We start from the raw sequence: 112,764 nt of genomic DNA, 5'->3' as shown, positions 1-112,764 counted from the left end.
GGGTAGCCCACGCGGCGCATCTCGTTGGTGCGCATGGCGCCGCCGTCGTTCAGTTCAAAAAGTGCCGTGGCGTTGGAGAAGTCGTTGCCGAACATGCTCACGTCCTTGTCGAAGACGCCGTCGTTGCGGTCGTCCCGGACTCCGATGCAGCTGACGCTGACCGCGTGCGATGGCAGCGCCCCCAGAACGCCGCCGATGGCGTGGGTGGGGTACAGCATGGGCGGGTAGCTCGCCGTCGACTTCCACGATTCTCCGCCGCTGTACTGGTAGGCGTCGTAGAAGCCGAGGTCCATGTCGTGGACATAGTCACCTTCGCTGTAGAAGATCCGGCCGAACTTGCCTGCTGCGTGCTGGTTGCGGGCGTAGACGGTGGCGGGGTTGTAGTAGCTGGTCTCGCCCATCGCATAGACAAGCCCGGTTTCTTTCACGGCCGCGATGATGCGTTCGATCTCTTCTTCCGAAACCGCCATCGGAACAGCGGAGTAGACATGCTTTCCGGCGCGCAGCGCCTGTTCCACCAGGGGACCGTGGGTCCAGCGCTGCGTGAAGATGGCGACGGCGTCGACGTCGGACGCCAAGAGCTCCTCGAAGCTTCCCTTGGTGCCGTCAAGCCCCCAACGCTCAAGCGCTGCGGCGGCGCGTTCCGGGCGTTCGTCGACGACGTAGACCTCACCGACTCCCGGATGGAGCTTGAAGAGGTGGGCGAAATGGCCGCCGAACTGTCCGACGCCGACGACTCCGATTGAAAACGTCATTGTTTACCTTTCCCTGATTGGCCCGAGGTACCGGGCACGAGTGGCCCCTGCGGGCTTACCGCGAGTCTTCCACCGGAATCTACTCGAGTCAACGATAAGCAGCAAAGTAGCGGCATCTTTCAGTGTTGACTTGAAAAAATACTTGCCACACTCAATCTACTCGTGTAGATTCATCTCCAGTTGTTACCCACATCACAGTCAGGAAAGGGTCGAAGATGACCACCCTTACCAAGCAGCAACAGAACCCGGCAGCCCGGGCCCGCCGCCCGAAGGCGGTACAGCCGGCCGGGATGAGCCGGCTCCGCCGACTGGGCGACTTGAAGATGGCCCTGCTGTTCATCTTCCCGGCGATGATCGGCTTTGTTCTCTTCTATCTGGTCCCCACCATCCGGGGCGTCTATCTCAGCTTCACCGAATACAGCATCCTGGGAGACCCCACCTGGATCGGCATCAAGAACTACACCGCCATGCTTGGCGATGAACTCTTCTGGAACGCCATGGGCGTCACCCTCCAGTACGTGGGGCTGAACATCGGCTTCCAGACCGTGATCGCCCTGGGACTGGCACTCCTCATGCACCGGGTGGCCAAGTCCACGTTCATCCGCGGTGCGTTGCTGTTGCCCTTCCTGGTGGCCAACGTGATCGTCGCCCTGCTGTGGTTCTGGATGCTCGATTACCAGATCGGCATTGTCAACGAAATCATCAATTGGATGGGCCTGCCGCGCATCGCCTTCTTCGGAAGCGAGCAGTGGGCCATTCCCACCATCGCCGCAGTCAACGTCTGGCGGCACATGGGCTACACGGCCCTGCTGCTCTTCGCAGGGCTTCAGTCAATCCCCAACCACGTCTATGAGGTCGCCTCCCTGGACGGAGCCTCCCCCACCCGGACCTTCTGGAGCATCACCATGCCGCTCCTGCGCCCCGTCTTGGTGCTGGTGCTCGTCGTCACCGTGATCGGCTCATTCCAGGTGTTCGACACCGTCGCAGTGACGACCGGCGGCGGCCCCATCAACGCCTCCCGGGTCATCCAGATGTACATCTACCAAAAGGCCTTCGGCGAATCGGACTTCGGCTACGCATCGGCATTGTCCGTCATTCTCTTCCTCATTCTTGCCCTGGTGGCCTTCGTGCAAATGAAGTTCCTCAAGGGCAACGAATCGGATCTGGACTAAGGAACCCCAGCCATGAGCAACTCCACGATTACCCGCAAGAAGTCCGTCATCGCCTCTCCCCGCCGGAATTCCGCCAGGAAGCCCGTGAACTGGCGGCGCGTCGGAGCATGGGCCCTCGTCGCCGTCGCAGTCGCCGTCACCGTGGCACCCTTCCTCTGGATGCTCCGCACCGCACTGTCCACCAACGCCTCGCTGGCCTCCAACGCCGGCAACCTGTTGCCCGCTGACTTCAACCTGGGCGCATTCAAGCGGGTTCTGGGCATGCAGAGCCCCGAAGAGGCCATTGCCGAGGGCGGCTCGGGTGCCGCGATCAACTTCTGGCTCTACTTGCGGAACTCGGTCATCTTCGCCACCGTTACCACCGCGGGGCAGGTGTTCTTCAGCGCGATGGCCGCCTATGCCTTCTCGCGGCTCCGGTGGCCCGGACGGAACGTGGTGTTCAGCCTGTTCCTGGCCACCATGATGGTCCCGCCGATCTTCACCGCCCTGCCCAACTTCCTCATGATCAAGAACCTGGGCCTGCTCAACACATTCGCCGGCATGACACTGCCCTTCCTGTTCATGACACCGTTCGCCATCTTCTTCCTTCGCCAGTTCTTCCTCAGCATGTCCCGGGAAGTGGAAGAGGCCGCCATGCTGGACGGCGCCAAGCACCTGCGGATCTTCTTCCAGATCGTCCTCCCCAACGCCGCTGCACCCCTGGCCACGCTGGCCCTGCTGACCTTCATCGGCCAGTGGAACGAATACTTCTGGCCGCTCCTGGTGGGCCAGGACGAAAGCGTCCGCGTGCTCACCGTGGGCCTGGGCGTCTTCAAATCCCAGTCACCGCAGGGCGCCCCCGACTGGACCGGACTGATGGCCGCCACGCTCGTCGCCGCGCTCCCTGTGCTCCTGCTGTTCATTGCCTTCGGCAAGAAGGTGGTCAATTCCATCGGCTTCTCCGGTATCAAGTAACCCCCTCGCTTCCCTCCTCCCAAGAATCACCTCGAAAGGTCCATCATGAAGAAAACCATCGGCGTCGCAGCTGCCGCCGCGGCAATCGCACTCTCACTGTCCGCCTGCGGCGGAGGCAGCACCGCCTCCACCGAGGCCAAGGGTGAAATCAACTACTGGCTGTGGGACGCCAACCAGCTCCCCGCCTACCAGCAGTGCGCTGACGATTTCACCAAGGCCAACCCCGACATCAAGGTCAAGATCACGCAGCGCGGCTGGGACGACTACTGGACGACGCTGACCAACGGCTTCGTCGCCGGCACCGCGCCGGACGTCTTCACCAACCACCTTTCCAAGTACCCCGAGTACGCGGCGAAGAAGCAGCTGCTCTCCCTCGACGACGCCGTCGCCAAGGACGGCATCAAGCTGGATAGTTACACGAAGGGCCTGCCCGAGCTCTGGGTCGGCCAGGACGGCAAGCGCTACGGTCTGCCGAAGGACTGGGACACCGTTGGCCTGTTCTACAACAAGGCCATGACCGACTCGGCCGGCCTGACGGCCGAGCAGATGGCGAACCTGGAATGGAACCCGAAGGACGGCGGCAGCTACGAGAAGGCGATCGCGCACCTGACCGTGGACAAGAGCGGCAAGCGCGGCGACGAGCCCGGCTTCGACAAGAACAACGTGGCCGTTTACGGGCTGGGCCTCGCAGGGAGCGGCTCCGGCCAGGGCCAAACGGAGTGGAGCTTCCTGAGCGCCACCACGGGCTGGACCCACACGGACAAGAACCCGTGGGGCACCAAGTTCAACTACGACGACCCCAAGTTCCAGGAAACCATCGCCTGGTGGGCGGGCCTGATCGAGAAGGGCTACATGCCCAAGCTGGAAACCACAGTGGGCGCCAGCCTGGCTGACAACTTCGGCGCGGGCAAGGCCGCCATCAACACCACAGGCGACTGGCTGATCGGCCAGTACAAGTCCTACAAGGGCGTGGAGACTGCGTTCGCCCCCACCCCCAAGGGGCCCGACGGCAAGCGTGCCAGCATGTTCAACGGCCTGGCCGACTCCGTCTGGGCGGGCACCAAGAACCCGGCAGCATCCGTCAAGTGGGTTGAATACCTCGGTTCCACCGCCTGCCAGGACGTTGTGGCCTCCAAGGCTGTCGTCTTCCCCGCCATCACCAGCTCCTCCGAAAAGGCAGCTGAAGCGTTCAAGGCCAAGGGCACCGACGTCTCAGCCTTCACCACCCATGTCGAGGAAGGCACCACGTTCCTCTTCCCCATCGCGGACAAAGCGGCAAAGGTTGACGGCATCATGAAGCCCGCAATGGACGCCGTGCTCTCCGGCAAGAAGCCTGCCAGCTCCTTGACCGAAGCCAACAACCAGGTGAACGATCTCTTCAAGTAGATCGCACCTGTAGTGGCTGCGTAAGTGGTCGCAGCCACGGCCCCGGTGCCGCCGTTTCATCCTCGCGAAGCGGCGGCGCCCGGGGCGCTCCACCCCGCACGTACTGACAAAACACACCATACGAACCCCGCCGGCAGCGTCACCGGACGACCGCCACAACGAAAGAGAACCCCCATGGATCCCCTGCACCTCCGCTCCGCCGGCACCAGCCTGGTGATCAGCTTCGACAGCGGGGAGGCCGAGGTCATTCACTGGGGCGCCGATCTGGGCGCTTCGCTTCCCGATCTGGCCATCCTCGGCGAACCGATCCCGCCTTCCGCCATCGACGCCGCCGTCCCCGCTGGGCTGCTTCCGCAGGCATCCTCGAGCTGGCGCGGACGCCCGGCCCTCCGGGGGCACCGGATCGCCGACGGCTTGCCCGGCTACGACTTTTCCGTCCGCCTCCGCGTCACGGACGTCAGGACCGGTGGAAGTTCCGCCGTGATTGTTCAGTCCGATCCGGACGCCGGCATCACCGTTGAATCCACGCTGGAACTGCACGACGGCGGGCTGCTGGAAATGCGCCACACCGTCACCAACAACGGCACTTCCCCCTTTCAGCTCGACGAACTGGCCACCGTGCTGCCGGTGGCTCCCGACGCCGTCGAACTCCTTGACCTGACCGGACGCTGGTGCCGTGAACGCCACCCGCAGCGCCGGCCCGTCCAGCAGGGCACCTGGGTGCGGACCGGCCGCCACGGCCGCACCGGCCACGACTCCTCCCTGCTGCTGGCCGCCGGCACGGCAGGCTTCGGCAACCGCCACGGCAAGGTCTGGGCCACCCACCTTGCCTGGAGCGGAAACCATGAGCAGTTCGCGGACAGCATTGGGGACGGACGGACCGTGATCGGAGGTTCCGAGCTTCTGGGTCCCGCCGAAGTGGTCCTCCAGGCGAACGGCAGCTACACCACTCCCGCTCTCTTCGCGGCCTACTCGGACCGTGGCCTGGACGGCATCAGCGAAGCTTTTTACAGCTGGTTCAGGAGCCGGCCGCACCACGTGCTGCCTGCGCCGTCAGCCGTTTCAGGAGCAGGCACTGCGGGCACCGGCAAGGCCCGGCCTGTGGTGCTGAACGTCTGGGAAGCCGTCTACTTCAACCACGATCTCGGCACGCTGGTCGAACTGGCCGATTCCGCGGCGGACCTGGGGGTGGAGCGCTTCGTGCTCGACGACGGTTGGTTCCGCGGCCGCCGTCACGACCAGGCAGGCCTGGGCGACTGGTACGTGGATGAAGGCCTCTGGCCGGACGGCCTCACGCCCCTGATCGACGCCGTCACCTCCCGCGGCATGGAATTCGGCCTCTGGGTGGAGCCCGAAATGATCAACCTGGACTCGGACATCGCACGCGCCCACCCGGACTGGATCGTTGGGCCCGCCACACGGTCCCACAAGGACGGCGGCCGGCTGCCGTTGACCTGGCGCCACCAGCACGTCATCGACCTGGTCAACCCCGAAGCCTGGCAGTACGTCTTCGACCGCATTGACGCACTGTTGCGCGAAAACAACATCAGCTACCTGAAGTGGGACCAGAACCGGGACCTCACCGAGCACGGCCACGCGGGGCGCGCCTCCGTGCACGAACAGACCCTGGCCGCCTACCGCCTCTTCGACGAGCTCAGGAAAGCCCATCCCGGCCTCGAGATCGAGAGCTGCTCCTCCGGCGGGGCACGCGTGGACCTGGGCATCCTGGAACGCACGGACCGGATCTGGGCTTCGGACTGCAACGATGCCCTGGAACGCCAGACCATCCAGCGCTGGACAGGGCTGGTGGTGCCGCCGGAGCTGGTCGGAGGACACATCGGCCCCACCACGTCCCACACCACGGCCCGCACGCATGACGTTTCGTTCCGCGCCATCACCGCCTTCTTCGGACACTTCGGCCTCGAGTGGGACGTCCGCCAGGTCCACGGCGCGGAGCGCGAAGAACTCAAGCGCTTCATCGGGCTCTACAAGGAGCACCGCGGCCTGATCCACTCGGGCCGGATGGTCCGGGCGGATGTTGCCGACGATTCTCTGATGCTGCACGGCGTCGTTTCCCAAGGCTCCCCCGTAACGGGAGACACGGCAGCACTGTTCGCGCTGGTCAGCACCAGGACCTCGTTCGCGGAGCGGCCGGGCCGCATCACCGTTCCGGGACTGGACCAAGACCGCAGCTACCGCGTGGAGGCCATCTTCCCGACGCCCGGTGATGCTGACTACGCGCACAACTTCACTCAGGCGCAACCTCCGGCCTGGCTGGCCGAGGGTGCAGAAGCCAGCGGCCGGTTCCTGGCCGAGGTGGGCCTGCCCATGCCCGTCCTCAACCCGGAGCACGCCCTGCTGCTCAGCTTCCGGGCCGTGTAGCGTCAACGCGTCCCACAACAGCCTGCCGGCCGGGTACCACCCGGCCGGCAGGCTGTTTGTTTTCCATGACCGCTTAGCGGGCGCCGGTGAGGACGACTTCGAAGGTGCTGGCCCCGGGTACGCCGAACTTCGCATTGACCACGGCGAGAGTGCCGCCAAACAGGGCCGCCGTCGTCGGGACCTGGAAGTCAGGGCTGGTAATCACGTCCCTGACCTCGAAGGAATCCAGCCTGGAGTCCAGCCGGACGCGGCTCACCTGGTTGAGCATGTTCTGCACGGCCCACAGGGTGTTCCCCCTCGCCACGATGCCATCCACGTTCGGGAGCTTGGCGCCGGCGATCTCGGCACTGGAACCTGACTCCGGGTCCACCGTGTACAGGGCCTCGTTGGCGGTGTGGGCCACGATCAGGGTCCGGCCGCCCCGGACGGCCGCTATGCCGTTAAGGTTGAAGTCCCCCGGAGTGGCCGCTGCCGGTCCGGTCAGTTCGAGCGTTTTGGCCTCCCCCGGTTTGCCGTGGCGGTCCGCCGGGACGAAGTACAGCTCGCCCTTGAGGGAGTTGGTGAACCAGGCACCGTCGGGGGTCACTGCGACATCATTGATAAACGCCGGTTGCGTGGTCAGCTGGTAGGTGGCCACGGTCTTTCCTGAATCCGTGTCGTAGACATAGGCCTGGCCGGTGGTGCCACCGGCAACAAAGAGCAGGCCGTTCTCCACGTCCACCTTCATGCCAACGGCCATCCGGCCATCGGGAACGTCAATATAGAGCCTGGCGGTTCCTCGGCGAATGTCTCCGCGGAAAATGTCGCCTTTGAACAGGTCCCCGGCGAAGAAGGTGGTGCCCTCTCCTTCGGCAATGCCCTCGGCGGACGAGGCCCCGGGAAGCTCAATGACCTTGTCATCGCCCTTGGCTGACGGCGGGCTGGCAGAGGCCAGCGGCGCCGGAATTATGAGTGCTGCGAGGGCTACAAGTCCCACGGCGGCACGGCGAATTGCTTTTGCTGAATCCACATTTTTGTAGCGCATGATGACGCTCTCTCCAGATCGGGCTTTCCGCGCGAGCTGACCGGTACGGGAGCTCCGCACGATGGTCCTTCAAGTCTAGGCACCGCCCCGAAGGGTGGCCAGAGTCGCGGGGAATTGCGGGCCCCGGGCCGCGGGATGCGCCCGTCCGGCCGTGCGCCCGGCCGGCCGTGCCAAGATGAACCATGACCGATTCGTGTGAAGTCCTGGTGGTCGGTGCCGGGCTCGCGGGGCTCCAGTGTGCCCGCGAAATGCAGGCTGCCGGGCGTGATGTGCAGGTGTGGGAAGCAGCCGACGACGTCGGAGGCCGGATCCGCACGGAACAGGTGGACGGCTTCCTGGTGGACCGCGGGTTCCAGGTGCTGAACCCCGCCTACCCGGCCGTCCGCCGCTGGGTTGACGTGGGCGCGCTGGAGCTGCAGCCTTTCGGCGCCGGGCTGGGCGTCCGGCGCGATGCCGGTTTCGCCGTGCTGGCCCACCCGCTGCGCGAACCCCGGCTGATCGCCCGGACCCTTGGCAGCGGCATAGCCACGCCGCGTGATGCGGCGGCCCTCCTCCGCTGGGCGGCTCCCGCATTTGTCCGGTCCTGGGGGCATTATGACGACGGCGGGCGTCTCGACGGCGGACGTCGCGCCGGCAGGCGCCTTGCCGGCCGCCTCCTCACCGGAAAGTCCGAGCGGGATGTCGCGCTGCGGCAGGCGCTGGACGAGGCCGGCTTTTCGGGCGAACTCCGCCGCGTGGTGGAGCAGTTCTTCGCGGGGGTTCTCCTGGAAGACGACGGCAGCACCTCCAATGACTTCGCCCGGCTCCTGCTGCGCACTTTCGCGTTAGGCGTGCCTGGGCTGCCGCGGCTGGGCATGCAGGCGCTCCCCAGGCAGCTGGCGGCTTCCCTTGCCGCCCCGGTGCGCACCCGGACCAGGGTGGAGTCCATCCGGCGCGAGGGCGGTTCCCTGCTGGTCCGGGCCGCCGGCGCCGAGCTCCGGGCGGAGCAGGTGGTGCTGGCCACGGATCCTGTCAGTGCCGGGCCCCTGGCCCGTGGATACAACGACGGCGGGCCGGCGGCAGGCGGCAGCGCGGCGGGTGGCAGCAGGCCGGCCATGAAGGGCGTGCTGACGCACTGGTTTGCGGCGAGCGAGCCGCCATCGCGGCTCAACATGCTCTGCGTCGATGCCCGGGAGCCTCGCGGGGGGCCTTTGGTCAACACCGCCGTCGTTTCCAACGCGGCGCCCGGGTACGCACCCGCGGGCAGGCATCTGGTGCAGACGTCGGCACTGTTCGGCGCGGGACGGCCGGTGCCCGGTGAAGACGAGGTCCGCCAGCACGCCGCCGAGATCTACGGTTCGGACGCGACAGCCTGGGAACTGGTGGCCAGGCACGAAGTGCCCCAGGCCCTGCCCGTCCAGCCGCCTCCGCTGGCTTCTCCGCTGCCGGCCGAGGCCTCGCCTGGCCTCTTCCTCTGCGGCGACTACCGCGCCACCGCTTCCATCCAGGGTGCCCTCGCCAGCGGACACCACGCGGCGCAGGCGGTCCTGCGCCCCGACTTCGGCTAGCCGCATGCGGTTTTCAGTGTCGCGGCACATCACGGCGTCCGCCGCGGACGTGTGGGAGCTGCTCACCGACGTCGGGCGCTGGCCGGACTGGGGGCCGTCAGTAACAGGTGCCGTACTCGATTCGCCCTGCCTCAAGGCCGGCAGCACCGGCCGGGTGCGGACGCTGCCCGGCATACGCCTGCCGTTCACTCTGACGGAATTCGACGCGGGCCGGTCCTGGTCGTGGTCGGTGGCCGGCGGGGACCGGTTCGCGGTCGGTGCCCCCGGCCGGACGGCCGGGTGACAGCCGTAAAGAACGACGCACGCCGCCCGCAAAGCGATAGATTGGCTGACATGACTGAAGCCTCCACCGCCGCCGACGCCGGCCGCGGCACCATCCTGGTCCTCAACGGGCCCAACCTGAACCTGCTGGGTACCCGGGAACCGGAGAAGTACGGCACTGCCACGCTGGCCGACGTCGAACAGCTGGCCAAGGATGCCGCCGCAAGCTACGGGCTGGAGGTTGAATGCTTCCAGTCCAACCACGAGGGCGCACTGGTTGACGCCATTCACGCAGCCCGCGGCAAGGCCATCGGCATCGTCCTCAACGCCGGCGCGTACACGCATACTTCCGTGGCCATCCGCGACGCCATCTCCGCTGTACAGCTGCCTGCTGTGGAGGTCCACATCACCAACGTCCACGCCCGCGAGGAATTCCGGCACCATTCCTACCTTTCGGACATCAGTAAGGCCGTGATAGCCGGTGCCGGGGTCATGGGCTACCGGTTCGCCGTCGAATACCTCGCAGAACTGAACGCCGGCAAGGCCTGACCATGGACACGGCGGACTGGTACCGGAACTTCGGGACTGTCGATGCTCCGTCTTCTTCGCCCTGCTACGCCGAATGGTCGCTGGGAATCGCCGACGATCCGGAACTGATCCGCCGCATCGAGCAGTGGCCACACAACAAACGCCAGCCGCTGCTGATCCTCGCTGCCGCCCGGTTCCTCGGCGCGGGAATCACCCCTTACCCCGGGTTCCGGGAGTTCCTGGACGCGAACTGGGGCGAGGTATCCCGGATCGTGCTCTCCCGTGCCACCCAGACCAATGAGGCCGGCCGCTGCGCCACGCTGCTGCCCTCCCTCGCAGGCATCGCCGCGGCCTCGGGCCGACCGCTGGCCCTGATCGAGGTGGGCGCCTCCGCAGGGCTGGCGCTATACCCCGACAAGTACGCCTACGAGTACCACCGCGGGCCGTCCGTGACCCGGCTGGCCCCGCAACCGGACGCGGCCCGGCCCAGGGCGGATGAGCCTCCGATGCTGCGGTGCACGGTGCAGGGCGCCGTTCCGCTTCCCCCACGGCTCCCGGATGTGGTGTGGCGGGCGGGGATCGACCTGAACCCCCTGGACATCAACAACCCCGACGACGTCGCCTGGCTTGAGGCCCTGATCTGGCCGGAGCAGGACTTCCGCCGTGAGCGGCTGCGCCGGGCCATCGCCATCGCGCGGCAGGATCCGCCCCTCCTGGTGGCGGGCGACCTCAACGAGCAGCTGGTGTCATTGGCCGGCCAGGCCCCGCCGGACGCAACCCTGGTGGTCTTCCACAGCGCGGTGATGGCCTACCTCGACGCCCCACAGCGGGAAGCCTTCCGGGCCACCATCGGCACTCTTGCGGCAGAGCGGGGCTGCCACTGGCTGTCCAACGAAGGCCACACGGTGATTGCCCAGGCCGACGGCTCGGTGGTGGTGCCGGAAATGGACGATGCCCGCCTGCGCGGCAGGTTCCTCCTCCTCCAGGACGGCGTACCCGTGGCCGTTGCCGGCCCCCACGGCCAGACCCTGGAGTGGCTCTAGGGTTCCGGTCGGCGGCCTACTTCTGGATGCACTGCCCGGATGAAACGGGGCTGCTCAGCCCTGCCGCCTGGGCGGCCACCGGACCGAGGTCGTCCATGGTGATGGCGAAGCCCAGATCGGCATCCGAGGTTGCCTTGGCGAAGATCACACCGGCAACCTGGCCTTCGGTAGTCAGGAGCGGACCGCCGGAGTTGCCCGGCTGGACATCACCGGCAAGCCGGTACACATCTTCGGGTGCCGCATTGCTGCCGTAGATGTCCGGGACAAGAACGGTGGTGATGTCCTGCACTGTTGCCGGCTTGGACTGGAACGGCCCGCCGTGCGGGTAGCCAGCGAAAGCGGCCGGGCTGCCGGCAGGAAGGTCGGCGCTCAGCTGGAGCGGGGACGACGGCAGTCCGTCCACAGCAAGGACCGCAAGGTCATGCTGGCTATCGAAGTAGACCACCCGGCCGGGCATGGCTCCCCCGCCGGGAATCTCCACCACCGGCTGCGACACGCCCGCCACCACATGGGCGTTGGTCACAACGCGCCCCGGCGACACCACAAAACCGCTTCCGGTCTGGTTCTGGCCGCACTGGTAGGCGGTCCCGGCGATTTTCAGGACGGACTCCGCTGCCCGGTTCAGGGCAGGCGTGTCCGTGCTGGCGTTGGGAATGGCCACCGGCTGGCCTTGTCCGAGTCCCTCGATGAGCGTAGGGATGCCGTCGCCGATCACGGTGGAGCGCAGCTGCGCCACGGCCGTTTTCACCGGCACGGGCGTCAGGCCGTCGATGAAGCGGATGACCTTGGACTCAGCAAGTTGCTGGGACACGAACGGAACGCCCAGTGCGCTGATGCTGAAGGACAGCATGGACATGACGAGCGCTGCCACCACCACATTGACTCCGCCGCCCACCAGCCGGTCCATGGCCCGCAGGGGCTGGATCCGCACGGCGCTGCGGATTTTGCGGCCGATCATGGTTCCCAGGGCGTGCCCCAGGACAATGAGCACGACGGCGGCGGCCACGATGGCGGTGAGCCGCCATCCGCTGTCCTCCACCAGGTTGCTGACGACGGGCACGGAAACAAATGCGGCCACGGCTCCAACAACAAACCCGGCGATGCCGCCGAGGGTCACCAGGAAGCCATTGCGCAGGCCGTAAATCAGGTACGACAGCAGCACCAGGATCAACGCCAGGTCCAGGATGGTCAAGCCGAACACACGGGCTCCTCACAAAACAGGTAAGCCCTAATTCTAGGGGCGGACCCTGGCAGTTTGCCGACGACGGCAGGGCGTCCCGGCAATCGGCAAGATGCCCGGTAAACCCCGATCCCGCCGTCGTAATCTGCCGTCTATGGTCCCCGTGGGTGCCTTCAAGGCGCCGTTTCGGGCGTTTCGCGTGCCAAGTACGTCACAGAACCTTCAAAATTCTGAAACAATGGCTGAAGCGCCCCAGCCGACACATTTACTCAGGAGATTTCATGGACATCGAGGTATTGCGCCGCGCACCCCTATTCGCCACGCTCGACGACGAGGCATTCCGCCTGCTGACGGACGAGCTCACGGAGGTGGACCTCTCACGCGGAGCCTCGGTTTTCCGCGAAGGCGACCAGGGTGATCAGCTCTACTTCATCGTCTCCGGCAAAGTGAAGCTCGGCCGCACGTCACCGGACGGCCGCGAGTCCCTGCTGGCAATCCTCGGCCCGGGGGAACTCTTCGGTGAAATGGCCCTCTTCGATCCGAGCCCCCGCACGGCAACCGCGACCGCTGTCTCGGAGACCCGCCTCGCCGGCCTGAAGAACGAGAGCCTCAACGCGCTCCTGCGCACCCGCCCGGAGGTATCGGCCCAGCTCCTGCAGGCCTTGGCCCGCCGCCTGCGCCGCACCAACGATTCCCTGTCCGACCTCGTGTTCTCCGACGTCCCGGGCCGCGTGGCCAAGGCGCTGCTGGACCTGGCCGACCGCTTCGGCCGACCGGCTACCGACGGCGTCCTGGTGGCACACGAGCTCACGCAGGAAGAACTGGCCCAGCTTGTGGGCGCGTCACGCGAAACCGTGAACAAGGCCCTGGCCGAGTTCGTGCAGCGCGGCTGGCTCCGCCTGGAAGCCCGCGCCGTAGTCATCCTGGACATGCAGCGCCTCCGCCAGCGCTCCCGCTAGTCCTCACAACACCCTTACAGCGCATGCAGAAGGCCGGCCCGTGGTAACGGAGCCGGCCTTCTGCAGGTTCACCGACCGGGGTGTTAGACCCCGGTCGGCTTAGCGCTCACGCTGAGGCTCTCCTGCCACGGTTTTGGCGGCTTCGACTTCGAGCATCAGCTTGCCGTCTTCTTCGACAAGCTTCGGCTGGTACACGTGCGGCTTGCGCTTGTAGCTCAGGTAGGCGATGCACCCATTGGCGGCCGCCATCTTCTCGAGCATGATTTCGGAGCCGGGAACCAGCAGCTGGCCGAGTTTCAGGCCCACCGTGTTTTCCTGGCCCACTTCATCTCCCAGGGCGGTGGTATCACGTTCTGCGATAACCCTGCTGGCGCATACCCACCGGCCCCATACGCCCTTGCTTCCCAAGAGCGTGGGCTGCTGGTTCACGGGCACCGTGGCGGCAAAGTAGCGGGTGTTGAAGCGGCGGTGGGCAAAGTCAGGGCTGAGCCAGTTGACCAGCGGCTTGAGCAGGTCGGTGCGGATTGACAGCCCGCGTTTGGCCAGCACGTCCGTGAAGGACTTCTCCTGTTCGGCCACGGCAATCCTGGCGCGCATCCATTCGGGGGTGGAGGTGGCTTCCACCGTGGTGGAGAAGTCCGGGCCGGCGAGGAGGACGCCTGTTTCTTCAAAGAGTTCGCGGATGGCCCCCAGCACGTGGCGGCGCGCCAGCCCGACGTCGGCCGTTCCCATCTGTTCCGCCCAATGCTGCGGCGTAGGGCCCAGCCAGCCGACGGAGTCGTCGTCGGACGCCTCCAGGGAGCCGCCGGGAAAAGCGAGGACACCGAGCGGGGACGAACCCGGCCGGTAGCCCAGCCAGGTTTCAAGCCCTGTGGGAGAGTCCCGCAACAGGACAACGGAGGAGGCGTAGCGTGCGGCGCGCGGTGTCCGCTCGCCATGTTCGAGCCAGCTTTGTGCTGCCCCCTCAAGATCGGGAGGCAGCACAAACAAGCGACGGGCTAACTGGGGCAAGGGAAGTGACCGGCCTTAGCTAAATTCGGCGATCAGTTCGACTTCCACCGGCGAGTCCAGCGGCAGCACCGACACGCCGACGGCGGACCGCGCATGCTGGCCGGCATCGCCGAGGACCTTGCCCAGGAGTTCGGACGCGCCGTTGATGACTCCCGGCTGCCCGGTAAAGGTGGGATCGGAGGAAACGAAGCCCACCACCTTGACGATCCTGGTGATGCGGTCGAGGTCGCCGATCACGCTCTTGACTGCGGCCAGGGCATTGACGGCGCAGACAGCGGCGAAGCGCTTGGCGTCCTCGGGAGAAACCGTGGGCTCGTCGGCGTAGCCCTCGGTGCCCGTGGACACCTTGCCCGTAGCTTCGAGTTTGCCGTTAATAAAGGGCAGCTGGCCGGACGTATAAACATGGTTGCCGGAGATGACGGCCGGAACGTAGGCGGCCACCGGGGCCGCAACGTCCGGAAGGACCAGTCCCAGCTCCGCCAGACGCTGTTCGACGGCGGAAACCGGTGCTCCGTTTTCCGCTCCGGAGGCCGGATTTTCGGCGTGGGCCGGGGTTTCCGGCGCCGTGCCCGCAGGGCTTGTCATAACTACTGCTTCTCCCTCTTAAGGTAGGCAACAAGGCCGTTGCCGTCAGGACCGGTGACTACCTGGACGAGCTCCCAGCCGTCCTCTCCCCACTGGTCCAGAATCTGCTTCGTGGCGTGAATAATGAGCGGAATCGTGGCGTACTCCCATTTGGTCATGAGCTAAAGACTAGTCCTTGCCGGTAAAGTGGAAAACATGGCGACTGGTAAGAACCCTTTATTCGACACGGCCACCACCCTCGGAAAGATCCTTGCTTTCCTTGGCGTGAGCGCTATTTGTGGTGTCCTGGTGGCGGGCCTTCTGGTCCCTGCGGCGGCCGTTTCCGGCAGCACGGCGAGCGGATCCATCGAGTTCTTCGACACGCTCCCGGCAGAGCTGCAGGTTGATCCGCCCAGCCAGTCCACCAAGATCCTCGCCTCTGACGGCAGCCTGATCGCCAACCTCTACGCTGAAAACCGCACCCGCGTTGCACTGGACCAGATGTCGCCATACATCAAGGATGCAGTGATCGCCATTGAGGACAGCCGCTTCTATGAGCATGGCGGTGTGGACACCACCGGCATCATGCGCGCACTGGTCAGCACGGCCCGCGGCAACAAGCAGGGCGCGTCCACCATCACGCAGCAGTACGTGAACAACGTCATCAATGCCTCGCTGGAAGCTGAAGGCAATACCGAGGACATCAAGCTCAACGGTGTGAACAAGGGCGTGGGCGACAAGCTCCGCGAGATGAAGCTGGCCATCGCCCTGGAGAAGAAGTTCACCAAGGAGCAGATCCTTGAGGGCTACCTCAATATCGTCTTCTTCAACCGGGATGCCTACGGCATTGAAGCGGCTTCGAAATTCTTCTTCAGCACCACCGCGAAGGACCTCACCCTCCCGCAGGCCGCGCTGCTGGCCGGCGTAGTGAACAGCCCGTCGTTCTATGACCCCATCACCAACCCCGAGAACGCGAAGAACCGCCGCGACCTGGTGCTCAAAGCAATGTACACGCAGGGCAAGATCAAGCAGCCCGAGTACGAAGCAGCGGTGGCCGCACCGGTGGAAACCAAGGTCACCCCGGCCCGCCAGGGTTGCGCCTACGCTTCTACCGCCCCTTACTTCTGTGATTATGTCCTGCACCTGCTGCTGAACGATCCGGCCTACGGCGCCGACGCCACGGAGCGCGAGCGGAAGATCTTCCGCGGTGGCCTGACCATCACCACCACCCTCGACCCCAAGGCCCAGAACGCGGCGCAGGCCCAGGTGGACGCGTCGGCCGGAGCCAACCCGGACAAGTGGGGTGCGGCGGTGGTTTCGGTCCAGCCGAACACCGGCAAGATCACCAACATGGCGCAGAACACCGTATGGTTCGCCGGGGACGGCAAGTTCGACAGCCAGCTCAACTTCAGCGTTGACCAGTACGACTCCAACGGCAACGACCTCAACGGACTCGGCGGCGCCCAGCCGGGTTCAACCATGAAGCCGTTCACGTTTGCCGAGTGGCTCAACGAGGGCAATTCGATGAACACGATCCTGAACGGCGCGGTTCGTCGCTATCCGCAGAACTTCCCGTGGAAGAACACGTGCCAGACCCCGACCGTTGGCTGGTACGACAGCACCAACGGCGAATCCACGGACCTCCAGAACGCGGAGCCGAACTACTACAAGTCAATGACGGTCCTCGACGGCCTGGCCAACTCGATCAACACCATGACGTTTGCCACCGCCGCCAGGGTGGATCTGTGCGGAATCCAGAAGGTCGTGGACGCGGTTGGCCTGCACGAAGGCCTCCCGCAGAGGGACGGCGACGGCAAGATCACCAACCCGACGCCGCCCATCACCATGACGACGCTCGGTAACCTCCTCGGTTCCAGGCAGACGTCGCCGCTGGCGATGGCAAGCGCCTTCGCCACGTTCGCGAATGACGGCAAGTACTGTGCCCCGATCGCCATCACGTCGGTCACGGACCAGACCGGCGCCCAGCTCCCGGCCCAGTCCACCAATTGCCGCGATGCCCTTAAGCCGGAGGTCGCCCGCGGCGTGAACTACGCCCTCCAGGAAGTCCTCAACCGGGGCTCCGGCTCATTGATCCAGCCGCGGATCTCCACGAAGACCAACTTCCCCATCGCTGCCAAGACCGGTACCTCCAACAACAACGGCTCGACGTGGGTGGTGGGACACACTACGGGCCTGGCCACCGCCGCGTGGTTCGGTGACGCGCTTGGAACGCAGCAGCGCGCGGGTCAGAACGTTACCGTCAACGGCAAGTTCTACACCGGAATCGACGGTTACATGATCGCCGGGCCGATGTTCTCGAACTTCATGTCCCAGATAGCGCCCGCATACGGCACCAACCCCTTCACTGCACCGCCGTCGAACATGGTCAATGGAACGCCCACGCGGCAGACCACCCCGACGACGCAGAGCACGGCCCCGGCACCGGCGCCGGCACCCACCACCGAGGCTCCGGCTCCGGCGCCCAGCAACAAGGACAACGGCAAGGGCAACGGGTAGGGCACCGATGGGGGACAACACAACGCTGGCAGGCCGCGCCCGAAGCATCGGACGCGGCCTTGCCGTCACTGCGGCAGCCGGCGCCGCGGCCGGCATGGCAACGGCAGGGTACGGGCTGTGGGAAAAGAACCAGTTCGTCCTGCGCGAGGAAACCGTGCCCGTCCTTCCCGCCGGTTTCGGTCCGTTCCGGATCCTGCACCTGAGCGATATCCACTTCGTCCCGGGTCAGAAACGGAAGGCGCAGTGGCTCTCCTCCCTGGCGGAGCTGAAACCGGACCTGGTGGTCAACACCGGCGACAACCTCAGCCACGTCAAGGCGATCGACCCGCTGCTGGAGGCGCTGGGACCCCTCCTGCAATTTCCCGGCGTCTTTGTGCCCGGTTCCAACGACTACTTTGCACCGACCCTGAAGAACCCGGCGTCCTATCTGATGGGGCCGTCAAAAGCCCAAAAGAACCCCGTGGAACTCGACTGGCCAAGGCTGCGCTCCTACTTCGGGATGTCCGGCTGGGTGGACCTCACCAATCGAAACCAGTCCGTGGTGCTGAAGGGCCTGCGCTTTGACTTCTCCGGTGTGGACGATCCCCATCTCAAGTTGGAGCGCTACGCCGGCTGGCCCCGCGGGACCAAGGGTCAGGACAACACGCCCCACCTGCGCGTGGCGGTCATCCACGCGCCCTACCAGCGCGTGCTGGACCATTTCACCGAGGACGGCGCGGACCTGCTGCTCGCCGGCCACACCCACGGCGGCCAGATCTGCCTGCCCGGGTACGGCGCCCTGGTGTCCAACTGCGACCTCCCCACGTGGCGGGCCAAGGGCCTCAACGACTGGGAAAGCAATGGACGCACGACGCCGGTCAACGTCTCCGGCGGAATCGGCACCTCGCGCTTCGCGCCGGTACGGATCGCCTGCCGCCCGGAGGCCGTACTGCTCACGCTGACGGAGCGCTGAGCGACCAGGTTTCGCCAGGCTCGGCCAAGGGCCCATTACAAAACGCAATGACTGGGGAAGATCCCTGTACCCCGCGGGGACCTGTGAACGACGTCACGCCATGGCATAGGGTAGTTGCTAAAGGAAACTACATTCTTAGTTGAGCTTTAAGAAGCGGGCATGGCCAAGCAGACTCCATTTTTCACGTCAATCAGCCGACTCTATCCCCATGTAAGGCCGATCATCCCCCGGCTTGTTATGGGACTCCTCTGCGCCCTCCTGGCCAGCATCGTGGCCCTGGCCATCCCGCAGGTGCTGCGGGTGCTCATCAATGATTCGCTCCGGCCGGGCGGCGCCACGGACGCTGTCTGGACCGCATCCCTGATTATCCTGGGGCTTGGTGTCGCCGAAGCAGGGCTGGTTGCCCTCCGCCGCCAGTTCGTGATCAATCCCGCAACCACCGTGGAAACGAGGATGAGGGTTTCGCTCTACGGGCACCTCCAGGACCTGACGGTCTCCTTCCATGACCGCTGGGGATCCGGGCAGCTCCTTTCCAGGGCCATGACGGACCTCAACTTCCTGCGGCGCTGGATGGCATTCGGTGCCATCATGCTGGTGGTGACCACGCTGACGGTGGTGATAGGCGTCGTCGTGATGTTCTCCATGAGCTGGCAGCTGGCACTGATCTTCCTGGCAGCCGCCGCGCCCATTATGGTTTACGGTTTCCGGTTCCGCACGCGGTTCAGCAAGGTGGCCCGCCGCAGCCAGGACCAGGCAGGCGACCTCGCCACCACCGTGGAGGAATCGGTGCACGGCATCCGCGTACTCAAGGCCTTCGGCCGCAGCCGCGAAGCCCTGGAAAACTTCAACGAACAGGCCGAGGAACTTCGGCAGACCGAGATCGCCAAGGCCAAGCACCTTGCCGCCTTCAGCATGGTGGTCACCCTCCTGCCGGAACTCGCACTCGGCGCCGGGCTGGTGGTGGGCGTCATACTGGCTGCGGACGGACAGCTCAGCATCGGTGCCCTGGTTGCGTTCTTCGCCACCGCAGCCGTCATTGCCGCTCCCGTGGAATTCTGCGGCATGCTGCTGGCGATGGCACTGACCGCCAAGACGGCCATCGACCGGCACTTCGAAGTCATGGACGCCGCCAACACCATCACCAGCCCGGCACAGCCCCGGCAGCCCGCGCAGCTCAAAGGCGCCCTCAGCTTCAACGCCGCGACGTTCGCGTTCGAGGACGCACCGGACAAGCCCATCCTCAAGGACATCAGCCTGGACATCCGCCCCGGCGAGACCATGGCCCTTGTGGGCATCACCGGCAGCGGCAAGAGCGCACTGCTCCAGCTGGTCCCCCGCCTCTACGACGTCACCGCAGGCTCCATCACCATCGATGGCGTGGACCTGCGGGAGTTCTCCGTGGAACAGCTGCGCACGGTGGTGGGCGTGGCCTTCGAAGACACCACTTTGTTCTCCAGTTCCGTCCGGGACAACGTGCTCCTTGGAGCACGTGATCGGAGCCAGGAAGCGCTGGAGGAAGCTTTGGACGTTGCCCAGGCACACTTCGCCTACTCCCTGCCTGACGGCTTGGACACGCTGATTGGCGAGGAGGGCCTCAGCCTGTCCGGCGGCCAGCGGCAGCGAATCGCCCTGGCCCGGGCCATCGCCGCGAAGCCCAAGGTGCTGGTGCTGGACGATCCGCTGTCCGCCCTGGACGTCAACACCGAAGAACTCGTCGAAGCCCGGCTGCGTGAAGTGCTTGCCGACACCACCACACTGATTGTCGCCCACCGGCCGTCCACTGTGGCACTGGCAGACCGGGTGGCGCTGCTCGAGGACGGCCGGATCGCCGCCGTCGGGACCCACGCCGAACTGCTGGCCCGCAACGAGCACTACCGCTACGTGATCGCCAGCCTGGAAACGGAGCCCCGGGACCTGGATTCCGAATTGTCGGACCTCTCAGAATTAAGCGACGAGTCCGAGGAGATTTCCCGATGACCACCGCTACCTTCGGCACCGCCAACGAGGACAACGCCCACCTGAGCAAAAGCGAAAGCAAAACCGTACGACGGCGGTCGCTCGCGTTGCTTGGGTCCCTGATCCGTCCCGTCCGGCTGAGGTTCTGGCTGACCATCACCATGGTGGTCCTGTCGCAGGCTGCCCGGGTGGCCGGCCCGGCGTTAATCGCCTTTGGCATCGACCACGCCCTGCCGGCACTGCGGGCCGGGGACAACTTGCCGCTGGTCCTCACCGGCGTGGCGTACCTTGCCGCGGCGGTCGCCACCGCAGGCCTCACCGCCTTGTACGTGACCTCGACGGCGAAACTGAGCCAGGCGATGCTGCTGGACCTGCGGGTCCGCGTCTTCCGGCACACACAGCGGCTGAGCCTTGAGTTCCACGAGAAGTACACGTCCGGCCGGATCATCGCCCGGCAGACGTCCGACCTCGAGGCGCTGCGTGAACTCCTGGACTCGGGCGTCAGCTCGCTGGCCTCCGGGATGCTGTTCATGCTGTTCACGGCCATCACGGTGTTCGCCCTGGACTGGCGCAGCGGGCTCATTGTGCTGGCCGCGGGCGTGCCCATGTACTTCCTGGCGCGCTGGTACCAGAAGCACTCCCAGATCGCCTTCCGCGAGTCCCGGGTGGTGTCCGCACGCCTGATCGTGCACTTCGTCGAGACCATGACAGGCATTCGTGCAGTGAAAGCCTTCCGCAAGGAGCGCGAAAACGCCGACCGCTACGGCGAACTGTCCGAGGACTACCGCAAGGTGACTGTCCGCTCCATCAACCTCAACGGCGTCTTCCAGCCGGGCCTGGTGCTGATCGGCAACGTCTGCGTCGCGGTGGTTCTGCTCTTTGGCGGTTTCCGTGTGCTGGGCGGGGACCTCGCCGTGGGGGTCCTGCTGGCCCTGATCCTGTCCACCAAGCGTTTCTTCCAGCCGGTGGACCAGATGGCCATGTTCTACAACTCCTTCCAGAGCGCCCAGGCAGCCCTTGAGAAGGTATCCGGCCTGCTGGAGGAGGTTCCCACCGTGCGGCCTCCGAAGAACCCCGTAGCGCTTCGCGACGCCCGCGGCACCATCGACTTCAGCGGCGTGGAGCTCCGATATGGCGACGGGCCGGTCATCATCCCCAGGCTGGACCTGCACATTCCGGCCGGGCAGATCGTGGCCTTGGTGGGCCAGACCGGCGCCGGCAAGTCCACGCTGGCCAAACTGATTGCCCGCTTCTACGACGTGTCCCAAGGGTCGGTGACACTGGACGGCGTGGACCTGAGGAGCCTCACCACCCAGGACCTGCGCCGGAACGTGGTGATGGTGACCCAGGAGGCCTTCCTGTTCAGCGGATCCGTGGCGGACAACATCGCACTGGGCCGGCCGGAAGCTTCCCGCGAGGAGATCGAGGAGGCCGCCCGCGCAGTTGGCGCCTACGAGTTCATCATGGAACTGCCCGAAGGCTTCGACACTGACGTGAACAAGCGCGGCGGACGCGTCTCGGCCGGCCAGCGCCAGCTCATCAGCTTTGCCCGGGCATTCCTGGCCCGCCCGGCAGTGCTCATCCTGGACGAGGCCACCTCCTCGCTGGACATCCCTTCAGAGCGCCTGGTCCAGAGCGGCCTGGCCGGCCTGCTGGAGGGCGTGGCAGGGGACGACGCCGGCCGGACGGCCCTGATCATCGCACACCGGCTGTCCACGGTGGAGACCGCCGACCGCGTCCTGGTGGTCCACGACGGACGGGTGGTGGAGGACGGCACGCCGGAGGAATTGATCGGCGGCGGCGGGCGATTCGCGGAGCTGCACGGGGCGTGGAAAGACTCACTGGTGTAGCTCCCGCGGGGCGTCCGGGCGCCGATTTCACATGGGGGCCGGAATCGGATACTCTTGTGAAGTTGCTTTTGAAGCAACGGATCGGGATGTGGCGCAGCTTGGTAGCGCGCGTCGTTCGGGACGACGAGGTCGCAGGTTCAAATCCTGTCATCCCGACCAAAAGCAAAGAGGGTCTTCCATTCGGAAGGCCCTCTTTGCTTTTGGTCGGGCGGACTGCCGGCCGTGGCCTCAGAGGCCCTCAAACGTGGATCGCTGGCTGGACTGGCCGTCGCCCAGCAGTGGAACCCGCGGCCGGTTGGAGCCGTCGTCCTCCCGGTAGTCTCCCCGCGTTTCATAGGTCTGGACCTGGTTCATGTACCGGTGCCTAAGCCGGAGTCCGTTGGCAAAGAGCACCAGCGCCTCCAGCAACGACGCAATAGGCGCGCTTCAAGTCATTCGGTTCCCTGCGGTTCATGACACTCCCCTTGCGTCGTTTGGCCAAAAAAATAGCCCCGGGACATGGTTCGCGCATGTCCCGGAGCTGGTGGTCCCTTGCGGGAGGTTAATCAGCGGCTACATCGGATCCGGCCAGTTGCCGATGGACGCCTGGTACGACATGGGATCCGGCCAGTTGCCGATGGCCTGAACGAACTGCATGGGGTCCGGCCAGTTTCCGATAGCGGTGGTGCTTCCCAGCTGATCCGCCCAGTTGCCGATCGGAGCTGCAGACAACATTGCGGGGGCTGCGGCTGAAAATGCCAGTGCGCCAGCCAAGGCGGCGGCGGCTGCGATCTTCTTCAACATTAGGTTTCCTCAATACGAGTCGGATTCGTTACAAAGTCAGCACTGCCCTTGTTGACATACATTGTAAAATGTTTTCCACAGAGACTGTCAAGCATTTGGTATAAAGACTGTCCGGAATAAGGAGGAAACCCGTGGGGAACGGATTCGGGGAGAAGCTCCGCGCCGAACGACTCGAACGTGGGTTGACGCAAGCAGAACTGGGAAAGGACCTTTATTCTCCCAGCTACATCTCCCTCTTGGAAACAGGTCGGCGTGAACCTACCGCCGATGTTATCGAAGAGTTAGCCCGCAGGCTGGAGCTGGCCCCCAAAGCACTGGAAGCGTGGAGCCAGCCGATCTCGGTCAGCGACGCCGAGTATGTTCTGGCCGGTCTCTACGCCCGGCAGGCCTGGGACCTGCGGGATTATCCGCTGGCGGCGGCGCACGCCGCCACAGCCGCCCAGATAGCCCTCGAGGGCAAAAACACCAGCGCCTGGTGGAACATGACCTACATGCAGGCGGAATGCCTCATGAAACAGGGCCAGCTGCAGGAATGCCAGAACATCATGCAGCACCTCCTGGAGCACCCGATGGCCACCGAGTCCGCCGGCCTGGGCGTGCGCGCCCGCCAGATGCTCGCCGCGGTGTGCCACGGCCAGGGCCAGCTGGCCACCGCCGTCGAGCATGCCCAGAAGGCCGTAGAACTCTGCGCGCAGCTGCCGAAGGGGTCAACGCTGATCATCGGCGCCCTGCGCGCCCTGATTGGCGCTCTGGCCGAAAGCGGCCGGCTGGACGAAGCCTGGACCTACTGCCAGGCGATGAACGACCAGATGGACGACCAATCCATCTCGCAGCTCGCCGGCGAGGTTGCCTGGGTGATTGGCAACGTGGCCTTCATGCGGCATGACTATCCCGAGGGCATCAAATACCACGAACGCGCCGCCAAGCTGCTCTCACCCGCCAATGACATTGAACTGTGGGCCCGCTTCAACAAGGCCTCCGCAGCAGTCCGGCTTTCCTCGGGCATCGTGGAACCGGAGACCCTCTCCGCCATCGAACGCGCCGAACTGGCCCTGTCCATCGTGGGCGGGAACAAGACCGACCAGCTGGAAGTCGCCTTCATCCGCGCGCGCTGGCTGTACCTGACCGGTGACATCCCGGCCGCCGTGGAGAAGCTCCGCGAAATCCACGCCGAGCGGAAGGCCCTGGCCCGCCACACGGCAGGCGAAGTGTCGCTCCTGCTGGGGAAGTCACTCAAGGCCGCCGGGGAATCAGACGAAGCACTCGTGCTCCTCGAGGAAGCACAGCAGGAATTCAGCGCCGCCGGGGCCTCCGACCGCGTCCAGCAGGCCATGGACGCGGTGCTGGAGATCAAGCTCGCCCAGCGGCGCGCAGCGGCTGCCCAGGCAGCTGCTGAGGCCAGCTAGGCGAACCCGGCCCTCAATAAACTTCCACTTAGACGAACGCCCGTCCGGTGAGCTTTTCGTACGCCTCGACGTAGCGGCCGCGCGTTCGGCTCACCACGTCCTCCGGCAGGGCCGGCGGGGGGACGTCCGAGGCCCGGTCCCAGCCGGACTCGGCGGAGGTCAGCCAGTCGCGGACGTACTGCTTGTCGTAGGACGGCTGGGACTTGCCCGGCTCGTACGTGGCCGCGTCCCAGAAGCGCGAAGAGTCCGGGGTGAGGACCTCGTCACCCAGGGTGATGACGCCGGTGGATGCGTCGAAGCCGAACTCCACCTTGGTGTCGGCCAGGATGATGCCGCGTCCGCGGGCGATTTCCTCGGCCTTGGTGTAGATCTTCAGCGTCAGCTCGCGCAGGCGGCCGGCAACATCCTCGCCCACCAGGCCCACCACGGCGTCATAGGTGATGTTTTCGTCGTGCTCCCCCACCTCCGCCTTGGCCGAGGGCGTGAAGATAGCTTCGTCGAGCCGGGAACCGTCCACCAGGCCCTCCGGCAGAGGGATGCTGCACACCGTGCGGGACTTCTGGTATTCCAAGAGCCCGGAGCCGGTGAGGTAGCCGCGGGCAATGCATTCCACCGGGAACATATCCAGCTTCTTGCAGATCATGGCGCGGCCCTCGACCGCGGCCGGGACGCCGTCCTCCACGGTGGATGCCAGCACGTGATGCGCGACGCCGAGCTGGTCGAACCACCACAGGCTCAGCTGGGTAAGGATGCGGCCCTTGTCCGGGATTTCGCTCGAAAGCACGTGGTCGTAGGCGCTGATGCGGTCGCTGGCCACCACCAGGACGCAGTCCTGGCCGAACTGCCGGGCGAGGGAATCATCCGCGGGTACGTAGAGGTCCCGGACCTTGCCGGAGTAGACATGGCGCCAGCCCGGAAGGTCCGGAGTGGCGGTGTCCAGTCCGGCTTTGGGGGCTCCTTCAAGGGGGGAATTCTCGGTCATGCTATGCCTTCGCCTTCGTGACGGGCAGCGACCCTGTCGCGCCGGACGAGACCTTGATCTCGCCGCGGGCCGCCTTGCGCCCGATGTCGGTGCGGAACTGCCCGCCTTCAAGCTGAACCAGCTCCACGCCGTCGTACGCACGTTCGCGGGCCTCCACGAGGTCCGTTCCCAGCGCAACCACGGCGAGCACGCGGCCCCCGGCGGAGACCACTTTGCCTTCCTCGTCCAGCTTGGTGCCGGCGTGGATCACGTGGACGCCTTCCAGCTCGTCAACCTTCTTGAGCCCGCGGATGCGGTCACCGGTTCGCGGCGTGTCCGGGTAGTTTTCGGAGGCGACGACGACGGCGACCGCGGTGTCCTTGGACCAGCGCAGCTCTTCCGCCTTGTCCAGTTCGCCCTTGGCAGCTGCCAGCAGCAGCGCACCAAGCGGCGTCTTGAGCCGGGCCAGGACCGCCTGGGTTTCCGGATCGCCGAAACGGACGTTGAATTCGATGACGCGGGTGCCGCGCGAGGTCAGGGCCAGGCCCACGAACAGCACGCCGACAAACGGGGTGCCGCGGTGCGCCATCTCGTTGACCGTGGGCTGCGCCACACGGTCAATGACTTCCTGGACCAGGCCTTCCGGGGCCCACTCCAGCGGGGTGTAGGCGCCCATGCCGCCGGTGTTGGGGCCTTCGTCGTTGTCGAAGATGCGCTTGAAGTCCTGCGCCGGGGAGAGTGCCACCGTGTTCCGGCCGTCACAGAGGACGAACACGGAAACTTCGGGACCGTCCAGGAACTCTTCGATCACCACGGAGCCGCCCGCGTCGAAGCAGCTCTGGGCGTGGGCCAGGGCTTCGTCGCGGTTGTTGGTGACAACGACGCCCTTGCCGGCGGCCAGGCCGTCGTCCTTGACCACGTAGGGGGCGCCGAAGGTGTCCAGCGCGTCGGCGGCTTCCTCGGCGGTGCTTGCAACGCGCGCCATGGCGGTGGGGACGCCGGCCTCGGCCATGACCTGCTTGGCGAACGCCTTGGATGCCTCCAGCTGGGCGGCCGCCTTGCTGGGTCCGAAGACGGGAATGCCGGCTGCGCGGACGGCGTCGGAAACTCCGGCGGCCAGGGGCGCCTCGGGACCGACCACCACGAGGTCCACACCCAGCTTGGTGGCCAAGGCAGCAACGGCGTCCGGGTCATTGCCGTCAATGGCGTAGGTGGGGACCAGCTTGCCGATGCCCGCGTTGCCCGGAGCCGCGTGGACTTCGGAAACGTTGGGGTCTGCAAGCAGGGAGCGGACAATGGCGTGTTCGCGGCCACCAGGGCCAATGACGAGTACCTTCACAGTCTCCAAGGGTACTTTGTGCACCCGGTCCGGTCCTAAGCCGTGACCTGCCCCCGTCAATCCTTAACGGCCGCAGCTACGAACCCCCGGCATGAAGAAGCTTACGAACTGGCTCAAGGGCCCCACTGCACTGGCAGCGCTGGCAGGCGTGGCCGCGGCCGCCGTCGTACTTTCCGTTGCGGAACTGATCGGCGCCTTCTTCACGGCGCGGGCAACGCCGCTCATTGCCCTCGGCTCAACCTTTATCGATTTCACACCGCCGTGGCTGAAGGATTTTGCCATCGCCACGTTCGGCACCAATGACAAGGCGGCGCTGTTCGCTGGCATGGGGCTGACCATCTTCCTGCTCGCTTGCGTTCTGGGCGTGGTGGCGTACCGGAAGTGGGCGCTGGGCGTGGCCGGCGTCCTGCTGATGGGCGCCGTCATTGTCGCCAGCGTGGTCACCCGGGCCAGCGTGGAACCGCTGGACGCCCTCCCGTCGCTGATCGGCACCGCCGCCGGGCTGGTGGTGCTGCGGCTGCTGATCACGCGGCTGTGGCGGATGCGTTCATGGCCCGCCGTCGCCGCGGATGTTGCCGCCAAGGACACCGAACGCCCGGCCACCACCCGGCGCGCCTTCTTCGCCGCCAGCGGGATCACTGCCGTGGCCGCTGCCGTCGCGGCCACCGGCGGCCGGCTGCTCAGCGCGGCACGGAGCAATATTGCCCAGGCCCGCGAATCCCTCCAACTGCCGTCGCCGGCCAAGGCAGCCCCCGCTGTCCCGGCGGGCGTCCAGTCCGCCGCACCGGGGGTTACATCGTGGATTACCCCCAACAACGAGTTCTACCGGATCGACACCGCCCTGAGCGTCCCGGAAATTAATGCCGAGGAATGGGAGCTTCGCGTCCACGGCCTCGTGGAGCAGGAAGTCACCCTGACGTTCCAGGACCTGCTCGACGCCGAGCTGATCGAGTCCCACGTAACCCTCACCTGCGTGTCGAATCCCGTGGGCGGAAACCTGGCGGGCAACGCCAAATGGCTGGGTCTGCCCATCCGCGAGGTCCTCAAGATGGCCCGTCCCAAGGACGGGGCGGACATGGTGCTGTCCACCTCCGAGGACGGCTTCAGCGCCTCCACTCCGCTCGAGGTGCTGCAGGATGACCGGGATGCCATGCTGGCGATCGGCATGAACGGCGAACCCCTGCCGCTGGAACACGGCTACCCCGTCCGTATGGTGGTCCCCGGCCTGTACGGATTCGTCTCAGCCACCAAATGGGTGGTTGACCTGGAAGTCACCCGCTTTGCTGACAGCAAGGCCTACTGGACGGACCGCGGCTGGTCCGAGCGCGGCCCCATCAAGACCATGGCCCGGGTGGAGGTGCCCAAGTCCTTCGCGCAGGTCCCGGCCGGCAAGGTGGCCATCGGCGGCACCGCCTGGGCGCAGACGCGCGGCATCACGAAGGTGGAGGTGCAGATCGACAACGGGCCTTGGACGGAGGCCGTGCTGTCCACCGAAGCATCAGTGGTGACGTGGCGGCAGTGGTCGTTCGAATGGGACGCCACCCCCGGGCCGCACTACATCAAGGCCCGCGCCACGGACGGTACCGGCGAGGTCCAGACGGACAAGCGCGCCGATCCCGTGCCCGACGGCGCCTCCGGCTGGCAGTCGGTCATGGTGACCGTGCAATAGCCCGGGTTTCAGGCCACGGCACCATAGACTTTAGCCATGCCAGAAAATCCGCATGCCACATTCACAGTGGAGTCCGCCGTCGAACTGGCAGTCGTGGAACGCAGCGGTTTCGTCGAATCCCGGCACATCGGCTCAGCCGTGGTCCTTGCCGCTGACGGAACGGTGGTCACGCAGCTCGGCGACATCACCACCCCCATCTACGCCCGCTCGGCGCTGAAGCCGCTGCAGGCCCTGGCGGCCATGCAGTCCGGGGTTCCCCTGCGCGGCGCACAGGTTGCCCTGGCCTGCGCCAGCCACACGGGCTCCCTGGACCATATGGACGTGGTGGAGGGGATGCTGAAGGCCGCGGGAGTCAAGGAAGAGCAGCTGCAGTGCCCCGCTGCGTGGCCGCAGGACGAGAACGCCCGCCACTGGCTGATCCGGTCCGAACAGGGCAGGTCCAAGCTCGCGTTCAACTGCTCGGGCAAGCACGCCGCGTTCCTCTGGTCCTGCACGGAAAACGGCTGGGACACCCACAGCTACCTTGAGCCCAACCATCCGCTGCAGCAGCGGGTCCGCTCCGCGATCGAGGAGTATTCCGGTGAGCGGATCGCGCACCTGGGGATCGACGGCTGCGGTGCTCCGGTGGCAGCCATCTCCCTGACCGGGCTGGCACGGGCCTACTCGCGGCTGGCCAAGGCACCCGGTGACAAGAATTCCAATGCGCGCGCCGCCACCATCGCGACCTCCATGCTGGACTACCCGTGGGCTGTCCAGGGCAAGGGCGAGCCCAACACGATCGTGATGGACGAACTGCAGATCATCGCCAAGATCGGTGCGGAAGGCGTCCTGGCCATGGCCACCACCACGGGCGTTTCCGTGGCCATCAAGGTGCTGGACGGAAACCTGCGCGCCACCACCCTTGTGGGCCTGACCCTGCTGGCCGCCTCGGGCGCGGTGGACATTCCGGGCGTCTCCAGCGTGCTGGAAAAAGTAGTGGAACCCGTGCTCGGCGGCGGACGGCCTGTCGGCAAGATCCGGCTGGGCCATGCCGTCTCGGCGCTGCTGGACTGACATGGCTGTTTCACGTCGACGCATTGGCATCGAAGAAGGCCGTGCCGCCCTTGCCGCGTGGCTGGAAGCCGCCGTTCCGGCGTCGGGCGCTCCGGCGTCAGGCGTTCCGCGTGCCGTGACCGCGACCGCGGTGCGCTACACGCTGGAGGAGGTCACGGCGAGGGCGCCGGGCAACTCCGTGGAGGTGCGCGTTCCGCCGTTCGGCGTGACGCAGTGCGTGGAGGGCCCGCGGCACACGCGCGGCACTCCCCCGAACGTCATCGAATGCGACGCCGCCACCTGGCTGGCAATGGTCACCGGTCGGGTGGGCTGGGCCGACGCCGTGGCATCCGGGAAGGTAGCGGCGTCCGGGCTGCGGGCCGATCTCTCGGAACTGCTCCCGCTGTAGCCCCACCTCCTCTTGGAGTTTTTGTCCATATCGAGGGACTTCAAGGACGTTTTGGACCCATTATCTGGACAAAAACCCGGCCGGCGGGCGGGGTGCTTCAGCCGGCGTTGGCCTGACGCTCCGCGGCGGCAACACACAGCCCCGCCCCGGCGTTTTCCGGGACGGGGCTGCGTATAGTGCGGTTCTGCGGGTTTCCGGTTGTACGGCCGGGCCCTATTCGTGGTTGATGGCGGCTGAGCTGCGCTCCGGCGGACCTGCGTGGGCGCCGGGCCGGCTCATCTGGAAGCCGGGGATGTCCCCGGGGTTGGGTCCGCCGCGGAACTTGGGCGACGGCGCCCCTCCGCCGCTGATCCGCTCGAGCTCCTGGTCCTCGAAGTCATCCTCGACGCCGAGCATGATGGCCGAGTCGTGGTTGGTGATCTCGCCGCGGAATGCACGGACCATGACGCTGCGGTCGAACTGGCCCTCCCACTTGGAGACGACGAAGGTGGCCACGCAGTTGCCCAGCAGGTTCACCACAACCCGCATGGAATCCATCAGGCGGTCCGCGCCGAGGAGCAGTGCCACGCCGGCAACCGGGAAGATGCCGAGCGCGGCCGCGGTGGCGGACAGCGCGAGGAACGAGGACCCGGGCACTCCGGCCATGCCCTTGGAGGTCAGGAGCAGGACACCGAGGGCGGCCAACTGCTGGCCAAGGTCCAGGTTGTGGCCGAAGGCCTGGGCCAGGAAGAGCAGCGAGATCGAAAGGTAGATCGCGGCGCCGTCGAGGTTGAACGAGTAGCCGGTGGGAACCACCAGGCCGGTGGTGGCCCGTGAGCAGCCGGCATTGGTCAGCTTGGTCATGATGCGCGGCATGACAGCCTCGGTGGAGGCAGTGCCGAGGGCCAGCAGGAACTCTTCGCGGGTGTACTTCAGGAAATGCCAGAGCGGAACCCGGGCAAAGCCCCAGGCCACAAGGAACAGCAGCGCAATGAAGACGACGGCGGCGCCGTAGCAGGCGGCGATCAGCTTGGCGTAGGTGCCGAGGGTACCGAGGCCGTACTGGCCGATGATGAATGCCATCGCACCGAAGGCGCCGATCGGCGCCACCTTCATGATCCAGGACATGATCTTGAAGATGAGCTCCAGGACAGTCTCCATGAGGCTGATGACCGGCATGCAGCGCTCGCGTCCGATGACCACGATGGCCGCGCCGAAGAACACCGAGAAGAACAGGACCTGCAGGAGGCTGTTGCTCGCGAAGGCACCGATCACGCTGGTGGGAATGATGTCCAGGATGAAGTGGGCCGCGTCTTTCGGCGGCGTGGTGCCGGTTTTCGCGTTCAGCGCTTCCTGGGAGAGCGTGCTGGGATCGATGTTCAGCCCGGCTCCGGGCTGGACGATGTTGCCCACGACCAGGCCGAAGACCAGCGCGAAGAGCGTGGCCGCAGTGAAGTAGAGAAGGGCCTTGACTCCTACCCTTCCGACCGCCTTGACGTCGCCTACGGCCGAGATTCCGGTGACAATCACCAGGAATATCAGCGGCGCGATGATCATTTTGATGAGCTGGATGAATCCATCACCGAGAGGCCTCAGCTGCGAGCCGAGGTCCGGCCAGAAATGTCCGATAAGAACACCTGCCACGACGGCGATCAGAATTTGGAAGAAGAGCGACCTATACAGGGGCTTCTTCTTCGACGGCGCCGAACTCGCCTTCAGCGCCGCAGAGTCTGGGATCTTCATTGATCTGTACCTATCAATCGGGAACAGCCCCGGAAATCGGGGTCTGTTTCAAAAGTAACCCCGCTCACATTATTCCGCAAGAGGAAATTCAGTTTCCACACTGTGGAAGTTCTCAACAGATCGCGAAAGCCTACTTGCGTCCCCGTCTTCGAGTTTTTGTCCACATCGAGGGACTTGAAAGGGTCCGAAGTCACTCCATCTGGACAAAAACTCCCTAGCGCCGCCAGCCCTGCTTCCGGAGTGTATGCGCCACCCTTGACGCCACCCACTCGGGACCCCGCTCGATGTCGATCCTGTTGATCCTGACCTGCCGCCAGCCAGCGTCCGCAACCCGCTGATCCCGGTATGCGTCCATGGCCTGCTGCTCCGGATCCAGATGATGCAGGCCCTCGTATTCGATGCAGGTCCGGTACCGCGCGTTGCCTAGGTCCGCCCAGACCGGCCTGCCCAGGGCATCGTCCACGCGGCAGTTCGGGGTGAACTCCGGAAGGCCCGCGCCGTGGAGCATCAGGCGAAGTCTGCTTTCGGGCGGCGAATCGACGCCGACGCGCAGCAGGTCCAGGGCAAGCCGGGCCTTACGGACACCGTGGATACCGTGGATACCGTTGGCGTTGTCCACGAACTTCCGGAGTTCAGCCAGCGGCACCATGGCAACTTTTGGCGGACCGAACAACCTAGCGTGTTCGCTGACGATGGCGTCGCCCGCCACCACGAGGTCATCCAAGGGCAGCACTGAGCCAAGATCCACCCAGGTCCGGGCAACAGACGTCAGTCTCAGCCCATCGATTTCGACGACGTCGCCATCGCGGATCCTGAGCCGGTGTCCCGCCACTCCCTTGCGCCGGGGCAGCGTTCCGCCGCCCCGGCGCGAAAGGTGCAGGAAGCGCCCGGGCTCGCGGAAGTGCGGGCCGGTTTTCTTACCCCAGGGAACAGGTTCGACGACGGCGGTTACCGGGCCGCCGCCGTCGGGCCGGAATTCCGCCCACGGCGGCAGCGGAACGCCGTGGATCTCGGCAGCGCTGACAAGGCTGCAGAAGGTAACCGCGTCCAACCGGGTGTGGGATCGGACAAGCGCCGCGAGGTCAGTCCTGCCGGCCTTGGGGACACGGATTCCGCGGCTTGGCCGGTGCAGGTCGGCGCCCAACAGCCTGCTGGTTCCGACGCCGGCAGCGGTGGCCTCCGCAACAGCAAAGGGACGTCGGCCGACTTCTTCTGGAAGGGGAGACAATCTGCTCATGGTCCATTGAGGCACCCCTCCGCATGCCCGCAGAGGTTATCCACAGGCCAACATCCCGGCTCTCGAGTTTTTGTCCATATCGGGGGACTTAGAGGCCTCCCAAGTCGCGATATGTGGACAAAAACTCGAAGAAAGAGGTTAGCCCCGGCCGATGAACGGCATTCCGGCTGCCGTGATCACCACCGAGCCGACGCTGGCCGTGGGGGGCATGCCTGCCATCAGCAGCACCGCGCGGGCAGCGTCCTGCACCGGGAACGTGGGCTCCACCCGGCGGCTGCCGTCCGCCTGCAAGGCTCCCGAATCCACGCCGATGGTGCCCATGATGTCCGTGGCCGTGTTGCCGATGTCGATCTGGCCGCAGGTAATGCCAAATCCCCTGCCGTCCAGTTCGATGCTCTTGGTCAAACCGGTCATCGCGTGTTTGGTCACCGTGTATGCAACGGTCCGCGGCCGCGGGGAATGCGCGGAAATGGACCCATTGTTGATGATCCTGCCGCCCTGCGGCTCCTGCGCTTTCATGGCCCGTACCGCAGCTGCAGCGCACAACATGGAACCGGTGAGGTTCACCGCCACCACCGCATCCCAGTCGGCCACGCTGATCTCGTCCACTGAGGCTGCCGGGCCGAACACGCCCGCGTTGTTGAACAGGACATCCACCCTCCCCCATTTTTCGAGGGCCGCAGCGAAAAGGCGTTCGACGTCGTCGGGCACCGTGACGTCGCAGGTCACCGCCAGCGCCTGGCGGTGACCTGCCGCGGACTCCAGGAGAGGATCCTCACGGCGGCCGGCCAGGACCACGCGGTAGCCTTCGGCCAGCATGAGCCGCGCCACCGCCCGGCCGATCCCGGACCCTGCACCGGTCACGACGGCGACCGGCCCCGGCCGGTGGGGTGGTACTGGCCGGTGGGTTGCGGTCATGCGTCGCTCCTTGCGTTGATGGCCGTGCTGTCAGGGCCGCGGCTACGGTGCAGCGGGCACGTCCGCTGCGGTTACGGGCCAGCCTATGACGGTCTTGGGCCGCGGGCTGGCGTAGGTCCGGACTTTGGACGTGGACAGCCCCAGCCGGACCAGGGACTCCGCGATGGTCACGGCGGCCGCCACTCCGTCAACCACCGGGACGCCGGCACGCTTGCGGATCTCCTCGTCCAGGCCGGCCATCCCGCCGCAGCCCAGGACAATCACCTCGGCTTTGTCGTCACGGACGGCGGCCACTGACTGTTCGATGATTGCTTCGACAGCCCTCTCGGGTTCCTCTTCGAGTTCCAGGACGGCCATGCCGCTGGCCCGCACCGAGGCACACCGCGCATCGAGGCCGGCCAGCTTCAGCCGGTCCTCGATGAGCGGAACCGCCCGGTCAAGGGTGGTGACCACCGAATACTTGTGTCCAAGGAACATCGCCGTGGAGGCCGCCGCCTCGGTGATGTCCACGACGGGGACGTCTAGAAGCTCCTGCAGCCCCTCCCGCCCGTGCTCGCCGTACCCGGCCTGGATGACGGCGTCGAACGGCTCGGGGTAGTTGACCACGGCGTCCATGACGGCGATCGCGGCGAGATAGCTTTCGAAGTTTCCCTCGCAGGAGTCCGCGCCGAACCGCGGCGTGAGCCCGACGATCTCGGTGCCCGGCGCCGCGACGGACCGGGCCTGGGCGGCGATGGAGTCGGTCATGGACTGTGTGGTGTTCACGTTGGCGACAAGTATGCGCATAGTGGTGTCTTCCGTTGTCTGTGGGGCCGGGTGGTGTTCGTCAGTGCGTGCTCGCGACGGCGATGGATTCGCCGTCGACGTCTTCGAGCCGCTGCGAGCGGTCGGCGATGAAGTAGTACACCACTGCGGCGATGCCGGCCGCGAAGAACCAGGCGAACGGGGCGGCTGCCTCGAGCGCCGGAACGAAGGCTATCAGGAGCGCGACGGCGGCTGCCGGGACCAGGGCGATGATGGCCCGGGGGTTGAAGCCCTTCTTGTAGAAGTACGCTCCGGCGGGGTCTTCCGTGTACAGCTCAAGCACGTTGACCTTGCCGCGGCGCAGCAGCCAGTAGTCGGCCATAACGACGCCGAACAGCGGGCCAAGCAACGCCCCGAGGCCACCCAGGAAGTACACGATCACGAGCGGGTTGTTGTACAGGTTCCATGGCAGGATGATCAATCCGATCGTGCCGCTGACCCAGGCCGCCTTGCGGAAGTTCAGGTGCTTCGGGAACAGGTTGGTCAGGGCGTAGACCGGGGCCACGAAGTTGGCCATCAGGTTCACGGCGATGGTCAGGATGAGCAACGCGAGGCAGGCAAGGACCAGGAACAGCGTATTTGGAATGGTCTGGACGATATCTGACGGGCTCTGGATGACCGTGCCGTTGATCTTGAACTGGCCGCCGGCCATGACCACCACGATTGCGCCGAAGAGGAGCATGTTGATGGGGATGCCCCAGAAGTTGCCGCGCACCACTGCCTTCTTGGAGACGGCGGACCGGGTGAAGTCGCAGAAGTTCAGGACGAAGGTGCCGTAGATGGACACCCACAGGGCACCGCCCGCGAAAATGGTGCGCCACATGTCCGCGCCTACGAGGGCGTTGTCAGAAGACCAGGCGATGGACCCGCCGGCCTCGATGAAGATCCAAACGGCGATGGCCGCCATGGTCACCAGGATGACCGGACCGGCGAAGGCCTCGTACTTGCGGATCATTTCCATGCCGAAGCTGACGATAATCAGCTGGACTATCCAGAGGAACACAAAGGCGGCCCAGCCCAGCGTGGACAGTCCCAGGACCGAATTGGAGTCCAGCTCTTTCAGCGAGGGAACCATGGCCACGAGCATGACCCGAAGCACCACCGACGCAAGGTAGGTCTGGATGCCGAACCAGGCCACGGCCACAGCGCCGCGCAGGAGGCTGGCGATCTGGGCTCCCCTGATGCCGAAGCTGATCCGGCTCATGACGGGAAACGGCACACCGGTTTTGACGCCCATGAAACCTGAGAAGCTCAGGAGCCCGAACAGCAGGACGGCGCCGACACCGAGGGCCAGCAGGATCTGCCAGCCGCCAAGGCCCAGTGCGAAAAGGCCGATGGCGAAGGCGTAGTTTCCAAGGCTGTGGACGTCGTTGGCCCACAGGGTGAAGATGCTGTAACTGGTCCAGCGGCGGCCTTCGCGCTTCGTCGGGGCCAGGTCGATGTTGTAAAGGCCGGGGCTGATGGTGCGCCCGGACGCGGCGCTCGCTGTTTCACACAGGGCGTCGACGCCCGTTGCGGAATGGACCGGCCGGCCCGACGACTCTGTCGGGCCGGGAGCCGTTTCGACGCCGACTGATGGGGTCGTCTGCATCTGGTTCTCCAGTTCTAGGGATGGGATGGGCGGAAGCCAACGCTTCCGAGATATTAATTCCACAAGATGGAAGTTTGGTTTTGAGGAGTGGAATAACTTTATGACCTGGATCACCTTCCGGTCAAGGATTTGGCGGCGCACCGCACTGTCACAATCCGTCCGCAGGAGCCATTGCGGCGTCCCCGGGAGCACGTACTGCCGGTTCGCCTTGACCACTTGAGCGCTTCTGCATAATCTCGAATGGCAAGAATGTTTTCTCACAATACGAAAACTTAGAGCCCAGACATTCAAAGATGAAAAGAGGCTGCCGTGGCTGCAGGAGAAGATACCTCCCATATCCTCAGCGGGTTGACTAACCAGCTGCCTGATCGTGATCCGGAAGAGACCGCCGAATGGATTGAGTCCCTGGATACGCTGATCAGGGAACAGGGCACCGAGCGTGCCCAGTGCATCATGCGCAGTCTCCTGCAGCGTGCCGGCGCCCAGAGCGTCGGGGTTCCGATGGTCACCACCACGGACTATGTGAACACCATCCCCGCGGACCAGGAAGCACCGTTCCCCGGCAACGAGGAATACGAGCGCCGCTACCGGGCGTACATGCGCTGGAACGCCGCGGTCATGGTGCACCGGTCCCAGCGCCCGAACATCGGCGTCGGCGGGCACATCTCCACCTACGCCGGTGCCGCGACCCTGTACGAGGTCGGCTTCAACCACTTCTTCCGCGGCAAGGACCACCCCGGCGGCGGGGACCAGGTCTTCTTCCAGGGCCACGCCTCCCCCGGCATGTACGCCAGGGCGTTCATGGAAGGACGCCTGAGCGAGGAGGACCTGGACGGGTTCCGGCAGGAAAAGTCCAAGGCCGGGCACGCCCTGTCCTCCTACCCGCACCCGCGGCTGATGCCCGGGTTCTGGGAATTCCCCACCGTGTCCATGGGCATCGGGCCGATGAACGCGATCTACCAGGCCCAGTCCAACCGGTACCTGCACAACCGCGGCCTGAAAGACACCTCGGACCAGCAGGTCTGGGCGTTCCTGGGCGACGGGGAAATGGACGAGCCCGAATCCCGCGGCCTGCTCCAGCTCGCCGCGAACGAGAACCTGGACAACCTGAACTTCGTGATCAACTGCAACCTCCAGCGCCTGGACGGGCCGGTGCGCGGCAACGGCAAGATCATGCAGGAACTCGAAGCGTTCTTCCGCGGCGCGGGCTGGAACGTGATCAAGGTCGTCTGGGGCCGGGAATGGGATGACCTGCTCGCCAAGGACTCCGACGGGTCGCTGGTGAAGATCATGAACGAGACCCCGGACGGTGACTACCAGACCTACAAGGCCGAATCCGGCGGGTTCGTCCGCGAACACTTCTTCGGCAAGGACCCCCGCACCAAGGACCTCGTCGCGGACCTCACCGATGACCAGATCTGGAACCTCAAGCGCGGCGGCCACGACTACCGCAAGGTCTACGCCGCCTACAAGGCAGCCACCGAATTCAAGGGCAAACCCACCGTCATCCTGGCCAAAACAGTCAAGGGCTACGGCCTCGGCCCGAGGTTTGAGGGCCGGAATGCCACCCACCAGATGAAAAAACTCACGGTGGAGGATTTGAAGGAATTCAGGGACTACCTGAGGATTCCCATTTCCGACGCCCGCCTGGAGGAGGACCCGTACAGCCCGCCGTACTTCCATCCCGGTGCGGACGCTCCGGAGATCGCCTACCTCCTTGAGCGCCGCGCGGCCCTCGGCGGCTACACGCCCGAGCGCCGGGCCAACCACGCGGCCATTGAGCTGCCCGAAGCCAAGACGTTCGACGTCGCCAAGCGCGGCACGGGCAAGCAGCAGGCTGCCACCACCATGGCGTTCGTCCGCCTGCTCAAGGACCTTCTCCGGGACAAGAAGTTCGGGCACCGGATCGTTCCCATCGTGCCGGACGAATCGCGCACGTTCGGCATGGATGCCTTTTTCCCCACGGCGAAAATCTACAATCCGGGCGGCCAGAACTACCTCTCCGTGGACCGGGACCTGGTCCTGGCCTACAAGGAATCCGCCCAGGGCCAGCTGATCCACCCCGGCATCAACGAAGCCGGCGCCGTCGCAGCCTTCACCGCCGCCGGCACCGCCTACGCCACCCACGGCGTACCGCTGATCCCGGTCTACGTGTTCTACTCCATGTTCGGCTTCCAGCGCACCGGCGACGCCTTTTGGGCCGCCGCGGACCAAATGACCCGCGGCTTCATCATCGGCGCCACCGCAGGACGGACCACCCTCACCGGCGAAGGACTCCAGCACGCCGACGGCCACTCCCCCATCCTCGCCGCCACCAACCCGGCAGTCGTCACCTACGACCCCGCCTACGGCTACGAAATGGGCCACATCATCCGCGACGGCATCGAACGGATGTACGGACCGGGGGCCGCAAGCGGCGAAGGAACCGGAGCTGCATCCGATAAAGACCTGATGTACTACCTCACCGTCTACAACGAACCCATCACCCAGCCCAACGAGCCTGAGAACCTCGACGTCAACGGTGTGCTGAAGGGCATCTACCGGGTATCGGTGTCGGGTGTGGAAGGTCCCAGGAGCCAGATCCTGGCCTCGGGCGTTTCGGTGCCCTGGGCGCTGGAAGCGCAGCGGATCCTGGCTGAGGACTGGGGCGTCTCCGCGGACGTCTGGTCCGTCACGTCCTGGAACGAACTCCGCCGCGACGGCCTCGCCGCCGAGGAGGAAGCATTCCTGAACCCCGGCGAGCCGGCCCGGATCCCGTTTGTGGCACAGCAGATGGCCGAGGCGCACGGGCCCATCGTGGCGGTCTCGGACTACATGAAGGCCGTCCCGGACCAGATCCGCCAGTTCCTCCCGAACGAGTTCGCCTCGCTCGGCGCGGACGGCTTCGGCTTCTCCGACACCCGCGCCGCCGCGCGCCGCTTCTTCAAGAACGACACCCACTCCATCGTGGTGAAGACGCTGCAAATGCTCGCGGCGAGGGGCGATGTGGAGGAGGGGGCGCCGTCGTACGCCATGGACCGCTACAAGCTCCTGGACGTGAACGCCGGAACCACCGGAGGAGCAGGCGGCGACGCCTGACGCAGGCAATCCGGCTGTCCTCCTTTGGGAGTTGTTGTCCAGATAATGCGCTTTGGAAGCACTTTTGAGGCCATTATCTGGACAAAAACTCGTATGTGATGTGGGGGACTCGCTTGTATATGGTGTGGGAATGACCCATCCAAACCAGCAGGGGACGACGGCGGTGCTGCTCGCTGCCGGGTCGGGGTCCCGTTTGGGACTGGGGCCCAAAGCCCTGCTGCCGTTCCGCGGCCGCACACTGGTCGAAGTGCTCGCCGGGGTGCTGCTCGACGGCGGATGCCGCGACGTCGTGATCGTCCTCGGCGCCGAAGCGGAGAAAGTCCGCGAAACTACCGACCTGGCCAAGTACACCGTTGCCCACAACCCTGACTGGCAGTCCGGGATGGGCGGGTCGTTCCGGCTGGGAGTTGCCGCGGCGGCAGCTCACGACCATGTGCTGATCGCGCTGGTGGACCAGCCCGGCCTCACTCCGGAAACCGTGTCCCGGCTCCTGGCAGCCCACGCGCCCGGCCGGGTGACTGCCGCCGCCTACCGCGGCGCGGACGGCATCATCCGGCGCGGTCATCCGCTGCTGCTGGACGCCACCCTGCGTGCCGACGCGGCTGCATCAGCAACGGGCGACGCCGGAGCGCGGCATTTCCTGCGGGCCCACCCGGAGCTCATCGACCTGGTGGACTGCAGCGACCAGTCCGGCGGCGGTGATCTCGACACGCCGGACCAGTTGGGGCTGCTCAGCTAGCCGGTCAGGGCCGCATTCCCGCTGCGAGCAACTCCTCCAGTCCCCGCTTGAACCCGGACCGGCCGCCATGGGCGGGATGCCTGATCTTTGGCACGTCCAGGCCGCTCCGGTGCAGGCTGCGGTGCGCCACATTGCCTACGGCCACCACGGTTTCGATCGGAAAGAGGTCAGTCAGTGCCTGCCAGAAGGGAGTTCCGAGTGCTGCCTCGGCCGGCTTCGGAGTGCGGTTGGACATCGGCCGCCCCGCCACGTGTGTATGCCACGGGCAGGCGCTCCACAGCAGGGGCAGGAATTCCAGCTCGGCCAGGACCTGCCACATGACTGTTGCGGTGGGCTCGGCTGCAACGCCGGCGGCCTCAGCCGGCAGCACGTATCCCTTGCCCGGCCCGAACAGCCCAAAGCTGTTGGCCGGCCCCTCAAACATGGTGCGGTTGGTGAACGGAACACCGGTGACCCTCATGCCCCGGAAGCCGGGGGCCTCCCCCACCAGCAGCACCTTCGGGGAACGGTCCAGCATTTCCTGCAGGTAGATCCCCAGGTTCCGCCGGCGCTGCGCATTTTCCGGGACGGCGTGGTCGAAGAAGTTGTTGCACCCCGGCCCTGTTGCCACGGCCCCGAGCCGCTCGATGAAGGCTTCGATTGCCGATGAAGGCATTCCATCCCCATTTCCCTAGGCAGCTTGTCGGGCCACCAGAATATCCGGGCTGCCGCCTTAGCATGGGGGCATGACGGATATGACCATCTTCACGGTGGGGCACTCCACTCATCCCATCGACGAATTCATCGGCATCCTGAAAGCCCACGGCATCAAGAAGCTGATCGACGTGCGCACCGTCCCGAAGTCGCGGCACAATCCGCAGTTCAACGGGGACGCCCTGGCGGCGAGCGTGCGCGCCAGCGGGATCACCTACCGGCGGATGGAATCCCTTGGCGGCCTGCGGCATGCCCGGAAAGACAGCTCCAACGGCGCCTGGCGGAACGCGTCTTTCCGGGGGTACGCGGACTACATGCAGACCAAAGAGTTCTCATCAGCGATCGATGAGCTGATGGAACGCGGGCGGACCGGCAATGCGGTGATCATGTGCGCGGAGGCCGTCCCGTGGCGTTGCCACCGTTCATTGATCGGTGACGCGCTCCTGGCCCGGAACGTCAAGGTGCTGGACATCATGACGGAAAAGTCCGCCAAACCCCACACCCTGACCTCCTTTGCCCGCGTCGAGGGAGAGCGGGTGTGGTATCCGGCGGACTAACGAGCTGCCCGGTCCAGGACGGCGGCCACGCGTTCGGCAGCTGCCGGGTCAGCCCGGGCCAAGCGCGCCTTCTTGAGGTTTTCCCGCACGATCCAGCGCACATCCTTGTCGTCACTGGCCGCCCACCTTTCCAGCCTCTCGAAGCCCTCCGCCGGTGACGCCGCAATGGCAACACTCCAGCAGTACCCCAGCCCCTGCCGCAGCACACGGAACTCTTCAGCACGCCGGGACTCAGGCCCCAGTCCCTGGATTGACGCCGTGATCCGGTCCAGGGTCTCCACCGCCCGGCGGGCATCGTCCGGGTGGCGCAGCAGGCGGGGTTCGCAGATACCGGCCGCCACGGCGCGCTGCACCAGGAGCGGGCCATCCGCCCAGTCCCCGGTCACGGCCCACAATGCCGGCATGTCCGCATCGCCGAGCCGCTGCAGTGCCATCGCCACGCCCTCGCGCACCCGCCAGCGGGAATCGGCTGCCAACGACCTCAACGCTTCCGCGGCCTGCACCTCGCCCTCGGCAAGTAAACGGCCAAAGCCGACGGCGCCGCAGGTGGCCAGGTATTCGTCCTGGCTCTCCGCGCACCTTCGGATCAGGACGGGGTCGGCCACATCGGCGAAAGCCTCCGCAAGTTCTATGTTCCCGCGGGGGCCGGGAAGGCCGGATTCCTGGTTCAGGTAGGCCACCCACTGGTCAGCGGGGAGCGACTCCAGCACCGCCCGGTAATCCGAACGTTTGGTCATCGGCCAATTCCTCGCTCCCGAAGTGCGCCTGGCCGTGAAGGAATCCTGCGCGCTACCAGCGCGGGTGGATTGATTCGCGGAAGTAGCGGTCGTAGATTTCGTGAACGCCGACGTCGAACGTTGCGTCAATGCCGCCAACATCCGCTGCGGCAGCGTTGGAGCGGGCCTGGTCCACGTTGCGCGCGCCCGGGATCACCGTGCTGACGCCGTCCTGCGCCGCGATCCAGGCGATGGCCGCCTGGGCGGTGCTGACGCCGTCGGGCACCAGTTCCTCGAACTCGGCCACCGCTTTGAGCCCCTGCCCGAAGTCCACACCCGAGAAGGTCTCCCCGACGTCGAACGCGGAACCGGTGCGGTTGTAGTTCCGGTGGTCGTTCTCCGCAAAGGACGTATCCGGGGTGTACTTGCCGGACAGCAGCCCCGAGGCGAGCGGCACCCGGGCGATGATGCCCACCCCGGCAGCCTCGGCCGCAGGCAGCACTTCGTCCAGCGGCTTCAGGCGGAAGGCGTTGAGGATGATCTGCACGGTGGCGGTGCCGTCGTGGCGCATTGCTTCAAGGGCTTCCTCGGTCCGCTCCACGCTGACGCCGTAGTTCCGGATGGCCCCCTCCGCCACGAGGGTGTCCAGCGCGTCGTAGACTTCCGCGTTGCTGTAGACGGCCGTAGGCGGGCAGTGCAGCTGGACCAGGTCCAGTTGTTCCATGCCCAGGTTTCGCCGGGAGCGGTCCGTCCACTCACGGAAGTTGGCGAGGTTGTAGTTCTCCGGCAACTGCTCCATCCGGCGGCCCATCTTGGTGGCCACCGTAATGTCCAGGCCCGGGTTATCGGCCAGGAACGCGCCGATGGCCTGCTCGCTGCGGCCGTCGCCATAAACGTCCGCAGTATCGAAGAACGTGACGCCCTCTTCCACGGACGCAGCCAGGATGGCCTGCGCCTGCACCGGATCCACGTTGCCCCAGTCCGCGCCAAGCTGCCAGGTCCCCAGGCCAACAATGGAGACGTTCCGTCCGGTCTTGCCCAACATTCGCTTTTCCATCATCCGACTATAGGCCGTTAGCGCTCTCAAATCGCGAGGCGACTCCCGCTTCCTTCAGTCCAAGGTAGATCTTGTCCCTGGCAATGGGCAGCTCGGCGAACCGCACCCCCGTGGCGTTCCGGATGGCATTGGCGAGCGCCGGCGCCACCGGGTTGAACGGGCTTTCGCTCATCGACTTCGCCCCCAGCGGGCCCAGTTTGTCGCTTGTCTCGGCGAAATAGACCTCACTGCGTGGCACGTCCGCGAAGGTGGGGATGTGGTACTGCCGCAGGATGTCCGTGGTGACCTTTCCGCCGTCGTCCACCTTCACTTCCTCATACAGCGCGGCCCCGAGGGCCTGCGCGATCCCGCCTTCGATCTGCCCCCGGCACTGCCGCGGGTTGACCACCACTCCGGCGTCGGCGGCCTGGACGCTCTGCAGGATCTTCAATTCACCGGTGCCCGTGTTGACCGCCACGCGGAAGCCCTGGACGTTGAACGCCACCGAGCGCGGCGTTCCGCCCCAGTGGCCTTCGGTGGCGAGCTCGACTCCGGCGGCTTCGGCGGCGTCGAAAATTTCCGTCAGGGGGACGCGGGTTCCTTCGCACACCACGGCGTCCTCCTCCAGCACGCAGCCGGAGGACTGCACTTGGCGGATACCCGCGGCGAACGCCCGGATCCGGATGGCGAGCTCCTCCGCCGCGGCCAGCGTCGCCTTGCCCGCCACCACGGTTCCGGCCGAGCCGAACGCACCGGTATCATGCTGCACCAAGTCCGTGTCCGACTGCCGTACGGTGATTCGCGCCGCCGTCGTGGACAGGGCGGTGGCAGCGAGCTGGGCGTGGACAGTCGTGGTGCCGTTGCCGAATTCGGCGGTCCCGACGTCGGCGGCGTACGTTCCGTCCGGAAGGAGCCGGAGCCGGGAGTGGGCAAAGTGGCCCCGTGGCGGGACGGTGTCGATCATGGACAGCACCGTCCCCTCCCCCGTGACCCAGTCCGGACCCAGGTCATCGAGGCCGGCGGCCCGGTATCGATCCAGCCCGCGGGCCAGGGCATCCTGCACCAGCCGGGTGCACTGGTCCAGCCCGTAGCTGCCGTAGTGCACGTCCTCTTCCGGGTCGGAATGGGTGGAGAGCATGTCATCGCCCTCCAGGACCATGTTGCGGCGGCGGAACTCCAGCGGATCCATCCCGATCCCGGTAGCGAGCTCGTCAATCCCGGACTCGATGGCGAAGATCATCTGGCTGAGGCCGTAGCCGCGGAACGCACCGGCGGGAACCGTGTTGGTGTAGACGGCGTGGGCATCCACCTTCTTGTTGGCGCACTTGTACACGCCCAGGGACTCGCCGCAGCCGTGGAACATCACGCCCGGGGCATGGTTGCCGTAGGCGCCCGTGTTGGTGAGCACTTCCAGCTGCAGCGCGGTGAGCCGGCCGTCCCTGCTGGCGCCGGCCTTGAGGTGGATGGTGAAAGGATGCCGGGTGGTGGACGCCGTGAACTGCTCCGTCCGGGTGAATTCGAGCTGCACCGGCCGCTTCAGCTTCATCGCCGCCAGGGCCACGACGTCCTCCGTGAGCACCTCCTGCTTGCCGCCGAAGCCGCCGCCAACGCGGCCGGCCACCACGCGGATCTGTTCCTCCGGCATATCGAAGACCCTGGACAGGGTACGCCGGACCAGGAACGGGACCTGGCTGGAGGTGCGGACCTGCAGCCGGCCGTCGTTGTCGACCGAAGCGATCGCGGCATGCGTCTCCAGCGCGGTGTGCTGCACCCGCTGGGTCCGGTACGTCTGTTCATGGATGAAATCGGCCTCGGCGAACCCGGCTGCCACGCTGCCGAGTTCCGAATGCAGCTCCGCCACGACGTTCTGCTCGGGCCGGCTGATGCGAGCCGTGGCCGCATCTTTTTCCCCGTGGATTGCCGGCGCACCGGGGCGCATCGCGTCCTCCGGGGTGAAGACGGCGTCAAGGACTTCGTACTCCACCTTTAGCGCGCGCACGCCGGCTTCCGCCGCTGCCACGGAATCGGCGACGACGGCAGCAACCTTCTGCCCGATGAACCGGACCACGTCGTCCAGGACGCGTGTGTCGTCCGGATCGTCGGTGTAGAGCTCATGCTGGGCGGTGGAGAACAGCTGGGCCGGGGCGTCGTCGTGGGTGAAAACGGCCACGACGCCGGGAACCTGGAGGGCCGCACTTGTGTCAATGGAGAGGACCCGGGCGTGGGCGTGCGGTGACCGCAGGAGCTTAAGGTGCAACAGCCCTTGCAGCTCCTCCGCGGGAACGTCCAGGGTGTAGCGGGCTTTCCCGGTGACCACGGCAAGGCTGGCGGGGGCGGGAACGTCGTCTCCGAGCTGGCCCGGCCTGGGCTCGGGCTGGCCTTCGCCGGCGATGCCCGACCCCGGGCCCTTGGGGTCCGGGTGTCCTTCGTGGCCGCACACGGCATCCTCGATGGCACGGTAGCCGGTGCAGCGGCACAGGTTTCCCTTGAGGTTCCGGGGCAGGTTTCCCTTTTGCTCCTCGTCGAATGTGGCGGCCGTCATCACCATGCCGGCGGTGCAGAATCCGCACTGGAATCCCTGGCGGTCCAGGAACTGCTGCTGCACCGGGTGGAGGGCCGCATCGGCCCCTGCCGTTTCGGTGCCTGCCGTTTCGGTGCCGTCCGTACCTGCCACAACGGAATTGCCGCAGGTGCGGGCGAGCCCCTCGATGGTGGTGACGGCGTGCCCTTCGGCCCGCACGGCCGGGTAGATGCAGCTGTGCACGGGAATGCCGTCCACGTGGACGGTGCAGGCGCCGCAGTCGCCGCCGTCGCAGCCCTTCTTGACCCCGAAGTTGCCCTGCTCGCGCAGGTAGGTCCGCAGGCACTGGCCGGGACGTGGCTCCGCCGCGGCCGGGATGCCATTGATTTCGATGCCGCGGGTGGTGTGGTTGGCCATGCTCAGGCCCCTTCCTGCTGAGGCGAAGCCTGCGATGTGACCGTGTGCTGTGGTGAACCGTGCTGTGGCGATTGTCGCTGCGGCGGCCAGAAGTCCCCGGAAACCCGGGCCGGCGGGACCCCTGCCGCGGATGCGAGTTCTGCCCTGATTTCCTCAGCCAGCCGGTAGGTCATGTCCTTCCGCCAGGCGGGCAGGCCGTGGATGTCGTCGTGGTAGAGCTCCGCCGGGATGGCGTCGTCGAGGGCTTCTATGAGGGCAGCCGCGGAGGCCGCCGCGGCCGGAAGGCGCAGCTGCACGGGGCGTTTGGTGGCGGCGGTGACCGTCAGGACCAGGGTGCCGTCGGCGTCGAGCCTTCCGATCAGCAGCACCCCCGACCGGCCCAGATTGCTCAGCGACAGCCGACGAAAGGCCACCCGGGCAGCAAGCGCCGACGCCGGGAGGTGGACTTTGCGGAGGAGCTCGCCGGGTGCCAGGCAGTTCCGCCCGTCCCCCGTCACGAACTCCGCCACCGGGACGGTGCGGCTGGTTCCGTCCGCCCCGAGAACGGTGGCCACCCCATCGAGAGCGGCGCACAGCGAGGTCATGGGGCCGGCGGGCAGCGAGGTGCAGAGGTTGCCGCCCACGGTGGACATGTTCCACACCTTGAAAGAGGCCACGAAGGAGTCGCAGCAGGGACGGACGAGGTCCAGGGCGGGCCAGGCAGTGTCCCGGTCGGCCGCGGCAGCGGACCCGGGCAGGGCGTAGAGCTCCGCCACCGTGCAGGTCGCCGCGAGCTCGATGCCCGCATCCGTTACCGTGACGGCGGGCCAGCCGGCGGAGCCGAGGTCCAGCAGCCGCCGGAGCGGTACCTTGCCGAAGGCAAGGCTCCCGTAGGAGAAGAGCACCGTTCCGCCGGCGAGCCAGGCATCGCCGTCGCGCCATTCGGCCGGGTCCTCAGTGCGGACTACGGCCTCGATGGTGTTCATGTCCATGGGGTCTCCTGGTGTTGCGGGGTGTTGACGTTGTTGACGCGGCTAGTTTTGTGAAGGCGGCCGGTTCCGGGAGTCGAACCTGTTCCGTGAATGGGACCGGTGCCGTCTTTCAGCGACGCCGCCTGCACGGAGGCGCCGGCGGCACGGCTGCGGCTGGCCACGAGTTCGGCAGTGATGGACACGGCCACTTCGGCAGGGGTCACGGCGCCGAGGTCCAGCCCGATGGGCGAATGCAGCCGGGACAGGTCCTCGGGGCCCACCCCTGCGGCAAGGAGCGCATCGACGCGCTGCCGGTGGCTGCGGCGCGATCCCATGGCGCCCACAAAGGCGAGGTCAAGCCCCAGCGCGGTGTGCAGCAGCGGGATGTCGAACTTGGGATCGTGGGTCAGGACGCACACCACGGTCCGCGCGTCGATCCGCCCTGCCGCAGCTTCCTCGGCCAGGTAGCGGTGCGGCCAGGCCGTGACCACCTGGTCCGCCGCGGTGAACCGTGCCTGGCCGGCGAACGCCGGCCGGGCGTCGCACAGTGTTACGTGGTAGCCCAGCAGCTGGGCGGCGGGCAGCAGCGCGGCGCCGAAGTCGTTGGCGCCGAAGATCAGCAGGCGGGCCGGGGGCAGCCGGCTCTCCACGAGCAGGGTGACGGGCGCCGGGCCGGTGGCCGGACCGGTTGGGGCGTTATGTGGCACAGCTGTGCCGGAAAGGCAGCCCTCCGGCGGGGCGAGCCGGACCAGCCCCGTCCGGCCTCCGCGCAGCAGGGGTTCCAGCTGGGCGGCGGCCGCCAGCAACAGGCGCCGGGCCGCGGGTGCTGCCGGGCCGGGCAGGCCCAGCAGCGCCGCGAGATCCGCGGAATGCTCCACCTGGAAACCTGCCGGGTCAGCAATCACGACGGCGCCGCCCCCGTGGGCGTCCACGCGGCGGATCAGCGCGAGTGCGCTGGCGGATCCCTGACCGGCGAGGACCCGCAGGCTCTCCAGCCCGAGCCCGCCGGGCGCGGCGCCCAGTGGTTCGATATGGATCTCCAGCTCTCCCCCGCACGTGAGTCCGACGGCGAACGCGTCCTCCGCGCTGTAGCCAAAAAACTCGCGCCGCGTGCCGCCGTCGTGCATTGCCGCCAGCGCCGCCTCCACGACGGCGCCCTCAACGCAGCCGCCGGACAGGCTTCCCAGGACGTCGCCGGCCTCGGACACCAGCATGGACGTGCCCAACGGCCTCGGTACGGATCCGCCGGCCCCCACCACGGTGGCCAGTGCGCAGCGCTGGCCGGTGGCGGCGGGCTGCCATTCCTTCAGTGAAGGCATCAGATCCAACATTGCTGCACTCCCTTTTCCTGTGCGGCGATGGTGTCCATATTCTCGTTCCTATCGTGCGCCGGGGGAAGCACCGGCAATTGTGGCACCTGCATCAGTTTCATTGCAGTTTGTGGTTGCGGTCGGTTTAACTGCCGGGTGGTGGACCGGCGGTTTGGTGGACCGGGGCCGGCCCCATCTGCCTGCCCCGGTCCGGTCTCAAGGGGTCCCTAGGCGCCCAGCAGGGCGTTGATGGGACCGCGGGCGAAGTAGATCAGGAAGCCTGCCGTGACCACCCACATCAACGGGTGCACCTTCCGGATCTTGCCGGAACAGGCACTGATGACCGCCCAGGAGATGAAGCCCACGCCGATTCCGTTGGCGATGGAGTAGCTCAGCGGCATGGTGACGATGGTCAGGAAGGCGGGCAGCGCCACGGAGAACTTGCTGAACTTGATCTCGCGGATCTGGGCCATCATCATGGCGCCGACAACCACCAGCGCAGCGGCGGCCACTTCCAGCGGCACCACGGACGTGAGCGGGGTCAGGAACATCGAGCCCAGGAACAGCGCGCCGGTGACCACCGAAGCCAGACCGGTGCGGGCGCCTTCCCCGATGCCGGCGGCGGAGTCAATGTACACCGTGTTGGACGAACCTGACGTGGCACCGCCGGCCACGGCTCCGAGGCCTTCGACAATGAAGGCCGACTTCAGCCGCGGGAACGTGCCGTCCTTGTGCGCCACGCCGGCGCTCCTGGCCAGGCCGGTCATGGTGCCCATGGCGTCAAAGAAGTTGGTGAACACCAGCGTGAATACCAGCATGGTCGCCGCGAGTCCGCCGATCCGGCCGAAGGCACCGAAGAGGTCGAACTGCCCCACCAAGGACAGGTCCGGGGCGGACACCAGCTGACCGGAGAGGACAGGGGTGTTCAGGTGCCAGCCGCCCGGGTTGCTCGCGCTGCCGGGGCCGATCTTCATGACTGCCTCAACCACCGCGGCGAGCACGGTGGTGGCCACGATGCCGATCAGCAGGCCGCCCTGCACCTTGCGGGCCACCAGAATGCCCATGACCAAAAGGCCAACGATGAACACCAGGGTGGGAACCGAGGTGATGGATCCGTTGTCGCCCAGCTGGACCGGAGGCCCCGCCGTCGTGGCACGGACAAAGCCGGAATCCACGAACCCGATGAACGCGATGAACAGGCCGATGCCCACCGTGATGGCCGCCTTCAGTTCCTTGGGCACTGCCCGGAAGATGGCCGTCCGGGCGCCGGTGACGCCGAAGAGGACGATCAGGATGCCGTTGATGACCACGAGGCCCATGGCCTCGGCCCAGGTGACCTCCTGGATCACGGCCACGGCCAGGAAGGAGTTGATACCCAGGCCGGCCGCGAGCCCGAAGGGCAGGTTGGCGATCAGGCCGAAGAGGATGGTCATGACGCCGGCGGTGAGGCCGGTGACCGCACCCACCTGCGCTGCGGACAGCCAGCCGCCGGCAACGTCGGTGGGGGCATTGTCCGCGCTAAAACCGCCCAGGATCAGCGGATTGAGGATGACGATGTAGGCCATGGTGAAGAACGTGACCAGGCCGCCGCGCACCTCGCGGGCCACGGTGGAACCGCGCTTGGTGATTTCGAAGAAACGGTCCAGGAAAGCGGTCGACGGCTGCGGGCGCTTGGGGGCGGCCGGTTGCTGCCGCTCGTCGGAGGTGGTGTCCAGGATTGTCATCTCAGCCACCGGCCCTAGTAGTCAATCCTGGAGTCGAGCGTGTTCCAGGTGTTGAACGGCTCGAGGACCGGAGGTGCCTGGGGATCCTCGAGTTCAAGGCGGGATACGGGCATCAGTGCATCGCGCTGGTCGTTTTCGAAGAATTCGTAGAACACGGCGTCGTCGAAGCCGACGGAGGCGGCGTCGTGCCGGTCCGCTGCGAACACCACCCGCTCCACCCTGGCCCACAGCGCTGAGGCCAGGCACATGGGGCACGGCTCGCAGCTCGTGTACAGGGTGGCGCCGGTGAGGTCGAACGTGCCGAGTTCGCTGCACGCACGGCGGATGGCCGTGACTTCGGCGTGGGCTGTGGGGTCATTCGTGGCGGTGACGCGGTTGACGCCGTCGAACGCTTGACCGTCCGCGGTGACAATGACGGCGCCGAACGGACCGCCGCTGTTGAGGACGTTGGCAGTAGCCAACTCAATGGACCTGGCCAGGAATTCCTGGGCCGTGACGGTGGTACTCATGATGCGACTCCCTTTGCTGGGAAGCCGGTACGCCGAGGTGGGACGAAAGGGCCAGATGCGACGGTTACCAGGCTTCAGCATGTGCTTTTGAAGGTTAAGTTGCGCCTGGTAGATAGCTTCCCCGGTGTCCGGGGGCCCGCCTTTGGCAGAATCGAGACTAGCACCGGAACGTGAGCTGCGCCATAGGTTTTCGGAAAGTTAATTTCGTGATGTGAAATTTGGGTTTCCGGGCAGTCACAACACGTTGGCACCATCCCGGGCGTTGACGCGGCGATTCCCGCCGCCTTACGCTGAGCCCCAACCGGTGCCACAGGTGCCGGACGCCTGGATCAGCAGACAGGCCCTCACTGAGCTGTAACTTCATCCGCACGCTCAGGCAAGGAGCCCCATGACCACGCACCCCTCCGCTTCCCGGCTCTGGATCCGGAATCCGCTCGCAGCCTTCACCGCCAACAGCCTTGATGCCTCCGGCGGCATCGTGGTAGCCGGCGGAGTCATCACGGAGGTCCTGGCCGCCGGCCAGCTGCCCTCCGCACCGTGCCAGGAAACGTTCGACGCCGGCAGCCATGTCCTGCTGCCCGGCCTGATCAACACCCACCACCACTTTTACCAAACACTCACGCGCGCCTGGGGGCCGGTGGCCAACGCACCGTTGTTCCCGTGGCTGCAGAACTTGTACCCGGTCTGGGCACGGCTCACGCCGCGCAACCTGGAACTGGCCACCACCGTTGCCCTCGCGGAACTGCTGCTCTCCGGCTGCACCACCGCCGCGGACCACCATTACCTCTTCCCCGAGGGCATGGAAGACGCCATCGACATCGAAGTCCAGGCGGTGCGGGAGCTGGGCCTGCGGGCCACGCTCACGCGCGGTTCCATGACGCTCGGGGAGGACGACGGCGGCCTGCCGCCGCAGTCGACTGTCCAGCAGCCGGACGTGATCCTGGCGGACAGCGAACGGCTCATCCGCGAGTATCACGAGCGCGGCGACGGCGCCGTCATTCAGATTGCCCTGGCCCCGTGCTCGCCGTTTTCCGTGACCAAGGAGATCATGGCCGAGAGCGCCGCCCTGGCCGAACGGCATGACGTCCGGCTGCACACGCACCTGGCCGAGACGCTGGACGAGGAAGACTTCTGCCGGGAGATGTTTGGGCTCCGCACCGTGGAATACCTGGAGAGTGTGGGCTGGCTCGGCAACCGGACCTGGCTGGGCCACGGCATCCACTTCAGCGATGCCGAGATCGCCGCGCTGGGAGCCGCGGGCACCGCCGTCGCGCACTGCCCCTCCTCCAACATGCGGCTGGCCTCGGGCACCGCCCGGGTGCTCGAACTGGAGGACGCGGGAGTGCCCGTGGGGCTGGGAGTGGACGGGTCGGCGTCGAACGATGCCTCGAATATGATCCTCGAGGCGCGGCAGGCGCTGTACCTGCAGCGGCTGCGCTATGGGGCGCAGGTCCCGGTGGAGCGCGCGCTGGGCTGGGCCACACGGGGGTCGGCGGCCGTGCTGGGCCGCTCCGACCTCGGCCAGCTGGCACCCGGGATGCAGGCGGATTTGGCGTTGTTCCGGCTCGACGAGCTGCGGTTCTCCGGCAGCCACGACCCCCTCGCCGCGCTCCTGCTGTGCGGAGCGGACCGCGCCGACCGCGTGATGGTGGGCGGGCAGTGGCGCGTGGTTGACGGGCAGATTCCGGGGCTGGATATCGCCGGGCTCATCGCGGAACACTCGGCCGCGGCGCGGAAGCTGGTGAACGGGTAGCCGGACCCTATGCCGCGGCGTCCGTTGGTTGCTAGCGTGGCGGCATGAGCCCGTCGAAGACCCCGGCCGAGATCCTCACCATCGACGGCGCCGAGGTGCGCATCTCGAGTCCGGACAAGGTGGTGTTCCCCGAAGCCGGGCTGACGAAGCTCGACCTGGTGCATTACTACCTCGCCGTGGCGGACGGCGCGCTGCGCGGCGCCGGCGGCCGGCCCATGGTGCTCAAGCGCTTCCCGAAGGGCATCGACGCCGAACCGTTCTTCCAAAAGCGTGTGCCCGAAAACCACCCCGGCTTCATCGAGACGGCAATACTGCACTATGCATCCGGGACGTCGGCCGAGGAGGCCGTCATCCGGAATGCCGCAGGCCTGGCGTGGGTGGTGAATCTTGGCTGCCTCGACCTCAATCCGCATCCCGTCCGCGCCGAAGACCTCGAGCACCCCGACGAACTCCGGGTGGACCTCGATCCGATGCCGGGGGTCGGCTGGCCCCAAATTGTCGACGCCGCGTACGTCGCGCGGGAGGTGCTCGACGACGTGGGGCTCGTGGGGTGGCCGAAGACGAGCGGGTCGCGGGGACTCCACATCCTGGTGCGCATCGAGCCACAGTGGTCCTACCGTGACGTGCGGCTCGCCGCCGAAACCCTTGCACGGGAGGTGGAGAACCGCGCTCCCGGCCTCGCCACTGCACGGTGGTGGAAGGAGGAACGCGGCGAGAGTGTGTTCGTCGACTTCAACCAGAACGCCAAAGACCGCACCGTGGCATCCGCGTACTCGATCCGACCCCTGCCCGATGCCCGGGTGTCGACGCCGCTCACGTGGGACGAAGTCCGCACCACCCGCCCGGAACAATTCACGGTGCCCACGGTGCTCGTGCGCTTCGCTGACGTGGGCGACCCCCACACGGGAATCGACGACGCCGCCGGCTCCCTGGCCGGGCTCCTCGCCTTGGCAGCCGAACTCGGTCCGGCCGAGAAACCGCCTCGCAACGGTGATGGATCCGGCCGCCGGCAGTCGGCGATGCCGCTGATCGAGGTGGCCCGCAGCCGGACCAAGCCCGAGGCGCTAGCGGCGCTCGACGAGTGGAAGGCCCGGCACGCGGACGTTATCCCGGCCCTGCACCCCGCCGACGTCCTCATCGACGGAATGCGCGGCTCGAGCTCGCTCTGGTACCGGGTACGGGTAAACCTGCAGCACGTCCCCGAGGCGGAGCGGCCGCCGCAGGAGGAGCTCATCGCGGACTACGACCCCTGGGCGGGCAGGGAATGGCCGGGACGACCGGGGGCACCGGGGACACCGGGCACCTGAGGCCCGCGACGCGCAAAGTGCCCATCGACACGCAAAAGGCCTGGCGACACCCGGATTCCGGTGTCGCCAGGCCTTATGCGCGTCATCAGCGAAGATGCCTGTCGTCAGGCTCGTTATGAACGTTGACCGCCGAAACCCGGCAGGCCGTGGACCCAGCGCGAGAACCGTCCGGGGACGTGTTCCCGGTCTGCAGGCAGGTAGAAGTCCGGATCCGTTCCGCCTCCAAGGGGGAGGTAGAACTCCTGGACTGAGGGTGCCGCCGTCTGTGCCGGTGCAACCGGCGTTGTGTCCTGCTGGTACATCTGATCCTCCTCCGAGGTGGTTGATGGTTCGTTCAGAAATTCCGCAAAATGGAAAAGAACTTTTGCTATGTGAAATATCCTAGAGCGGCCTCCTGGCGTTCGTCAATGGTTCCGGGCACCCCTGGTCACAATCGGATTTTTCAAGGAGTGATGTACACCACGGCAAAGCTCGGCTACGCTTTAAATCAACTCGTGGCGTAGGTCACGTAACCTGGGAGCAGCAGGCAGGGTCGTAATGAGCTGGCGTCATTGGATGCCGGCTCTTTTTTGTTGGGTCGGCTCCATCAGAAACGCGTGCGAAACACGCGCTTAATTTCAATGATGGAACCTAGGTTCCACATCACGGAAGTTGGGAACAGACCATGAGCAGCAAAATCATCCTCGGCCAGAACCAGTACGGCAAGGCCGAAGTCCGGGTTGTAAAAATCACCCGCGACACCGACCGCCACGAGATCGAAGACCTGAACGTCACGTCGCAGCTCCGCGGGGACTTCGCCGCCGCCCACCTCGAAGGCGACAACAGCCACGTCGTGGCCACGGACACGCAGAAGAACACCATCTACGCGTTTGCCCGTGAAGGCGTCGGCTCGCCGGAGGCGTTCCTCCTGCGGCTGGGCGAGCACTTCACCTCCAGCTTCGACTGGGTCACCGGCGGCCGCTGGGAAGCCGAGTCCTACAGCTGGGACCGGATCCAGGCCCACGGCGCCGAGCACGACCACTCCTTCGTGCGCAATGGCCAGGAAGTCCGCACCGCGGTTTTGGTCCGCGACGGCGCGGCAGCGCACCTCATCTCCGGCCTCAAGGACCTCACCGTCCTCAAGTCCACCCAGTCCGGCTTCGTCGGCTACCCGCGGGACAAGTACACCACCCTGCCGGAAACCACGGACCGCATCCTGGCGACGGATGTTTCCGCCCGCTGGCGCTTCAACGCCAACACCGACTTCAGCTCTCTCGACTTCAACAAGAGCTACGAAGACGTCAAGAGCCTGCTGCTGGAAGGCTTCACCGAAAAGTACTCCCACGCCCTGCAGCAGACCCTGTTCGACATGGGCGCCAAGGTCCTGGAAGCACACAGCGAGATAGACGAGATCAAGTTCTCGATGCCCAACAAGCACCACTTCCTGGTGGACCTCTCGCCGTTCGGCCTCGACAATCCCAACGAGGTCTTCTTTGCCGCCGACCGCCCCTATGGCCTGATCGAGGCCACGGTCCAGCGCGAGGACGCCGCCCCGGCGGACATCGCCTGGTCCGGCATCGCCGGCTTCTGCTAAACCGCTCTTAGCGCCCGCCCGCTCCGCCGGCTCGGAGTTTTTGTCCAGATATCGAGGCCTTAGCACCCCTAAGCGGCCATTATCTGGACAAAAACTCCGGGCCCGGGGCCATCAACGATTCACAACTGTTAGCCAGACACCGTTAGCCAGACAAAGACGTCTGCCATGAACCAAGAAAGTCTGCCATGAACACCAAGAAGAAATCCGGCGCTTCAACGGCCGCCACCGGCCGCAAGCAGTCGGACCGCCCCGAAGACCAGCGGCTGCCCATCGGAAGCACGTTCGCCTACGGCTTCCAGCACGTCCTCACCATGTACGGCGGCATCATCGCCCCGCCGCTGATCATCGGCGCAGCCGCCGGCATGTCGTCGCAGGACATCGGCCTGCTGATCGCCGCCTGCCTTTTCGTCGGCGGCCTTGCCACCATCCTGCAGACCATCGGCATTCCGTTCTTCGGGTCGAAGCTGCCCCTGGTCCAGGGCGTCTCCTTCGCCGGTGTCTCCACCATGGTGGCGATCGTCCACGGCGGCGGCGGGATCCAGGCGGTGTTTGGCTCGGTGATTGCAGCCTCACTGATCGGCCTGCTCATCACCCCGCTGTTTTCCAAGATCATCCGCTTCTTCCCGCCGGTGGTCACAGGCACGGTCATCACGACCATTGGCCTGACCCTCATGCCGGTAGCGGCCAACTGGGCCATGGGCGGCAACAGCAAGGCGCCGAACTACGGCAGCATGGCCAACATCGGCCTGGCCGCGGCCACCATGGCGATCGTGCTGCTCCTGAGCAAGGTGGGCAACGCCGCCATCTCACGGCTTTCCATCCTGCTGGCGATGGTGCTCGGCACGTTGATCGCCTTCGCCTTCGGCATGGCTGATTTCTCCAAGGTGGGCCAGGGCGAGATCGTCGCCTTCCCCACGCCGTTCGCCTTCGGTCCGCCGACCTTCGAGCTCGCGGCGATCATCTCCATGCTGATCGTCATTCTGGTGACGCTTACCGAGACCTCAGCGGACATCATCGCAGTCGGAGAGATCGTCGGCACCAAGGTTGACTCCAAGCGCATCGGCGACGGCCTGCGGGCCGATATGCTCTCCAGCGCCATCTCCCCGCTGTTCAATTCCTTTACCCAGAGCGCCTTCGCCCAGAACGTGGGGCTCGTGGCCATCACGGGCGTCAAGAGCCGCTTCGTGGTGAGCGCAGGCGGACTCATCCTGGTGATCCTCGGGCTGCTGCCGGTGCTTGGCCGGGTGGTCGCAGCGGTGCCGACGCCCGTCCTGGGCGGTGCCGGCGTCGTACTCTTTGGAACCGTTGCCGCCAGCGGCATCCGGACACTCGCCAAAGTGGAGTACAAGAACAACATGAACCTGATCATCGTGGCGGCGTCCATCGGCTTCGGCATGATCCCGATCGCTGCGCCGGCGTTCTATGACAAGTTCCCGTCCTGGTTCGGTACCATCTTCCACTCGGGCATCAGCTCGGCAGCGGTCATGGCCATCCTGCTGAACCTGCTCTTCAACCACCTCAAGGCCGGCAATTCGGAGAACCAGTCGGTGTTCGTGGCCGGAACGGGACGGGTGGTCCGCGAAGAGGACCTCAAGTGCCTGGCCCACGGCGACCGCTTCGAAGACGGCAAGCTGATCGACTGCGACGGCAAGGAAGTGCCGGTGGAGTCGGCGTCGAAGTCTGACCACTAGCCCACAGACGGGCACAACAAGCGCGAACGGACAGTTACGGCCCCTTTCCGAAGGGCCGCAAGTGTCCGTTCGCGCTTTCTGCTGTGAGACGGTTGTTTCATGAGGATCGATGAACGGATCGAACGGCACTATGCGGAGCTGAGCCCGCAGGAACAGAAGGCGGCAGACACGCTCCTGGACCGCCTCGGCGACCTCGCCGTCTACAACGCCGCCGAACTTGCCAGGCTCAGCGGCGTCTCCAAAGCCACCATGAGCCGGCTGTTCCGCCGCCTCGGCTTCGAGGATTTCAACGAGGTCAAGGAACATACTCGGTCCATCCGTTCCAGCGGCATGCCGCTGGGTCCGCAGTCGTCCGACGGCGGCCTGGCCGCCCACTGGGGGCAGGACCAGGAAAACCTGCGCCGCCTGGCTGACTCACTCGACGAGGACAGACTGTCGAAGGCCAGCGGGAAGCTCGCCGGCGCCGGGACCGTGCTGCTGCTCGGCTTCCGCAACAGCTTTCCCGTGGCGCTGCACTTCCGGCAACAGTTGCTCCAGTGCCGCCCCGCGGTGTCTGTGGCGCCGCAGCCCGGCCAGAGCCTGGGCGAGGAGCTCGCCGGCCTGGGTGCCGGAGATGTGGTGGTCCTGTTCGGCTTCCGACGGCGGCCCGCCGGGTTCCGCAAGATCCTCCAGGCCGCCTCGGCCACCGGGGCGGCCACCATCCTGATCGCGGACCCGAGCGCCCGCCGGATGGCTGCCGACGCCACCCTCTGGCTCGAGTGCCCGGTGGACGGCGCCCATGCCTTCGACAGCTACGCCGCCGCCATGAGCCTGGTGAGTGTCCTGGCCAACGGTGTGCTCATCGCCTCGGGACGGGCCGGGCGTGAGCGGGTCCGCGAGGTGACGGGCATGTTCGACACCCTGGGCGAGATTGAAGCGCGCTGAGGCCGCCGCGGCGGAGCGGCACCTCCGCATGCCCCTCCGCAGCGCTTCTCAGGAGAAGTAAACGGGATTTCTTGCCCCAGAAACAGCTTTGAAACATTGGTTCCATCTAATTGAAATTGTGAAACGGCCGGATCGGCGGCTGTCCCCATCTCTTAGAGGAAACCATGACAGATCCCGCGATGGCCGCACCCCGGGTTGAAACGCCCGCCCGCACCGGCCAGCTCCCCGACTACGATCCGCAGCTCAGTAATGAGGATCTGGTCCCCCTGAAGAACCAGCGCTGGACCAGCTACAACCTCTTCGCCTTCTGGATGTCGGACGTCCACAGCATCGGCGGCTATGTCACGGCAGGAAGCCTCTTCGCCCTGGGGCTGGCCAGCTGGCAGGTGCTCGTAGCCCTTCTGGCCGGCATCGTGATCGTCAATATCTTCTGCAACCTCGTGGCCAAGCCCAGCCAGCTGACCGGCGTCCCGTACCCGGTTATCAACCGGGCCGTCTTCGGCGTCAAGGGCGCCAACATCCCGGCCATCATCCGCGGCCTGATCGCAGTGGCCTGGTACGGCGTCCAGACATTCCTCGCCTCCGAGGCGCTGGTGATTGTCTTCCTCAAGTTCTTCCCCGGCATGGCGCCGCTGTACGACGTCGAACAGAACGGCTTCCTGGGCCTCTCCGCCCTGGGCTGGATCTGCTACGGCATCCTCTGGGTGGCCCAGGCCGCTCTCTTTTGGAACGGCATGGAAAGCATCCGCAAGTTCATCGACTTCGCCGGCCCCGCCGTCTACGTGGTGATGCTGGTCCTGGCCATCTACCTGGTCTCCAAGGCGGGCATCGGCAACATCAGCCTGAACCTCTCCAGCGGGCCGCCCCTGGACTTCGCCGCCTCCATCCCCGTGATGGTCTCCGCGATTGCCTTGGTGGTGTCCTACTTCTCCGGCCCAATGCTCAACTTCGGCGACTTCGCCCGGTACGGCAAGAGCTACAAGGCGGTCAAGAAGGGCAACTTCCTGGGCTTGCCGGTGAACTTCCTGTTCTTCTCGCTCCTAACCGTCATCACGGCTTCCGCCACCATCCCGGTGTTCGGCCGCCTCATTACGGACCCGGTCAAGACAGTCCAGGAAATCGACACCGTGTTCGCCGTGCTGCTGGGCGGGCTGACCTTCGTCATCGCCACCGTGGGCATCAACATCGTGGCCAACTTCATCTCGCCGGCATTCGACTTCTCCAATGTCAGCCCGCAGAAAATCAGCTGGCGGGCGGGCGGCATGATTGCCGCCGTCGGCTCCGTCATCCTGACCCCGTGGAACTGGTACTCCAACAACGACGCCATCCACTACACACTGGGCGTCCTGGGCGCGTTGATCGGGCCGCTGTTCGGCATCCTGATCGCCGGGTACTACGTGGTGAGCCGGCAGAAGGTCTGGGTGGACGACATGTACACGCTGAAGACCACCGGCCGGTACTGGTTCCGGAACGGCTACAACCCGAACGCCGTCAAGGCCGTGGCCATCAGCGGCGCCATCTCCATCGCCTCTGTGGTGATCCCGAAGATCCTGCTCGACACCGGCGCCACCGCGGTGAACGCCACGTGGATCGGCAATTACAGCTGGTTCCTCGGATGCGCCCTCGGTTACGTTGCCTTCCGGGCGCTGGAGCGCAGGTCCCCAATGATCTCGCTCGAACCCGCCGGGGAAGACAGCGGAGCGGTCAGCGACGGCACGCTGGTTTAGGACCCGCCGCCGTCGAACTCCGACCCCGCTGGTCAAGCGCGAACGGGCACTTGCGGCCCCCTTCCATCAGGAAGACGGGGCCGCAACTGCCCGTTCGCGCTCGGAGACGGGGGCTTAAGTGCCCGTTCGCGCTCGGAGCCGGGGGCTTAAGTGCCCGTTCGCGCTCGGAGGTACGGAGGGGCGGCGGGACGTACGACGGCGGGAGGTCAGTTTTGGTTGAGCTCGTCGGAGATTGCCTGGGCTGCTTCGCGCAGCAGCGGCACGGCGCGTTCGGCGAAGGACTGGTCCACGCGGGACACCGGTCCGGACACCGAGATGGCCGTGGGCGTCGGCGCGTTCGGGACCGCCATCGCAAAGCAGCGGACGCCGATCTCCTGCTCCTCCTCGTCAATGGAGTAACCGCGTTCACGGATCAGCTTCAGGTCAAGGAGCAGGGAATCGATGTCGCCGATGCTCTTGGGGGTCGGCGTGGGCATGCCGCTGCGCTGGACGATCCCGCGGACCGTCTCGTCATCCAGCTGGGCCAGGATCGCTTTGCCCACCCCGGTGGCGTGGGTGTGCGCGCGGCGGCCCACCTCGGTGAACATGCGCATGGAGTGCAGGGAGGGCACCTGGGCCACATAGATGACCATGTCCGAATCGAGGACCGCCATGTTGGAGGTCTCCCCCAGCCGGTCCACGAGGGACTTGAGCTGCGGCCGGGCCAGTGCACCGAGCTGCTTGTTGGCGCCTTCGCCGAGCCGGATGAGCCGGGGACCGAGCGCGTACCGCCGGTTCGGCAACTGCCGGATGTAGCCCAGCGTGACCAGGGTGCGCAGCAGGCGGTGGATCGTGGGAAGAGGCAGGTCGGTAGAGGAAGAAAGCTCGCTGAGCGTGACGTCTCCGCCGGCGTCAGTGATCAGTTCCAAAAGTTCGAAGACGCGCTCAACGGACTGCACGCCTCCCGGGGCTTTTTCAGCCATAACCGTGGTCTCCTGCGGTATCGATTCCGACAACTCTTATCCACATCGTGAAAAAAATTGCTTAGAAGACCCAAGATACAGCACGCATCGCCCTCCGTCGATGCATGGTCGGGGCTTGTGTTTCCACAAAGTAGATAATAATATCCATAATACGAAAACATTTGCTTGAGCAGTACGCCCGGAGGCACTCAGCGTCCGGGCCCGACCAGGAGGAACATTCAATGGCGAACCCGAGCCCCGGAAATTCGATCACCCTGCGCGTTGAGGCGCCGTCCAGCTTCACCGCGACGAGCGAACTGGCCGCCGCCGTTGGAGCTGCCGGCGCAGCCATCACAGCCCTTGACGTCACCGAATCGCACCACGAAACGCTGGTAGTTGACGTCACCTGCAACACCACGGACGACGAGCATGCCGCCCGCGTCAAGGACGCCCTCAACGCGCTCGACGGCGTCACGGTCCAGCACGTCTCCGACCGCACCTTCCTGATGCACCTCGGCGGCAAGCTCGAGGTGGTCCCGAAGGTCGCCCTCCGCAACCGCGACGACCTGTCCCGCGCCTACACCCCCGGCGTCGCCCGCGTCTGCCTGGCCATCGCGGAGGACCCCTCAGCGGCACGCAACCTGACCGTTAAGCGCAACACCATCGCAGTCCTGACCGACGGCTCGGCCGTCCTTGGCCTGGGCAATATCGGCCCGGCCGCGGCCCTGCCCGTGATGGAAGGCAAGGCCGCCCTGTTCAAGCAGTTCGCCAACGTGGACGCCTGGCCGGTCTGCCTGGACACTCAGGACACCGAGGAAATCATCATGATCGCCAAGGCCATGGCTCCTGTGTACGGCGGCATCAACCTCGAGGACATCGCCGCCCCGCGCTGCTTCGAGATTGAAAACCGGCTCCGCGAGGAACTCGACATTCCGGTCTTCCACGACGACCAGCACGGAACGGCAATCGTCACCCTGGCGGCACTGGTCAACGCCCTGCGCGTAGTGGGCAAGAAGCTCGCCGACGTCAGGATCGTGGTGTCCGGTGTCGGCGCCGCGGGCTCAGCCATCATCCAGCTCCTCAAGGCTCAGGGCGCCCAGCACATCATCGCCGCCGGCCGGTCCGGTGCCATCCACTCCGGCGCGGAATACAGCGACGAACACCGCAGCTGGATCGCGGCCAACACCAACGAGGAGGGCTTCTCCGGCACCCTGCACGAGGCACTCGTCGGAGCGGACGTCTTCATCGGCGTCAGCGCCCCGCACGTGATCGGCGAGGAGCAGGTGGCCTCCATGGCCAAGGATGCGATCGTCTTCGCCATGGCCAACCCCACCCCGGAAATCGACCCGGTGGTAGCGTCGAAGCATGCGGCAGTGGTGGCTACGGGGCGCAGCGACTTCCCCAACCAGATCAACAACGTCCTGGCATTCCCGGGGTTCTTCCGCGGGCTGCTCGACGCCGGCGCCTCGGACATCACCCCAGACATGCTGGTGGCTGCCGCCGAAGCCATCGCCAACCGCGTGGCAGACGACGAACTCAATGCCAGCTACATCATCCCCAGCGTTTTTGACCCGCACGTTGCCGCCGACGTGGCCGCGGCTGTCGCAAATGCAGCCAACGCCGCAAGCGCAGCCAAAGCAGCAACCGCAGCGCACGCAAGCCTAGAACCCGCCAACGCCTGATTCGCAGCCTAGAAAGGACCCGGACAATGGCTCTCTCAGTCACAGACCCGCAGCCGATTGCACGAGCAGAGGAAATCCTCACCCCGAAGGCACTGGCCTTCGTGGAGGAGCTCCACAAGCGGTTTGCGGGCACCCGCGCCGAACTCCTCAAAGCCCGCGTGGCCAAGCGCGAGCAGGTAGCCCGGACCGGAAAGCTTGATTTCCTGCCCGAAACCAAGGATGTCCGCGAGGGCGACTGGAAGGTTGCGCCAGCGCCCGCCGCGTTGCAGGACCGCCGCGTGGAAATGACCGGACCCGCCTCGCCGGCCAAGATGGCCATCAATGCCCTCAACTCCGGTGCCAAGGTGTGGCTGGCCGACCTCGAGGACGCCAGCACACCCACCTGGGCCAACGTCATTGACGCCATCCTGAACCTCCGCGACGCGGCCACGGGAACCCTCAGCTACACCTCCCCGGAGGGCAAGGAATACCGGCTCCGCAACGACGCCCCGCTCGCCGTCGTGGTGGCCCGGCCCCGCGGCTGGCACATGGACGAGCGCCACCTGCTGCTCGACGGCGAACACACCGTCGGCGCGCTGGTGGACTTCGGCCTGCACTTCTTCCACACCGCCAAGCAGCTCCTGCTCAACGGCCAGGGCCCGTACTACTACCTGCCGAAGATGGAGAGCCACCTTGAGGCGCGCCTCTGGAACGACGTCTTCGTCTTCGCGCAGGATTTCCTGGGCATCCCGCAGGGCACCATCAAGGCCACCGTACTGATCGAGACCATCCCCGCGGCGTTCGAGATGGACGAAATCCTGTACGAGCTCCGCGACCACGCCGCCGGGCTGAACGCCGGCCGTTGGGACTATCTGTTCAGCATCATCAAGTACTTCCGCGACGCCGGAGCGGACTTTGTGCTGCCGGACCGCGCCACCGTGGCCATGACGGCCCCGTTCATGCGCGCCTACACCGAGCTGCTTGTCAAGACCTGCCACCACCGCGGCGCGTTTGCCATGGGCGGCATGGCCGCAGTCATCCCCAACCGCCGGGAACCCGAGGTCACCGCCCAGGCGTTCGAGAAGGTCCGTGCCGACAAGACGCGCGAGGCCAACGACGGCTTTGACGGCTCGTGGGTGGCCCACCCCGACCTGGTGCCGGTGTGCCGGGAGGTGTTCGATTCCGTCCTGGGCGAGCGCCCCAACCAGCTGGACAAGCAGCGCCCGGAGGTCCACGTCACGGCGGACCAGCTGCTGGACATCGCGTCGGCCGACGGCACTGTCACGGAAGCCGGGCTGCGCCTGAACCTCTATGTCGCGGTGGCATACACGGCGGTGTGGATCTCGGGCAACGGCGCGGTGGCCATCCACAACCTGATGGAGGACGCCGCCACGGCCGAGATCTCCCGTTCGCAGGTCTGGCAGCAGATCCGCAACAAGGTGGTCCTGGCCGATACCGGCAACACGGTGACGCGGGAGCTGGTCAGCACCATCCTGGCCGAGGAAACCGGCAAGCTCCGCGGCGAGGTGGGAGAGGAAGCCTTCGCCAAGTACTACCTCCCCGCCAGCGAACTGATCGCAGACATCTGCTTGTCCGAGGACTACACCGACTTCCTCACCACGCCGGCCTACGAACTGGTGGGCTGAGGCATGGCGGTACCTTCCGGCTCCCTCAGCGCGGACGATCTGGCACAGATCGACGCACAGCTGGCAGACACGGACAGGCTGCTGGAGCGCAACTACCCGGGCGACGACGGCTCCCGGCAGCCTGTGCATACCGTGTATGTACCGGCAGACCGTTTCACACCGTCGTTTTCTGCTGAGTGGGGCGCCCAGGCGCTGGCCGCCGCTGACGCGCACGGCGGCCTGGCACGTCTGGGCCACTTGCTGGGCCAGGACACCGACCTCGCCGAGGCCGTGGCTTCGCGCGTCCAGGCCAAGCTGGAAAGCGAGCCAGTCGAGGACCTGCGTTTGGACTTCGAGGACGGGTTCGGCGACAGGGGCGACGACGCCGAGGACGCCGCCGCTGTTGCCGCGGCTTCCGCCGTGGCCGCCGCAGTTGCGGCCGGCACAGCACCCCCGTTCATCGGCATCCGCTTTAAGTGCTTCGAAGCGGCCACCCGGGCGCGCGGCCTGCGCACCTTGGACCTGTTCGTCTCCGGGCTGGCCGCCGCCGGTGAGCTGCCGCAGGGCCTGATCCTCACGCTGCCCAAGGTCACCACCGTGGCACAGGTCAAGGCCATGGACTTCGCCGTCGCCCGGCTGGAGGAAGCGCACTCGCTGCCCTCCGGCCGGCTGCGGTTCGAAGTGCAGGTGGAAACGCCGCAGCTCATCCTCGGCCCGGAGGGCACGTCGCCGGTGGCGCAGCTTCCGCACGCGATCCCGGGACGGATCAGCGGCCTGCACTACGGCACCTACGACTACTCCGCCTCGCTGCAGATCTCGGCCGAATATCAGTCCATGGAGCACCCGGTGGCCGACTTCGCCAAGGAAGTCATGCAGCTGGCAGTGGCCGGAACCGGCATCCGGCTTTCGGACGGCTCCACCAACATCATCCCGGTGGGCGACAATGTGGAAAACGCATGGCGCCTGCACGGGCGGCTGGTACGGCGTTCCCTGGAACGCGGCTACTACCAGGGCTGGGACCTGCATCCGGCCCAGCTGCCCAGCCGGTTCGCGGCCACGTACGCGTTCTACCGGCAGGGGCTCCCCGCCGCGGCGGCCCGGCTGCGCAACTACGTGGATCACACTGACGGCGGGGTCATGGATGAACCCGCCACGGCACGGGCGCTGGCAGCGTTCGTACTGCGCGGCGTCCAGTGCGGCGCCGTCGGCGCCGAAGACGTCCAGGCGCTTGCCGGCGTCGGAATCCCCCAGCTAACCGGCCTGGCCCACCCGCGGCTGGCCCACTCCATTTCGAAGTAAGGATCCAATGATGGGCAAGTACTACTACCCGCAGGGCGGCCTGCCGCCGCAGACCCACCTCACCACGGAACGGGCCATCGTCACGGAGGCCTACACGGTCATCCCCAAGGGTGTCATGACCGACATCGTGACCAGCACCCTGCCGGGCTTCTCCAACACCCGCTCGTGGATCCTGGCCCGCCCGATCTCAGGGTTTGCCACCACGTTCTCGCAGCTGATCGTGGAGATCGGCCCGGGCGGCGGCGCTCCCAAGGCAGAGTTTGAGCCCGGCGTCGAAGGCGTTGTCTTCGTCACCAAGGGCAAGGTCAACCTGACCCTCGACGGCGAACTGCACCAGCTTGAGGAAGGCGGCTACGCCTACCTGGCCGCCGGCGCTGCCTGGGGTCTGGAGAACGTCTCGGATGACATTGTCTCCTTCCAATGGATCCGTAAAGCCTACGAGCGGCTTGAGGGTTACGAGGCAAAGTCCTTCGTCACCAGTGATTCCGAGGTGGAACCCACCGCGATGCCGGATACCGACGGCGCCTGGAAGACCACCCGCTTCACGGATTCCAGCGACCTGGCCCATGACATGCAGGTGAACATTGTGACGTTCCAGCCCGGCGGGGTCATCCCGTTCCCGGAGACCCACGTCATGGAGCACGGCCTGTACGTCCTGGAGGGCAAGGCCATGTACCTGCTCAACAACGACTGGGTGGAGGTGGAAGCCGGCGACTTCATGTGGCTCCGCGCATTCTGCCCGCAGGCCTGCTATGCCGGCGGGCCGGGCGAGTTCCGCTACCTGCTGTACAAGGACATGAACCGCCAGATCCGCCTGACCTAGGCCTGACCTTCCCACCCCAACTGACTGGCAGTTAACGTCGCCAAAACGCGGTTTCGCAACGTTAACTGCGAGTCAGTTGGGGGTTAACGGGACTTTATCCGGGTTCCGACGGCGGCATCCGTTAGCTATTGACGCGTCCGGACCGGCTGAGGAACATGAGTTCCGTGGTACGGATTCGCGCACTGCCGCTCCGGACCGTGGCCGCGGCAACCGCCGCCGTTTTGGCCGCCGCACTTGGCGGCTGCACTGCGGGCCCGGAGCCGCCGGAGCAGCCTTCGTCGATCGCACGTCTCGAGGAAGCGCTGGAGGAGTTTGGCAACGCAATGCTCGACGACGGCGCCCCCGCCGTCGTGATGCAGGCCAAAGTGCGCGGTGAAGAACGGGCGCGCGCCTCCGGTGCCAGGAGCCTGGAGGGCCGGGAGCCCGTGGAGATCGACGATCAGGTGAACATTGCCAGCGTGACCGAATCCTTCGTGGCAGTATCTGTGCTCAAGCTGGTCGACGAAGGCAGGCTGGGCCTTGAGGACGAGGTTGGCAAGCATCTGCCGGAATTCGAGGGCATCATGCACCCGCCGGGGCCGGTCACTGTCCGGCAGCTGCTGCAGCACCGATCAGGGATGCCGGACTACGTCATCCCGCTCCTTCAGCAGGGCAGCCTGCGCGATGTGCTGGCCACGAGCCGGAGCCCCCGCGAACTCCTTGCCCTGGCAGCGACCCAGCGGTGGAAGCCCAGGCTGGCACAGGGTTTTGAGCACTCCGATTCGAACTACATAGTCCTTGGCATGATCGTGGAACGGCTGCGCGGACGGCCGGTCGGCGAGGTCCTGCGGTCTGACATTCTTGAGCCGCTGGGCCTGCGGTCCACCTCGATGACAGGCTCGGGTCCGGCCCCGCCCTCGCTGGTCCATGGCTATGTCACCAGCCTCGGCGAGCGCCTAGACGTCAGTTACGCCGCCCTTCATGCAGGCGACCCTGCCGGAGGGCTGGTGTCCACCGTCGGCGACCTGAACGTCTTCTTCGCGGCACTGCTCCAGGGCCGGCTGATCCCCCGGGCCCTGGTGACGGAGATGCAGGACCCGCCCTACGCGGAATACGGCCTGGGCATCCAACGGTGGAACGACACCTGTACCAACAACTTCTACTACGGCCATGCCGGCCAGAATGCCGGATACGGCGCTATTTCAATGTCCAGCGCCGACGGAACCCGGCAGGCATCGTTCGCCCTCGCCTCTCCGCCTCAGCCTTTCAGCTCCAACGGCCACGGCATCGTGGAGGACCTTACCGACGTCGTCGAGGAAGCCCTCAACGCAAGCTGTTAGGTGCGCCGCCGGCCCAGGAGATAGCCCGACCAGAAGGTGAGGGCCAGCAACCCGATTCCTGCCAGCACCAGGCCGGCCTTGGTCTGGGCGCTGAGAAAGAATATTCCGCCAGATACGAAGGCCTGTGAGGACAGCGGCGCGTAGGCAACCCAGCCGAATGATTCCTTGCCGCTTCCTGTGGCGGCGAGGACAGCGCCGGCAATGAGCAGTACCAAGGCGGCGAGCGGCACCGCGAACCTCGTGGACCAGGTGTTACGTACGGGCCGCCGGCCATCATCCCCCAATGAATCCATGACCCCAACACTAGTGCCGGTGCGGCCCTTTGGCGGCACCCAGGGACCCCGATGTGGTCCACCAGCGGCTGCGGGACCTCCTGGCCCAGGAGCCGGATGCATTAATCTTCGGGCCCGTGGCCCGGCAAATCGTTCCGGAAGGCCTGGAAGAAATTTTCCCGCCACCGGGACGCCGGCCAAGGCTGCAGTACCGCGCTGATGCAGCCATCCTCCTTTTTCTGGAATTTCTCGTACATCGCCGGGGCATCATCCAGTCCCACCCGGCGCGTCACCAGGTCCATGACGCCCAGGAGCGGCATCGGGCTTGCCTGGAAAACTAAGCACCCTGAGTAAATCCTTGCTAAGCAGCGCGGCGGATCATAGCGTTGAGGAATCCGAGCATCGAGGAAAGGCAACGTCATGAAGCTGTATCAACCAGAGCCGGTAGAGATTTCAACGCGGATGCGCGCCGGCGAATGGACCGAATCCAGCCTCGAAGAACTGGTCACGTCATACCGGGCCAAGCTGATGGAAATGGGTGCAGGACCCAACGATGTCATCACGGAAGTCGAGCGGGACGACGACGGCTCGGTCAGCGTCGCCGTCTCCTGGAACAAGGGCGCCATCGCTGACGTCTAGGATCCCCGCTCACCGGGGGCTTCCGGCGAGCCTGCCAATTGCACTGTCACGCAGGTTCGCCAGGAGCTCCCTCGGGTTTTCATAGATTTCCACCGCGCCGGCCGCCAGCAGCTCAGCGGCGGAGGTGCCGCCGCACGTGAGTCCAATGGTGGAAATGCCCAGCCTGCCGGCGGCGTAAACATCCCAGACGGCGTCTCCTACGTAGACAACGTCCGCTGCCTGCAGGCCGACTGCGGCCAGGGCCGCTTCCAGAATGTCCGGAGCGGGTTTGCCCGCTTTGGCATCGCTGGCACTGGTGGCGGCATGAATATAGGAGTCGGCCCGCAACGTGGCGCGAAGTACTTCGAGGTCCCGCTGCCGGGCAGAGGAGGCCAGCGCGACGGCGAAGCCGCTTTCGTAGCATTGGGCCAGAAGGTCGCGGGCACCGTCGAGCGGACGGAGCGAGGGCCAGAATGTGGCAAACACGGCCCCGTGGGAGGACATGATGGAGGCGTCATGGGACTTATCGCGATCAGCCGGCAGGAGCCTGTCCAGCAACTCCCGACCTCCCATCCCCACGGAGCGGTGGATGGACGCCATCGGCACATCCAGCCCCGCCTCACGGAACGCCTGCCACCACGCGAGGGTATGCAGGTAGCAGGAATCCACCAGGGTTCCGTCAACGTCAAAAAGAACGCCGCGTTTCCGCTGGCCGGGACCGTTCGGGGACATAGCAGACCGTGGAATCAGTAGTGCGTCCGGGCGCGTTTGACTCCCGTGGCTCCGGTTGGCCTACCGGAGCCCAGCACGCCGATGTTCTTCGGCGCCTTGACGTGCTGCCTCACGGACGGCTGCTTCAAGGGTGCGGAATCCTGGCTTTCACTAAGGTCCCGGATCAGCCCGGTACCCGCGATCTCCCTGGCTTTAGCCACGCCGGCGGCCGCGGCGCGCTTCGTCGGGAAAGTCACCGAGATGGCCATCAGGTTTCCGCTTCCGTCGATGAGCTTGACGCGGTACCCGCCGTCGGGCGCATCAACCAGCTCGAAATGTCCAGCCATTGCTCTTCCTCCGCTTCAACCCCAATCTGGGGTATTAGTAAGTATACTTACCTCTACGGTTTAAGGAAGTCCTGACTGTTCGATAGGCGCTCTCGGGTGCGCTTCAGGGTGCAGTGGCCCGGCGAAGGACCTGGCGCTGGCGGCCCAGCCCCTCGGCTTCCAGTTCCAGCACGTCACCGTCCTGCAGGTAGGGGAAGCGGCCCGAAAGAGCCACCCCCTCCGGGGTGCCCGTCAGGATCACATCGCCGGGCTCCAGCACCATGAACTGGCTCAAGTGGTGGACCACGGCCGGGACGTCAAAGATGAGGTCCGCTGTGGACGAGTCCTGGCGGAACTCGCCGTTCACCCAGGTCCGTAGCCGCAAGGACGACGGGTCCAAGTCCGCGGCCGGGACGAACCACGGGCCAAGGGGCGTGGACGCGGGAAGCGACTTTCCTTTGACCCACTGCCCCGCCGCGCCGGGTAGCTGGTAGTCCCGTTCCGACAAGTCGTTGGCCAGCATGTAACCGGCGACGCAGCCTGCGGCCTCGTCCACTGTTTTCAGGTAGGAGGCGCGCCGGCCGATCACGACGGCCAGTTCGACTTCCCAGTCGTACTTGCGCGACAGCGGCGGGATGGGGGCGTCATCGAACGGCCCTGCCACCGTGTTGCTTGGCTTCAGGAACACCACCGGGACCTCCGGCACTGCGGCGCCGGACTCCGCGGCGTGCCCGGCGTAGTTCAGGCCGATCCCCACGACGGCGCCGGGGCGGGCCACCGGGGCTCCTATGCGAAGGCTGCCGGCGTCGGGGATCTCGGCCAGGCTTCCGGCCGCGAGCGCGTCGCGGACCCGGGCCACGCCACCGGCCTCAAGGAACGTTCCGTCGATGTCGGCGGTGATGCCGGCGAGGGAGTACCAGCTCCCGTTGGACTCGGCCCCGCCGGGCTGTACGGCCGGCTGCTCCCTGCCGGCATCTCCAAGACGCGCAAATTTCACCGGTCCACACTCCTTCGTGCCTGCTCCAATAGGTTTCCCTGACCATGGAACCACGCAGCGGACCGCGGCCCCCAGCTGAACCAAATGTGACCGTTAGTGCCCGTGCACGGGGGTGTCGCTGCGCTGCACACTGTCCTCGTGCAGCTCCAGGGCACTCATGACCAGCGCGAAGTGGCTGAACGCCTGCGGTGTGTTCCCCAGCTGGCGCCCCGCTTCCACGCCCCATTCCTCGCTGAGGAGGCCAACGTCATTGCGCAGTGCCAGGAGCCTTTCGAACAGCTCCCGGGCTTCGCGGCGTCGGCCCACGCCGATGAGCGCTTCCACCAGCCAGAAGGAGCAGGCCAGGAAGACGCCTTCGTCGCCGGGCAGCCCGTCGTCGGAATCCGCGGGGCGGTACCGGAGCACGAATCCGTCATGGGTGAGTTCTCGCTGCACGGCGTCAATCGTGCCCGCCACCCTGGGGTCGTCGGGCGGCAGGAAACCGACGCGGGGTATGAGCAGCAGGCTCGCGTCCAGCTCGGGCCTGCCGTAGGACTGGACAAAGGTGTTGCGCTCGGCGTCGAACCCCTTCGCCATGACCTCGGCGTGGATTGTGTCGCGCAAAGCCTCCCAGCGGTCAGCGGGTCCCACCAGGCCAAAGTCCCGCACGCCCTTGACCATGCGGTCGGCCGCGACCCAGGCCATCACCTTTGAGTGGGTGAAGTGGCGCCGCGGACCGCGCATCTCCCACAGGCCGTTGTCGGGCCGCTGCCAGGCGCCCTCGAGGTGTTCCATCAGGGCGATCTGGACGTCCCAGGCTTCGTCGGTGTGCTTCAGCAGGGAATGCCGGGTCAGGGCCAGGCAGTCCAGCACCTCGCCCCACACGTCCAGCTGAAGCTGACCCGCGGCGCCGTTTCCGATCCGAACGGGCGCCGATTTTTCGTACCCCGCCAGCCACGGCAGCTCCATCTCCGGCAGCCGCCGCTCCCCGTGGATGCCGTACATGATCTGCAGGTCGGCGGGGTCCCCGGCCACTGCCCGCAGCAGCCAGTCCCGCCAGGAGGCCGCTTCCTCGGTGTAGCCGGCGGCGAGGAGCGCCTGCAGCGTCAGCGTGGCATCCCGCAGCCAGCAGTACCGGTAATCCCAGTTGCGCGGTCCGCCCAGCTGTTCCGGGAGGGACGTGGTCACGGCCGCCACGATGCCGCCGGTCGGAGCGTACGTCAGAGCTTTCAGGGTGATCAGCGAGCGCTGGATGGCCTCCCGGTACGGGCCGGTGATCTTGCACCTAGCGGACCACTCCCGCCAGAACGACTCCGTTGACTCCAAGTACGCCTCAGGATCAATGGCCCGTGGGCGGTTCAGGTGGCTGGGGGTCCAGGTCAGCACGAAGGGAACCCTTTCGCCCGCGTGAACGGTGAAGTCACTCACTGTCTTCATGCGTTCGCCACGCAGCGGTGCATTGGTGACCAGATACGCGGCATCCGGCCCGGCGATGGCGTGGATGCCGTGCTCATCGTGCCGCACCCACGGCACGATGTGCCCGTAGTCGAACCGTAACGCCAGTTCGCCGCGCATCCGCACGGAACCGTGGACGCCCACCACGATCCGCACAATGTCCGCCACACTGTCCCGCGGCGGCATGAAGTCGATGACCTTCACCTTTCCGCTGGGAGTTTCCCATTCTGTTTCAAGAATCAGCGTTCCCTTGCGGTAGTGGCGCCGGGTGCAGTCCCCTGCCCCGGCAGGCGCCAGGAGCCACCGCCCGGCTTTCGGGGTGTCCAGCAGTGCATTGAAGCAGGCCGGCGAGTCAAACCGCGGCAGGCAGAGCCAGTCGATGGAGCCTTCAGTACTGATGAGAGCGGCCGTGTGAAGGTCCCCTACTACGGCGTAGTCCTCGATGTGTGCCATGGACCTTACAGTGCCACAACCGGTCCGGGCCGACTACTATCCAAGGCATGCTGCAACGGAACTTCGGAAACTCGACGCTGAACGTGTCCGCGCTCGGATTCGGCGCCGGCCATATTGGCTATGACGACGTCAGCGAGCGGGAAGCGCACGGCCTCCTGGACCGTGCCTTGGATTTGGGCATCACCTTCATCGACACAGCGCGCGGCTACGGGCTCTCCGAAGAGCGGATCGGCTCGTGGCTGCCCGGCCGGCGCGACGCCGTGGTGTTGTCCACGAAAGTGGGATACGACGTCGACGGCGCGGAGGACTGGAGCGCGGCCGCGGTGACCGGCGGTGTGGATGAGGCCTTGCGGAAGCTGGGAACCGACGTGATCGACGTCGTGTTCCTGCATTCCTGCCCGCTGACCGTCCTGCAGCGGGGCGACGCGGTGGAGGCACTGCTGAGTTGCGTGGACGCCGGAAAGGTCCGGGTGCCGGGCTACAGCGGGGAGAACGACGCCCTCGCCTGGGCCGGATCGTCCGGCGTGTTCGGCGCCCTGCAGTCCTCGGTGAACCTCGCGGACCAGCGCTCCCGGAGTGAGGTCCTGCCCGCCGCCGCGGGCCAGGGTCTTGGTATCGTGGCCAAGCGCCCTCTCGCCAACGCCCCCTGGCGTTACGCCGAACGTCCTGCGGGCGAGTACGGAGAAACGTACTGGGAACGGCTCCGGCGGATGGGCATCGAGCCGGGAACCGATGACTGGCAGGGCACGGCGCTGCGGTTCTCGGCCTTCAGCCCCGGGGTGAGCACGGCGATCGTGGGCACTTCCCAAGTGCGCAACCTGGAGGCCGCGGCGGCCGCCGTCGAACGCGGGCCGTTGCCGGACGCCGAGCGCCGGCGGTGGGAAGACGCGTTCGCCCCGCATGCGCTGGCGTGGGCCGGCGAAGTCTGAGCCCGGCGACGGACTGACCTTAAGGACACCATGGGGATCCACATCGGAACGTCCGGCTGGAGCTACGACCACTGGGAGAACGTGCTCTACCCGCCGGGGCTTCCGGCGCGCGACCGGCTGGCGCACTACGCAGCGCGTTTCCGCACCGTGGAGCTGAACGCGAGTTTCTACCGCTGGCCTCGGGAAGCATCCTTCGCCAGCTGGCGCCGGCGCCTTCCCGAGGGCTTCATGATGTCCGTCAAGGCCCCGCGCGGACTGACCCACGCGAAGAAGCTTTACGCGCCCGAAGTCTGGGTGGAACGGATCGTCAGGTGCTGGCATGAGCTCGGTGACAAACGTGCGGTCCTGCTGGTCCAGCTCCCGCCGGGTTTCTCCCGCGACGACGCCCGGCTTGACTACTTCCTCGCGGCACTGCCGTGGTGGGTACGCGTGGCGGTGGAATTCCGCCACCCCAGCTGGGACCATCCCGACGTGTACGCCCTGCTGGAACGCCACGAGGCCGCCTATTGCATCATGAGCGGGGCCAACCTGCCCTGCATCCTGCGGGCCACGGCGCCGTTCGTCTACATCCGCCTGCACGGGCCGGACCATGACTACCTCTACGGGGGATCGTACTCCGACGACGACCTTCGATGGTGGGCCGATCGCATCCGGGAGTGGCAGGGCCAGGGCAAGGACGTGTTCGTCTATTTCAACAACGACGGCGGCGGCAACGCCGTGCGGAACGCCGACACCCTGCGGTGGCTGCTGGGGGACGGCTGACTCTTGTTACGGTGCCGCGCCTTAGTGGCACCGTACGGTTGGCGACGGGCGCCGTTGTGGCAGAGTGGAGGCATGGAATTGGCGTCGCAGGAATCATCGGTGTCCGGAAATCATGCCTTTCGGGCGGCCCACAAGGTCTCGGACACGGTCAACAGCGCCCGCATCAAGCTGGCCCGGCGCTGGAATTTTGTTCCGCAGACGGTCGCCTACCAGGGGTACGGTTCCACGTCGTGGGTGCGGGTACTGGGCCGGGTGGTTCTGACCACCAAACCGAAGCCGGGCAGCCGCGCCGAGCACGCCGCAAAGAACGGCAACCAGAACATCCGCGGATGGCGGGCGTTCACCAGCGTCCCCCTGCAGTTCACCGAGGTGGACATCGAAATCGAGGGTGTGACCACGCGGGTCAAGGCGGACCGCGGCGGCCTGGTGGACACCGTGGTGGACGTGGCCCTGTCCCCCGGCTGGCACACAGCCACGCTCCGGGCCGAAGGCACTGAGGCCGTCCAGGCCAACATCATTGTGATCGGCCCGGACACGAAATTCGGCATCGTGTCCGATATCGACGACACCGTAATGGTTACGGCACTGCCCCGGCCGTTCCTGGCTTTGTGGAACACCTTCGTGCTGAGTGAGCGGGCCCGGATGGCCACGCCCGGCATGCCGGTCCTCATGGACCGGCTGGTGGTGGAGCACCCCGATGCGCCCGTGATCTACCTATCCACCGGACCATGGAATGCCGCACCCACGCTGGCACGGTTCCTGACCCGCAACATGTACCCGGCCGGGCCCCTCCTCCTGACGGACTGGGGGCTGACACAGGACCGCTGGTTCCGGAGCGGCCAGGAGCACAAGAACGGGAACCTGGACCGTCTCGCCAGGGAATTCCCCGACATGCGGTGGCTGCTGATCGGCGACAACGGCCAGCACGACGAACAGATCTATTCGAGGTTCGCCCGGGACCATGGCGACCGCGTGGCCGCCATCGCCATCCGCCAGCTCTCGGTCGGCGAATCCGTGCTGGCCGGCGGCCACTCGGAGAACGGTGACCACACCGGCTCCGCCGTCCCGTGGATCTACTCCCCCGACGGCGCAGGCATCACCAAGGGCCTCGCCGACCTCAAGATCGTCTGATTCGAGGACTTTCGCCGGCCGGTATCATTACCGGCCGGCCTCCCCTGCCGTGCAAGCCTCAGGGCTCAGGCTACGGGCTCCGGTTCCCCGGCTGCACTCTCGCCCACCGCCTTGGCGGCAGCCTCTTTGCGGGCTTCCTGTAGTTCCTGGAGCCAGTAGTAAGACGCCTTGGGCGTTCTGGTCATCGTCTCGAAGTCAACATGCAGCAATCCGAACGGCTGCTTATAGCCCGCGGACCACTCGAAATTATCCAGCAGGGACCAGACGTAGTAGCCGCGCAGGTCAATGGATTCCGCGGGTCCCCCGGGGCTGGTGGCCTCCACGGCGCTGGAGATGTGATCGGCAAGGTAACGCAGGCGGCGCTCGTCCGGAATGATGATCCGGCCGCCGGCCTTGTCCCGGACCACCAGATCCTCAAAGCTCGCTCCGCCTTCCGTGATGAAGACGGGCGGCAGCTCCGGGTAGCGGTCGGCCATCTCAGCGAGGGCCACGGGCATGTAGTCGGGCCTAATCGGCCAGCCGTAGGCGGTGATCTCGGCGTCCGGAAACTCGGTGATGTGGAAGGGTGCGCCCGGAGTGCTGCCGCTGAGATCATCACCCATGGCCTCCGCCATCCCGGAAGGAACGGCGCCGTTCCCCGGGCCGGCAGCAACGCGCGTCGGCATGTAGTAATTGAGCCCGTAAAAGTCCAGCGGCTGCGAGATCAGTTTCAGGTCCTCGTCGGAGGGACTGAAAGAGCTGAAGAACGTGGCGGCCCGGATGACGTCCGGGTACTTTCCAAGCAAAACGGGGTCCGCGAACAACCTGTTTTGGAAGACGTCCATCAGGGCCGAGCTCAGTTTGTCCAGCGGGTTGATCGAAGCCGGAACCATCGGCGAGTAGACATTGGTCATGCCGATTTCACCGGGGACACCGGCAGCGCGCAGGGCCTGCATCGCCAGGCCGTGGCCGAGGAGCTGGTGGTGCACCGTAGGCAACGCTTTGAGCAACTGTGCTTCGCCGGGAGCATGGAGGCCCAGGGCGTATCCGTTGGTAGTCACCGTGGCAGGCTCGTTAACCGTCACCCAGCGGGCCACGCGGTCCCCGAAGGCCGCTGCGGCGATCGAGGCAAACTCGCCGAGCCGGTATGCCGTGTCGCGGTTCATCCAGCCGCCGGCCTCGTCGAGCGGCAGCGGCGTGTCCCAGTGGTAGAGCGTCACCATGGGCGAGATGCCGCTGGCCAGCAACTGGTCCAGCAGGCGGTCGTAGAAGTCCAGGCCCTTGGGGTTGACCGGCCCGCTGCCACCCGGCTGGATGCGGGACCAGGACAGCGAGAACCGGTAGGAATCCACTCCCAGTTCCTTCATCAGGGCGACGTCTTCAGGCATACGGTGGTAGTGGTCGCAGGCCGTGACGGGGCTGTGGTCGTCCACTATTGCCCCGGGCCTCTTCGCAAACACGTCCCACCCGGACGGTCCGCGGCCATCCTCGTCAAGGGCGCCCTCAATCTGGAAGGCGGCCGTGGCGACACCCATGGTAAATGATGGCGGGATCCTGGCAGCCAGGTCTGTGGCGGAGTAGTTCATCTGCTTGATCCCTTATGTAGTTTCGGGTGGTGGACTGATTTTAGTGCACCGTGGCGTCGGAGCCGAAGAGGAATTCCTTGGCGTGGGCCACGGCTTTCTTGAAGGCGTCGTTGCGGAGCGTAATCAGGTGTTCCGTCTCATCCGCCGCGGGTTCGAGGTAGCCGGTGAACCCCGGGCGCAGCACCCAGATGTCGCCGCCCGGCGGCAGGTAGAACACACCGAAGGACCGGTGCTGGCTGTCATCCGGGGTCCAGATGGGGACCACGGCGAGTGCAGCACCCGTCTCCGGATTGATCCACTGCGCCCGTGGAAGCGGCTCCTCATGGGCTTCAGGGTCCAGGAACGGGGCCGTGCCCACGCCCCATCGTTGCTCAAAGCGTTCGTGGAACGCTGGAATCAGATGGGAATCGTAACGGCGCCAGGCGCTCATGGATTGCTCCTTCTCTACTTATCCGGTGCCCGGCCAGGGGCCGCGCTCCCAAAGCACTGGTGTGACCCGCAGCAGCGGGGGCTGCGGAGTGTGCATCCGGCGGACCGGCACCTCGCGGGGTCCTCCGCCGTTGGGGCGGGAGACGGACAATGCACGGTCGTAGTCAGCACGCGTTATGGGATCGCTGAGCACCGAAAAGGCTTCCATGATGCCCAGCAGCCCGTCGTTGTCGAGGCCGCCGCTGTCCGGGCCGGCGCTGTCCGGGCCGGCGGCGGTGGACCCGCCCTCGAGGTCTGGATGGTGGAGGCGCATCAGCGCCCGGTAGGCACGCGAAATCTCCTGCCTCGTGGCCGTCCGGGCCACGTTGAGTACCGCGTAGTAGTCAGGCAACTTGTTGGTCATGGCGTGCCCCGCTGTCCGCTGCATGGCGGGGCGGCCGCCCGCACCGGCCGGCTGCCGCCCCTGCCTTCAAGGCCGATCTGACATTGGCGACTAGGTGCTGATCTCCTGCATCTTGTCGTGCTTGGTTTCGATTTCAATCTTGCGCGGCTTGGCCTGTTCGGCCACCGGGATACGGAGAGTCAGGACGCCGGCGTCGTAGCTGGCCTTAACGTTGTCCGTGTCCAGCGTCTCGCCGAGGATCAACTGGCGGCTGAAGACACCGCGGGGGCGCTCCGAAACGACCAGCTCCACATTGGGCTGAGTTTGATCGCGCCGTTCAGCCCGTACCGTCAGCACGTTCCGCTCAATGTTGAGGTCCACAGAGTCGATGTCGACTCCCGGCAGATCGAACGCGACGACGAACTCCCCGCCCTCCTGCCAGGCATCCATCGGCATGGCCGCGGGCCGGGCCGCGGTTCCAAACACCTGCTGGGTAAGCCTGTCCAGTTCACGGAACGGGTCCGTACGCATCAACATCATTTCCCACTCCTTCAGCATGTGGTTGTTGCATTCTCTTAGGCCGCCCGCCCCACATATCTATGGTGGCGGGTATAGATTTTTTATAGCACCGGTGCGAAACTGTTGCAAGACCTATCGGCACGGATTTTTTGGGGAGGACCATGGCAGAGCGCAACGCGGAGACAGGCCTGTACGCGATTTCCGTGGTGGCCCATCTGGTGGGAACGGGCCAGCAGAACATCAGGCTTTACGAGCGGAAGGGCCTGCTCACGCCGGACCGCACTTCGGGAGGCACGCGGCAGTACAGCGACGCGGACCTCGCGGTGCTGAAACGCATCAGTGAATTGCTGGACGACGGGCTCAACCTCGCCGGGGTGGCGAAGGTGCTGGAGCTCGAGGCGGCAATTGCCAAGCTCAAGATCGAGTTGAAGAAGGCCCGTTCACGCCCGCGGGAATCACCGCCGGGAGAATCACGCCGTCAGGCCTGACGACGGAAGCCGGGCCGGCGGCCGGCGATCAGGGCCGGCCACCTGCCGCTAGCTGTCCACCGAATCGGCCTTGGACAATTCACCGGTGATCTGTTCCCCCGGGATGCGCGCCGTCCGCCAGGTGTCCAGGGCGATGACGGCACCCAGGACCACGAAGGAGATGAAGAGGGAGGCCAGGGCGTCACTGACCCAGTGATAGCCCAGGTAGAGCCGGCTGATGGAAGCCAGGAAGATCCCGAAGACGGCTACGGCGAAGGCGGCCACCGCCGGCCACGTGCTTTGGCGCCGCGAAAAGATCAGGAAGGTGGTCACCAACAGGAAGTCGCAGGCACCGAGAACGTGCCCGGATGGGAAGGAAAAGGTGACGTCGGGACCGAACAGCATGAGGTCCAGCGGCGGCCGCTGCCGTCCGACCGACCTGCCGATGATCTGGGCAAGCGCAACTCCGGTGAGCATGGCCCCGGCCAGCAGCAGGGGCCGCCAGGCGTGTTTGGCGGCAACGCCCCAGGCCACGGTGACCACGAGGACGATGATCGGCAACGCCACTGGTCCGAAAACGATCGCCAGGAAGATCATGGCGGCAGTGAGCGGCTCATTGCGCTGGCCGACCAGCCAGGCCCGGACCGGTTCGTCCATGAAGGTCAGGCCGTCCTTCCCGAGCACACCCGTCAGGGCGAGCAGGAACAGGCCGGTACCGACGACCATCAGGATCACGGCGATGCGGTAGAGGTTCCTCCGGGAGGCAGCACTCATGAACCGCTCTTCGACCACGAATTTGTCGTGGAAGACCCGCCACCAATGGGGCGATTTCCGTGATCGATCTTCAGCCATGTCCCGCTTCCGCCTATGCAGTCTTGAAAATTTGTGTCCGCTGACATTATCCCGATTCCGCGGATTTGGCTCGCAACCGCAGCCCGGGCGCAGACTGTAGCCTGACTTGCATGGGTGCCATGAACGAACTGATTGACCATGCCGCCGTCGACCGGCTGGTTCGCGTGCTCACGGATACCGCCTCCGGAGGTGCCTGGTCCAACGCGTCGAGTGCCGGCGCATCGCTGCGGAACCTGAGCCTGCGCGAACGCACGGATCACGTAAGCCGCGGGCTGCTGGCCGACCTTGCCGCTGCCGGCGGCCCGGGGGATTATCCGACGGCGGCGCGTGTCTTCCGGGGCGCCCTCCGGGACCCGGGCTTCACCGGCTGGACCCTCTGGCCGGTGACGGAAACAGCAGTAACGCTGGCCCTCGAGTCAAGCGCGTCCGCCGATTTCGAAGACTGCCTGCAGCTTCTCGCCGAACTGACCCCGCGGCTGACCGGGGAATTTGCCATCCGGCGGCTCCTTGCCGCCGACCTGGACCGCGCGCTCGCCGTCGTCCTGACGTGGACCGCCCACCCTGATGAACATGTGCGCCGCCTCGCCAGCGAAGGTACCCGCCCCTACCTTCCCTGGGCAGTGCGGGTCCCGGGCCTGATCCAGCGGCCCGAGGCAACGGTCCCCATCCTCGATGCCCTGTACCGGGACCCGCACGAGTACGTCCGCCGTTCGGTGGCCAACCACCTGAACGATCTGGCACGCCACGCTCCCGAGACGGTGCTGGCCGCGGCTGCCGCCTGGACCGGGGCGGCGGATGCCAATACGCCGTGGGTGGTCCGCCACGGACTGCGCACCCTTGTCAAGAAAGCCCATCCGGGCGCACTGGCCCTGCAGGGGTTCGCCCCTGCGTCGCTCTCCGTAACCCCGCCGAGGCTGGACCGGGATACCGTGGCGCTGCCGGCGGACCTCTCCTTTGAATTTGAGGTCTCGAATACGGGCGCAGAACCGGCCAGGCTCGCGGTGGACTACGTCGTGCACTACATGAAGGCCAATGGCTCCCAATCAGAGAAGGTTTTCAAACTGGCCGCCCTGACCCTGAACCCGGGCGAAACCAGGACGGTATCGAAGCGCCATGCCTTCCGCCAGATGACCACCCGGGTCCACCACCCCGGCAGCCACGCCTTGGAGCTTCAGATCAACGGCGTCCGGTATGCACCTACGCCGTTCCTTGTCGAGGTCTGACGCGGAGGGTTAATCCTTCATTCACGGAGGCGACAGCTCGCGTCCAAATGGCTTGAATAGTTTCAAGCCATGGACAACATTTCCCGCAGATCCCTTCTCACCGCAGGCCTCGGCGCCGGGCTTGTCGCTGCCGTTCCGGGCGCAGCGGTTGCCGCCGCGTCAACAGTGCCGGGCGCCGGCCTCCGTACCGACCCGTTCACTCTTGGCATTGCCTCGGGCGAGCCTTGGCCGGACGGCTTCGTCCTCTGGACCCGCCTGGCGCTGGACCCCCTCGCCGAAGACGGCTTGGGAGGCATGCCGTCTCGCAGCGTCCCGGTCGCCTGGGAGGTGGCCGAGGATGCGGGCATGAAGCGTGTGGTGGCACGCGGCGTCGAACATGCCCTGATCGACAACGCGCATTCAGTCCACGTTGAACTGCGCGGTTTGAAGCCCGGCCGGGAGTACTTCTACCGTTTCCGCAGCGGCCAGCACACCAGCCAGGTGGGACGGACCCTCACCAGTCCCGCCCTGCACGAGACACCGGCGGCCCTGGCAATGTCTTTCGCCAGTTGCGCCCAGTACGAGCACGGCTACTTCACGGGGTACCGGCGGCTGGCGGAGGATCACCCCGACCTCGTACTGCACCTCGGCGACTACGTGTACGAGTACCGCAAGGAGTCCTATGTGATTGGCGGCGGCAACCCCCGCGACCATGCCGGGCCGGAGACTGTCAGCCTGGAGAACTACCGGCAACGCCATGCCCAGTACAAGTCGGATCCGGATCTCCAGGCCGCGCACGCAGTTGCGCCGTGGCTTGTGGTCTGGGATGACCACGAAGTGGATAACAACTGGGCGGACGAGGTCCCGGAAAATGCGGATCCGGCACAACTCAACGACTCCGCGGAGCACTTCCGCCAGCGCCGCGCCGCAGCGTTCAAGGCCTACTACGAGAACATGCCGCTGCGCGCTTCGTCGGTCCCGGCCGGTGCCGATATGAAGATCTACCGGACCGTTCAGTGGGGCCAGCTGGCCAACTTCCACATGATGGATACACGCCAGTACCGCGATGACCAGCTGGCCGGCGACGGCTGGAAGAAGAACGTGCAGGAACGGCTGGCGGAGGACCGCACCATCACGGGCGCCGACCAGGAGAAGTGGCTGCTGGACGGCTTCATGAACTCCACCCAGCGCTGGGACATCCTGGGCCAGCAGGTGTTCTTCGCCGAGCGGGACCGCAACAAGGCTGCGGAGATCGACGACGTGTCCATGGACGGCTGGGACGGCTATGCCGCGTCCCGACGTCGCATCACCCAGGGCTGGGCGGACGCCAAAGTGCGCAACGCCGTCGTGCTCACGGGCGACGTGCACCGGAACTGGGCCAACGACGTCAAGGTCGACTACAAGGACCCGGCGTCGCCCGTGGTGGGCTCCGAACTGGTCTGCACCTCCGTCACATCCACCGGCAACGGCTCCGGCTCCACGGTTGACCCGGTGATGGCGTGGAACCCGCACCTTAGGTTCTACAACGACCAGCGCGGTTACGTGAACACCCGCATCACCAAGGACTCTTTGCAGGCGGATTTCCGGGTGCTCGACTATGTGACCACCCCCGGTTCCCCGGTCAGCACCAAGGCGTCCTTCGAGATCCGGGACGGCGTTCCGGGACTCAGGGCTCGCGCCTAGGTCCCGCAGGTTTTCGCCGGCACCGGGTAAAGCTATCCCCGGTGCCGGCCGACCCCATTCCGTGCTCCCCACCCCCGCCAATGTGATTTGCTTCACAGCCCCCGGATGGATAGCATTCCATAATTGTTAGCGCGCACAGATTGGACCCGGGATGAATTCCGTCGGCCCCGCCCCTGAACCAACCTCCACCTGGCAGGAGCTGATTGGCAGCCGGGTTGAGCTGCGGCTCGACGGGCGGCTGGTCCGCACCGGCGAGGTGGAAGACGCCACGCAGGATTCCTCCGTCATGTGGCTGCGGTTCGACGGCAACCACGGCCGGCAACTGGTGTCCCGGACCGACGGCTACGAGGTGCTACCGGTCAGCTGAGGGCTTCGCTCCCGGCCGGACAAAGCCGCAGCGGTCCGCCGCGGCGGAGGCGGCACGAAAAAGGAAGCCGACGGCGGCAGTCACCTGCCGCCGTCGGCGTCCCCTGTCAATTGCTGGTGCGCCGCTTAGCGGCCGCCCTCAATCTTCCGGTTGCGCTGCTCCTGGGCCATGGGGCCGTACGGGTACACACCCACCCTCGGCTGGCTGGCCTCGGTCAGCCGGCTGGTTTCCTCCTCCGTCAGCTCCAGGTCCGCGGCTGCTAGGTTGTCTGCGAGCTGTTCCGTGGTGCGGGCGCCGAGGATCACAGACGTGACCGCCGGCCGGTCCGCCAGCCAGGCCAGCGCCACCTGCGAGGCACTCACCCCGTGGTCCGCGGCGATCTTCTCAACGGTTCCAATGACCTCCCACGTGCGGGGATCGTCGTTGCGGGCCTGCCAGGCTTCCATGCCGCGTTTCGGATTCTCGCCCAGCCGGGTGGCGCCGGCAGGTGCTTCATCGCGCTTGTACTTGCCGGAGAGCCAGCCTCCGCCCAGGGGCGACCACGGCAGCAGGCCGATCCCCGCATCCAGTGAGGCCGGAACAATCTCGGATTCAATCTCCCGGACCAGCAGGCTGTACTGCGGCTGCAGTGTCACGGGGGCGCTCCAGCCATGGGCCTTGGCCAGATGCACCGCCTTGGTCAACTGCCAGCCCAGGAAGTTGGAGAAGCCGTAGTAGGCAATCTTGCCGCTGCTGACGGAGTCATGCAGGAAGCGCAGCGTCTCCTCCAGCGGCGTGATGGGGTCCCACGCGTGCATCTGGTACAGGTCGATCTGTTCCACGCCGAGGCGCCGCAGCGAGTCATCGAGTGCCCGGGTGAGGTGGCGGCGGGAGGTTCCGAGGTCGTTCGGGGCCTGCCCCATGGGGAAGCGCCCCTTGGTGGCCACGACGGCCCGGTCCCTGACCTCGGGGCGGGCGGCCAGCCAGCGGCCGATGATCTCCTCCGAGACACCCTGGCTATAGACGTCCGCGGTATCGATGAAGTTGCCACCCGCAGCAAAGTAATCGTCAAGAATGGCGAAGGACGTTTCCTCGGTGGCTTCTGCACCAAAGGTCATGGTGCCCAGCGCGTAATTGGAAACGACGGCGCCGCTGTTGCCTAGTGTGCGGTATTGCATAGTTCTCCTTAGTCCTCGGTGGGCGTGGTGCGGTTCGAGTGGTACGTGCGCCACGTGTGCTCCGGAGCGAACCCCAGGAGCCGCTTGGCTTTGTCGATGGACAGCATGGTTTCGTGTTCGCCGAGCTCCTTGACCACCTTGACGCCCGGAAAGACTTCCGCCGCGAGGCTGGCGCTGGACCGGCTCATGACGGTGTCTTCGTTGGCAATGATGAACGCCTCGAATCCGGGCTTGCCGTTCTCCAGCGCGCGGGCCACGGCCTGAGCTCCGTCGCGGCCGTCGATGTACCCCCAGAGGTTCCATTTCCGCAGCGTCGCATCGGAATCGAAGGACGGGAACGCCTCATAGTCCTCGGGGTCCATCACGTTGGAGAACCGCAGCCCGGTGATGCTCAGTTCCGGGTCCCAGCGGGTCAGCTGGATGGCCATCTGCTCCTCCAGGTGCTTCACCAGCGAGTAGGTGCTTTCCGGCCGGGCCGGGTATTCCTCATCCACCGGAATATAGGGAGGATCGACGTCGAACGGCAGTCCCAGCACCGTCTCGCTCGAGGCGTACACCACTTTCTTGATTCCGGCCCGGCGGGCGGCCTGGAAGACGTTGTAGGTGGCGAGCATGTTGTTCTCGAACGTGGCCGCATCCGGCGCGTGGCCCGGAGCCGGAATGGCCCCCAGGTGCACGATCGCGTCGAAGCCCTCGTGGCGGTCATCGAGGCCGAGGATGACGTCCAGGACCTGCCCGTAGTTGCGCAGGTCAACCTCGGTGAAGCCGCGGCCCCGCGTGCCGGTGCGGTCCAGGTTCAGCACGTCATGGCCGTCCTCCGCCAGCCTGCGCACCACGCTCCTGCCCAGTTTTCCGCTTCCTCCGGTTACAGCAATTCTCATCAGGAACTCCTCTGGGTAGTTGGCGGCCGGCGGTCTTCCGCGACCGCCCCGCCGTCGTCATTCCACCCTAGAGGCGCAGCGGCCCGGATGCAGCCCTTCTGCGTGGCCCTCTGAGTCCTAGGAAAGAACGCCCCTGCCTCCGGACCCTTCAGCCGAGCCGGAGCAGCAGCGGGAGGGTGTTCGTGAGGATGGTGAAGGCGGCCGCCACGACGCCGATGACGGCAGGGATGAGGCCCCGCGCCTCGCCGCGGGCCCGGGCCCTGAATCCGAGCACCGCCGCGGCCACCTCGGGTGCCAGGACCACCAGCAGGGCCGGCCCTGCTGCCAGCGCAACAACACCCGGGGGGACGGCGTCCCCACCGTTGTATCCCTGCAGCGAGATCAGCCCTTCGCCGATGGCCATGCCGGCCACGAACGCCACAGGGATGGCAGCAACGGCGATCCAGGCCCAGCGCAGGAGCCTACGGCCGGGGCGGAAACCCGCGGAATCAGGGGCGGCAGCGGGCACCCGGCTAGATGAAGTCATCCGGGGCGGCTTTCAGATGTGCTGCGACTGGCCCGGCAAACCGAGGCTCGGCCGGCCGAAGCGAAGCCTGCTCGGGCTGATGCCCAGGGACGCGTAATAGCCGCCTGCCACCATCGCAGCGAACCCGGCGACGCCCAGGTAGACAATCTGCAAGGCGGCGCCCGCAATCACCGCGAGGAATCCGCAGACCACGCACAGTGCACCAAGAACTATCCGTCGCATCAGTGACCAGGACTGGCCCTCCATGCGCGCGGCGAATTGCGGATCATCCTCGTGGAGCGACTGCTCCATCTTCCTGAGGACGTCCTTTTCATGTTCAGAAAGCGGCATCATTGACCTCCGAACCGGATTGATATTAAGGATCGTCCCTCGGACGGCAAAGTCAATAGAGCCAAAAGTCATGGAGGAGCCCCGGTGACTTTGGACCCTAGGCAAGGGGGCGCAGGGCGGCGCACGCTGGAACCCATGAACACTGAAGAACGCATTGTGGTGGGCGTGGACGGCTCCGAATTCTCCACAGCTGCCTTGCAGCTCGCGGGACGTATGGCCGGGAGCCTCAACGCCCCGCTGGAGATCATCACATGCCTGGGCACCTCTGATTTCTACCTGGCTTCCCATATGCCTGCCGGGCGGGTCCCCAGCATGGAAGAACTCGAAGAGACAGCCAAGCGCCTGGTGGACCAGGCTGTTGAGAGGGCCTTTGGGGCAGAACCTCCGGCGAGACTGTCCCGCATCGTGAAGTTCGGTCCGCCGGCAAAGACTCTGGTGGATGAAAGCCGCGATGCGCAGCTGCTGGTGGTGGGCCGGCGGGGAGAAGGCGGCTTCCTCACGCAGGTTATGGGATCCGTCAGCGGAGCCTGCGCCGCGCACGCACACTGCCCCGTCCTGGTGGTGGGCCAGGACTCCAAGGTGACCGCGCCGGAACCGGGTCCCAAGTCCGTGTGAAGCCGGGCCTCCCCCGGCAGGGCCCTGGGCGTTCCGTGACTTTGTGCTCTGACCACGGTTCGCATCCAAGCCATAACCTGAATGCATCAGCGCGGCACGCCGCGCACCACGTCCCGGGAGCATCGTCATGAAAGCACCAACGGCGAGCATCGTCGCAGGCATAGTCCTCTTGTTGGCAGGCGTCCTGCTACTGCTGGATGCCCTGCGCCTCCTCGACACCGCACTGCTGGTGTGGCCGTTCATCTTTGGTGCCTCCGGCGGCGCTTTCCTGGCGGTATTTTCCAGGAGCCGCACTAACTGGTGGGCAGCCATCCCGGGGTTTGTCCTCCTGGGGCTTGCCGCGGTGACCGCCACCACACAGCTGTGGCCCGGTTCAACGGGCGACGGGCCGGGCTCGTTGTTCTTCCTCTTCATGTCCGCCGGGTTCGCGGCCGTGTACCTCCGCGAACGGGCCAACTGGTGGGCGCTGATTCCCTGCGGTGTCCTGCTCACGCTCGCCCTGGTGGTCGCGTTGCCGCCGGCGCTGGACGGCACGCCGGTGGCCGCAGTGCTGTTCCTGGGGCTCGCCGCGACCTTTGCCGTCCTGACGTTCACCCGTGAGCGGATGAAGTGGCCGCTGATTCCCGCAGCCGCACTGGCCGTCCTCGGGCTGTCCTTCCTCTTTCAGGCGGCCGTAAATTTCCGCACGATGGAATATCTCACCGCCGTGGTGCCGCTACTGGGCGGCCTGGGCCTGCTGTACTACGCATTCCATAACCGCCGAAGCGGCAGCCGGCACGCGGGCAGGGCCGTGGCCGATCAGATGAAGCCGGGACTGGGTGATGCTCACGGTGGCCACTGACCCAGCAATCGACTACACCGTTGTTGGGGGAACGCGCGTATACATCCTGGACAGCCACGCCCTGGTCAGGACCGGACTCCGCGAGCTGCTGGAGGAGGAACACTTCGAGGTGGTTGGCGAGAGCGGATCGGCGTCCGAAGCAAGCCGCCAGATCCCGGAACTGCATCCCGACCTGGTGGTGATCGGAGCCCACCTGCCGGACGGAACCGGCATCGAAGTGTGCCGGGAGATCCTCGCCGACAATCCCGGCCTCCGGTGCCTGCTCCTGAGCAGCTACGACGACGACCATGCCCTCAGCAGTGCCGTGCTGGCCGGGGCGGCTGGCTACGTCCTCCGGCAGTTACCCGGGACCGCGCTCCTTGAAGGAATCCGCAGGGTGTCCACGGGCGAGTCATTACTCGAGCCCGGCGTCGAACGCAGGGTTATGGAGGGCCTGTACAGCGCCCAGGTGAACCGCAGGCACAGCGGCCTCAGCGCACAGGAACTGAGGGTCCTGGCCCTTATGGGCCAAGGGCTGACCAACAGCCAGATCAGCGAGGAGACGCGCTTCGCCCGCGCAACGGTGAAGATCCAGGTTGCCGGCATCCTCGCCAAACTGGGGTTCGAACTCCGCGGCTAGGGGCTACCGGCTATCTGAAAGGTGCCGTCCACGTCAGCAGGGTGCCGTTCCCGGGGCTGCTCGTGATGGAGCACTCGCCACCCAGGGCCGTGGCCCGGTGCTTCATGTTCGCGATGCCGCTGACGCGATCGGGGTTTTCGAATCCGCAGCCGTTGTCCGCAATCCGGAGTTCCACGCAATCTGGCCAGGCGGTCAGCGAAATGTCGATCTCATCCGCCCCGGAGTGCCGGACGGCGTTGCTCAGTCCCTCGGATAGCACCGGTAACAGCTGCTCGACGACGGCGTCGGGGACCGCTTCGTCCACCGGTCCCGTCAGCTGGACCTTGGGGGAGAATTCGGAGTTACGGATGCCTTCGTGGATGGTCCGCATGATGAGGCCGGTGAGCGGCTCCTTGTGGCCATGGCCTGTCCGCATCGAGTAAATGGTGTCCCTGAGTTCATGGATGGTGCCGTCCAGTTCGGCAGTCACTGCAGAGATACGTTCCTGGGCTACGGGGTCCGGGATGTAGCGACGCAGGCTCTGCATGCTGAGCCCCGCACCGAAGAGCCGCTGGATCACCAGATCGTGCAGGTCCCGCGCGATCCTGTCGCGGTCCGTGGACAATAGCTGCTCTTCCCGCCGCCGCCGCGCCCTCACCAGCCCGAGTGCCAGACCCACCCGGGAGCCGAAAACGGCGCAGGACTGAAGGTCCGACTGGAGGTACAACGGGCCTCCTGAGGGACGTGCCAGGATCAGGAGGCCGCGTTCGCTGCTCTTGCGTCCCAGGGCAGCCACCAGCAGAGGGCCAAGTTTCTTTTCCGTTCCCGGTCCGAAGACCTCGTTCGCGTCCCTGATGAGGGCGGACGTCCCGGTTTCCAGGACCTCGGCAATGACCTTGGAAGCAGGCAGCTCCTGGCCGGCAGGAAGGGACTGGACACCCACCATGGTCCGGCACCGCTGCGTGCCGTCTGCATCCGGGTAGGCAATCACGGCAAGGATCGAATCTGAAACAGTCAGTGCCCGCTCGGCGACGAGGTCGAGGTTGTCTGTTTCGCCGGGGAACAGTGCCGAACTCAGCTGGTCACTGACCTCCAGCCCGGCCTCCAGCCAACGTTGCCGACGGCGGGTGTCCTCGTACAGGCGGGCATTCTCGATCGCGACGCCGGCAGCCGCCGCCAACGCGGAAGCGAGCTCCTGGTCCTCCGGGGTGAAGGGGCCGCCGTCGAGCTTCTCCGTCAGGTAGAGGTTTCCGAAGACGGAACCGCGGACCCTGACCGGGACCCCGAGGAATGTCTTCATGTCGGGGTGGTTGGGCGGGAATCCGCTGGCCATTTCGTGCGCACCCAGATCGTCCAGCCGCAGCGCCTCGGGCTGGCGGATCAGGTGCCCCAGTACCCCTCGTCCCGTGGGGAGGTCGCCGATCAGCCGGACGCCGTCGTCGTCGATTCCCACAGTGATGAAATGCCCCAGCTCGTGGTCGGCGTCAATGACGCCAAGCGCGCCGTAGCGGGCGCCAACCAGCTCGCATGCCGACTGCACCACACGGTCCAGGACGGCTTCGAGGCTGAGGTCTTCGGTGAGCGAAACCACGGCTCCCAGCAGGCCCTGCATCTGGTCCTGGGCGCGTACAAGCTCATCTGCCCGGGCCACGAAGTCGCGCAACAAGTCCTCGGTGCGCCGGCGGATGGGTTCACGCCACATGGCGCCGCCGAAGGCAAATGTCCCGGAAAGGGCCGTCGACTGTCCTGCCGACGTACACGGTAGTAGGTGCACCGCCAGTCAGGCGGCCACCGAAAAGTTTGTTTGACCGATAAATGTTGACTACCGGAAGGTCCGGGCTCATGCGACTCCCCACGGCAGCGAGACACACACGGCGGACTGCTTCACCGAGTTCCTATTGCATCAACCCCAGACTGATACCAACACAGTACCAAGGCCTGCACAGGGGCTCAATAGACATCGTAACGGGACTAAAGGCACTGTGCATCCGTCAGCACGGCTGGGAACCTGTACGGGCGGCCTACCGCGGCGTCCCCGGGTGCGAGGAGTTGATCCAGCGTGCGTATCGGACTGATCTCTCCGCCTTGGCTGCAGGTCCCCCCGCCCCGTTATGGCGGCACCGAGGTGGTGGTCGACGGGCTGGCCCGCGGACTCGTTGCCGCCGGTCATGACGTGCTGCTGGCCGCCCCGGCGGGGAGCACCTGCCCGGTTTCCCTGGTTCCGGATATGCCGGAACCCAGCGCGGGATCGTCCGCCACCTGGTCCGCGGCCACCGAGCTTTACCACGTGGCCCGGGCCTACGCCGCTTTGACGGACGTGGACCTCGTCCACGACCACACGGTGGCCGGACCCTTCTTCCGCTACCGCCGGGCTTCGCTGCCCGTCGTCACCACCAATCACGGGCTGTTCAGCTCGCGGCTTGGCGACCTCTACCGGCTGATGGGACCGGATGTCTCGATGGTGGCCATTTCGCATCGGCAGGCTGCGGACGCCGCCGGCGTGCGGATCGCCCGGGTGATCCATCACGGAATCGACGTTGACGCCGTTCCGGTGGGAGACGGCCGCGGCGGATACGCTGCCTTCCTCGGGCGGATGAGCCCGGACAAAGGGCCGCGGGAGGCTATCCTCATCGCACGGCAGGCCGGGTTCAGACTCCTCCTGTCCGCCCGTATCCAGGGCCCGGAGGAACAGGAATACTTCGACAGCTGGATTGTCCCGCTGCTTGGGCCGGAGGTGGAGTTCCTCGGAGAACTCAATGCCGCGGAAAAATATGAGCTCATGGGCGGTGCAGCGGCATTCCTCAACCCGATCCAGTGGCCGGAACCCTTCGGCCTGGTGATGATCGAAGCCCTGGCAACGGGCACGCCGGTGGTGGGCACCGGATCCGGGGCGGCCCCCGAGATCGTGGACGACGGCGTTACCGGTTACCTGCGGAGCGGCATCGACGAGCTGGCCAAAGCACTGTTGCTGGCCCCCGGCCTGGACCGGGCTGCCTGCCGCCGGGCCGCCGAGCTGCGCTTTAGCGTGGGGCGGATGGTGGCCGACCACGTCTCCCTGTACCAGGAGATACTGCGGGATGGGCGGCCGGGTCAGTCCCCCGGCTCATCCGCGCCTGGCTGAAGGTAGCGGAGGAACCAGTCCCTGGCCAACGCCGCGGCCTCCGACAACGTCCCGGGTTCCTCGAAGAGATGCGTGGCCCCCGGAACAACGGACAACTGGCTGGGACAGCGCAGCAGCGCCTGGGCCCAGCGGTTGAGCTCAAGGACCTCACGGTCCGCCCCTCCCACTATCAGGAGCGTGGGGGCGCGGACGGCTGAGAGCCGGTCACCGGCGAGATCGGGGCGGCCGCCCCGGGAAACCACGGCACCAATGCGGGCGCCGGGTTCCGCGGCGGCCCACAGAGCAGCCCCGGCACCCGTGCTCGCACCGAAGTACCCCACATGGCTCCCCGCTGTGTCCGGCCGCCCGGCGAGCCATTCCGTTGCCCCCGTCAGCCGGCCGGCAAGCAGCCCGATGTCGAACACATTGGCCCGGTTGAGCTCCTCCGCCGGAGTGAGCAGATCCAGCAACAACGTCCCCAGCCCCGCCCGCTGGAGGAAAGCTGCCACAAAACGGTTGCGGGGACTGTGCCGGCTGCTGCCGCTGCCGTGGGCGAACACCACGACGGGGGCGCCTTCCACCGGCAGGTAGAGATGCCCCTGGAGCCGCACTGCTCCCGCATCGATCTGGACGTCCTCATCGACGGCAGTCCCGTTGGCAACCGCCTGGGCACTGTGCAGCCGCTTGGCTGCCGCATCGAGCAGCAGCACCACTTCGTCGTCGCCGGTCGGCGAGAAATCACGGTAGTGGTATCCGACGGCGGTGAACTGGCGTGGCGTTGCCAGGCAGACCACCTCATCCGGTTCCGTGAGGTCCGCGAGCGTGTCCGCCGGCGCCACCGGAACGGCCAGGATCACTCTGGCGGCGCCCAGCTGCCGGGCGATGCGGCACGCAACACGGGCTGTGGACCCGGTGGCGATGCCGTCGTCGACGATCACCGCGGTGCGCCCCCGCAAATCCTCACGGGTCCGCCCTTTCCTGAACCGGGCCACCCGCGACTCGAGCAGGGCGCGCTCCCGGTCTTCAACGGCGTCAAGCTCGGCCTGGGTAACGCCCACGCGGGAAATGATGTGCTTGTCCAGGACCCGGGCACCGCCCTCGCCAATGGCTCCCATGGCCAGCTCAGGCTGGAACGGAACACCCAGCTTCCGCACCACGATCACGTCCAGGGGTGCGTCCAGCGCCGTGGCCACCTCAAACGCTACCGGAACGCCGCCCCGCGGCAGCCCCAGGACCACGATGTTCTGTCCACGAAGGTATTCGAGCCGCTGCCCCAGCCGCCGTCCCGCTTCAACCCTGTCCTCGAAAATGCTCATGGCCAGCCGTTCGCCTCGTGGCTCAAGGCCGCCATGCGGGTCCGGCGGGCCGACGGTATGGAGCTCGGCGTGCGGGGACGGACTGCGGCCGCTTTTCTCCAACTATCCGGCAGGCGGCGGCCTGTTGCGAGGGACTTTCGGCCCGGATTCCACGGCACCGGGGGCCTCCTTCGAGGCGGACCGGAACGGCGGTGGGCCTTGTCACACGAGTCCGGCGCCCGCCAACTGATGTATATAATTTCCCGGTACGGTTTAGCAGAGAGCCGTTGGATAGTTCTACGATCCGGCTTCTCTGCCTGCTACCCGTCGCGATCGACAGGGTGGCTGGCCGTGTTGCCGGTTCGTTTTGACCTGAACGAAACGGCAGCAAGAACATCGTGGCCAGCGAGTCGACCGCAAACACCGCAACGTCCATCAGCCAGCACCTGAACGAATTGGTGTTGAACAGCTCGGATGTCGAGCAATTCCTCCACGAACTCGCGCGTGTCTCCGCGCGCAGCCTCTCGGAACAGGGGGACGCCGTGCTCTGCGGGATCACGCTGCTCCGGCACCGGAAAGCGGCCACTGTGGCCAGCAGCAGCCCGGAAGCCCAGGCGATGGATGAAATCCAGTACGCCTTTGGTGACGGCCCGTGCATGACCGCCTCCCGCGACCAGGTGACCGTGCACATCAAAGACCTTGAAGCCCATGAACGCTGGCCGAAGTACTCGGATACGGTCCTTGGGCTCGGCGTGCGCTCCATCCTCGCCATACCCTTCCAGCTTGAGGGCGAAACCCGGGCGGCGCTGAACCTCTACTCGCACCGCCCGGGCCGGTTCGAGGGCAAGGTCCTGGAGCTCGCAGAGGACTTTGTCAGCCAGACGTCCATGGCCCTCCGGCTGGCCGTACGCTTCGCCCACTTCAGCGAGACGGCGGCGAATCTCAAGGCCACGCTGGAGTCCCGCACCGCCATCGACGTCGCCATCGGGATCATCATGGCCCAGAACCGGTGCAGCCAGGAGGAAGCGTTCGAGCTCCTCAAGGCGGCTTCCAGCGCACGGAACGTCAAACTGCACGGCGTGGCGACGGCCATTGTCGATTCGCTGGGCCAAGGTCCGACGAGGACGCACTTCGAGCTGTAACGGCTCCCGTTCGCCGTTATCCGGCGTTGCGCCAAAATAAACGTTGCAAACCGAATGTGATGCATGCCATACTCTTCTCGATACGCATCGACGATGCGTATCGACTGGTACCTGGCGGACAGGACAGTCGCTAGCAGAAAAGCCAAGGCCCTTAGGAGGTGGAGAAGCGTGCCGACCAGCAAAGATGTGGCCGAGGCGGCCGGCGTAGCGCAGAGCACCGTTTCCTACGTCCTGAGCGGGAAGCGGCCCATCTCGGAAAAGACCCGAAAAAAGGTTGAGGCGGCAATCGAGCAGCTGACCTATCAGCCCAACGCCGGGGCGCGGGCGCTGGCGAGCCGCAAGACCCGGGTCATTGGATTGGTCATTCCCTTCATTCCCGAACTACACATGGCTTCGATCATGGAGTTCGTCTCCGTCATCGCCACCACCGCCCGGCAATACGACCACGACATCCTGCTGGTCACAGAGGACGAGGGGGCCGCCGGACTCCGCCGCGTCGTCGGGCAGCAGATTTGTGACGGCCTCATCCTGATGCAGGTCGAGGGCGAGGATGAGCGCCTTCCCGTGGCCCGGGCGCTGAACGTCCCGGTGGTACTCATCGGCATCCCCCGAGACCCCTCCGGACTTGTCTGCATCGACGCGGACTTCGAAATGGCCGGCGAACAATGTGTCCGGGACCTCGCAGCAGCGGGACATTCCGTCATCTCCGTCATCGACTGGCAACCTGAAGTAGTGGACCGGCACGTGAACTACGTCGAGCGGTTCATGCGTGGCACGGACAGCGCGGCACGAACCCTCGGCGTCACCGTGCAACACCTGCCCGGCGGCGCGGACAGGGACACCATTTCCGCTTCCGTGGACCGGGCCCTGGCCCGGACTACGGGCGTGCCGGCATTTATCGCCCCGGACGGCACCGTACAGGACATCCTCCGCCGGACCCTTGCCTCGCGCGGATTGACTCCCGGCGTGGATGTCTCCGTGATCGGCAGCGCATCGCCCACGCTTGCGGAACTCCAGCCCATTCCGCTCTCCACCATCGACTTGCGCCCGGCCGAGGTTTCCCGCCGGGCCGTGAAAATCATCTGCCAGCTTCTTGAAGCCGACTCCCAGGGACCACACGAATCCCTGGAGTTGGTGCCCACGGTCATCACGCACCGTTCCAGCACGCTCCGTCCACCCCGCGGCGCCTAGTTCTCCCCGCCCTGCCCGATTTTTTATTTGTCGATTGTCGATACGCATCGATAACCGATTCTTCCCACGAAATGAAGGAACAGACAATGAAGTCAGCACTCAGCAAGAGCCGCCCTCTCGCCGTAGCCGTCACAGCCCTTATCGGGCTGCCGGTTCTGCTCTCCGGCTGCGGCACCACCTCCGCAGCCTCCACCGAGTCCGTCTCGGAAATCTCGGTCATGGATTACTACAACAACGAACCGGATAAAACGTTCATCGGCGACGCCCTCAAATCCTGCGGCACCAAGGCCGGCGTCACCATCAAGCGGGAGACCGTCCCCGGTAAGTCCCTGATCTCCAAGGTCCTGCAGCAGTCGTCATCCAAGACACTGCCGGACGTGCTGATGCTGGACAACCCGGACTTGCAGCAGATTGCGGCCACGGGTGCCCTGGCGCCCCTGGCCGACTTCAACATCAGTACCGCCGACTTCGCCCCCGGCGTCCTCAGCGCGGGCACCTACAAGGACAAGGTCTACGGGCTGGCCCCCACCGTCAACACGATCGCCCTCTTCTACAACAAGGACATCCTGGCGAAGGCCGGCGTGACCCCGCCGTCCACCTGGGACGAGCTTGAAGCGGCCGCCGAGAAGCTGACGTCCGGGGACCAGTACGGGCTGGCGTTCAATGCCAACCCCACCTACGAAGGCACTTGGCAGTTCCTGCCGGTCATGTGGTCCAACGGCGGCAACGAAAAGAACATCGACACCAAGGAAACGGCACAGGCCCTGCAGCTCTGGACCGACCTGGTAAAGGACGGTTCGGTGTCCTCCTCCGCCCTGAACTGGACGCAGGCCGACGTCAAGGACCAGTTCCTGGCCGGCAAGGCCGCCATGATGGTCAACGGCCCATGGCAGATTCCTTCCCTCGACAAGCAGGCCTCGCTGCAGTACGGCGTGGTGAAGATTCCGGTTCGGGAGGCCGGCCAGACTGTTGTTGCCCCGCTCGGAGGAGAAGTCTGGACCGTTCCGCAGACCGGGAACAAGGCCCGCCAGGCCAAGGCCGCAGAGGTGGTCGCCCGCCTCAACAGCGACGAGAACCAGCTGGCCATGGCCAAGGTCCGCAACACCATCCCGTCCAAGACGACGCTGGCTGCCAAGTTCGCCGAGGAGAACCCCAAACTCGCCACCTTCACCGAACTCGTGAAGACGGCCCGGGCCCGTACCGGACAGCTGGGCGAGGGATGGCCCGCACAGGCCACCAAGATCTACACCGCCATCCAGACCGCGCTTACCGGGAAGGCGTCCCCGTCTGAAGCCTTGAAGCAAGCTCAGGGACAGTAGGCATCGGCCATGTCACTGACAACTGATTTGTCGCAGGCGACGCCACCCGGCGGTAAGGCGGCAGGCAACACCCGCAGCCATGCTGGCGGCGCCGCAACAGGGAACACCGTTCCGGCGCGGCGGCGGGGCAGCCGCCAGCGGCGGGAGCGCCTCTTCCAGTGGCTGTTCCTGGTGCCCGCCGTGGTCTACATGGCACTCTTCTTCGGCTACCCCGTGGTCAAGAACGTCGTGATGAGTTTCCAGGACTACACGACCGCCACGTTCTTCACCGGGGAAGCCCCGTGGGTGGGGCTGGCCAACTACGCAACGGTCCTGTCGTCGTCGTTGTTCTCCACTTCCCTGCTCAACACCGCGCTGTTCACGGTCGGGTCAATCCTCGGCCAGTTCGTGATCGGGCTGGCGCTTGCCATCTACTTTCAGCGGAAGTTCCCGCTCAACGGGATCCTCCGGAGCCTGCTCCTGCTCCCCTGGCTGCTGCCGCTGATTGTCTCGAGCGCCGTGTGGCGCTGGATCCTGGACAAGGACAGCGGTGCGCTGAACCGGTTCCTGGGCGACCTGAACATCGTGGACACCGGGGTGCCGTGGCTGACCAGCACGTCGCTGGCGCTGATCGCCGTTGTCGGCGTGAACATCTGGATCGGCATCCCGTTCAACCTGACCATCCTCTACGGCGGCCTGCAGGAAATTCCCGACGAGCTGTACGAGGCAGGCTCCCTGGACGGCGCCACAGGCTGGAAGGCGTTCCGGCACATCACGTGGCCCATGCTCCGGCCGGTGGTGAGTGTGGTCCTGGTACTCGGCGTGGTGTACACGCTCAAGGTCCTGGACATCATCCTGGGCCTGACAAACGGCGGCCCCGCCAACTCGACACAGACGATCGCGACACAGTCCTACGCGCTCTCCTTCCAGGAGTTCAAGTTCGGCGAGGGTGCCGCGCTGGGCAACATCCTGGTGATCATTTCGCTGGTGTTCGCAGTCCTGTACCTCCGCGCCAGCCGGCGAGCCGTTGATGAGTGAGGAAACCATGACGACAACAATCACCTCCCGCACCGGCGGTCACCGCGCCGGGGGCCGCAAGGGTGCCGGCCGCGGTTCCATGCCGGTCCCGGATCGCAAGAACTGGGGATCCACGGCGTTGGCCATTTTCTTCCTGGCCGTCATGTTGTTCCCTGTGTACTGGATGGTCAACGCATCGCTGCAGCCCAACGGCACCACGCTGGAAACGTCCTGGCTGCCGCTGAAGCCGGATTTCACCGGCTACGCCACCGCCATCAGCGAGCAGGGCGGCAACCTGGGCACCAGCCTGGTCATTTCGCTCGGCAGTGTGGCGTTGAGCCTGGCCATTGCCGCTCCGGCAGCGTACGCGCTGGCCTACTTCAAGGTCCGCGGCGCCGGCATCGTGCTGTTCGCGATACTCATCAGCCAGATGATCCCCGGAATCGTGGTGGCCAACGCCCTGTACACCGCCTACAACGACCTCGGCTTGCTCAACTCCATCCCGGGCCTGATCCTGGCGGACTCGGCGCACGGCATCCCGTTCGCAATCCTGATCATCCGGGCCTTCATGAACGGCATGCCGGCCTCGGTGATCGAGGCGGCCAGGGTGGACGGCGCCGGCCACATCCGCGCGTTCTGGTCCATCGTGCTGCCGCTGAGCCGGAACTCGCTCATCACCGCCGGACTGTTCACCTTCCTGTTCGCCTGGAGCGACTTCCTGTTCGCCCTGACCCTGACCACCACCGAAGCCGTGCGCCCGGTAACGCTGGGCATCTTCCAGTACATCGGCGCCTACGTAAACGACTGGAGTTCGGTTATGGCGACTGCCGTGCTCGCTTCCATTCCGGCCATCATCCTGCTGGTGGCCGCCCAGAAGTACATCGCCGCGGGCACCACCGGCGGAGCCGTCAAGTAGGACAGCCGGTCCTTCAACTCTTCCCCCCAGCCAGTTCTTTCAAGGAGAAACCATGACCCCGCAAGCAACCCCGCAGGACGGCACCATCCGCGTCACCGTCTGGAGCGAGAACCGCCACGAAAAGCGCGACGAACTCGTGGCCCGCCTCTATCCCGATGGCATGCACGGCGCCGTCAAGGCAGGCATCGAGGAAAACCTGGGCGCCAAGGTCAGCGTCCGCACCGCCACGCTGGACGAACCCGAGCACGGGCTCACCGAGGAGGTCCTGGCAGCCACCGACGTGCTGACCTGGTGGGGGCACATGTCCCACGGCGACGTGGACGACGAGATCGTGGAGCGCGTGCACCGCCATGTCCTGGCCGGCATGGGCCTGATCGTGCTGCACTCCGGGCACTGGTCCAAGATCTTCACCAAGCTCATGGGAACGTCCTGCACGCTGCGCTGGCGTTCGGAGCAGGACCGGGAGCTGGTCTGGACCGTGGACCCCACCCACCCCATCGCCAAGGGCGTGCCGCATCCCATAGTGATCGACCAGCAGGAAATGTACGGCGAATTCTTCGACATCCCCACCCCCGAGGAACTGGTGTTCATCAGCTCCTTCAGCGGCGGCGAGGTCTTCCGCTCCGGTTGCACCTTCCGCCGCGGCCACGGCAAGATCTTCTTCTTCAGCCCGGGCGACCAGGACTACCCCGTATACCACCACAAGGACGTCCGCCGGGTCATCGCCAACGCCGTTGAGTGGGCCGTCACCGACCGCCCCGAGCGTGCCTACCCCGAACTGCTGCGCTACGAAACGAACGATTTCTTCAACGGCAAAAGCTACCAGGGGGCCAACGCGTGAGCACCCCCTTCGCCACAGTTCCCGACGACGGAGCTCCCCTGCGCGTCGTCGTCGTCGGCGCCGGCGGCATGGGCCGTGCCTGGCTGAACACCGTCGAACAGTCGCCCCAGGTGGAACTGGCAGGCATCGTGGACCTTGACCTTGATGCCGCCCGCGCGGCAGCCGCCGCCCTCGGACGCCCGGACCTTCCGGTCGGGACCGGCACCGCCGTGCTGGCGGCCGACGTCGGCGCCCGGGCCGTCATCAACGTGACCGTCCCTGGCGCGCACCACCCGGTGACCGCCGAGGCCCTTGCCGCCGGCCTGCCGGTCCTGGGCGAAAAGCCGGTCGCGTCCACCGTCTCGCAGGGCCTGTCCCTTGCAGCGGCTGCCGAACTGTCCGGCCAGCTGTTTATGGTCAGCCAGTCGCGCCGCTACAACCGGCAGCTTTTCGAGGCGAAGCGGCTCTCATCCTCGCTGGGCAGCGTCGGGATCGTGTCGGCCGAGTTCTTCAAAGCCCCGCGCTTCGGCGGTTTCCGGGACGCCATGGACCACCCTCTGCTGCTGGACATGGCCATACACCAGTTCGACATGGCCCGTTTCCTGCTCGACGCCGATCCGGTATCCGTCTTCTGCGAGGAGTACAACCCGTCCTGGAGCTGGTACCGCGGCGATGCCGGGGCCAGCGCCATCTTCGAGATGACCGGCGGGGAACGTTTCGTCTTCACCGGAAGCTGGTGCAGCCCCGGGCAGGAGACGTCATGGAACGCTTCGTGGCGGATCAGCGGAGAACATGGCACCGTACTGTGGGACGGCGACAACGAACCCACCGTGGAATCGGCCGGATCGGCCGGATCGACTCCCGGAACCGACCCCGGCCGGGAGATCGCCGGTTCGCTGCGTGACTTCGTGGCAGCACTCCGCACCGGCAGCACTCCGATGGGGCAGGTGCACCGCAACATCATGAGCCTGGCAATGGTGGAGGCTGCCGTCCAGAGCGCCGCCACCGGCACCAGGGTCTCGGTGGATGCCCTGCTGGAGGAGTCCTATGCGGACGCCATCCTGGCGGAACGCGATCCGGGCGTGCTGGAGATCCTAAAATCCTGGCCGTCCGTCAGGGCTGCCCTGTAACGGCTCAGAACATCGGCAGCAGGAACCCGGCCACCATTGCTGCCGCACCGATGCCGCTCAGGATCCAGCCCAGGACTCCGGCTGCCTCTCCGCGCACCTCCGGGGCACTGGTGCGCCACCGGGTGGGCGTCTTCACCGCGTAGTGGATGGTGACGGCGTCCCCCGGGGCCATATGCCGGATGTCATACGGGGACATGGGCGCGTTGTGGACCTCGTGATGGTGGTCGTACCAGCGGAACCCCACGCCGCTCTCGTCGGAGTAAACCACGCCCTCCGACTGGGTCCACTGATCCTCGAACCGCCTCATCGTCTCCACAACCACCAGAAGAACGAGGCCGGCGGGCAGGCAAATCCAGGTCAGCACTTCCAGGATGGGGCCTGCAATGTCAAGAACTCCGGGCATGGTCATGATGGTACCGTTCCCGCGCATTTGCGGGCCACATCGGCCGTGTGCGCCAGAACGGGCCACGGGGCCGGCCGACGTGCCACACTAAGGACTACGAGCGGGGCATGCCTAAGGGAGCAACACACATGGTGACGGGGCAACGCACCCACCGGTTTGGCAAAGACACGTGGCGCGGGAACGGCCTGTCCAGTGCGGACGTCTCCGAACGCGTCCGCGGAGGTCTGACGAACCTGGTCTCCAACTCATCAAGCCGCAGCCTATGGGACATCTTCCGCGCGAACGTCCTGACGCTGTTCAATGCCATTGTGGCCGGTAGCTTCGTGCTGCTCCTGGCCTTGGGCCAGTGGCAGGACGCCCTCTTCGGCTTCGCCGCCGTCGGAAACGCAGTCATCGGGGTGGTCCAGGAATACCGGGCCAAGAAGTCGCTGGACCGGCTTGCGGTGCTGAACTCCCCGCACGCCAGGGTCCTGCGGGACGGCGCCATCCAGGACATTCCGACGGCCGAGGTGGTCCTTGACGACGTCATCCTCCTCTTCGCCGGGGACCAGGTGCCTGCGGATGCCACCGTGTTCGACGCCAACGGGCTGGAAATCGACGAATCCCTGCTCACCGGCGAATCCAACCCCGTCGACAAAGCAGCAGGGTCCGAGGTCCTGGCCGGATCCAGTGTTGCGGGCGGCCAGGGCCGGGCCCAGGTTGTCCGCGTGGGGGACGACTCCTTCGCCGGCAAGCTCACGACGGCGGCCAAGCGTTTCTCCCTGGTGAACTCGGAAATCCGCACCGGCCTCAACCGGGTCCTGCGCTGGATCACGTGGGGGCTCCTCCCGGTCATGGCCGTCGTGGTCAACGGCGAGATGCATGCCCAGGGAGGCTGGAGCCAGGCGCTGGCCACCGGCGCCTGGAAGACCGCCGCGGTCGGCGCCGTGGCCAGCGTCATCGCCATGGTTCCGCTGGGCCTGGTGCTCATGGCCAGCGTCGCGTTCGCGCTGGGCGGGCTGCGGCTCGCGCGCAACAAGGTCCTCATCCAGGAACTGGCAGCCGTGGAAGGGCTGGCCCGGGTGGACATGCTTTGCCTGGACAAGACCGGCACCCTCACCGAAGGACGAATCACCTTCGACGGCGTGCACGACGCCGGCGCCGCACCGGTTCAGGGGTGGAAGGAGGCGCTGGGCTGGTTCGGGGCCGACCCCGATGCAAACGCCACCGCCCGCTGCCTCGCCGCAGCCTACAAGGACGACGGCGGCTCCCGCCCGGTATCCTCCGTCCCCTTCGCGTCGTCCCGGAAATGGAGCGCGGTCAGCTTCAGCGACGGGTCCGCGCCCGGCGCCTGGGTGCTGGGCGCCCCCGAACTGGTCCTCAAGGCCACTGCACCGGGGCACGTCCACGCCCTGGCCTCCGCGGCCGGACTGGCATCGTCCGGCCTCCGGACCCTGGTTTTGGCCCATGCCGGGCAGCCCATGGCCGCCCGGGAAGCTGAGCGGGAAGCCTTGCCGTCCGAGTTGGTGCCTGCCGCGCTGCTGACATTCCGCGAAAAGATCCGGCCCGACGCCGCCACCACCCTGGCCTACTTCAGGAAACAGGGCGTCGACCTCCGCATCATCTCCGGTGACGATCCGCGGACCGTGGCGGCAGTTGCCCGCGACGTGGGCCTGGACTCCGCCGACGGCTACGATGCCCGCCAACTGCCGGAAGACCCCGAACTCATGGCCGACGTCCTGCAGAACCACAAAGTGTTCGGCCGGGTCACCCCGGCGCAGAAGAAGGCCATGGTCGCCGCCCTGCGCAGCCGGGGCCACGTGGTGGCCATGACCGGGGATGGAGTCAATGATGCCCTGGCACTGAAGGAGGCGGACATCGGGATTGCCATGGGCACCGCCGCGGCGGCCACCAAGGCCGTCTCCCGGCTGGTCCTGCTGGACGGCCGCTTCGACCGGCTCCCCGGCGTCGTGGCTGAGGGACGGCGGGTCATCGCCAACATCGAGCGCGTGTCCATGCTGTTCCTGGCCAAGACGGCGTACGCCATTGCCCTGTCGGTGGTCTTCGGCGGGTTGCTGTGGGGCTTCCCGTTCCTGCCGCGTCAGCTGTCCGCCACCGACGGGCTCACCATCGGCATTCCCGCCTTCTTCCTGGCCCTCATGCCCAATACCAGGCTGTACAGGCCCGGCTTCCTCAAACGCTCCCTGACCTTTGCTGTCCCCGCCGGCCTCATCATCACCGCGGCCGTCCTTGCACTGAATATCTATGCAGCGATCGCGGGCGTGTACCGGGAGGAATCGGTGCGGACCGGGTCTGTCATGGTGCTCGCCCTGGTGGCGCTCTGGGTGCTCGTGGCGCTCTCCCGGCCACTCAACCGCTGGCGTCTGCTCATCGTGACCTCAATGTACGCCGGCCTCCTCGCCCTGCTCACAGTCCCCTTCATCGCAGACTTCTTCGGCATCTCGTGGCCCCCGGACGAGCTCCGCAACGCCGCCCTGCTGGCGGCGTTTGGCGGGTGCGCCGCCGTCGAGCTCGTGTTCCAACTACGCCGCCGCCTCAACGTTTGACGGCGCGCGGGCCGCGGCGCCATGGACGCAAAGCTGCGGATGGCGCCGCCGGGAGCCGGTTGCACCTAGGGTGGAGGGGCAACGGTAGGCATCCGCCCGCCTGCGACTGATCAACTGATTGAGGAAACAAACATGGGTTTGGGCGACAAGATCAAGAACGCTGCCGAGAAAGCAATCGGCTGGGCCAAGGAAGCACTGGGCAAGCTGACCAACAACAGCAAGCTCGAGACCGAGGGCAAGATTGATCAGGGCACGGCCGACGCGAAGCACGCAGCCGAGGACGTCAAGGACACCATCAACGACAAGTAATCGTTACCTGATGGCCGGGGCGCGGAACCTTCCGTGTCCCGGCTTTTTTGTATGCTCCGCCGGCCTGCCGGGACCTTCGCCCCTTCCGTTTGGCGGGATCCGCAGCCAGTCTGGTCACATGGCAGCCCGCCCCGGGGGGAACCGACAACGGCGGGCAATGATCGGTACAGGCGGCGGCAGCCATGGACGAGCCAGTGGTGCACATCAGCGGTTTCCGGATGGACTTCGCGGACACCACTGTGGTCCGTGACCTGTCCTTCGATGTCCGGGCCGGCGAAACGTTCGGTTTCCTGGGCAGCAACGGCTCGGGCAAGACCACCACCATCCGCGCACTCCTCGGCCTCTACGAACCCACGGCCGGGGTCCTCCACATCAACGGGCGGCCCTTTAAACCCGAGCACGGCAGCAGGCTGGGCTATCTTCCGGAAGAACGCGGCCTCTACAAGAAGGAAAAGGTCATGGACGTTATGACCTACTTCGGCCGGCTCAAGGGAATGGACCGGCATTCGGCGCGGCAGTGGTCACTGGCCTACCTGGACCGGGTGGACCTGGCCGGCAAGGCCGCCACCCAGGTGGACAAGCTCTCCAGCGGCGAGCAGCAGAAGGTCCAGCTCGGCGTCACCATCATGAACCGTCCGGAGCTCCTCATCCTGGATGAGCCCACCAAGGGCTTCGACCCCGTGAACCGCCGGCTGCTGATGGACATCATCGGGGAGCAGAAGAACGACGGCGCCACCGTGGTCATGGTCACCCACCAGATGGAGGAAGTGGAGCGGTTGTGCGACCGCATCATCCTCCTTAAGGACGGCACGTCCGAGGCCTACGGCACCATCGATGAGGTCCAGAACAAATACGGCGGCCGGATCGTCCGCATCCGGCACGCCGGGCCCATCCCGCCGTCGCCCCACTATGAGGTGACGCTGGAAGAGACCAACTATGCGGAGCTCTCCATCACGGACGGCACCGACGAAGCGGCCATCCTGCGGGAACTCATGGACGCCGGCCTGGTCATCCGGAGTTTCACGACCACAAAAATCTCGATGGAGGACATCTTCATCCGCGTGTACGGGGACCCTACCCGGCCGCCGTCGTCCGTTCCCGGCCGCGCGCCGGCAGTACGGGGTGCGTAGCCGTGGCGCAGCACAACCTTGGAACGGTCATCAGCTTCGAATTCGTGCGCACCGTCACCAAGCTGCGCTTCTGGATCGGCACCCTGTCCGTGCCCGTCATCATGGCGGTGGTGTTCGGGATGATCTTCCTCAGCAACACCAGCACCAGCACTGCCGCCGAGGCCCAGAAGAATGCGCAGTTCAGCATCTCCTACCTGGACGCCTCCGGGCTGATCACGCCGGCTGACGCGGCCGCGTTCGGCGCCGTTCCTGCGGCCTCGTCCGACGCTGGAATCCGGGACGTCCAGTCCGGCACCGTCGATGCCTACTTCGAGTTTCCTGCCCATCCCGAGACCACTGCCGTGAAGGCGTACGGCGCGGACCGGGGATTGTTCGAGAACGGCAAGTACGCCGCTGTCGCACAGGCCATGCTGGCCCGTGCTGTGGCCGTGAAAATCGGCTCGCCCCAGCTGTCCCGCCTCGCATCGGGGTCGGCGCAGGTGGACACCGTCACCTACCAGGGGTCCGAGGTGTCCGGCGGCATGAACTCCGTGATCCCGCCGATGGCATTCCTGGTGGTCTTCTACGGACTGGTGGTGCTCCTCGCCGGGCAGATGCTCAATTCCACCCTGGAGGAAAAGGAAAACAGGGTCACGGAAATGATCCTGACAACGCTCAGGCCCACCACCCTCATCGCCGGAAAGGTGCTGGCCCTGTTCATGGTGGGCCTCGTGCAGGTGGCCGTCTTCGCCTCCCCGATCCTGGTCGGCGCCCTCTTCTATCGTGACGCCATGAGCATCCCCGAGTTCGACGCGTCGCAGCTCGTCTTCGACCCCCTGCGCATGACCGTCGGCCTGCTCATCCTGGTAGGCGGTTTCGCCCTGTTCACCACCACCCTGGTGGCCATCGGCGCCGTGATGCCCACAGCCAAGGAAGCCGGAAACTTCATGGGCGTGATGATCGCCCTGATATTCATCCCGTTCTATTCGGTCAGCCTGGTGGTCTCCGAGCCGCACTCCCCGATCGTGCAGGTGTTCACCTTCTTCCCGTTCTCCGCCCCCGTTACCGCGCTGCTGCGGAACGCCTTCGGCTCACTGGGCATCGCGGAGGCAGCCGTCGTGATCGCCATCCTCTACATCGGCGCTGCCATGATGCTCCGGGTGGCCGTGCGGCTCTTCCAATACGGATCCATCTCCTACACCTCGAAGGTCAGCATCAGGACCGCCCTCAAAGCAGGATCCAGGCATGCCGTGGCCGGCCCGGCGGAGAAGCACGCGGCGGAGAAATAGGCGGACTGTGGAAGGGCGGGAGGCGGACCATGCGCCTGGTATTCCTGGGTGACGTGATGCTGGGCCGCCTCGTGAACCAACAGCTCAGGACGGTGCCGCCCGCCTTCCCCTGGGGCGATACGCTCCCCGTCCTGGCCCAGGGGGACATCCGGTTCGCCAACCTCGAATGCGTCCTGGCCGACGGCGGGACGCCGCAACCGGGGAAGGTGTTCCATTTCCGATCGGACACCCGCAACGCGGCCGTCCTGACAGCGGCGGGCATCGACGCCGTCTCGCTCGCCAACAACCATGTGCTCGACTACGGGGCGGACGCCTTCCGGGAGACGCTGCCTGCGCTGGACCGCAGCGGAATCCTGCACGCCGGAGCAGGACCGGACCTGGAGGCCGCGCAAAGGCCAGCGATCAGGCGTGCGGGCCAGGCCGCCGTCGGACTCATCGCCTTCACGGACAATCAGCCGGACTGGGAGGCCGGGCCGCACCGGCCCGGGGTCTACTACGTACCGGCGGACGGGCGGCAGCAGGGCGACGCCCGGGTACGGGATCTGCTGGCCCTGGTCCGCCGAACCAAGGCCCGGGCCGACCTGCTGGTGGTATCGGCGCACTGGGGCGGCAACTGGGGAGCAGATGTGCCGTCCGCCCACCGGGACCTGGCGCGGGCATTGGTGGACGCCGGGGCCGACGTCGTGTTCGGACATTCGGCGCATATCTTCCGTGGCGTCGAGCTGTACCGCGGACGGCCCCTCATCTACAGCACCGGTGACTTCATTGACGACTATGCCGTGGATCCCGGGGAGCGCAACGACCAGTCGTTCATCTTCTGCCTGGAAACCGCCGGGGCCGTGCCTGTCCGGCTGCAGCTCCATCCAACCGTCATCGCCGGGTTCCAGGCGCGGCTGGCAGGGAAGAGCTCACGCCACATCGCACTGCGGATGCAGGGACTTAGCGCTCAGCTGGGAACGCAGAGCAGATGGGTCGATGAGACGAACGTGCTGGAAATACCGGTGGACGGTTAGTCCCTTTTGTCCCGTTCGGTGAATTCCTCGTCGAGGTCGAAGTGCCTGAATTCGGTCTCCGGGTTGGGTTCACCGTCGGCCACGTATTCATAATCCAGCTGCCGCTGGATCTGGCTGTCGAGGACCTGAAGTTCCGTGTCCTCGACCTTTGAGAGATCCTCCGGAAACTCGTCTTCCGGGGTGAGATGCAGCTTCTCTGACATGTCGTGCCTCTCCTTGCCAGGAACTGGGGTGCTGTTCTGGCAGCATCCTGGCATGTCCCAGATTATCCGCCGCTGCCAGCAGGCGGAAGACCGGGCGGCCGAAGACAAGCCGGCCTTGCCATGCGCCGGACCCCGCCATGCCGCAACGAGGAGCCAGCCGGTCCACCCGATGACCAGCAGTTAGGGGTTTGCTGCCCTGAGCGGTCGCGGTGGCCGCCGGCGCAGGGCAGGTCCGCTGCTGCCCTGGCCGGTGGTCCGGGACCTGAGGGCGAGGTACGCCGCGACCGCCGCCGTCAGCACTACCACCGCCGGAATGAACTGCCACCAGTCCACCGTGTCCATGCCTTGGGACGCATTCATGGACCCGTGCAGGAGTCCCAGAATCAGGATGCTCCCGCCGGTTCCCACGAACACCATACCCAGTAGGTAACGCGCTACGGCGGCGAACCCGAAAAGCACTCCCCAGGACAAGGCAACGTCCGTCCACGGGGTGGCTGCGAACCCCCGCACGGCGAAGGCCTGGGGCAAATGGATCAGCGCAAACGGTATGGCCGTGAGCAGGGAGCCTGCGAGCATTCCCTTGCGGTCCATCAGCCGCCGCTGGACCACTCCGGCCCACGCCAGTTCCTCCCAGACGTTGCCCAGCAGGGCGCCGATGACCACTGCCTTCAGCAGGTACAGCCCGGCGGTGGTTGCCCACCCGCTGCCGGGCTCACGGAGCGTGCCGGTCGCGACGGCGGTCAGGAGAGTCAGCACCGGCAGTGCCAGCAACGCCATGGCATACCAGCCGGCGCCCACACGCCAGCGGACCACCCCGCTGAAGAGGCGCCGGACGCCGGCACGGCCATCCGTCGCCGCCGTCACAATGACCGCTGCCGCCAGCAGGACCAGCAGTTCCGCCAGGAGCCCGGGAGTGATGTCCTGCAGCACGAGGATGGCCAGGCCTTGTGCCAGCCAGGCCGGCGGAATGGCGAGAATCAGGAAAGCGGCGACGGGGTGCGCGGCTATGCGGTCCTTGAGCCGGGTGCGGATGCTTCCCGCGGACTCGGGTGCATGCGATTCAACGCTCATGATGTGCCTCGGATCCGGGCCAAAATCACCAGATGCTAACAGCTGCAGGGTACGCCGGTTGCACCGCTGAATCCATGGCTTCCGGCCGGGCGCGGAGCCCGGTCAGTGGCCATGGGTGCTCCTGGTCTTCCGCTTCCGGCCGCCGCGGACCAGCTGTCCGCGCAACGGGCGCGCAACCGGGGTGCTGAAGCGCGCCGCACGACGGGAAATGTGGTGCGTTGTCCGCCGGCGCGGAATGACGGCCGGCCGGACCGGAGGCTGTTGGGCTGCGCGGGCAAAGAACCATCTCTTGGCGAATTCAACCATCACCAGATACACCACCGTCATCCCCAGCAGCGCCAGGAAGAAGGGCGTGGGCAGCGGATCGAACCCCAAAACACCGGCCAGCGGCGACAGCGGCAGGAAAACGCCCAGTGCCACCACGCCCAGTGATGCGCCCAGCAGGCCGGCCGATGGCCGGCTCCTCAGGAAAGGAACCCGCCGGGTACGGATGGCAAAGATGATGAGCGTCTGCGTGGCGATCGACTCGATGAACCAGCCTGCCCGGAATTCCCCGGGCACCGCATTGAAAGCGAACAGCATCAGGGCGAAGGTGGCGAAGTCGAAGAGGGAGCTGATGGGCCCGAAAAGGAACATAAAACGCCGGATGAAGCCGATATTCCAGTGCGAAGGGGCCAGCAGCTGTTCCTTGTCCACGCGGTCCCCCGGGATGGCGAGCTGGCCGGTGTCGTAGAGCAGGTTGTTCAGCAGGATCTGCCCGGGCAGCATGGGCAGGAAACTCAGGACGACGGACGCGGTAGCGGCACTGAACATGTTGCCGAAGTTGCTCGAGGTTCCCATCAGCACGTACTTGATGGTGTTGGCGAAGATCCGCCGCCCTTCCATCACCCCCTCCGCCAGAACGCCCAGGTCCTTGTCCAGCAGCACAACGTCGGCGGCGTCCTTTGCCACATCGGTGGCGCTGTCCACGGAGATCCCGATATCCGCCGCGTGCAAAGCCAGCGCGTCATTGACGCCGTCGCCCATAAACCCGACCGACCCCCCGCTTTGGCGCAGCAGGCGGATGATCCGTGCCTTCTGCTCCGGCGAGACACGGGCGAAGATGCTCGCTTCCCGGGCCGCCGCGGCCAGTTCGGCATCGGATAAAGCCTCCACCTCGGCGCCGGTGAGTGTCCCGCCGGAGAGCACCCCGAGCTCGTCACAGACCTTCTCGGCAACCTTGGCGTTGTCCCCGGTGGCGATCTTGACCGTGATGCCGAGTGTCTCGAGCTGGTCCAGTGAAGCCCGGGCGTTGGCCTTGGGCCGGTCCAGGAAGACCAGCAACCCCTCCAGGACCAGGTCCTTCTCGTCGGAGGGTTCAATCGCCGTCATTCCTGCGGCCGGCCGGCTCGCGACGGCCACCACCCGGGATCCCGCGTTGAACTGTTCGTCCAGCATCGCCTGCACGCCTGCCGGGATGTCCACGCAGAGCGCCAGGACATCTTCGGGCGAGCCCTTGGTGACCAGCCGCGCCGGGCCGCCGTCCTCGCTGACCAGCACGCTGGTCCGGCGCCTCAGGTGGTCGAAATCAATGACATCGAGCCGCTCGTAGCGGTCCGGCTGGAACCCGGCCGCATCGGCCGAGGCCCAGAGCGCCGCGTCCAGCGGGTTCAGCCCCACCGTGGAGAGCTTAGCTTCCGCGTACTCCGCTTCCGTTGCGAGAAGTCCCAGCGTAAACACTGCGCGCGGGGGCAGTCCGTCCCGGGCGGGCAGCGCTGCGGTGAAGCTGATCCTGCCTTCGGTAAGGGTGCCGGTCTTGTCCGTGACCAGCACGTCCATGTCCCCGAGGTCCTCAATGCACACCAGCCGTTTGACCAGCACTTTGCGTTTGGCCAGCTGGCGGGTGCCCGTGGCCAGGCTGGTGCTCACAACGGCCGGCAACAGCTGCGGCGTGATTCCTACGGCGATGGCCAGCGAGAACAGCAGCGATTCAATGACCGGCCGCTGTAACAGGAGGTTGGCGATGAAGATCAGAGAGGTAAGAACGATGGCCACCTGCAGCAGCAGGTAGGAGAAGCGTTTCAGGCCGAGCTGAAACTCGGTTTGTGGCTGCCGCTCACCCAGTCCCAGGGCGATCCGCCCGAATTCGGCGCGCCCGCCGGTTGCCACCACCACGCCGGTGCAGTTTCCCGCTTGGACCACCGTCCCCATGAAGAGGCAGGACGTCAGGTCCGCGAGCGCAACGGCACCGGTGACCGGCGCGGCGTCTTTGCTGACCGGCAGCGATTCGCCGGTCAGGATGCTTTCGTCGCAGAGCAGATCCTTCGCCGTCAGCAGCCTGATGTCGGCAGGGACGATCGCACCGATGGCCAGATGCACGACGTCGCCGGGCACCAGGGCGGTGACGCCGACTTCGTCCAGGGTCCCGTCGCGGAGGACCGCGGCCAGGTGGGTGACGCGTGAGTGCAGCGCCTCGGCGGCGCGTTCGGCCCGGAACTCGTTGGTGAAGCCCAGCCCGACGCTGACCAGCAGGATCACCCCGATCACGATGGAGTTCGTGGCGTCCCCCAGGAAGAGCGACAGCCCGGCGGTGATGGCCAAAAGGATCAGGATGGGGCTGCCCAGTTGCCGGCCCAGCACGGACCATCCGCTGGCTTGATGCGTCCGGACCGCATTGGGGCCAACGTCGGCCAGCCGTTTGGCAGCTTCCTCGCTGTCCAGGCCCCCGCTGCCGGACCCCAACCGGAGCAGGACCTGGTCCACGGGAAGCTGCGCGGCGTGCGCCATCGTCAGTTGTCCGGGGAGCTGCTCCTGGAGGTGGAAGTCCGGGACGTGGAGCTCCGGCACGCTAGGACAGCCGCCACACGTAGGCGTAGGGCTGCGGGAACTGCGTGATCCGGAAGGCCCTGATCACGATCCTGGCCTGCCCCGGCGGCATGCCCGTCCAGAGCACCTGTTCCACGTTGTTGCGGCGGTCAAACCCGGCATTCGTTCCTGAATTTCCGTGGCGCTCGCTGCCGTCGGCTGCCAGCACTATGAGATCGAGGTCGTTCTGCAGCTGCGGTCCGGGCGGATCGGACCACACGAGGGTGATCTTCAGCGTCACCCCGGCTGCGGTCAGGACCGGTTCCGCGGCCGGACCCCGGTTCCGCCTCCCTTTGGCGGCCACCTTCGGGATGTCCTCGGGGATGTCGATGGTGAAGGAATCCTCCTGCCCTTGCTCCAGCGGTCCGCCTTCGCCCAGGCCGGCGTTGCCGGGCTGCCCGGGTAAGACCACGGACCGGGCCAGGTTGACCCGGCCCCACCCGGAGTTCCCGTTCGGAGATTCCCCGGCCTCGCTGGGGTTGTACTGTCCCGGCAGGACGTCGGCGCCGTTGACCAAGAGGGCTTTGATGAGGGCGGCACTTGGCGCGTTGAGGCCGTTTTTCACCAGGGTCTCGCGCAGCACCGCGGTGCAGCCGGCCACCAGCGGCGTCGCCATGGACGTCCCGGAGTCGAAGAAGAACAGCGGGTCGGTGGAGGTGCCGAAGGTGTTGCCCATCGGGGCGTTCCGCGAGAGCGTGGACAGGATGCTGGTTCCCGGTGCCACGACATCCGGCTTGATACGCCCCTCCTTGGTGGGCCCCCGGCTGGAGAAGGCCACCATCCCGTCAGGGTTGTTGGCCTGCTTGTCCCGCTTCACGGGATTCGCGGGGAAGTCGCCGGGCCAGTAGGTCCCGTAGGAGGGTGAAAATTCCTTGCGGAGGCTCTCGCTGGCACCTACCGTGATGCAGTTCTTCGCAGCTGACTGGGATCCGATGGAGTTCGAATCCACCGTCCCGTCGCTGTTGCCATCCACGCCGTCGTTCCCCGCAGCGAAGCAGATCACCTGGTCCGGGTGGTTCCACACGAATTCGTCGATCTCCCGGGAACTGGCGTCGTACGGAAGGTTGAGTCCGGGCACGCCCCATGAGTTCGTGTGGACGCGCGCGCCGTCGTCGTACGTCTTTTGGAAGAGGTCGTTGAGGTTGACCGGGATGCCGCCCAGTCCGCCGTTGGAGTCGAGGAGGCTCTGCAGGATCAGCAGGGCCTCGGGCGCCGTACCCTCGATCGCTCCGCCCATGGTGGCCGAGTTTCCGCTGCCCAGGACGGAGCCGGCCACATGGGTGCCGTGGCCGTGCGGATCGTCTGCCTTGTCCGGTGCCGTGCGGCCCAGGGCGTAGAGCGTCTGGACCCGTCCGGTGAATGCCGGGTGCGGGTTGGCGGCGTCTCCAGTGTCAAAGCCGGTATCGGCAACCGCCACCACCTCGCCGTCGCCCCGGTACGTTGTTCCGTTGAGCTGTACCTTCGCGTTCAGGATCTCCCGGGCAACGTTGTTGAAGAGCTGGCGCTCACGGACCGGATGGATCTCCCGGACCTCATCGATCTTTGCCAGTTCCGGGAGCTGGCCGACGGAGGTGGTGATGCGCAGCTTGCCCGGTGTCACCGCCACGGCATCCGGCTCCACCCGGGCGGCCGCGGCAACCTTGGCGATCAGCTCCGGGCCGGCCTCAATGCCCGGGTGGAGGAGCAGGTCTACCCGTTCCAGCCGGCGGTCCGGATGGGGTTCGTGGTCCGCCAGCGACCGGACATTGCCGGTGTCCGCACCGCGCGGCAGTAGGGGCGGCGGAATCTTGAAGACACGGGAGTAGACGTCCGCCCAGCTAACGAACGGAAGGGCACGCACCCGGTTCAGGTCCGCGGGCGGGAACGCTGCCAGATAGGTGTTGTCCGAGACGTATTCCTGCATCTCGACGTCGATGCCGGCCAGTTCCGCCCGCTGTTCCGCGGTCAGCGGCTCCGCGGTCTGGATGAGGATGTGGTCCGACTCCGAGGCGTCCTCGGCTACCAGCCCGGCATCACGCAGGGCACGGTTCTGTTTGATCGGATCAATGGTGATGCCGTTGATGGTGATGTCAGACATGGAATTGTGCCTCCGGGCGATCCGCCGAAAAAGCGCCGCCGGAATAAGCCTCGGCACCCGGCGGACGCATGCGTTCTAGAAGGAGACCCGGGCCCCCGCCGAGCGGGGGCCCCGGAAGGTGAGCGTCAGCTTACGCCCGGCACCCTAGGCGGTCAACGGCGCATGTGTTGCCGACAAGCATGTGATGCAGGGCACACAAGAAATTCCACCGAAATGATTGCCTTCCTGCCCGGCGGTCCGCCACACTAAGGGTGGATCCGCAGGAACGACACAACGTTCCCGGTCCCTCCGCCGGAAGCTTCGCACCGGCCTCCCGCCCCATCACAGAATGCCGGGCCCTCTCGAATCATCTCCAGCCTCAACCGGCACTTCTTGTCCCCGGAAATTTCGTCCAGGGAACAGCCCTCACCAAAACCACCCCGGACGCCCCTGCCCCTTTACCGCGAAAGAGAGCACCCCATGATCAAGCACCACTCCGACATCCTCCTCGAGATCATTGCCCACGACCCCGCAACGATCGAGAACGACCTCAACAGCGCGGTGGACATCGCGCTCCGCCACGCCATGCAGGAACGCCGCCACGGCGTGCTGGTCACCCAGACCGGCTTCTCCAGTTACACCGTGGCCGTCAGCCGCGACGTCCCCTACGGCGAAACCCGCGAGCTGCGGCAGTGGGCGTCCATGGCATAGAACACGCCCGCGGAACGTACCTGTACGCACCTCCGCGCCGGCTGTAGCGTGGGAAGGTCAGTGCACTTTCTACACGCTCGTGCAGTCCGACACCGCAAGACGAGGAGTAGTCAATGAGCACGGAACACAACGAGCCCGAAGACATCGTGAACGACGGCGTCGAGAACGAATCAAGATCAGTGCCGAGGGATGAGCCGGCGGACCGCAGCTCCGGCCGCCACGCCGCCTCCGGCCCCGCGGACACCGGGCCGGCGGGATCGGGAGGCACCAGGCCGCCGGGGCCGGCCGAAGAACAGAACAGCGAAACCGCGGACGACCGGGGCCTCACCACGGAACCCAGCTCCAGCGACTGACTCTGGCGACACAAGGGAGGAGGGGCCGGCCCGGGGGCGGGTTGGGGCGGCGGGGGCGCCGCGGTTTGGTGGGGGGGGTGGGGGGGGGCGGCCGGG

General features: G+C 66.1%; 104 protein-coding genes, 1 tRNA gene and 1 pseudogene (1 of these 106 only partly in view). 59 read left to right on the top strand and 47 right to left on the bottom strand.

Annotated features, from left to right (window positions below):
- On the bottom strand, window positions 1-755 hold the 5' portion of the coding sequence (locus ACFVWT_RS00530; protein ID WP_390244261.1) for a Gfo/Idh/MocA family protein. The gene continues 448 nt to the left of window position 1, outside the view; the window shows 755 of its 1,203 coding nt (coding positions 1-755); the start codon lies at window positions 753-755; its stop codon lies beyond the left edge, outside the window.
- A gap of 215 nt (window positions 756-970) precedes the next feature.
- Between ACFVWT_RS00530 and ACFVWT_RS00525 the strand changes: the two genes are divergently transcribed.
- The 4 genes from ACFVWT_RS00525 (at window position 971) to ACFVWT_RS00510 (ending at window position 6,649) form a co-directional block, all read left to right on the top strand.
- The gene (locus ACFVWT_RS00525) at window positions 971-1,927 is read left to right on the top strand and encodes a carbohydrate ABC transporter permease (protein WP_390244259.1); all 957 of its coding nucleotides are present in this window, start codon (window positions 971-973) and stop codon (window positions 1,925-1,927) included.
- A gap of 12 nt (window positions 1,928-1,939) precedes the next feature.
- Window positions 1,940-2,881, top strand: a complete 942-nt coding sequence (locus ACFVWT_RS00520; RefSeq protein WP_390244257.1) for a carbohydrate ABC transporter permease — start codon at window positions 1,940-1,942, stop codon at window positions 2,879-2,881.
- A 45-nt stretch (window positions 2,882-2,926) separates the two neighbouring features.
- On the top strand, window positions 2,927-4,267 hold the full coding sequence (locus tag ACFVWT_RS00515; RefSeq protein WP_390244255.1) for an ABC transporter substrate-binding protein: 1,341 nt from the start codon (window positions 2,927-2,929) through the stop codon (window positions 4,265-4,267).
- A gap of 174 nt (window positions 4,268-4,441) precedes the next feature.
- Window positions 4,442-6,649 (top strand): alpha-galactosidase, encoded by a 2,208-nt coding sequence (locus tag ACFVWT_RS00510; protein ID WP_390244253.1) that lies wholly within the window; start codon window positions 4,442-4,444, stop codon window positions 6,647-6,649.
- Between the two features lie 73 nt (window positions 6,650-6,722).
- On the opposite strand, the gene ACFVWT_RS00505 is transcribed toward ACFVWT_RS00510, so the two are convergent.
- Window positions 6,723-7,673: an SMP-30/gluconolactonase/LRE family protein gene (locus ACFVWT_RS00505; protein ID WP_390244252.1), complete on the bottom strand. Its 951-nt coding sequence runs from the start codon at window positions 7,671-7,673 to the stop codon at window positions 6,723-6,725.
- 182 nt (window positions 7,674-7,855) lie between these two features.
- On the opposite strand from ACFVWT_RS00505, the gene ACFVWT_RS00500 reads away from it, so the two are divergent.
- The 4 genes from ACFVWT_RS00500 to ACFVWT_RS00485 are packed head-to-tail and all read left to right on the top strand — an operon-like array spanning window position 7,856 to window position 11,052.
- Window positions 7,856-9,220 (top strand): NAD(P)/FAD-dependent oxidoreductase, encoded by a 1,365-nt coding sequence (locus ACFVWT_RS00500; protein ID WP_390244250.1) that lies wholly within the window; start codon window positions 7,856-7,858, stop codon window positions 9,218-9,220.
- A gap of 4 nt (window positions 9,221-9,224) precedes the next feature.
- Entirely contained in the window at window positions 9,225-9,503 is a 279-nt protein-coding gene (locus ACFVWT_RS00495; RefSeq protein ID WP_390244248.1) for an SRPBCC family protein, read from the top strand.
- A gap of 50 nt (window positions 9,504-9,553) precedes the next feature.
- A complete protein-coding gene (gene aroQ / locus ACFVWT_RS00490) occupies window positions 9,554-10,030 on the top strand; it encodes a type II 3-dehydroquinate dehydratase (RefSeq protein WP_390244246.1) in 477 nt (158 codons plus the stop codon).
- A 2-nt stretch (window positions 10,031-10,032) separates the two neighbouring features.
- Window positions 10,033-11,052: a DUF2332 domain-containing protein gene (locus ACFVWT_RS00485; protein WP_390244244.1), complete on the top strand. Its 1,020-nt coding sequence runs from the start codon at window positions 10,033-10,035 to the stop codon at window positions 11,050-11,052.
- 16 nt (window positions 11,053-11,068) lie between these two features.
- On the opposite strand, the gene ACFVWT_RS00480 is transcribed toward ACFVWT_RS00485, so the two are convergent.
- Window positions 11,069-12,253, bottom strand: a complete 1,185-nt coding sequence (locus tag ACFVWT_RS00480; protein ID WP_390244242.1) for a MarP family serine protease — start codon at window positions 12,251-12,253, stop codon at window positions 11,069-11,071.
- A 260-nt stretch (window positions 12,254-12,513) separates the two neighbouring features.
- On the opposite strand from ACFVWT_RS00480, the gene ACFVWT_RS00475 reads away from it, so the two are divergent.
- Window positions 12,514-13,191, top strand: a complete 678-nt coding sequence (locus ACFVWT_RS00475) for a Crp/Fnr family transcriptional regulator (protein ID WP_011693220.1) — start codon at window positions 12,514-12,516, stop codon at window positions 13,189-13,191.
- 99 nt (window positions 13,192-13,290) lie between these two features.
- Here ACFVWT_RS00475 and ACFVWT_RS00470 read toward each other — a convergent pair whose 3' ends face one another.
- The 3 genes from ACFVWT_RS00470 to ACFVWT_RS00460 are packed head-to-tail and all read right to left on the bottom strand — an operon-like array spanning window position 13,291 to window position 14,945.
- Window positions 13,291-14,202 carry an NUDIX hydrolase gene (locus tag ACFVWT_RS00470; protein WP_390244240.1) on the bottom strand — a complete coding sequence of 304 codons (912 nt, stop codon included), beginning with the start codon at window positions 14,200-14,202 and terminating at the stop codon, window positions 13,291-13,293.
- A gap of 15 nt (window positions 14,203-14,217) precedes the next feature.
- Complete coding sequence (locus ACFVWT_RS00465; RefSeq protein ID WP_390244238.1) at window positions 14,218-14,787, bottom strand: RidA family protein; 570 nt, start codon at window positions 14,785-14,787, stop codon at window positions 14,218-14,220.
- Window positions 14,788-14,789: 2 nt separating this feature from the next.
- Window positions 14,790-14,945: a DUF4177 domain-containing protein gene (locus ACFVWT_RS00460; RefSeq protein WP_011693223.1), complete on the bottom strand. Its 156-nt coding sequence runs from the start codon at window positions 14,943-14,945 to the stop codon at window positions 14,790-14,792.
- 37 nt (window positions 14,946-14,982) lie between these two features.
- Between ACFVWT_RS00460 and ACFVWT_RS00455 the strand changes: the two genes are divergently transcribed.
- From ACFVWT_RS00455 to ACFVWT_RS00435, 5 genes are all read left to right on the top strand, one after another.
- Entirely contained in the window at window positions 14,983-17,283 is a 2,301-nt protein-coding gene (locus ACFVWT_RS00455) for a transglycosylase domain-containing protein (RefSeq protein ID WP_390244236.1), read from the top strand.
- Between the two features lie 7 nt (window positions 17,284-17,290).
- Entirely contained in the window at window positions 17,291-18,235 is a 945-nt protein-coding gene (locus tag ACFVWT_RS00450; RefSeq protein WP_390244234.1) for a metallophosphoesterase, read from the top strand.
- Window positions 18,236-18,394: 159 nt separating this feature from the next.
- Window positions 18,395-20,212 carry an ABC transporter ATP-binding protein gene (locus ACFVWT_RS00445; RefSeq protein WP_390244232.1) on the top strand — a complete coding sequence of 606 codons (1,818 nt, stop codon included), beginning with the start codon at window positions 18,395-18,397 and terminating at the stop codon, window positions 20,210-20,212.
- Window positions 20,209-22,041, top strand: a complete 1,833-nt coding sequence (locus ACFVWT_RS00440) for an ABC transporter ATP-binding protein (RefSeq protein WP_390244230.1) — start codon at window positions 20,209-20,211, stop codon at window positions 22,039-22,041. The genes ACFVWT_RS00445 and ACFVWT_RS00440 overlap by 4 nt, the downstream gene beginning before the upstream one ends.
- 82 nt (window positions 22,042-22,123) lie before the next feature.
- Window positions 22,124-22,200 (top strand) — tRNA-Pro (locus tag ACFVWT_RS00435).
- 69 nt (window positions 22,201-22,269) lie between these two features.
- Here the strand turns inward: ACFVWT_RS00435 and ACFVWT_RS00430 are convergent.
- On the bottom strand, window positions 22,270-22,395 hold the full coding sequence (locus tag ACFVWT_RS00430; protein ID WP_390244228.1) for a hypothetical protein: 126 nt from the start codon (window positions 22,393-22,395) through the stop codon (window positions 22,270-22,272).
- 198 nt (window positions 22,396-22,593) lie between these two features.
- Window positions 22,594-22,824, bottom strand: a complete 231-nt coding sequence (locus ACFVWT_RS00425; RefSeq protein WP_390244226.1) for a hypothetical protein — start codon at window positions 22,822-22,824, stop codon at window positions 22,594-22,596.
- A 131-nt stretch (window positions 22,825-22,955) separates the two neighbouring features.
- On the opposite strand from ACFVWT_RS00425, the gene ACFVWT_RS00420 reads away from it, so the two are divergent.
- Window positions 22,956-24,230, top strand: a complete 1,275-nt coding sequence (locus ACFVWT_RS00420) for a helix-turn-helix domain-containing protein (RefSeq protein ID WP_390244224.1) — start codon at window positions 22,956-22,958, stop codon at window positions 24,228-24,230.
- A 28-nt stretch (window positions 24,231-24,258) separates the two neighbouring features.
- On the opposite strand, the gene ACFVWT_RS00415 is transcribed toward ACFVWT_RS00420, so the two are convergent.
- Window positions 24,259-25,212, bottom strand: coding sequence for a phosphoribosylaminoimidazolesuccinocarboxamide synthase (locus ACFVWT_RS00415; protein ID WP_390244222.1), 954 nt, complete (start codon window positions 25,210-25,212; stop codon window positions 24,259-24,261).
- 1 nt (window position 25,213) lies between these two features.
- Window positions 25,214-26,530: a phosphoribosylamine--glycine ligase gene (gene purD, locus ACFVWT_RS00410; RefSeq protein WP_209748161.1), complete on the bottom strand. Its 1,317-nt coding sequence runs from the start codon at window positions 26,528-26,530 to the stop codon at window positions 25,214-25,216.
- 91 nt (window positions 26,531-26,621) lie between these two features.
- Between purD and ACFVWT_RS00405 the strand changes: the two genes are divergently transcribed.
- From ACFVWT_RS00405 to ACFVWT_RS00395, 3 genes are read left to right on the top strand one after another with little or no spacing between them, the layout of a single operon-like run.
- Window positions 26,622-28,199 carry a molybdopterin-dependent oxidoreductase gene (locus tag ACFVWT_RS00405; protein ID WP_390244220.1) on the top strand — a complete coding sequence of 526 codons (1,578 nt, stop codon included), beginning with the start codon at window positions 26,622-26,624 and terminating at the stop codon, window positions 28,197-28,199.
- 36 nt (window positions 28,200-28,235) lie between these two features.
- Entirely contained in the window at window positions 28,236-29,252 is a 1,017-nt protein-coding gene (locus ACFVWT_RS00400) for an asparaginase (RefSeq protein ID WP_390244218.1), read from the top strand.
- A gap of 1 nt (window position 29,253) precedes the next feature.
- On the top strand, window positions 29,254-29,640 hold the full coding sequence (locus ACFVWT_RS00395) for a sterol carrier family protein (protein WP_390244216.1): 387 nt from the start codon (window positions 29,254-29,256) through the stop codon (window positions 29,638-29,640).
- 213 nt (window positions 29,641-29,853) lie between these two features.
- Here the strand turns inward: ACFVWT_RS00395 and ACFVWT_RS00390 are convergent, their stop codons facing one another.
- The 5 genes from ACFVWT_RS00390 to ACFVWT_RS00370 form a co-directional block, all read right to left on the bottom strand.
- A complete protein-coding gene (locus ACFVWT_RS00390) occupies window positions 29,854-31,362 on the bottom strand; it encodes a cation:dicarboxylate symporter family transporter (protein WP_390244214.1) in 1,509 nt (502 codons plus the stop codon).
- 214 nt (window positions 31,363-31,576) lie between these two features.
- Window positions 31,577-32,590: an endonuclease domain-containing protein gene (locus ACFVWT_RS00385; protein ID WP_390244212.1), complete on the bottom strand. Its 1,014-nt coding sequence runs from the start codon at window positions 32,588-32,590 to the stop codon at window positions 31,577-31,579.
- Window positions 32,591-32,737: 147 nt separating this feature from the next.
- Entirely contained in the window at window positions 32,738-33,517 is a 780-nt protein-coding gene (locus ACFVWT_RS00380; protein WP_390244210.1) for an SDR family oxidoreductase, read from the bottom strand.
- 42 nt (window positions 33,518-33,559) lie between these two features.
- Entirely contained in the window at window positions 33,560-34,303 is a 744-nt protein-coding gene (locus tag ACFVWT_RS00375; protein WP_390244208.1) for an aspartate/glutamate racemase family protein, read from the bottom strand.
- Between the two features lie 40 nt (window positions 34,304-34,343).
- Entirely contained in the window at window positions 34,344-35,912 is a 1,569-nt protein-coding gene (locus ACFVWT_RS00370) for an NCS1 family nucleobase:cation symporter-1 (protein ID WP_390244206.1), read from the bottom strand.
- 309 nt (window positions 35,913-36,221) lie between these two features.
- Here ACFVWT_RS00370 and aceE point away from each other — a divergent pair, with 309 nt between their 5' ends.
- On the top strand, window positions 36,222-38,990 hold the full coding sequence (aceE, locus tag ACFVWT_RS00365; RefSeq protein WP_390244204.1) for a pyruvate dehydrogenase (acetyl-transferring), homodimeric type: 2,769 nt from the start codon (window positions 36,222-36,224) through the stop codon (window positions 38,988-38,990).
- A gap of 130 nt (window positions 38,991-39,120) precedes the next feature.
- The gene (gene nboR / locus ACFVWT_RS00360) at window positions 39,121-39,729 is read left to right on the top strand and encodes a nicotine blue oxidoreductase (protein WP_390244202.1); all 609 of its coding nucleotides are present in this window, start codon (window positions 39,121-39,123) and stop codon (window positions 39,727-39,729) included.
- Between the two features lie 4 nt (window positions 39,730-39,733).
- Here nboR and ACFVWT_RS00355 read toward each other — a convergent pair whose 3' ends face one another.
- Window positions 39,734-40,384: a uracil-DNA glycosylase gene (locus ACFVWT_RS00355; RefSeq protein ID WP_390244200.1), complete on the bottom strand. Its 651-nt coding sequence runs from the start codon at window positions 40,382-40,384 to the stop codon at window positions 39,734-39,736.
- Between the two features lie 70 nt (window positions 40,385-40,454).
- On the opposite strand from ACFVWT_RS00355, the gene ACFVWT_RS00350 reads away from it, so the two are divergent.
- Window positions 40,455-40,979: a DUF488 family protein gene (locus tag ACFVWT_RS00350; protein WP_390244198.1), complete on the top strand. Its 525-nt coding sequence runs from the start codon at window positions 40,455-40,457 to the stop codon at window positions 40,977-40,979.
- Here the strand turns inward: ACFVWT_RS00350 and ACFVWT_RS00345 are convergent.
- The 7 genes from ACFVWT_RS00345 to ACFVWT_RS00315 all read right to left on the bottom strand — a co-directional run bounded on the left by ACFVWT_RS00345 (window position 40,976) and on the right by ACFVWT_RS00315 (window position 50,162).
- Complete coding sequence (locus ACFVWT_RS00345; RefSeq protein WP_390244196.1) at window positions 40,976-41,716, bottom strand: HEAT repeat domain-containing protein; 741 nt, start codon at window positions 41,714-41,716, stop codon at window positions 40,976-40,978. The two genes, ACFVWT_RS00350 and ACFVWT_RS00345, sit on opposite strands and share 4 nt — an antisense overlap.
- Window positions 41,717-41,768: 52 nt before the next feature.
- On the bottom strand, window positions 41,769-42,752 hold the full coding sequence (locus ACFVWT_RS00340; RefSeq protein ID WP_390244194.1) for an aldo/keto reductase: 984 nt from the start codon (window positions 42,750-42,752) through the stop codon (window positions 41,769-41,771).
- 7 nt (window positions 42,753-42,759) lie between these two features.
- A complete protein-coding gene (locus ACFVWT_RS00335; protein WP_390244192.1) occupies window positions 42,760-45,669 on the bottom strand; it encodes a molybdopterin-dependent oxidoreductase in 2,910 nt (969 codons plus the stop codon).
- Between the two features lie 2 nt (window positions 45,670-45,671).
- Window positions 45,672-46,640 carry an FAD binding domain-containing protein gene (locus ACFVWT_RS00330; protein WP_390244190.1) on the bottom strand — a complete coding sequence of 323 codons (969 nt, stop codon included), beginning with the start codon at window positions 46,638-46,640 and terminating at the stop codon, window positions 45,672-45,674.
- On the bottom strand, window positions 46,631-47,950 hold the full coding sequence (locus ACFVWT_RS00325; protein WP_390244188.1) for an XdhC family protein: 1,320 nt from the start codon (window positions 47,948-47,950) through the stop codon (window positions 46,631-46,633). The genes ACFVWT_RS00330 and ACFVWT_RS00325 overlap by 10 nt, the downstream gene beginning before the upstream one ends.
- A gap of 206 nt (window positions 47,951-48,156) precedes the next feature.
- Complete coding sequence (locus ACFVWT_RS00320) at window positions 48,157-49,653, bottom strand: NCS2 family permease (RefSeq protein ID WP_390247011.1); 1,497 nt, start codon at window positions 49,651-49,653, stop codon at window positions 48,157-48,159.
- 14 nt (window positions 49,654-49,667) lie between these two features.
- The gene (locus ACFVWT_RS00315) at window positions 49,668-50,162 is read right to left on the bottom strand and encodes a nucleoside deaminase (RefSeq protein ID WP_390244186.1); all 495 of its coding nucleotides are present in this window, start codon (window positions 50,160-50,162) and stop codon (window positions 49,668-49,670) included.
- A 388-nt stretch (window positions 50,163-50,550) separates the two neighbouring features.
- On the opposite strand from ACFVWT_RS00315, the gene ACFVWT_RS00310 reads away from it, so the two are divergent.
- Window positions 50,551-51,915, top strand: coding sequence for an 8-oxoguanine deaminase (locus ACFVWT_RS00310; RefSeq protein ID WP_390244184.1), 1,365 nt, complete (start codon window positions 50,551-50,553; stop codon window positions 51,913-51,915).
- A 44-nt stretch (window positions 51,916-51,959) separates the two neighbouring features.
- Window positions 51,960-53,222, top strand: a complete 1,263-nt coding sequence (gene ligD / locus ACFVWT_RS00305) for a non-homologous end-joining DNA ligase (RefSeq protein ID WP_390244182.1) — start codon at window positions 51,960-51,962, stop codon at window positions 53,220-53,222.
- A 113-nt stretch (window positions 53,223-53,335) separates the two neighbouring features.
- On the opposite strand, the gene ACFVWT_RS00300 is transcribed toward ligD, so the two are convergent.
- Window positions 53,336-53,524: a hypothetical protein gene (locus tag ACFVWT_RS00300; RefSeq protein WP_043483997.1), complete on the bottom strand. Its 189-nt coding sequence runs from the start codon at window positions 53,522-53,524 to the stop codon at window positions 53,336-53,338.
- Between the two features lie 362 nt (window positions 53,525-53,886).
- On the opposite strand from ACFVWT_RS00300, the gene pucL reads away from it, so the two are divergent.
- From pucL to ACFVWT_RS00280, 4 genes are all read left to right on the top strand, one after another.
- Window positions 53,887-54,795, top strand: coding sequence for a factor-independent urate hydroxylase (gene pucL, locus ACFVWT_RS00295; protein WP_390244180.1), 909 nt, complete (start codon window positions 53,887-53,889; stop codon window positions 54,793-54,795).
- 185 nt (window positions 54,796-54,980) lie between these two features.
- On the top strand, window positions 54,981-56,486 hold the full coding sequence (locus ACFVWT_RS00290) for a nucleobase:cation symporter-2 family protein (RefSeq protein WP_390244178.1): 1,506 nt from the start codon (window positions 54,981-54,983) through the stop codon (window positions 56,484-56,486).
- 99 nt (window positions 56,487-56,585) lie between these two features.
- Window positions 56,586-57,410 (top strand): MurR/RpiR family transcriptional regulator, encoded by an 825-nt coding sequence (locus ACFVWT_RS00285; protein ID WP_390244176.1) that lies wholly within the window; start codon window positions 56,586-56,588, stop codon window positions 57,408-57,410.
- Window positions 57,411-57,574: 164 nt separating this feature from the next.
- Window positions 57,575-59,137 carry an NCS1 family nucleobase:cation symporter-1 gene (locus ACFVWT_RS00280; protein WP_390244174.1) on the top strand — a complete coding sequence of 521 codons (1,563 nt, stop codon included), beginning with the start codon at window positions 57,575-57,577 and terminating at the stop codon, window positions 59,135-59,137.
- A gap of 206 nt (window positions 59,138-59,343) precedes the next feature.
- Here ACFVWT_RS00280 and ACFVWT_RS00275 read toward each other — a convergent pair whose 3' ends face one another.
- A complete protein-coding gene (locus ACFVWT_RS00275; RefSeq protein WP_011693256.1) occupies window positions 59,344-60,099 on the bottom strand; it encodes an IclR family transcriptional regulator in 756 nt (251 codons plus the stop codon).
- Between the two features lie 221 nt (window positions 60,100-60,320).
- Here ACFVWT_RS00275 and ACFVWT_RS00270 point away from each other — a divergent pair, with 221 nt between their 5' ends.
- The 5 genes from ACFVWT_RS00270 (at window position 60,321) to ACFVWT_RS00250 (ending at window position 66,805) form a co-directional block, all read left to right on the top strand.
- Window positions 60,321-61,760, top strand: a complete 1,440-nt coding sequence (locus ACFVWT_RS00270; protein ID WP_390244172.1) for an NAD-dependent malic enzyme — start codon at window positions 60,321-60,323, stop codon at window positions 61,758-61,760.
- Window positions 61,761-61,786: 26 nt separating this feature from the next.
- On the top strand, window positions 61,787-63,385 hold the full coding sequence (aceB, locus tag ACFVWT_RS00265; RefSeq protein ID WP_390244170.1) for a malate synthase A: 1,599 nt from the start codon (window positions 61,787-61,789) through the stop codon (window positions 63,383-63,385).
- A gap of 3 nt (window positions 63,386-63,388) precedes the next feature.
- Window positions 63,389-64,663 (top strand): DUF6986 family protein, encoded by a 1,275-nt coding sequence (locus tag ACFVWT_RS00260; protein ID WP_390244168.1) that lies wholly within the window; start codon window positions 63,389-63,391, stop codon window positions 64,661-64,663.
- 10 nt (window positions 64,664-64,673) lie between these two features.
- Window positions 64,674-65,486: a bifunctional allantoicase/(S)-ureidoglycine aminohydrolase gene (locus ACFVWT_RS00255; RefSeq protein ID WP_390247009.1), complete on the top strand. Its 813-nt coding sequence runs from the start codon at window positions 64,674-64,676 to the stop codon at window positions 65,484-65,486.
- A gap of 155 nt (window positions 65,487-65,641) precedes the next feature.
- Window positions 65,642-66,805, top strand: a complete 1,164-nt coding sequence (locus ACFVWT_RS00250; RefSeq protein WP_390244166.1) for a serine hydrolase domain-containing protein — start codon at window positions 65,642-65,644, stop codon at window positions 66,803-66,805.
- On the opposite strand, the gene ACFVWT_RS00245 is transcribed toward ACFVWT_RS00250, so the two are convergent.
- Window positions 66,802-67,098, bottom strand: coding sequence for a hypothetical protein (locus tag ACFVWT_RS00245; RefSeq protein ID WP_390244164.1), 297 nt, complete (start codon window positions 67,096-67,098; stop codon window positions 66,802-66,804). The genes ACFVWT_RS00250 and ACFVWT_RS00245 overlap by 4 nt on opposite strands.
- 101 nt (window positions 67,099-67,199) lie before the next feature.
- A pseudogene (locus ACFVWT_RS00240) lies at window positions 67,200-67,388 on the bottom strand (hypothetical protein); the annotation flags it as partial.
- Window positions 67,389-67,497: 109 nt separating this feature from the next.
- On the opposite strand from ACFVWT_RS00240, the gene ACFVWT_RS00235 reads away from it, so the two are divergent.
- On the top strand, window positions 67,498-67,716 hold the full coding sequence (locus ACFVWT_RS00235) for a hypothetical protein (protein WP_390244162.1): 219 nt from the start codon (window positions 67,498-67,500) through the stop codon (window positions 67,714-67,716).
- Window positions 67,717-67,725: 9 nt separating this feature from the next.
- On the opposite strand, the gene ACFVWT_RS00230 is transcribed toward ACFVWT_RS00235, so the two are convergent.
- The 4 genes from ACFVWT_RS00230 to ACFVWT_RS00215 form a co-directional block, all read right to left on the bottom strand.
- Entirely contained in the window at window positions 67,726-68,427 is a 702-nt protein-coding gene (locus ACFVWT_RS00230) for an HAD family hydrolase (RefSeq protein WP_390244160.1), read from the bottom strand.
- 14 nt (window positions 68,428-68,441) lie between these two features.
- Window positions 68,442-68,753, bottom strand: coding sequence for a hypothetical protein (locus ACFVWT_RS00225; protein ID WP_390244158.1), 312 nt, complete (start codon window positions 68,751-68,753; stop codon window positions 68,442-68,444).
- Between the two features lie 103 nt (window positions 68,754-68,856).
- Window positions 68,857-69,729, bottom strand: coding sequence for a fumarylacetoacetate hydrolase family protein (locus ACFVWT_RS00220; protein ID WP_390244156.1), 873 nt, complete (start codon window positions 69,727-69,729; stop codon window positions 68,857-68,859).
- A gap of 93 nt (window positions 69,730-69,822) precedes the next feature.
- On the bottom strand, window positions 69,823-71,616 hold the full coding sequence (locus tag ACFVWT_RS00215; protein ID WP_390244154.1) for a glycoside hydrolase family 15 protein: 1,794 nt from the start codon (window positions 71,614-71,616) through the stop codon (window positions 69,823-69,825).
- A gap of 47 nt (window positions 71,617-71,663) precedes the next feature.
- Between ACFVWT_RS00215 and ACFVWT_RS00210 the strand changes: the two genes are divergently transcribed.
- The 3 genes from ACFVWT_RS00210 (at window position 71,664) to ACFVWT_RS00200 (ending at window position 74,438) form a co-directional block, all read left to right on the top strand.
- The gene (locus ACFVWT_RS00210) at window positions 71,664-72,545 is read left to right on the top strand and encodes an aldo/keto reductase (protein WP_390244152.1); all 882 of its coding nucleotides are present in this window, start codon (window positions 71,664-71,666) and stop codon (window positions 72,543-72,545) included.
- Window positions 72,546-72,575: 30 nt separating this feature from the next.
- Complete coding sequence (locus tag ACFVWT_RS00205) at window positions 72,576-73,307, top strand: DUF72 domain-containing protein (RefSeq protein WP_390244150.1); 732 nt, start codon at window positions 72,576-72,578, stop codon at window positions 73,305-73,307.
- 72 nt (window positions 73,308-73,379) lie between these two features.
- Window positions 73,380-74,438 carry an App1 family protein gene (locus ACFVWT_RS00200; RefSeq protein WP_390244148.1) on the top strand — a complete coding sequence of 353 codons (1,059 nt, stop codon included), beginning with the start codon at window positions 73,380-73,382 and terminating at the stop codon, window positions 74,436-74,438.
- Between the two features lie 65 nt (window positions 74,439-74,503).
- Here the strand turns inward: ACFVWT_RS00200 and ACFVWT_RS00195 are convergent, their stop codons facing one another.
- The 4 genes from ACFVWT_RS00195 to ACFVWT_RS00180 all read right to left on the bottom strand — a co-directional run bounded on the left by ACFVWT_RS00195 (window position 74,504) and on the right by ACFVWT_RS00180 (window position 77,351).
- Window positions 74,504-76,003: a glycoside hydrolase family 1 protein gene (locus ACFVWT_RS00195; protein ID WP_390244146.1), complete on the bottom strand. Its 1,500-nt coding sequence runs from the start codon at window positions 76,001-76,003 to the stop codon at window positions 74,504-74,506.
- Window positions 76,004-76,043: 40 nt separating this feature from the next.
- Complete coding sequence (locus tag ACFVWT_RS00190) at window positions 76,044-76,433, bottom strand: hypothetical protein (RefSeq protein WP_390244143.1); 390 nt, start codon at window positions 76,431-76,433, stop codon at window positions 76,044-76,046.
- 18 nt (window positions 76,434-76,451) lie between these two features.
- The gene (locus ACFVWT_RS00185) at window positions 76,452-76,835 is read right to left on the bottom strand and encodes a J domain-containing protein (protein ID WP_390244141.1); all 384 of its coding nucleotides are present in this window, start codon (window positions 76,833-76,835) and stop codon (window positions 76,452-76,454) included.
- 90 nt (window positions 76,836-76,925) lie between these two features.
- Window positions 76,926-77,351 (bottom strand): Hsp20/alpha crystallin family protein, encoded by a 426-nt coding sequence (locus ACFVWT_RS00180; protein WP_390247007.1) that lies wholly within the window; start codon window positions 77,349-77,351, stop codon window positions 76,926-76,928.
- A gap of 143 nt (window positions 77,352-77,494) precedes the next feature.
- On the opposite strand from ACFVWT_RS00180, the gene ACFVWT_RS00175 reads away from it, so the two are divergent.
- A complete protein-coding gene (locus ACFVWT_RS00175) occupies window positions 77,495-77,821 on the top strand; it encodes a MerR family transcriptional regulator (protein ID WP_390244139.1) in 327 nt (108 codons plus the stop codon).
- A 48-nt stretch (window positions 77,822-77,869) separates the two neighbouring features.
- Here the strand turns inward: ACFVWT_RS00175 and ACFVWT_RS00170 are convergent, their stop codons facing one another.
- On the bottom strand, window positions 77,870-78,652 hold the full coding sequence (locus ACFVWT_RS00170) for a phosphatase PAP2 family protein (protein WP_390244137.1): 783 nt from the start codon (window positions 78,650-78,652) through the stop codon (window positions 77,870-77,872).
- Window positions 78,653-78,762: 110 nt separating this feature from the next.
- On the opposite strand from ACFVWT_RS00170, the gene ACFVWT_RS00165 reads away from it, so the two are divergent.
- The 3 genes from ACFVWT_RS00165 to ACFVWT_RS00155 all read left to right on the top strand — a co-directional run bounded on the left by ACFVWT_RS00165 (window position 78,763) and on the right by ACFVWT_RS00155 (window position 81,904).
- Window positions 78,763-79,875: a DNA alkylation repair protein gene (locus ACFVWT_RS00165; RefSeq protein ID WP_390244135.1), complete on the top strand. Its 1,113-nt coding sequence runs from the start codon at window positions 78,763-78,765 to the stop codon at window positions 79,873-79,875.
- A 69-nt stretch (window positions 79,876-79,944) separates the two neighbouring features.
- Window positions 79,945-81,537 (top strand): alkaline phosphatase D family protein, encoded by a 1,593-nt coding sequence (locus ACFVWT_RS00160; protein ID WP_390244133.1) that lies wholly within the window; start codon window positions 79,945-79,947, stop codon window positions 81,535-81,537.
- Window positions 81,538-81,688: 151 nt separating this feature from the next.
- Window positions 81,689-81,904 (top strand): hypothetical protein, encoded by a 216-nt coding sequence (locus tag ACFVWT_RS00155; protein WP_390244131.1) that lies wholly within the window; start codon window positions 81,689-81,691, stop codon window positions 81,902-81,904.
- 125 nt (window positions 81,905-82,029) lie between these two features.
- Here the strand turns inward: ACFVWT_RS00155 and ACFVWT_RS00150 are convergent, their stop codons facing one another.
- The 4 genes from ACFVWT_RS00150 to ACFVWT_RS00135 form a co-directional block, all read right to left on the bottom strand.
- Window positions 82,030-83,061 carry an aldo/keto reductase gene (locus ACFVWT_RS00150; protein WP_390244129.1) on the bottom strand — a complete coding sequence of 344 codons (1,032 nt, stop codon included), beginning with the start codon at window positions 83,059-83,061 and terminating at the stop codon, window positions 82,030-82,032.
- A gap of 8 nt (window positions 83,062-83,069) precedes the next feature.
- Window positions 83,070-83,942: an NAD-dependent epimerase/dehydratase family protein gene (locus tag ACFVWT_RS00145; RefSeq protein WP_390244127.1), complete on the bottom strand. Its 873-nt coding sequence runs from the start codon at window positions 83,940-83,942 to the stop codon at window positions 83,070-83,072.
- Window positions 83,943-84,090: 148 nt separating this feature from the next.
- Window positions 84,091-84,468 (bottom strand): hypothetical protein, encoded by a 378-nt coding sequence (locus tag ACFVWT_RS00140; RefSeq protein ID WP_390244125.1) that lies wholly within the window; start codon window positions 84,466-84,468, stop codon window positions 84,091-84,093.
- 12 nt (window positions 84,469-84,480) lie between these two features.
- Window positions 84,481-84,801: a DUF3040 domain-containing protein gene (locus ACFVWT_RS00135; protein WP_390244123.1), complete on the bottom strand. Its 321-nt coding sequence runs from the start codon at window positions 84,799-84,801 to the stop codon at window positions 84,481-84,483.
- 132 nt (window positions 84,802-84,933) lie between these two features.
- Here ACFVWT_RS00135 and ACFVWT_RS00130 point away from each other — a divergent pair, with 132 nt between their 5' ends.
- From ACFVWT_RS00130 to ACFVWT_RS00120, 3 genes are all read left to right on the top strand, one after another.
- Window positions 84,934-85,413, top strand: a complete 480-nt coding sequence (locus ACFVWT_RS00130; RefSeq protein ID WP_390244121.1) for a universal stress protein — start codon at window positions 84,934-84,936, stop codon at window positions 85,411-85,413.
- 127 nt (window positions 85,414-85,540) lie between these two features.
- Window positions 85,541-86,254, top strand: a complete 714-nt coding sequence (locus ACFVWT_RS00125; protein WP_390244119.1) for a hypothetical protein — start codon at window positions 85,541-85,543, stop codon at window positions 86,252-86,254.
- Window positions 86,235-86,873, top strand: coding sequence for a response regulator (locus ACFVWT_RS00120; protein ID WP_390247005.1), 639 nt, complete (start codon window positions 86,235-86,237; stop codon window positions 86,871-86,873). Before ACFVWT_RS00125 ends, ACFVWT_RS00120 begins: the two co-directional genes overlap by 20 nt.
- Before the next feature lie 10 nt (window positions 86,874-86,883).
- Here the strand turns inward: ACFVWT_RS00120 and ACFVWT_RS00115 are convergent, their stop codons facing one another.
- Window positions 86,884-88,554, bottom strand: a complete 1,671-nt coding sequence (locus ACFVWT_RS00115; protein WP_390244117.1) for a GAF domain-containing sensor histidine kinase — start codon at window positions 88,552-88,554, stop codon at window positions 86,884-86,886.
- Window positions 88,555-88,911: 357 nt separating this feature from the next.
- On the opposite strand from ACFVWT_RS00115, the gene ACFVWT_RS00110 reads away from it, so the two are divergent.
- Window positions 88,912-89,973 carry a glycosyltransferase family 4 protein gene (locus ACFVWT_RS00110; RefSeq protein WP_390244115.1) on the top strand — a complete coding sequence of 354 codons (1,062 nt, stop codon included), beginning with the start codon at window positions 88,912-88,914 and terminating at the stop codon, window positions 89,971-89,973.
- On the opposite strand, the gene ACFVWT_RS00105 is transcribed toward ACFVWT_RS00110, so the two are convergent.
- Window positions 89,943-91,268 (bottom strand): phosphoribosyltransferase family protein, encoded by a 1,326-nt coding sequence (locus ACFVWT_RS00105; RefSeq protein WP_390244113.1) that lies wholly within the window; start codon window positions 91,266-91,268, stop codon window positions 89,943-89,945. The genes ACFVWT_RS00110 and ACFVWT_RS00105 overlap by 31 nt on opposite strands.
- 377 nt (window positions 91,269-91,645) lie before the next feature.
- Here ACFVWT_RS00105 and ACFVWT_RS00100 point away from each other — a divergent pair, with 377 nt between their 5' ends.
- The 7 genes from ACFVWT_RS00100 to ACFVWT_RS00070 all read left to right on the top strand — a co-directional run bounded on the left by ACFVWT_RS00100 (window position 91,646) and on the right by ACFVWT_RS00070 (window position 98,761).
- Window positions 91,646-92,389: a GAF and ANTAR domain-containing protein gene (locus ACFVWT_RS00100; protein ID WP_390244111.1), complete on the top strand. Its 744-nt coding sequence runs from the start codon at window positions 91,646-91,648 to the stop codon at window positions 92,387-92,389.
- A gap of 168 nt (window positions 92,390-92,557) precedes the next feature.
- A complete protein-coding gene (locus ACFVWT_RS00095) occupies window positions 92,558-93,580 on the top strand; it encodes a LacI family DNA-binding transcriptional regulator (RefSeq protein WP_390244109.1) in 1,023 nt (340 codons plus the stop codon).
- 86 nt (window positions 93,581-93,666) lie between these two features.
- Entirely contained in the window at window positions 93,667-94,899 is a 1,233-nt protein-coding gene (locus ACFVWT_RS00090) for an extracellular solute-binding protein (protein ID WP_390244107.1), read from the top strand.
- A gap of 9 nt (window positions 94,900-94,908) precedes the next feature.
- Window positions 94,909-95,916 carry a carbohydrate ABC transporter permease gene (locus ACFVWT_RS00085; RefSeq protein WP_390244106.1) on the top strand — a complete coding sequence of 336 codons (1,008 nt, stop codon included), beginning with the start codon at window positions 94,909-94,911 and terminating at the stop codon, window positions 95,914-95,916.
- Window positions 95,917-95,923: 7 nt separating this feature from the next.
- Entirely contained in the window at window positions 95,924-96,811 is an 888-nt protein-coding gene (locus ACFVWT_RS00080; RefSeq protein ID WP_390244104.1) for a carbohydrate ABC transporter permease, read from the top strand.
- 52 nt (window positions 96,812-96,863) lie between these two features.
- Window positions 96,864-97,652, top strand: a complete 789-nt coding sequence (locus ACFVWT_RS00075; RefSeq protein ID WP_390244102.1) for a ThuA domain-containing protein — start codon at window positions 96,864-96,866, stop codon at window positions 97,650-97,652.
- A complete protein-coding gene (locus tag ACFVWT_RS00070) occupies window positions 97,649-98,761 on the top strand; it encodes a Gfo/Idh/MocA family protein (protein WP_390244100.1) in 1,113 nt (370 codons plus the stop codon). The genes ACFVWT_RS00075 and ACFVWT_RS00070 overlap by 4 nt, the downstream gene beginning before the upstream one ends.
- A 4-nt stretch (window positions 98,762-98,765) precedes the next feature.
- On the opposite strand, the gene ACFVWT_RS00065 is transcribed toward ACFVWT_RS00070, so the two are convergent.
- Window positions 98,766-99,164: a hypothetical protein gene (locus ACFVWT_RS00065; protein WP_390244098.1), complete on the bottom strand. Its 399-nt coding sequence runs from the start codon at window positions 99,162-99,164 to the stop codon at window positions 98,766-98,768.
- A gap of 107 nt (window positions 99,165-99,271) precedes the next feature.
- Between ACFVWT_RS00065 and ACFVWT_RS00060 the strand changes: the two genes are divergently transcribed.
- The 5 genes from ACFVWT_RS00060 to ACFVWT_RS00040 all read left to right on the top strand — a co-directional run bounded on the left by ACFVWT_RS00060 (window position 99,272) and on the right by ACFVWT_RS00040 (window position 105,430).
- On the top strand, window positions 99,272-101,710 hold the full coding sequence (locus ACFVWT_RS00060; protein WP_390244096.1) for an HAD-IC family P-type ATPase: 2,439 nt from the start codon (window positions 99,272-99,274) through the stop codon (window positions 101,708-101,710).
- A gap of 132 nt (window positions 101,711-101,842) precedes the next feature.
- Complete coding sequence (locus tag ACFVWT_RS00055) at window positions 101,843-102,019, top strand: CsbD family protein (protein WP_390244094.1); 177 nt, start codon at window positions 101,843-101,845, stop codon at window positions 102,017-102,019.
- Window positions 102,020-102,201: 182 nt separating this feature from the next.
- Entirely contained in the window at window positions 102,202-103,149 is a 948-nt protein-coding gene (locus ACFVWT_RS00050; protein ID WP_390244092.1) for an ABC transporter ATP-binding protein, read from the top strand.
- Between the two features lie 2 nt (window positions 103,150-103,151).
- On the top strand, window positions 103,152-104,417 hold the full coding sequence (locus tag ACFVWT_RS00045; protein ID WP_390244090.1) for an ABC transporter permease: 1,266 nt from the start codon (window positions 103,152-103,154) through the stop codon (window positions 104,415-104,417).
- A gap of 29 nt (window positions 104,418-104,446) precedes the next feature.
- On the top strand, window positions 104,447-105,430 hold the full coding sequence (locus tag ACFVWT_RS00040) for a CapA family protein (protein WP_390244088.1): 984 nt from the start codon (window positions 104,447-104,449) through the stop codon (window positions 105,428-105,430).
- Here the strand turns inward: ACFVWT_RS00040 and ACFVWT_RS00035 are convergent.
- Window positions 105,427-105,633, bottom strand: coding sequence for a hypothetical protein (locus ACFVWT_RS00035; RefSeq protein WP_390244086.1), 207 nt, complete (start codon window positions 105,631-105,633; stop codon window positions 105,427-105,429). The two genes, ACFVWT_RS00040 and ACFVWT_RS00035, sit on opposite strands and share 4 nt — an antisense overlap.
- Before the next feature lie 52 nt (window positions 105,634-105,685).
- On the opposite strand from ACFVWT_RS00035, the gene ACFVWT_RS00030 reads away from it, so the two are divergent.
- Window positions 105,686-105,817, top strand: coding sequence for a hypothetical protein (locus tag ACFVWT_RS00030; RefSeq protein ID WP_390244084.1), 132 nt, complete (start codon window positions 105,686-105,688; stop codon window positions 105,815-105,817).
- Here ACFVWT_RS00030 and ACFVWT_RS00025 read toward each other — a convergent pair.
- The 3 genes from ACFVWT_RS00025 to ACFVWT_RS00015 all read right to left on the bottom strand — a co-directional run bounded on the left by ACFVWT_RS00025 (window position 105,814) and on the right by ACFVWT_RS00015 (window position 111,625).
- Window positions 105,814-106,704 (bottom strand): CPBP family intramembrane glutamic endopeptidase, encoded by an 891-nt coding sequence (locus ACFVWT_RS00025; protein ID WP_390244082.1) that lies wholly within the window; start codon window positions 106,702-106,704, stop codon window positions 105,814-105,816. The genes ACFVWT_RS00030 and ACFVWT_RS00025 overlap by 4 nt on opposite strands.
- A gap of 102 nt (window positions 106,705-106,806) precedes the next feature.
- Window positions 106,807-109,530 carry a magnesium-translocating P-type ATPase gene (gene mgtA, locus ACFVWT_RS00020; protein WP_390244080.1) on the bottom strand — a complete coding sequence of 908 codons (2,724 nt, stop codon included), beginning with the start codon at window positions 109,528-109,530 and terminating at the stop codon, window positions 106,807-106,809.
- 1 nt (window position 109,531) lies between these two features.
- Window positions 109,532-111,625: a S8 family serine peptidase gene (locus tag ACFVWT_RS00015; protein WP_390244078.1), complete on the bottom strand. Its 2,094-nt coding sequence runs from the start codon at window positions 111,623-111,625 to the stop codon at window positions 109,532-109,534.
- Window positions 111,626-112,084: 459 nt separating this feature from the next.
- On the opposite strand from ACFVWT_RS00015, the gene ACFVWT_RS00010 reads away from it, so the two are divergent.
- Together ACFVWT_RS00010 and ACFVWT_RS00005 are read left to right on the top strand one after the other, a co-directional pair.
- The gene (locus tag ACFVWT_RS00010) at window positions 112,085-112,315 is read left to right on the top strand and encodes a hypothetical protein (RefSeq protein WP_052309724.1); all 231 of its coding nucleotides are present in this window, start codon (window positions 112,085-112,087) and stop codon (window positions 112,313-112,315) included.
- Between the two features lie 113 nt (window positions 112,316-112,428).
- Entirely contained in the window at window positions 112,429-112,668 is a 240-nt protein-coding gene (locus ACFVWT_RS00005; protein WP_390244075.1) for a hypothetical protein, read from the top strand.
- The last annotated feature ends 96 nt before the right edge of the window (window positions 112,669-112,764 follow it).

Origin of the sequence: Arthrobacter sp. NPDC058288, assembly GCF_042880995.1 — a bacterium.
GTDB lineage: Bacteria > Actinomycetota > Actinomycetes > Actinomycetales > Micrococcaceae > Arthrobacter.
This window is presented reverse-complemented; position numbering and strand designations above follow the sequence as displayed.

Coding starts and splice junctions, on each gene's coding strand:
- ACFVWT_RS00215 (WP_390244154.1), bottom strand. CDS start 71,616: ATGGCACACATCGAGGACTACGCCGTAGTAGGGGACCTTCACACGGCC.
- ACFVWT_RS00035 (WP_390244086.1), bottom strand. CDS start 105,633: ATGTCAGAGAAGCTGCATCTCACCCCGGAAGACGAGTTTCCGGAGGAT.
- ACFVWT_RS00525 (WP_390244259.1), top strand. CDS start 971: ATGACCACCCTTACCAAGCAGCAACAGAACCCGGCAGCCCGGGCCCGC.
- ACFVWT_RS00155 (WP_390244131.1), top strand. CDS start 81,689: ATGAATTCCGTCGGCCCCGCCCCTGAACCAACCTCCACCTGGCAGGAG.
- ACFVWT_RS00510 (WP_390244253.1), top strand. CDS start 4,442: ATGGATCCCCTGCACCTCCGCTCCGCCGGCACCAGCCTGGTGATCAGC.
- ACFVWT_RS00150 (WP_390244129.1), bottom strand. CDS start 83,061: ATGCAATACCGCACACTAGGCAACAGCGGCGCCGTCGTTTCCAATTAC.
- ACFVWT_RS00175 (WP_390244139.1), top strand. CDS start 77,495: ATGGCAGAGCGCAACGCGGAGACAGGCCTGTACGCGATTTCCGTGGTG.
- ACFVWT_RS00475 (WP_011693220.1), top strand. CDS start 12,514: ATGGACATCGAGGTATTGCGCCGCGCACCCCTATTCGCCACGCTCGAC.
- ACFVWT_RS00140 (WP_390244125.1), bottom strand. CDS start 84,468: ATGACTTCATCTAGCCGGGTGCCCGCTGCCGCCCCTGATTCCGCGGGT.
- nboR (WP_390244202.1), top strand. CDS start 39,121: ATGACCCATCCAAACCAGCAGGGGACGACGGCGGTGCTGCTCGCTGCC.
- ACFVWT_RS00345 (WP_390244196.1), bottom strand. CDS start 41,716: ATGACCAAACGTTCGGATTACCGGGCGGTGCTGGAGTCGCTCCCCGCT.
- ACFVWT_RS00245 (WP_390244164.1), bottom strand. CDS start 67,098: ATGGATTCATTGGGGGATGATGGCCGGCGGCCCGTACGTAACACCTGG.
- ACFVWT_RS00210 (WP_390244152.1), top strand. CDS start 71,664: ATGCTGCAACGGAACTTCGGAAACTCGACGCTGAACGTGTCCGCGCTC.
- ACFVWT_RS00135 (WP_390244123.1), bottom strand. CDS start 84,801: ATGATGCCGCTTTCTGAACATGAAAAGGACGTCCTCAGGAAGATGGAG.
- ACFVWT_RS00225 (WP_390244158.1), bottom strand. CDS start 68,753: ATGGCTGGACATTTCGAGCTGGTTGATGCGCCCGACGGCGGGTACCGC.
- aroQ (WP_390244246.1), top strand. CDS start 9,554: ATGACTGAAGCCTCCACCGCCGCCGACGCCGGCCGCGGCACCATCCTG.
- ACFVWT_RS00250 (WP_390244166.1), top strand. CDS start 65,642: ATGAGTTCCGTGGTACGGATTCGCGCACTGCCGCTCCGGACCGTGGCC.
- pucL (WP_390244180.1), top strand. CDS start 53,887: ATGAGCAGCAAAATCATCCTCGGCCAGAACCAGTACGGCAAGGCCGAA.
- ACFVWT_RS00145 (WP_390244127.1), bottom strand. CDS start 83,942: ATGAGAATTGCTGTAACCGGAGGAAGCGGAAAACTGGGCAGGAGCGTG.
- ACFVWT_RS00010 (WP_052309724.1), top strand. CDS start 112,085: ATGATCAAGCACCACTCCGACATCCTCCTCGAGATCATTGCCCACGAC.
- ACFVWT_RS00050 (WP_390244092.1), top strand. CDS start 102,202: ATGGACGAGCCAGTGGTGCACATCAGCGGTTTCCGGATGGACTTCGCG.
- ACFVWT_RS00370 (WP_390244206.1), bottom strand. CDS start 35,912: ATGCAGACGACCCCATCAGTCGGCGTCGAAACGGCTCCCGGCCCGACA.
- ACFVWT_RS00055 (WP_390244094.1), top strand. CDS start 101,843: ATGGGTTTGGGCGACAAGATCAAGAACGCTGCCGAGAAAGCAATCGGC.
- ACFVWT_RS00380 (WP_390244210.1), bottom strand. CDS start 33,517: ATGACCGCAACCCACCGGCCAGTACCACCCCACCGGCCGGGGCCGGTC.
- ACFVWT_RS00425 (WP_390244226.1), bottom strand. CDS start 22,824: ATGTTGAAGAAGATCGCAGCCGCCGCCGCCTTGGCTGGCGCACTGGCA.
- ACFVWT_RS00180 (WP_390247007.1), bottom strand. CDS start 77,351: ATGTTGATGCGTACGGACCCGTTCCGTGAACTGGACAGGCTTACCCAG.
- ACFVWT_RS00440 (WP_390244230.1), top strand. CDS start 20,209: ATGACCACCGCTACCTTCGGCACCGCCAACGAGGACAACGCCCACCTG.
- ACFVWT_RS00310 (WP_390244184.1), top strand. CDS start 50,551: ATGACCACGCACCCCTCCGCTTCCCGGCTCTGGATCCGGAATCCGCTC.
- ACFVWT_RS00285 (WP_390244176.1), top strand. CDS start 56,586: ATGAGGATCGATGAACGGATCGAACGGCACTATGCGGAGCTGAGCCCG.
- ACFVWT_RS00500 (WP_390244250.1), top strand. CDS start 7,856: ATGACCGATTCGTGTGAAGTCCTGGTGGTCGGTGCCGGGCTCGCGGGG.
- ACFVWT_RS00460 (WP_011693223.1), bottom strand. CDS start 14,945: ATGACCAAATGGGAGTACGCCACGATTCCGCTCATTATTCACGCCACG.
- ACFVWT_RS00255 (WP_390247009.1), top strand. CDS start 64,674: ATGGGCAAGTACTACTACCCGCAGGGCGGCCTGCCGCCGCAGACCCAC.
- ACFVWT_RS00505 (WP_390244252.1), bottom strand. CDS start 7,673: ATGCGCTACAAAAATGTGGATTCAGCAAAAGCAATTCGCCGTGCCGCC.
- ACFVWT_RS00495 (WP_390244248.1), top strand. CDS start 9,225: ATGCGGTTTTCAGTGTCGCGGCACATCACGGCGTCCGCCGCGGACGTG.
- ACFVWT_RS00350 (WP_390244198.1), top strand. CDS start 40,455: ATGACGGATATGACCATCTTCACGGTGGGGCACTCCACTCATCCCATC.
- ACFVWT_RS00195 (WP_390244146.1), bottom strand. CDS start 76,003: ATGAACTACTCCGCCACAGACCTGGCTGCCAGGATCCCGCCATCATTT.
- ACFVWT_RS00270 (WP_390244172.1), top strand. CDS start 60,321: ATGGCGAACCCGAGCCCCGGAAATTCGATCACCCTGCGCGTTGAGGCG.
- ACFVWT_RS00290 (WP_390244178.1), top strand. CDS start 54,981: ATGAACACCAAGAAGAAATCCGGCGCTTCAACGGCCGCCACCGGCCGC.
- ACFVWT_RS00520 (WP_390244257.1), top strand. CDS start 1,940: ATGAGCAACTCCACGATTACCCGCAAGAAGTCCGTCATCGCCTCTCCC.
- ACFVWT_RS00320 (WP_390247011.1), bottom strand. CDS start 49,653: ATGACAATCCTGGACACCACCTCCGACGAGCGGCAGCAACCGGCCGCC.
- ACFVWT_RS00080 (WP_390244104.1), top strand. CDS start 95,924: ATGACGACAACAATCACCTCCCGCACCGGCGGTCACCGCGCCGGGGGC.
- ACFVWT_RS00235 (WP_390244162.1), top strand. CDS start 67,498: ATGAAGCTGTATCAACCAGAGCCGGTAGAGATTTCAACGCGGATGCGC.
- ACFVWT_RS00060 (WP_390244096.1), top strand. CDS start 99,272: ATGCCTAAGGGAGCAACACACATGGTGACGGGGCAACGCACCCACCGG.
- ACFVWT_RS00335 (WP_390244192.1), bottom strand. CDS start 45,669: ATGGCCAACCACACCACCCGCGGCATCGAAATCAATGGCATCCCGGCC.
- ACFVWT_RS00395 (WP_390244216.1), top strand. CDS start 29,254: ATGGCTGTTTCACGTCGACGCATTGGCATCGAAGAAGGCCGTGCCGCC.
- ACFVWT_RS00340 (WP_390244194.1), bottom strand. CDS start 42,752: ATGGAAAAGCGAATGTTGGGCAAGACCGGACGGAACGTCTCCATTGTT.
- ACFVWT_RS00040 (WP_390244088.1), top strand. CDS start 104,447: ATGCGCCTGGTATTCCTGGGTGACGTGATGCTGGGCCGCCTCGTGAAC.
- ACFVWT_RS00090 (WP_390244107.1), top strand. CDS start 93,667: ATGAAGTCAGCACTCAGCAAGAGCCGCCCTCTCGCCGTAGCCGTCACA.
- ACFVWT_RS00515 (WP_390244255.1), top strand. CDS start 2,927: ATGAAGAAAACCATCGGCGTCGCAGCTGCCGCCGCGGCAATCGCACTC.
- ACFVWT_RS00280 (WP_390244174.1), top strand. CDS start 57,575: ATGACAGATCCCGCGATGGCCGCACCCCGGGTTGAAACGCCCGCCCGC.
- ACFVWT_RS00455 (WP_390244236.1), top strand. CDS start 14,983: ATGGCGACTGGTAAGAACCCTTTATTCGACACGGCCACCACCCTCGGA.
- ACFVWT_RS00260 (WP_390244168.1), top strand. CDS start 63,389: ATGGCGGTACCTTCCGGCTCCCTCAGCGCGGACGATCTGGCACAGATC.
- ACFVWT_RS00390 (WP_390244214.1), bottom strand. CDS start 31,362: ATGAAGATCCCAGACTCTGCGGCGCTGAAGGCGAGTTCGGCGCCGTCG.
- ACFVWT_RS00355 (WP_390244200.1), bottom strand. CDS start 40,384: ATGCCTTCATCGGCAATCGAAGCCTTCATCGAGCGGCTCGGGGCCGTG.
- ACFVWT_RS00400 (WP_390244218.1), top strand. CDS start 28,236: ATGCCAGAAAATCCGCATGCCACATTCACAGTGGAGTCCGCCGTCGAA.
- ACFVWT_RS00375 (WP_390244208.1), bottom strand. CDS start 34,303: ATGCGCATACTTGTCGCCAACGTGAACACCACACAGTCCATGACCGAC.
- ACFVWT_RS00415 (WP_390244222.1), bottom strand. CDS start 25,212: ATGACCGAGAATTCCCCCCTTGAAGGAGCCCCCAAAGCCGGACTGGAC.
- ACFVWT_RS00005 (WP_390244075.1), top strand. CDS start 112,429: ATGAGCACGGAACACAACGAGCCCGAAGACATCGTGAACGACGGCGTC.
- ACFVWT_RS00430 (WP_390244228.1), bottom strand. CDS start 22,395: ATGAACCAGGTCCAGACCTATGAAACGCGGGGAGACTACCGGGAGGAC.
- ACFVWT_RS00130 (WP_390244121.1), top strand. CDS start 84,934: ATGAACACTGAAGAACGCATTGTGGTGGGCGTGGACGGCTCCGAATTC.
- ACFVWT_RS00230 (WP_390244160.1), bottom strand. CDS start 68,427: ATGTCCCCGAACGGTCCCGGCCAGCGGAAACGCGGCGTTCTTTTTGAC.
- ACFVWT_RS00170 (WP_390244137.1), bottom strand. CDS start 78,652: ATGGCTGAAGATCGATCACGGAAATCGCCCCATTGGTGGCGGGTCTTC.
- ACFVWT_RS00300 (WP_043483997.1), bottom strand. CDS start 53,524: ATGTACCAGCAGGACACAACGCCGGTTGCACCGGCACAGACGGCGGCA.
- ACFVWT_RS00275 (WP_011693256.1), bottom strand. CDS start 60,099: ATGGCTGAAAAAGCCCCGGGAGGCGTGCAGTCCGTTGAGCGCGTCTTC.
- ACFVWT_RS00030 (WP_390244084.1), top strand. CDS start 105,686: ATGTCCCAGATTATCCGCCGCTGCCAGCAGGCGGAAGACCGGGCGGCC.
- ACFVWT_RS00200 (WP_390244148.1), top strand. CDS start 73,380: ATGGAATTGGCGTCGCAGGAATCATCGGTGTCCGGAAATCATGCCTTT.
- ligD (WP_390244182.1), top strand. CDS start 51,960: ATGAGCCCGTCGAAGACCCCGGCCGAGATCCTCACCATCGACGGCGCC.
- ACFVWT_RS00105 (WP_390244113.1), bottom strand. CDS start 91,268: ATGAGCATTTTCGAGGACAGGGTTGAAGCGGGACGGCGGCTGGGGCAG.
- ACFVWT_RS00015 (WP_390244078.1), bottom strand. CDS start 111,625: ATGTCTGACATCACCATCAACGGCATCACCATTGATCCGATCAAACAG.
- ACFVWT_RS00120 (WP_390247005.1), top strand. CDS start 86,235: ATGCTCACGGTGGCCACTGACCCAGCAATCGACTACACCGTTGTTGGG.
- ACFVWT_RS00485 (WP_390244244.1), top strand. CDS start 10,033: ATGGACACGGCGGACTGGTACCGGAACTTCGGGACTGTCGATGCTCCG.
- ACFVWT_RS00185 (WP_390244141.1), bottom strand. CDS start 76,835: ATGACCAACAAGTTGCCTGACTACTACGCGGTACTCAACGTGGCCCGG.
- ACFVWT_RS00325 (WP_390244188.1), bottom strand. CDS start 47,950: ATGTTGGATCTGATGCCTTCACTGAAGGAATGGCAGCCCGCCGCCACC.
- ACFVWT_RS00115 (WP_390244117.1), bottom strand. CDS start 88,554: ATGTGGCGTGAACCCATCCGCCGGCGCACCGAGGACTTGTTGCGCGAC.
- ACFVWT_RS00190 (WP_390244143.1), bottom strand. CDS start 76,433: ATGAGCGCCTGGCGCCGTTACGATTCCCATCTGATTCCAGCGTTCCAC.
- ACFVWT_RS00125 (WP_390244119.1), top strand. CDS start 85,541: ATGAAAGCACCAACGGCGAGCATCGTCGCAGGCATAGTCCTCTTGTTG.
- ACFVWT_RS00065 (WP_390244098.1), bottom strand. CDS start 99,164: ATGCCCGGAGTTCTTGACATTGCAGGCCCCATCCTGGAAGTGCTGACC.
- ACFVWT_RS00450 (WP_390244234.1), top strand. CDS start 17,291: ATGGGGGACAACACAACGCTGGCAGGCCGCGCCCGAAGCATCGGACGC.
- ACFVWT_RS00405 (WP_390244220.1), top strand. CDS start 26,622: ATGAAGAAGCTTACGAACTGGCTCAAGGGCCCCACTGCACTGGCAGCG.
- ACFVWT_RS00205 (WP_390244150.1), top strand. CDS start 72,576: ATGGGGATCCACATCGGAACGTCCGGCTGGAGCTACGACCACTGGGAG.
- ACFVWT_RS00085 (WP_390244106.1), top strand. CDS start 94,909: ATGTCACTGACAACTGATTTGTCGCAGGCGACGCCACCCGGCGGTAAG.
- ACFVWT_RS00465 (WP_390244238.1), bottom strand. CDS start 14,787: ATGACAAGCCCTGCGGGCACGGCGCCGGAAACCCCGGCCCACGCCGAA.
- ACFVWT_RS00330 (WP_390244190.1), bottom strand. CDS start 46,640: ATGGACATGAACACCATCGAGGCCGTAGTCCGCACTGAGGACCCGGCC.
- aceB (WP_390244170.1), top strand. CDS start 61,787: ATGGCTCTCTCAGTCACAGACCCGCAGCCGATTGCACGAGCAGAGGAA.
- ACFVWT_RS00445 (WP_390244232.1), top strand. CDS start 18,395: ATGGCCAAGCAGACTCCATTTTTCACGTCAATCAGCCGACTCTATCCC.
- ACFVWT_RS00165 (WP_390244135.1), top strand. CDS start 78,763: ATGGGTGCCATGAACGAACTGATTGACCATGCCGCCGTCGACCGGCTG.
- ACFVWT_RS00160 (WP_390244133.1), top strand. CDS start 79,945: ATGGACAACATTTCCCGCAGATCCCTTCTCACCGCAGGCCTCGGCGCC.
- ACFVWT_RS00075 (WP_390244102.1), top strand. CDS start 96,864: ATGACCCCGCAAGCAACCCCGCAGGACGGCACCATCCGCGTCACCGTC.
- ACFVWT_RS00025 (WP_390244082.1), bottom strand. CDS start 106,704: ATGAGCGTTGAATCGCATGCACCCGAGTCCGCGGGAAGCATCCGCACC.
- ACFVWT_RS00315 (WP_390244186.1), bottom strand. CDS start 50,162: ATGAGTACCACCGTCACGGCCCAGGAATTCCTGGCCAGGTCCATTGAG.